At 47.6% G+C, this 85,560-nt stretch carries 72 protein-coding genes, 6 pseudogenes and 1 riboswitch (1 of these 79 cut by a window edge); of the genes and pseudogenes, 31 read left to right on the top strand and 47 right to left on the bottom strand.

The window, feature by feature from the left end:
• A partial coding sequence (locus ICC18_RS28515; protein ID WP_188177806.1) for an NAD(P)-binding protein occupies positions 1–609 on the bottom strand: 609 nt, incomplete at its 3' end.
• Positions 610–812: 203 nt separating this feature from the next.
• On the opposite strand from ICC18_RS28515, the pseudogene ICC18_RS28510 reads away from it, so the two are divergent.
• Positions 813–1,336: pseudogene (locus ICC18_RS28510) on the top strand (IS110 family transposase); the annotation flags it as partial.
• A 255-nt stretch (positions 1,337–1,591) separates the two neighbouring features.
• A complete protein-coding gene (locus tag ICC18_RS28505; protein ID WP_188177805.1) occupies positions 1,592–3,070 on the top strand; it encodes an amidase family protein in 1,479 nt (492 codons plus the stop codon).
• Between the two features lie 55 nt (positions 3,071–3,125).
• On the opposite strand, the gene ICC18_RS28500 is transcribed toward ICC18_RS28505, so the two are convergent.
• From ICC18_RS28500 to ICC18_RS28490, 3 genes are read right to left on the bottom strand one after another with little or no spacing between them, the layout of a single operon-like run.
• Positions 3,126–3,509, bottom strand: a complete 384-nt coding sequence (locus ICC18_RS28500; protein ID WP_223192943.1) for a DUF6220 domain-containing protein — start codon at positions 3,507–3,509, stop codon at positions 3,126–3,128.
• The gene (locus ICC18_RS28495; RefSeq protein WP_188177804.1) at positions 3,502–4,002 is read right to left on the bottom strand and encodes a DUF6022 family protein; all 501 of its coding nucleotides are present in this window, start codon (positions 4,000–4,002) and stop codon (positions 3,502–3,504) included. Before ICC18_RS28495 ends, ICC18_RS28500 begins: the two co-directional genes overlap by 8 nt.
• 21 nt (positions 4,003–4,023) lie before the next feature.
• Positions 4,024–4,458 carry a DUF6526 family protein gene (locus ICC18_RS28490; protein WP_188177803.1) on the bottom strand — a complete coding sequence of 145 codons (435 nt, stop codon included), beginning with the start codon at positions 4,456–4,458 and terminating at the stop codon, positions 4,024–4,026.
• Positions 4,459–4,625: 167 nt separating this feature from the next.
• Between ICC18_RS28490 and ICC18_RS28485 the strand changes: the two genes are divergently transcribed.
• Complete coding sequence (locus ICC18_RS28485; RefSeq protein WP_188177802.1) at positions 4,626–5,210, top strand: TetR/AcrR family transcriptional regulator; 585 nt, start codon at positions 4,626–4,628, stop codon at positions 5,208–5,210.
• A 171-nt stretch (positions 5,211–5,381) separates the two neighbouring features.
• On the opposite strand, the gene ICC18_RS28480 is transcribed toward ICC18_RS28485, so the two are convergent.
• Positions 5,382–5,759 (bottom strand): DUF779 domain-containing protein, encoded by a 378-nt coding sequence (locus ICC18_RS28480; RefSeq protein WP_188177801.1) that lies wholly within the window; start codon positions 5,757–5,759, stop codon positions 5,382–5,384.
• Positions 5,760–5,772: 13 nt separating this feature from the next.
• On the bottom strand, positions 5,773–7,293 hold the full coding sequence (gene adh / locus ICC18_RS28475) for an aldehyde dehydrogenase (RefSeq protein WP_188177800.1): 1,521 nt from the start codon (positions 7,291–7,293) through the stop codon (positions 5,773–5,775).
• Between the two features lie 342 nt (positions 7,294–7,635).
• Here adh and ICC18_RS28470 point away from each other — a divergent pair, with 342 nt between their 5' ends.
• Positions 7,636–9,402, top strand: a complete 1,767-nt coding sequence (locus ICC18_RS28470; protein WP_223192942.1) for a sigma-54-dependent Fis family transcriptional regulator — start codon at positions 7,636–7,638, stop codon at positions 9,400–9,402.
• 436 nt (positions 9,403–9,838) lie between these two features.
• Here ICC18_RS28470 and ICC18_RS28465 read toward each other — a convergent pair whose 3' ends face one another.
• The 3 genes from ICC18_RS28465 to ICC18_RS28455 form a co-directional block, all read right to left on the bottom strand.
• Positions 9,839–11,068, bottom strand: a complete 1,230-nt coding sequence (locus ICC18_RS28465; RefSeq protein ID WP_188177799.1) for an NAD(P)/FAD-dependent oxidoreductase — start codon at positions 11,066–11,068, stop codon at positions 9,839–9,841.
• A 94-nt stretch (positions 11,069–11,162) separates the two neighbouring features.
• Complete coding sequence (locus ICC18_RS28460) at positions 11,163–13,799, bottom strand: winged helix-turn-helix domain-containing protein (protein WP_188177798.1); 2,637 nt, start codon at positions 13,797–13,799, stop codon at positions 11,163–11,165.
• A 125-nt stretch (positions 13,800–13,924) separates the two neighbouring features.
• A complete protein-coding gene (locus ICC18_RS28455; protein ID WP_223192941.1) occupies positions 13,925–14,746 on the bottom strand; it encodes a YihY/virulence factor BrkB family protein in 822 nt (273 codons plus the stop codon).
• A gap of 134 nt (positions 14,747–14,880) precedes the next feature.
• Here ICC18_RS28455 and ICC18_RS28450 point away from each other — a divergent pair, with 134 nt between their 5' ends.
• Positions 14,881–17,190, top strand: a complete 2,310-nt coding sequence (locus tag ICC18_RS28450) for a UvrD-helicase domain-containing protein (RefSeq protein ID WP_188177797.1) — start codon at positions 14,881–14,883, stop codon at positions 17,188–17,190.
• Between the two features lie 736 nt (positions 17,191–17,926).
• Here the strand turns inward: ICC18_RS28450 and ICC18_RS28445 are convergent.
• Positions 17,927–18,367 carry an Lrp/AsnC family transcriptional regulator gene (locus tag ICC18_RS28445; protein WP_188177796.1) on the bottom strand — a complete coding sequence of 147 codons (441 nt, stop codon included), beginning with the start codon at positions 18,365–18,367 and terminating at the stop codon, positions 17,927–17,929.
• Between the two features lie 192 nt (positions 18,368–18,559).
• Between ICC18_RS28445 and ICC18_RS28440 the strand changes: the two genes are divergently transcribed.
• Both ICC18_RS28440 and ICC18_RS28435 read left to right on the top strand, forming a co-directional pair.
• Entirely contained in the window at positions 18,560–19,198 is a 639-nt protein-coding gene (locus ICC18_RS28440; protein ID WP_188177795.1) for a YitT family protein, read from the top strand.
• Between the two features lie 87 nt (positions 19,199–19,285).
• Positions 19,286–19,483 (top strand): hypothetical protein, encoded by a 198-nt coding sequence (locus ICC18_RS28435; protein ID WP_188177794.1) that lies wholly within the window; start codon positions 19,286–19,288, stop codon positions 19,481–19,483.
• 63 nt (positions 19,484–19,546) lie between these two features.
• Here the strand turns inward: ICC18_RS28435 and tpx are convergent, their stop codons facing one another.
• Both tpx and trxB read right to left on the bottom strand, forming a co-directional pair.
• On the bottom strand, positions 19,547–20,071 hold the full coding sequence (gene tpx / locus ICC18_RS28430) for a thiol peroxidase (protein WP_188177793.1): 525 nt from the start codon (positions 20,069–20,071) through the stop codon (positions 19,547–19,549).
• A gap of 44 nt (positions 20,072–20,115) precedes the next feature.
• Positions 20,116–21,066, bottom strand: a complete 951-nt coding sequence (gene trxB, locus ICC18_RS28425; RefSeq protein ID WP_188177792.1) for a thioredoxin-disulfide reductase — start codon at positions 21,064–21,066, stop codon at positions 20,116–20,118.
• Between the two features lie 272 nt (positions 21,067–21,338).
• On the opposite strand from trxB, the gene ICC18_RS28420 reads away from it, so the two are divergent.
• Positions 21,339–22,253, top strand: a complete 915-nt coding sequence (locus ICC18_RS28420) for a peptidyl-prolyl cis-trans isomerase (protein ID WP_188177791.1) — start codon at positions 21,339–21,341, stop codon at positions 22,251–22,253.
• A gap of 45 nt (positions 22,254–22,298) precedes the next feature.
• On the opposite strand, the gene ICC18_RS28415 is transcribed toward ICC18_RS28420, so the two are convergent.
• On the bottom strand, positions 22,299–23,381 hold the full coding sequence (locus tag ICC18_RS28415; RefSeq protein WP_188177790.1) for a GIY-YIG nuclease family protein: 1,083 nt from the start codon (positions 23,379–23,381) through the stop codon (positions 22,299–22,301).
• Between the two features lie 120 nt (positions 23,382–23,501).
• Entirely contained in the window at positions 23,502–24,242 is a 741-nt protein-coding gene (gene pdaA / locus ICC18_RS28410) for a delta-lactam-biosynthetic de-N-acetylase (protein WP_188177817.1), read from the bottom strand.
• Between the two features lie 210 nt (positions 24,243–24,452).
• Between pdaA and ICC18_RS34640 the strand changes: the two genes are divergently transcribed.
• The 9 genes from ICC18_RS34640 to ICC18_RS28365 all read left to right on the top strand — a co-directional run bounded on the left by ICC18_RS34640 (position 24,453) and on the right by ICC18_RS28365 (position 30,768).
• Positions 24,453–25,121 (top strand): Crp/Fnr family transcriptional regulator, encoded by a 669-nt coding sequence (locus ICC18_RS34640; protein ID WP_188177789.1) that lies wholly within the window; start codon positions 24,453–24,455, stop codon positions 25,119–25,121.
• A gap of 74 nt (positions 25,122–25,195) precedes the next feature.
• The gene (locus ICC18_RS28400; protein ID WP_188177788.1) at positions 25,196–25,576 is read left to right on the top strand and encodes a carboxymuconolactone decarboxylase family protein; all 381 of its coding nucleotides are present in this window, start codon (positions 25,196–25,198) and stop codon (positions 25,574–25,576) included.
• Between the two features lie 143 nt (positions 25,577–25,719).
• Positions 25,720–26,052, top strand: a complete 333-nt coding sequence (locus tag ICC18_RS28395; RefSeq protein WP_223192940.1) for an ArsR/SmtB family transcription factor — start codon at positions 25,720–25,722, stop codon at positions 26,050–26,052.
• A complete protein-coding gene (locus tag ICC18_RS28390; protein ID WP_188177787.1) occupies positions 26,033–26,491 on the top strand; it encodes an SRPBCC family protein in 459 nt (152 codons plus the stop codon). The genes ICC18_RS28395 and ICC18_RS28390 overlap by 20 nt, the downstream gene beginning before the upstream one ends.
• A 34-nt stretch (positions 26,492–26,525) precedes the next feature.
• Positions 26,526–26,705 (top strand): hypothetical protein, encoded by a 180-nt coding sequence (locus ICC18_RS28385; protein ID WP_188177786.1) that lies wholly within the window; start codon positions 26,526–26,528, stop codon positions 26,703–26,705.
• Between the two features lie 186 nt (positions 26,706–26,891).
• The gene (locus tag ICC18_RS28380) at positions 26,892–27,698 is read left to right on the top strand and encodes an AraC family transcriptional regulator (RefSeq protein WP_188177785.1); all 807 of its coding nucleotides are present in this window, start codon (positions 26,892–26,894) and stop codon (positions 27,696–27,698) included.
• A 94-nt stretch (positions 27,699–27,792) separates the two neighbouring features.
• The gene (locus ICC18_RS28375; RefSeq protein WP_188177784.1) at positions 27,793–28,758 is read left to right on the top strand and encodes an ABC transporter substrate-binding protein; all 966 of its coding nucleotides are present in this window, start codon (positions 27,793–27,795) and stop codon (positions 28,756–28,758) included.
• A 4-nt stretch (positions 28,759–28,762) separates the two neighbouring features.
• The gene (locus ICC18_RS28370) at positions 28,763–29,788 is read left to right on the top strand and encodes a FecCD family ABC transporter permease (RefSeq protein ID WP_188177783.1); all 1,026 of its coding nucleotides are present in this window, start codon (positions 28,763–28,765) and stop codon (positions 29,786–29,788) included.
• Positions 29,785–30,768, top strand: coding sequence for a FecCD family ABC transporter permease (locus ICC18_RS28365; protein WP_188177782.1), 984 nt, complete (start codon positions 29,785–29,787; stop codon positions 30,766–30,768). The genes ICC18_RS28370 and ICC18_RS28365 overlap by 4 nt, the downstream gene beginning before the upstream one ends.
• 264 nt (positions 30,769–31,032) lie before the next feature.
• Here the strand turns inward: ICC18_RS28365 and ICC18_RS28360 are convergent, their stop codons facing one another.
• Together ICC18_RS28360 and ICC18_RS28355 are read right to left on the bottom strand one after the other, a co-directional pair.
• Positions 31,033–31,704 (bottom strand): hypothetical protein, encoded by a 672-nt coding sequence (locus ICC18_RS28360; RefSeq protein WP_188177781.1) that lies wholly within the window; start codon positions 31,702–31,704, stop codon positions 31,033–31,035.
• Between the two features lie 208 nt (positions 31,705–31,912).
• Positions 31,913–32,269 (bottom strand): annotated as a pseudogene (locus tag ICC18_RS28355) (nuclear transport factor 2 family protein); the annotation flags it as partial.
• 287 nt (positions 32,270–32,556) lie between these two features.
• Here ICC18_RS28355 and ICC18_RS28350 point away from each other — a divergent pair.
• Positions 32,557–33,213 carry a transmembrane-type terpene cyclase gene (locus ICC18_RS28350; protein ID WP_188177779.1) on the top strand — a complete coding sequence of 219 codons (657 nt, stop codon included), beginning with the start codon at positions 32,557–32,559 and terminating at the stop codon, positions 33,211–33,213.
• Positions 33,214–33,241: 28 nt separating this feature from the next.
• On the opposite strand, the gene ICC18_RS28345 is transcribed toward ICC18_RS28350, so the two are convergent.
• From ICC18_RS28345 to ICC18_RS28335, 3 genes are all read right to left on the bottom strand, one after another.
• Entirely contained in the window at positions 33,242–34,078 is an 837-nt protein-coding gene (locus tag ICC18_RS28345) for a copper amine oxidase N-terminal domain-containing protein (RefSeq protein ID WP_188177778.1), read from the bottom strand.
• A 108-nt stretch (positions 34,079–34,186) separates the two neighbouring features.
• On the bottom strand, positions 34,187–35,167 hold the full coding sequence (locus tag ICC18_RS28340) for an alpha/beta hydrolase (RefSeq protein ID WP_188177777.1): 981 nt from the start codon (positions 35,165–35,167) through the stop codon (positions 34,187–34,189).
• A gap of 6 nt (positions 35,168–35,173) precedes the next feature.
• A complete protein-coding gene (locus ICC18_RS28335; protein WP_188177776.1) occupies positions 35,174–35,722 on the bottom strand; it encodes a PadR family transcriptional regulator in 549 nt (182 codons plus the stop codon).
• Positions 35,723–35,912: 190 nt separating this feature from the next.
• Between ICC18_RS28335 and ICC18_RS28330 the strand changes: the two genes are divergently transcribed.
• Positions 35,913–37,193, top strand: a complete 1,281-nt coding sequence (locus tag ICC18_RS28330; RefSeq protein WP_188177775.1) for an MDR family MFS transporter — start codon at positions 35,913–35,915, stop codon at positions 37,191–37,193.
• Between the two features lie 206 nt (positions 37,194–37,399).
• Here ICC18_RS28330 and ICC18_RS28325 read toward each other — a convergent pair whose 3' ends face one another.
• Entirely contained in the window at positions 37,400–38,152 is a 753-nt protein-coding gene (locus tag ICC18_RS28325; RefSeq protein WP_188177815.1) for a GTP pyrophosphokinase, read from the bottom strand.
• 276 nt (positions 38,153–38,428) lie between these two features.
• On the opposite strand from ICC18_RS28325, the gene ICC18_RS28320 reads away from it, so the two are divergent.
• On the top strand, positions 38,429–39,244 hold the full coding sequence (locus tag ICC18_RS28320; protein WP_188177774.1) for a hypothetical protein: 816 nt from the start codon (positions 38,429–38,431) through the stop codon (positions 39,242–39,244).
• Between the two features lie 27 nt (positions 39,245–39,271).
• Here the strand turns inward: ICC18_RS28320 and ICC18_RS28315 are convergent, their stop codons facing one another.
• On the bottom strand, positions 39,272–39,613 hold the full coding sequence (locus tag ICC18_RS28315) for a hypothetical protein (RefSeq protein WP_188177773.1): 342 nt from the start codon (positions 39,611–39,613) through the stop codon (positions 39,272–39,274).
• A 122-nt stretch (positions 39,614–39,735) separates the two neighbouring features.
• Positions 39,736–39,868: riboswitch (cyclic di-AMP (ydaO/yuaA leader) on the bottom strand.
• A 177-nt stretch (positions 39,869–40,045) separates the two neighbouring features.
• Here ICC18_RS28315 and ICC18_RS28310 point away from each other — a divergent pair.
• On the top strand, positions 40,046–41,278 hold the full coding sequence (locus ICC18_RS28310) for a DUF418 domain-containing protein (protein ID WP_188177772.1): 1,233 nt from the start codon (positions 40,046–40,048) through the stop codon (positions 41,276–41,278).
• 116 nt (positions 41,279–41,394) lie between these two features.
• Positions 41,395–41,796 (top strand): CHRD domain-containing protein, encoded by a 402-nt coding sequence (locus tag ICC18_RS28305; RefSeq protein WP_188177814.1) that lies wholly within the window; start codon positions 41,395–41,397, stop codon positions 41,794–41,796.
• A gap of 80 nt (positions 41,797–41,876) precedes the next feature.
• Here the strand turns inward: ICC18_RS28305 and ICC18_RS28300 are convergent, their stop codons facing one another.
• The 4 genes and pseudogenes from ICC18_RS28300 to ICC18_RS28285 form a co-directional block, all read right to left on the bottom strand.
• Positions 41,877–51,731 (bottom strand): cadherin-like beta sandwich domain-containing protein, encoded by a 9,855-nt coding sequence (locus tag ICC18_RS28300; RefSeq protein WP_188177771.1) that lies wholly within the window; start codon positions 51,729–51,731, stop codon positions 41,877–41,879.
• 305 nt (positions 51,732–52,036) lie between these two features.
• A complete protein-coding gene (locus ICC18_RS28295; RefSeq protein WP_188177770.1) occupies positions 52,037–52,588 on the bottom strand; it encodes a DUF3231 family protein in 552 nt (183 codons plus the stop codon).
• Between the two features lie 65 nt (positions 52,589–52,653).
• Positions 52,654–54,189: pseudogene (locus tag ICC18_RS28290) on the bottom strand (GMC family oxidoreductase N-terminal domain-containing protein); the annotation flags it as partial.
• Positions 54,140–54,751: a hypothetical protein gene (locus ICC18_RS28285; protein WP_188177768.1), complete on the bottom strand. Its 612-nt coding sequence runs from the start codon at positions 54,749–54,751 to the stop codon at positions 54,140–54,142. The gene ICC18_RS28285 and the pseudogene ICC18_RS28290, both read right to left, overlap by 50 nt.
• A gap of 191 nt (positions 54,752–54,942) precedes the next feature.
• On the opposite strand from ICC18_RS28285, the gene ICC18_RS28280 reads away from it, so the two are divergent.
• The 3 genes from ICC18_RS28280 to ICC18_RS28270 are packed head-to-tail and all read left to right on the top strand — an operon-like array spanning position 54,943 to position 56,243.
• Positions 54,943–55,428, top strand: coding sequence for an SRPBCC family protein (locus ICC18_RS28280; protein ID WP_188177767.1), 486 nt, complete (start codon positions 54,943–54,945; stop codon positions 55,426–55,428).
• Between the two features lie 45 nt (positions 55,429–55,473).
• On the top strand, positions 55,474–55,872 hold the full coding sequence (locus tag ICC18_RS28275; protein ID WP_188177766.1) for a DoxX family protein: 399 nt from the start codon (positions 55,474–55,476) through the stop codon (positions 55,870–55,872).
• 41 nt (positions 55,873–55,913) lie between these two features.
• Entirely contained in the window at positions 55,914–56,243 is a 330-nt protein-coding gene (locus ICC18_RS28270) for an ArsR/SmtB family transcription factor (RefSeq protein WP_188177765.1), read from the top strand.
• Positions 56,244–56,444: 201 nt separating this feature from the next.
• Here ICC18_RS28270 and ICC18_RS28265 read toward each other — a convergent pair whose 3' ends face one another.
• Together ICC18_RS28265 and ICC18_RS28260 are read right to left on the bottom strand one after the other, a co-directional pair.
• A complete protein-coding gene (locus ICC18_RS28265) occupies positions 56,445–58,493 on the bottom strand; it encodes an iron ABC transporter permease (protein ID WP_188177764.1) in 2,049 nt (682 codons plus the stop codon).
• Positions 58,490–59,536, bottom strand: coding sequence for an ABC transporter substrate-binding protein (locus ICC18_RS28260; RefSeq protein WP_188177763.1), 1,047 nt, complete (start codon positions 59,534–59,536; stop codon positions 58,490–58,492). Before ICC18_RS28260 ends, ICC18_RS28265 begins: the two co-directional genes overlap by 4 nt.
• Before the next feature lie 269 nt (positions 59,537–59,805).
• Between ICC18_RS28260 and ICC18_RS28255 the strand changes: the two are divergent.
• Positions 59,806–60,027 (top strand): annotated as a pseudogene (locus tag ICC18_RS28255) (ABC transporter substrate-binding protein); the annotation flags it as partial.
• A gap of 161 nt (positions 60,028–60,188) precedes the next feature.
• Positions 60,189–60,629 (top strand): annotated as a pseudogene (locus tag ICC18_RS28250) (ABC transporter substrate-binding protein); the annotation flags it as partial.
• 17 nt (positions 60,630–60,646) lie between these two features.
• Here the strand turns inward: ICC18_RS28250 and ICC18_RS28245 are convergent.
• The 4 genes from ICC18_RS28245 to ICC18_RS28230 form a co-directional block, all read right to left on the bottom strand.
• Positions 60,647–61,582 (bottom strand): DMT family transporter, encoded by a 936-nt coding sequence (locus tag ICC18_RS28245; protein ID WP_188177762.1) that lies wholly within the window; start codon positions 61,580–61,582, stop codon positions 60,647–60,649.
• A 307-nt stretch (positions 61,583–61,889) separates the two neighbouring features.
• Positions 61,890–63,809 (bottom strand): carbohydrate-binding domain-containing protein, encoded by a 1,920-nt coding sequence (locus ICC18_RS28240; RefSeq protein ID WP_188177761.1) that lies wholly within the window; start codon positions 63,807–63,809, stop codon positions 61,890–61,892.
• A 24-nt stretch (positions 63,810–63,833) separates the two neighbouring features.
• Positions 63,834–64,517, bottom strand: coding sequence for a DUF4956 domain-containing protein (locus tag ICC18_RS28235; protein WP_188177760.1), 684 nt, complete (start codon positions 64,515–64,517; stop codon positions 63,834–63,836).
• Positions 64,510–65,253: a polyphosphate polymerase domain-containing protein gene (locus ICC18_RS28230; protein ID WP_188177759.1), complete on the bottom strand. Its 744-nt coding sequence runs from the start codon at positions 65,251–65,253 to the stop codon at positions 64,510–64,512. Before ICC18_RS28230 ends, ICC18_RS28235 begins: the two co-directional genes overlap by 8 nt.
• 157 nt (positions 65,254–65,410) lie before the next feature.
• Between ICC18_RS28230 and ICC18_RS28225 the strand changes: the two genes are divergently transcribed.
• Together ICC18_RS28225 and ICC18_RS28220 are read left to right on the top strand one after the other, a co-directional pair.
• Positions 65,411–66,088, top strand: a complete 678-nt coding sequence (locus ICC18_RS28225; RefSeq protein WP_188177758.1) for a response regulator transcription factor — start codon at positions 65,411–65,413, stop codon at positions 66,086–66,088.
• Positions 66,088–67,356 (top strand): sensor histidine kinase, encoded by a 1,269-nt coding sequence (locus ICC18_RS28220; protein WP_188177757.1) that lies wholly within the window; start codon positions 66,088–66,090, stop codon positions 67,354–67,356. The genes ICC18_RS28225 and ICC18_RS28220 overlap by 1 nt, the downstream gene beginning before the upstream one ends.
• A gap of 125 nt (positions 67,357–67,481) precedes the next feature.
• Here the strand turns inward: ICC18_RS28220 and ICC18_RS28215 are convergent, their stop codons facing one another.
• The 8 genes from ICC18_RS28215 to azlC form a co-directional block, all read right to left on the bottom strand.
• Positions 67,482–67,880: a hypothetical protein gene (locus tag ICC18_RS28215; protein ID WP_188177756.1), complete on the bottom strand. Its 399-nt coding sequence runs from the start codon at positions 67,878–67,880 to the stop codon at positions 67,482–67,484.
• A complete protein-coding gene (locus ICC18_RS28210) occupies positions 67,877–68,611 on the bottom strand; it encodes an RQC-minor-1 family DNA-binding protein (RefSeq protein WP_223192938.1) in 735 nt (244 codons plus the stop codon). The genes ICC18_RS28215 and ICC18_RS28210 overlap by 4 nt, the downstream gene beginning before the upstream one ends.
• A 43-nt stretch (positions 68,612–68,654) precedes the next feature.
• On the bottom strand, positions 68,655–69,395 hold the full coding sequence (locus ICC18_RS28205; protein ID WP_188177754.1) for a hypothetical protein: 741 nt from the start codon (positions 69,393–69,395) through the stop codon (positions 68,655–68,657).
• A 133-nt stretch (positions 69,396–69,528) separates the two neighbouring features.
• The gene (locus ICC18_RS28200) at positions 69,529–69,750 is read right to left on the bottom strand and encodes a type II toxin-antitoxin system HicA family toxin (RefSeq protein WP_188177753.1); all 222 of its coding nucleotides are present in this window, start codon (positions 69,748–69,750) and stop codon (positions 69,529–69,531) included.
• Entirely contained in the window at positions 69,743–70,159 is a 417-nt protein-coding gene (locus tag ICC18_RS28195; protein ID WP_188177752.1) for a RelB antitoxin-like protein, read from the bottom strand. The genes ICC18_RS28200 and ICC18_RS28195 overlap by 8 nt, the downstream gene beginning before the upstream one ends.
• A gap of 175 nt (positions 70,160–70,334) precedes the next feature.
• Positions 70,335–71,567 (bottom strand): Mef(A)/Tet(V) family efflux MFS transporter, encoded by a 1,233-nt coding sequence (locus ICC18_RS28190; RefSeq protein ID WP_223192937.1) that lies wholly within the window; start codon positions 71,565–71,567, stop codon positions 70,335–70,337.
• A gap of 382 nt (positions 71,568–71,949) precedes the next feature.
• The gene (locus ICC18_RS28185; RefSeq protein ID WP_188177751.1) at positions 71,950–72,279 is read right to left on the bottom strand and encodes a branched-chain amino acid transport AzlD family protein; all 330 of its coding nucleotides are present in this window, start codon (positions 72,277–72,279) and stop codon (positions 71,950–71,952) included.
• On the bottom strand, positions 72,270–72,986 hold the full coding sequence (azlC, locus tag ICC18_RS28180) for an azaleucine resistance protein AzlC (protein WP_188177750.1): 717 nt from the start codon (positions 72,984–72,986) through the stop codon (positions 72,270–72,272). Before azlC ends, ICC18_RS28185 begins: the two co-directional genes overlap by 10 nt.
• 108 nt (positions 72,987–73,094) lie before the next feature.
• On the opposite strand from azlC, the gene ICC18_RS28175 reads away from it, so the two are divergent.
• On the top strand, positions 73,095–74,510 hold the full coding sequence (locus ICC18_RS28175) for an aminotransferase-like domain-containing protein (RefSeq protein ID WP_188177749.1): 1,416 nt from the start codon (positions 73,095–73,097) through the stop codon (positions 74,508–74,510).
• Between the two features lie 17 nt (positions 74,511–74,527).
• On the opposite strand, the pseudogene ICC18_RS28170 reads toward ICC18_RS28175, so the two are convergent.
• The 7 genes and pseudogenes from ICC18_RS28170 to allC all read right to left on the bottom strand — a co-directional run bounded on the left by ICC18_RS28170 (position 74,528) and on the right by allC (position 83,371).
• Positions 74,528–75,179: pseudogene (locus ICC18_RS28170) on the bottom strand (GTP cyclohydrolase II).
• Positions 75,180–75,512: 333 nt separating this feature from the next.
• On the bottom strand, positions 75,513–76,847 hold the full coding sequence (locus tag ICC18_RS28165) for a cation:dicarboxylate symporter family transporter (protein WP_188177748.1): 1,335 nt from the start codon (positions 76,845–76,847) through the stop codon (positions 75,513–75,515).
• Positions 76,848–77,359: 512 nt separating this feature from the next.
• Positions 77,360–78,217 carry a fumarylacetoacetate hydrolase family protein gene (locus tag ICC18_RS28160; protein ID WP_188177747.1) on the bottom strand — a complete coding sequence of 286 codons (858 nt, stop codon included), beginning with the start codon at positions 78,215–78,217 and terminating at the stop codon, positions 77,360–77,362.
• Positions 78,218–78,226: 9 nt separating this feature from the next.
• A complete protein-coding gene (locus ICC18_RS28155; RefSeq protein WP_188177746.1) occupies positions 78,227–79,414 on the bottom strand; it encodes an amidase in 1,188 nt (395 codons plus the stop codon).
• A 32-nt stretch (positions 79,415–79,446) separates the two neighbouring features.
• Entirely contained in the window at positions 79,447–80,763 is a 1,317-nt protein-coding gene (locus ICC18_RS28150; protein WP_188177745.1) for a uracil/xanthine transporter, read from the bottom strand.
• A gap of 123 nt (positions 80,764–80,886) precedes the next feature.
• Positions 80,887–82,110: a (S)-ureidoglycine--glyoxylate transaminase gene (locus tag ICC18_RS28145; RefSeq protein WP_188177744.1), complete on the bottom strand. Its 1,224-nt coding sequence runs from the start codon at positions 82,108–82,110 to the stop codon at positions 80,887–80,889.
• A 13-nt stretch (positions 82,111–82,123) separates the two neighbouring features.
• A complete protein-coding gene (allC, locus tag ICC18_RS28140) occupies positions 82,124–83,371 on the bottom strand; it encodes an allantoate deiminase (protein WP_223192936.1) in 1,248 nt (415 codons plus the stop codon).
• Positions 83,372–83,580: 209 nt separating this feature from the next.
• Here allC and ICC18_RS28135 point away from each other — a divergent pair, with 209 nt between their 5' ends.
• Complete coding sequence (locus ICC18_RS28135) at positions 83,581–85,245, top strand: PucR family transcriptional regulator (protein WP_188177742.1); 1,665 nt, start codon at positions 83,581–83,583, stop codon at positions 85,243–85,245.
• A 48-nt stretch (positions 85,246–85,293) separates the two neighbouring features.
• On the opposite strand, the gene wrbA is transcribed toward ICC18_RS28135, so the two are convergent.
• Positions 85,294–85,560, bottom strand: the 3' portion of a protein-coding gene (gene wrbA / locus ICC18_RS28130; RefSeq protein ID WP_188177741.1) for an NAD(P)H:quinone oxidoreductase. It continues 354 nt past the right edge of the window; the window shows 267 of its 621 coding nt (coding positions 355–621); its start codon lies beyond the right edge, outside the window; the stop codon is at positions 85,294–85,296.

The following is an 85,560-nucleotide window of genomic DNA, read 5'->3' as shown; positions in this document are numbered from 1 at the left end:
TTGCAATTCCCCCAAAAGGACGTCATACCCCATATAGCTTAGAGGCTCGTTTTTTTCATACTCCCGGGCGGTTAATTCAACGAAACGGTTCATAGAGTACAAGTCGAGTGCTCCGTCGTAGACCGATAACGCTGCATAAGCGGAAAGAACTTTGGCGATCTCGGGGTTGCCGACATTTTCCCGTATCCATTGGCCTACGGACATGGTTTGCGGAAAAGCCGGAGCTTGCTTCACCATCCGGTAAAATTGTTTCAAACATAACATATGATTGAAAAAGCCCGAAATCGCGGGAGAGGTAAGCGCACCGAAGCCAAGCGGACTGGAGATGACTTTGCCTCCCATAAAGAGTTTGAATTTGGACAAGCTCGCCTTCCTATACTCCATCGGCAGTTCAAGTTCGCGAACAATGGAACGCAGGGGTTCCTGTTTGGGAGCCAGAACCGCATGGGCGCCATAACTCATTGTAAAACCATTCTTTGAAATGACATGGCTTCTGCCTCCCAGAATCGGCGAACGTTCCATAACAACGACCCGGTTTCCTCTTTTAGCTAATAAAGCCGCTGTTACTAAGCCACCTAGACCCGCTCCTACAATACCTACTTTCTTCATACCATCAACCTCCCCAAAATTAGACTAACCTTTTAGTCTAATTTTAGAGTTTCGATATCCCTTGCGCAATAGTCAAATACGTTTCAACTGTGAAAAATTTGGGAACTTTTTCAATCTTGCATTGGTCCACTGAAGACGAGAGCCATCGGTAGAGCGTTATCCTCACTATGCTAAGCTGCCCGTTAGCCATTCATGCAGCGCAAGAAGCAGAGGATATTGAGTTTCTTGTTGTAAATGCTCAACATATGAAAGCTCTCCCAGGATGTAAAACGGAGTGAAAGATGCGGAATGGATTGCCCAACTTCTTCGTCATGGGCTCCTAAAGGCAAGCTTCATTCCGAACCGTAACCAAAGGGAACTACGAGAATTAGTTCGTTATCGCCGAAGCATCATTGAAGAACGAGCTAGACAACATAATCGGATTCAAAAAGTGTTAGAAGGAGCAAACATCAAGCTTGGCTCTGTGGTTTCAGATATTATGGGTGTGTCATCTAAGGACATGCTTCACGCCATCGCAAACGGTGAAGAAGATCCGGAGAAATTAGCAAGCTTCGCTCGGCGAACTATGAAAAAGAAAAAAGATGAACTCGAGCTCGCTCCCAAGAGAGTCATTTCGGACCAGGAAGACATAGAACGATTAGATTCTATACCTGGACATAACGAGAGCGCAGACAAACGAAAGTCTTCAAAAGGAAAGAAAGGTAACAAATATTTAAAATCTGCATTAACAGAAGCCGCACATTCCGTAGGTGCTTCCAAAAACTATCTTGGCGCCATGTATCGACGAACATTAGCACGAAAAGGTAGAAAAAGAGTTGCTATTGTAGTTGCCCATGCCATGCTAAGAATTGCTTATTATCTACTGACAAGAAGGCTGATTTTCTTATCTAAAATGGAACTATCCCTATTTTCATAGAAGGCTGGTGTGTTACCATGAATTTGCAGTTTGAAGATTTACCCATACAGGAGAGTGACTACATATATGAGCATAAACTTGCAGGATTGGATCGATGAAGCCGATATCACGAGCATGCAGAAGGCTATGGCTACGGGAGAATGTACTTCAGAAGCTCTCGTTAGTGAGTACATCGAACGTATTCATAGGTATAATCCTCTAATCAATGCCGTTCTGGAGATCAATCCAGATGCCCTCGAAATCGCAAGGATTCTTGATCATGAACGAAATACAACGGGCTGTCGGGGTCCGCTGCACGGAATTCCTATCCTGCTAAAGGATAACATCGATACACACGACCGGATGCATACGAGTGCCGGATCGATCGCTTTGGCCGAGTCGTACGCTGCTGCAGATTCGTTCGTAGCCGCAAGGCTTCGCACAGCCGGCGCAGTCCTCCTAGGGAAGACGAACATGACCGAGTGGTCGAACTTTATGTCTAACCGCATGCCAGCAGGATATAGCTCACGGGGCGGATATGTATTGAATCCATACGGTCCCGGTAAGCTCTTCGTCAACGGGTCCAGTTCGGGATCAGCCGCGGCCGTAGCGGCGAACCTCGCGGCAGCGGCGATCGGCACCGAAACCGCCGGTTCGATTGTCGGGCCGGCCAGCCAGCATTTCCTCGTCGGTATAAAGCCTACTGTAGGCCTTGCTAGCCGCAGCGGCATCATCCCGATCTCCATAAGCCAGGATACGCCCGGACCGATTGCCAGGACAGTCACTGACGCGGCGATCCTGCTAGGGGCGATCACAGGAGTTGACGAGAACGATAAAGCTACGTGGGCAAGCCAAAATCGCGCTTTTAATGATTATACCACTTATCTCGACGCCGGCTTTCTGCATCAATCCCGTATTGGGATCCCCAGGCATTATTATCAGGTGTTAGACGAAGAGAGACGTTCCATCATGGAAGCCGTCATCGCTGTGCTGCGCGAGCAAGGTGCCACGGTCATAGATCCGGTCGACCTCCATTTGGAGCAACATCCGTGGAACAACGACGTTATCACCTACGAATTTAAGACTGGTTTGAATCTCTATTTATCGCAGCTGAATGCGGATGTGCCCGTTCATTCTCTTCAGGAGCTGATTGTTTATAATCAGAGGCATGCTGCGTCCGCGTTGAAGTATGGTCAAGACAATCTGATTCGCTCGGAACAAAATATGCTGGACGAAGAAACCTACCAGCTTAAACGACAGGCGTACAACCATCTGGCTCTTACCCAAGGGATTGATTCCGCGCTCGATCAACATGGCCTAGATGCGCTAATGCTACCTGGGGACATTGACGGCATGTATATAGCTGCCCGGCTAGGATACCCTCTTATCACAGTGCCCGCCGGTTATTCGGCTAATGGAACAATCGATGCGGATGGCGATTCGACGCAAGGCCCCTTCGGCGTCGTCTTCTCCGGGAGAGCCTACAGCGAGCCCACGCTGATTCGCATTGCCTATAGTTTCGAGCAGGCGACCCTCCAACGTCGCCCGCCCGGCTTATTTCGGTAGTAGAATGATTTAGTTGAACAAATAACCTTGGATGGCTCGTGAAATCGTCTTCGAATTATTGAATAGTTCGACGGATGGAGCGGATGATCTCAGTACTGCTCCAGAATAGCATTAGGGCGATTACAGGGTGAAGCGCAGACAATCCTCCAATCCGCGCCGAGAAGATGGCTGTCAGAAACATACCGATAATCATCCCAAATAATCCGACGGATCTCAGGATTGTTTTTGATGGTAACCGGCCGATCCATGCCAATACGGCCATAATGAGAGGAAGGAACCCGAAATATCTGGCAAAGCTTATGTGGGTAGCCCAGTTAGTCGAATCGACGAATAACGCAAGTCCTGCGAAGAAAACTTGAAGCGCGATTGATGCTGCAAACAGCCATGCGAGCGCTATAAAACAAAAACAGGCAATGCGAGGATATGTGGCATTATTCATAACTCCCGTTACCTCCGTCCATCGGCTCCTCGCATTCCGGATCTGCGTTCACAATAACATGGGAAATGAGTGTGGGGTCAGTCTCGCGTATCAGATAGACTTGCGGCGGTCTAGGTAAACGCGGGCGAGTATGATCGTGATAAATCCTAGAGACTAGCGTTCCAAGCGGTTGCCTGTTTTCTTGGTGAATTACGCTCCAAAAACGTCTTTCGCGGTCTTCCCAAAGCCCCCAATGCTCTTCCGATTGTGGAAATGTTCCCGGCAATACGGGACGGGGAACAAAACCGGCTCCGACTATTTCCGCCATCAAAGGTTCGAAAAGTTTGAGGCAGTAAAAGCCATAAGCAGAATCTCCGCCTTTTGCAAAAATCCGTTCGATTTCCGGCAGATTCTTGTCCCAGACTTGCTGGTAATTATGATCGATATATTGTTGGACATAGTTTTTCATCATCCTCATAGTTGTCCCTTTTAACGTTTCGGTTAAGCTGCTCATTTGACACCTCCGTTTTTCACTTCAAACCCGATTATGATCAGCCTTCCATTTTTTAATCGCTCGCTTAATGGTATCGGGGGGAATTCGATCGTTCACGGCCTTCTCGCATAAAGACAAAAATTCTTCATCCGAAGCGAAACGCAGAGCGATAATTTGGTTCATCGTCAGACCGGGATCGAGCAGCTTGCCGGTTAATACGAAGTGCCGCAAATTTTCTTCTGCACGAATCGCGCGATCCTGAGCCTTACATGCAAATATCCGGGAAAATATCATGGTCATGACCATCATGATTGAAAGGCACACGAATATCATTGAGGCGAACAGCGACTCTACGTTTCGTACCAAAATGAACAGATTTACGATTGCAGCCGTCAACGTAATCAAACCGAGCGGTACGAGAAAAAAATGGAATGCTGGAACCAATCTGACGTAATTCCCGTAGTTTTGGGGTTTCATAAGGAATTAACCTCCCTTCTCATTCGACTTGAGTGAGTGCACACTCATATACGTTTGCACCCATTTCTTATGCATCTGCAATACATTTCTTGACTTTGAGTGAGTACACACTCATAATATGAGCATAAACAGCTTTTAATGCCATGTCAATAGAGCGAGGGATAATCTTGGATTTAAAAAACAAAATCGCTGAAGCAGCCGAACATGTGTTATTAACGAACGGGCTGGCCAAAACCACAACAAAGGAAATAGCTCGTGCAGCCGGGTGCTCTGAAGGATCGTTATATAATCACTTTAGAAACAAAGAGGATATTTTTCTTTATGTTTTACGAGGGCAATTAAAAAATTTGATGGGAACCTTAACTTCTTTACAGAGCCTTGCCGGTAAAGAAACGGTGCGTAATAATCTTGAACAGGTGGCTCTTTCGGCGCTGGAGGATTTCAGCAATTCTATGTCCTTGATCTGTTCTATTTTCTCGGAACCTGATATTCTGCTTCGCCACCGTGAGGGTTTTACTTTGCGAAATGAAGGCCCTCACAGGGCAAACGAGGCGGTGGACATTTATTTATTGAAAGAGAAACAGCAGGGCAGAATCCGAGAAGAAATGGACACGAGGGCCGTTGCGGATTTACTACTGGGAAGTTGCTTTCAGCATGCGTTCCAGATGAATTTCTTAGGAAATGTCGAATCTCACGAAGAACGGATTGACTTTGTGAATCGTGTTTTGAATACATTATTTCCTGGAGGATAGTATTGGAGCCTGGCGAAATTATAGGCCAAAATAGGATATCAGCTGCATTTGTTACACTTAATTCGTCTGTAAGCAGCATGAAGCAGTGCTGAACGGTTAAAAGCTAACAAAAGCAGTCCGATGATCATTGGCATGACCTTCGGACTGCTTTAGTGCCGGAAGAAAGCTCATTTACGACAGGTCCAGAATACGCAGTTCCTCCGGTGTAAATACGCGCGAACGCGTGAGGAACCGCAGTCCTTCGGGACCCTCCAAAGAAAACATGCCGCCACGCCCAGGGATGACATCGATAATAAGCTGCGTGTACATCCAATACTCGTACTGCGCCTTGCTCATGTAAAAGGGAGCACCATGGATCGTGCCCAGCTTCACATCCTGCTCGCCAAGGAGGAACTCTCCCTGCGGATAGCACATGGGCGAGCTGCCGTCACAGCAGCCTCCGGACTGATGGAACATTACCGGGCCGTACTTCGCTTGCAGCGTATCGATCAGTTGCGAGGCGGCATCGGTGCAGATGACCTTCAAAACAACCGGTTCGGTGTCCGCCATATCGCGCCGCCTCTTAGAAGAAGCCCAGCGCATTCGGGCTGTAGCTGACGAGCAGGTTCTTCGTTTGCTGGTAATGATCGAGCATCATGCGATGGTTTTCCCGCCCGATACCCGACACTTTGTAGCCGCCAAAGGCTGCATGAGCCGGATAGGCATGATAGCAATTGGTCCATACGCGACCCGCTTCTATGGCGCGTCCCATACGGTAAGCGGTGTTCATATCGCGTGTCCAGACGCCTGCACCCAAGCCGTATAACGTATCGTTGGCAATGGCCAGCGCCTCTTCCTGATCCTTGAATGTCGTCACGGATACGACAGGTCCGAAAATTTCCTCTTGGAAAATGCGCATTTTATTGTGGCCTTTCAGCACCGTCGGCTGAATATAGTAGCCATCCGCGATTTCCCCGCTCATCGCAGCCCGGCCCCCGCCGATCAAGCATTCTGCGCCTTCCTGCTGTCCGATGTTTATGTAGCTCAAAATTTTCTCGACCTGCTCGGTGGACGCCTGAGCGCCGATCATCGTATCGGTATCTAGCGGGTTGCCCTGTTGAATGGCAGCTACGCGTTTCAAAGCTTTTTCCATGAAAGCATCATAAATGGATTCTTGAATAAGTGCACGGGACGGACATGTACAGACTTCGCCTTGATTCAACGCGAACAGCACGAAACCTTCGATGGCTTTGTTCAAAAATGCGTCGTCTTGCGCCATAACGTCTTCGAAGAACAGGTTCGGCGATTTGCCGCCCAGCTCCAGCGTCACGGGAATAATATTTTGGGAGGCGTATTGCATGATCAAACGGCCGGTCGTTGTCTCGCCGGTGAAAGCGATCTTCGCAATCCGGTTGCTTGATGCCAGCGGTTTGCCTGCTTCCAGGCCGAAACCGTTTACAACATTGACAACGCCCGGCGGCAGCAGGTCTTGAACTAATTCCAGCCAGACGAGGATGGAGGCAGGCGTTTGCTCCGCAGGCTTGAGCACGACGCAGTTACCTGCTGCGAGTGCCGGAGCAAGCTTCCATGTCGCCATCAGCAGCGGGAAGTTCCAAGGGATGATCTGGCCGACCACACCCAGCGGCTCATGGAAATGATACGCCACCGTATCGTTGTCGAGTTGGCTGAGTCCTCCCTCTTGTGCGCGGATACAGCCCGCGAAGTAACGGAAATGATCGATCGCCAGCGGAAGGTCGGCGGCGAGCGTTTCCCTGACCGGCTTGCCGTTATCCCATGTCTCGGCAACGGCAAGCAGCTCGAGGTTCGCCTCCATCCGGTCGGCGATTTTATTAAGCAGATTCGCTCTCTCCGCAACAGAAGTACGTCCCCAGGACGCTTTGGCCGCATGCGCTGCATCCAGCGCTAGTTCAATGTCCTCCGCCGTCGAGCGAGGAACTTCGCAGAAAATGCGGTTGTTCACCGGGGATACATTTTCAAAATACTGCCCTTTGACCGGCTCGACCCACGATCCTCCAATAAAGTTGCCGTAACGCTGCTTGAACGTGACTTTCGATCCTTGTTGTCCAGGTTGCGCATAAATCATAGTAACAGCCTCCTTAAAGTTTTTCGCCAGAAAAACTTACTTCGTAAGCATCCGCTTCGGGTTTTCGCAGAAAACTTACGTCGCAAGCATCCGCTTCGAGTTTTCGAATTTCGTAGAGAACTGGCTTCGTAAGCCCTACACATCTACTTAGCAAAAATCATGCCAACTACTTAAAAGGCTTCGCAGAAGGCTTTATATCAAAAGTGCGTCAATGCGACTGTTCCGCTCTGGAACAGTGCGGTGTTTCATTTTGATACAATCGCCCCTGCGCTTATCCTATCGCCATGGATTTATGCTATGATGAAAAGCAGAACGTGTATCTTCGGGTTGGAGGTGTTTGGATTGTCATCTCTGTTCACAACCGACTTCTCAGACATAACCGCGAAATCTTGGAAGCGCTGTCAAGATCATGGGCTCAAACCATTTGAGCCTGTTCACGATGTACTGATTCCCGAGAACGGCCTTCGGGAAATCCTCAAACAAAGCGCACCGCTCATCACGCTTACTCAGCAAGTATTCGATTCATGCAGCCGCTTCATTCAGGAATCGAAGCAAACCGCGCTACTGATCGATGCGCAGGGTACGATCATTCACGCTGTAGGTGATCCCGACTTCGCTATTCAGGCGCAGCGGGTACAGCTTCAGGTAGGCGCTTCATGGGATGAAAAGCGCAAAGGTACGAATGCTATCGGCGTCGCACTAACGGAACAAATGCCGGTCCGAGTGCATGCAGAGGAGCATTATTTCGAAGCGAACCGCTTCCTGACGTGCGCATCGGCTCCCGTATTCAGTCCGACAGGCGAGCTGCTGGGCGTCATTAATATTAGCGGTAAAAGGGAGAGCTACCACGCTTACACCTTGATGCTCGCATGCCTGGCCGCAGACTCCTTGCAGAATCGTCTGCTGCTTGAAGCCTCAAAGAAAGAGCATCTCCTAACGCTGAAGGAGCTGGATTATACAATGGGACAGCACGCCATGCCGCTGCTGTCCCTCGACCAAGACAATCGCATCCTGCGGGCGAATCAAGCTGCGCTGCAGATTCTCGGCAAAGACGCGATTGGCCGGGAGTTCACCGGCGCCCGAGGCTTCGCGGTGGAGACTTTGCTCGACGAACGTCACAAGGTGTGGCGTTCCGTCGCCATGCAAAAGCCGGTACAAGCGGATGATGGCCGCTTGTACCATTTCCACGATATCGCCGGCACCTGTCCCGGCTTCGTGCAAACCAAAGAGCTCGCGCAGAAGGCCGCGCTCACGGTGTATCCGGTGCTGCTGCTGGGCGAAAGCGGCACCGGCAAAGAGCTGTTCGCGCAGTCGATCCATACGGCGAGTGCGCGCTCAGCGCAGCCCTTCGTCGCCGTGAACTGCAGCGCGATTCCCGATTCGCTCGTCGAGAGCGAGCTGTTCGGCTACGAGCGCGGCGCGTTCACCGGCGCGAACCGCGACGGCAGCAAAGGCAAGTTCGAAGCCGCGCACCGCGGCACCCTCTTTCTCGACGAGATCGGGGATATGTCGCTGCGGGCGCAGGCCGCGCTGCTTCGCGTGCTGCAGGAGGGCACGATCACACCGGTCGGATCGGCCCGCAGCAAGCGGATCGATGTGCGCATCATCGCAGCGACGCATCGGAACTTGGCGGAGGAAGTAAAGGCAGGACGTTTCCGCGCGGATTTGTTTTACCGCTTGAAGGGCATCCAGCTTCAACTGCCGCCTCTCCGTGAGAGGACGGATCTGCTGGGCTTAACGCTTCATCTATTGAATCGAAGCTGCTATGCGACGCCGATTCTGACCGGCGAAGCGCAGCAAATGCTGCTGCAGCATACGTGGCCCGGCAATCTGCGCGAGCTGAATAGCGTGCTGATCCAGGCCTGCTTCCTCGCGGAAGGAGGGCCGATCGGCTCGCAGCATATCAGGATCGATGACGCCCAGACGGGAGCGGCTTCGGCTGTTGAAGCGCATGCCCCTGTCGGGTCGCTGCGAGAAGTAGAAATCTCCGCGATTCAGCGAACTCTGAAGATGACCGATTGGAACCTGAGCAAAGCGGCAGGCTTGCTGCAGATCGGCCGGACCACGTTATATCGGAAGATCGAGGAGTACGGAATCAAGCCGTTCTAGCACAATTATGCCCTCGAGCGAACAAAAGTCTGTAAATTACGAAATGGTCGTAATTTACAGACTTTTATTCTTAACCTTGATGTGTAATCCTTCCACAATTAACGTTTCTAGGTACCTTAATTAGCGAACAGGTGGCACATTGGTGGTAATACGCTTGATGCAAGGTTACGACATTGCCGCTTCCGCACAATGAGGCGTTATATACATCGCTCTCCGGGAGTTTTCCGTCTTTCGTAACGCTGGCAACCTGTGTTTCTTTCGTGACCGTATCCGCTACATATTGTAGGTTTAGGCGAAGCGGAGACCGTGGGGAGGTCGGGTTCGCCCTGATTCGGGGATATATGCTCTGAATCGAGGTAAGCCACATTCGATCCATCGCCGCTGATGGCAATGGGTCTGGGGGAATTGATACGAGATTTGTACAGCTCACCACTTCTCAGCCCTGCAGTAAATGCATCACGATCTGTCCTAACTCTTCGGGCTCATTCGCGTAATTGTAGATGCCAAGAAAAGCCCGAGTCGCATCGGGATTGCTGCCGATGATTCGGTTCGCAACCGTTTGCTCCATCGTGACCGGTGAGTTCTTTGTAATTTGGCACGCCATATGATAGCGGGAGAGCATTTTAGACTCCATGGCAGTTTGATACTTGGCAGCCATCTCCTCCCAACTTGTTTCCCAGGCGTCCGTTTCGGATAAAATCGCAGTCAACAAGCGTGCGCCATAGATCGCATCGTGCATGCCCTGCCCAACCGCCGGATCCTTGAAGGATACGGCATCCCCGACGAGAGCCCATCCTTTGCCCATACCTTGAAACCAATCGTTATCGTAGCCCAGCAGTCCTTTAACCGGCTCCTCTAAGGAAGCATCGCGAAGCCGCTCCGGAAAAGTTGTATGAGAGAATCCGGCATCCACCAGCTCGCGCATTCCCGCTTCCGGGTTGTTCCGGAATTTCTCGATCCATTCCTTCTTTTCCAATGGGAACATAACCCCAACAACAAACAATTGGTCGCTCGTCGGAAAAATAATCGCCAAGTTATCGTTCATTTTGTAAAACTCCACACAACGCTCGCCCTCTTGGCGATAGTTGGCAAAGTACCCGACGTACGAGGCAAAATCGGTTGGAACGGCCATTTTCCGTTCACTGTTCACCAATCTGCGCAGCATAGAATTCCGGCCATCAGCACCGACAACCAGCCTGGCCGCAATCTCCTCGGTTCGGCCGTCGCGGTGAATGCCTACAATCCCTGACACCGTATCGTTATGCATCAGAACTTCGGTAACCCGAAATCCTTCCCACGCGGTCACCCGCTCTTGAGCAGCTGCATGCTCGAACAAGACGCGGTCCAGATACTTGCGCCGCACACATAAACAGTGGGTTTCCCCGCTTACCTCCGGATAGATCCCATCGATGACTACGTCGTCCATTTGGACGTATGCGCGTCTGTACATCGGCGTGCCGGTTTGAAGCAGTTGGTCCAATATGCCCATTTCCCGGAGCATGGCCACCGAATTGTTAAAAAAGTTATGCGTCGACAAGATATCGCTTGGAAACGTACTACGATCTACAAGCAGCACCTCATACCCGGCTTTCGAAAGCTCATAAGCGAGCGACGAGCCTGCAACCCGCGCTCCGACAATAATGACATCGTAGCTTTTTCGTGACATTTCTCCCCTCCTCACGTTCCGAATGCTATCAGCTTATCAGAATTGAAGAAGGGAGCCATCCAACGAACGATATATGCGATGGTTATATCTTTTTTCAAAGTAACCTGTGTTGATTGGCTTTTTGGATCGCTTGAACTCGACCGTTGACCTGCAATTTGCTGTAAATCCGGTGCAAGTGAAGCTTCACCGTTCCTTCAGCGAGCACTAACTTCTCAGCAATGGCTTTGTTGGACAACCCCTCGGCAATAAGTTTCAGCACCTCTTGTTCGCGTGCGGTCAACGTAATAACCGGGGATGCTTGCCTATTTCTTTCAGGATGTATGTGTTCAGAGGAAAGGGATAAGAGGATTTGAATATAGGGAAGAGAAACTCCTGCTGTTTGCACTTCCGCCATGTGCCGATTCTTCCGTACATCGGCATATTGACGGAGCAGCGGCTCCAATTCCGGATCGGCAAATATGCGGAGATAACCTTCCCTCTCACCCAGAATAAGGGCTTGATGCAGGTGCAGCATACTGGTATGGGGGTTGTTCATTTTATGTTGAATAAGCGACAGGTATAGCTGAACTTCCAGCTCGGTCATGATCCGGCCGGATGTCCTCGTCTTCTTTAAGAGCTGTTCACACCATGTGAGTGCTTCATCTATTTTTTCTTTTGCCATCAATACCCGAATAAATGTCAGAAGCTCAAAATCCTGTTCGCCTATGATCTCTTTCCGTCTGCTCCAAGGGGACATGTCCATCAAGTGATCTACGTCTCCTATCTCACCCGTTTCGAGTTGGCAGCGAATCAAATAAGCGCTAAGCAAATCGTGCCAATGTGAATGATGATGATAGGTAAGCTTCAAATGTTCGATCGCTTCATTAATGACGGCTATCGCCTCATCTTTAGCGTCCCTCTGCCAAAGAATTCTTGACCGGACGATCTCCGCGGGAACATAAGCCCCGATTACGTTGCTCAGTTTGGCGATACGGATTGCATCCTCAGCAAAGCGCAAAGATTCTGTTAACTGATTCCGTTCATAACAGATCTCGCTCATGGCTGCCCGTTGATAAGCCGTAAACGGATAGTCGTAGAACGAATGCTTATCGATAAAGGAATCATATAACCGGTGATAACGCTCCGCCGCTTTGATTCTCCCGCTAAAGCCGTAGTAACCGCGGATAAATGGGATGGCTCCGTCATTAAGCTCCATGCCCAAGCCAAATAGCATAGTTCCCCCTTCGATATCAGGGAGATTATCATCCATATGCATAGCCTGCAGCTGGGAAAAACATAACTTGTAGTCGCCAAGTAACATCGACTGATAGATTTTAGCGACCTTCATATCCTCGCGTATGCCCACGTAAAGCGAACCCTCTACGCTGTTAGGAGTATCAAGCGCCCTTTCCAACGTCACAAGGTGCTCGTCCATTAGCTCTTTGCGGCCCATCAGCAGCTCCGTCCATACTTGGATGATCAACACAGCGGGACGCTCTCTGAAGGGAAGCGGCAGTTGCAGCAACCAGCGATGCAGCGTGGTTAGTTCTCTTCTTTTCAGCCGCTCTGTCGCATTGCTTAGAATGAGAGTGCAGGCTTTATCAAACGCGCCGGCAGCTAGAGCATGCTCGATCGCTTCCCCCAAATAATGGTGTCTTTCAAACCATTCGCTGGCTATTTCGTGCAAGGAGCTGACTTCACCCTGATGTTCCAGCTTGAGGCGGCTGCGCAAGAAATCGGCAAATAAGTGATGGTATCGGTACCATCTGCCCTCTGCGTCCAAAGGAATGACAAACAAGTTGGATTTCTCCATCTCTCGCAATCGTCCCTCGTCGGCCGGCTGACCCGTCAATCGGGCGCAAAGCTCAGCATTCAACCGTTCCGAAATCGATGTTTTTAGTAAAAAAGAACGCATCGTCTCAGGTAAATGATCAAAAACTTCTTCCATCAAATAATCGACCACATAGCGATGGTTCCCCTTAAATTGATGCAGCGCATTTTGTTGGCCCGACATATGCGATAAAACCGCCAGCTGAATGCCGGCAACCCAACCTTCCGTACGGTCGGACAACACTTGAAGCGATAGCTCGTCAGGCAATGCACCTGTTTGGCGATACCAAAAATCCGATATTTCCTGTTCCGTGAATCTTAGATCCGGGAGACCGATTTCGTTCAGTTGACCTTTAACACGCAGTTGACCAACCGCGAATGGAGGCTGTTTACGACTGAGTATACATAGGTGTACCTGCGGCGGCATTCGATCAATGAAAAAAGCGACCGAGCGATGAATCTCATCCGTTTCAATCAAATGGTAATCGTCCAATACCAGCATGATTTCATCCGGAATCTCAAACAAATCGTTCAATAGCCATGAAATCATCTGTTCGGACGAAAATGAAACCGATTGCAAGAGAGAAAGCGATTTATGGCCTACACCGGGATAAAGCCGATTACATGCGGCAATCACATACGTCCAAAACCGAAGCAAGTCGTTCTCGCCATGATCTAAAGAAACCCATCCCACGGGTATTTGGCGGTTCAATATCCAGTGGCTGACCATCGTCGTCTTACCGAATCCCGGAGGGGAAATGACCAGAGTCACTTTGCATTTCATCGCCCTGGACATCTTCACCATCAAATGTTCTCTGGAAATCAGAGAAGACGGCTGCTGCGGAATATATAATTTGGTGGTCAGTAAAGGATAATCGTTGAAAAGAGATTTATTGAATACATCATTTGGCTTCTGACCCATAACACTTCCGGTCCTCCTATCCGCCCTTACGTAGTCACCCTGCTTTTCATTCGAATGAACATACAGCCGGGTGATGTTTCACTCCATTTCTTCCTTTACCGTCAGAATCCTGCAACGCTATGCCGTCATGTATGCCTGTGCTGCCTATGAATATGTCCTATGGCGTTAATTTCACCGCCGACGATAATAATGAGCGCGGAAATATAAAACCACGTCATTAATACAATAACGCCGCCGAGACTACCGTAAGTAGCGCTATAGTTCGTAAAATGGTTCACGTAATACGAAAAACCCAGCGACGTGCCCTGCCAGCCAATACAGGCGAACAGCGCGCCTGGAAGCACGCTTTTACATGTCAAGCAGGTGTTGGGGGCTATGTAATAAATACCGATAAATACAATAAATACGATCACGAAGTTAATGATCCAGCGGAAATTGTTCCATATATCGATTTGGGCTGCAGGGAGTTGGACATGCGTATGCAGCCATACGCCGATCCACTTCCCGAACACACTAAGCAGCAGCGCCGATATGATCACAATCAGCATGCCGATCGTCAGCATGACCGCTAGCAAACGCGAGTGAATGAAGCTTTTGCGCTCAGGGAGCCCGTACGCTTTGTTCACGGCAAGTACAATGGAATTCATCGCCGCGCTGGCGCTGACGAACGACAGGATCAGACCAAAGGAAAGCGTGCCCCCCCGCTTCACATCCAGCAGATTAGCAAGCGTCTCTTCGAGCCACCCTGCCACAGCACCCGGCATATACTCTCGGATCAAGCCAATGACATCTTTGGAGGAGAACGGCAAATAGCCGAGCAGACTTATAATAAAAATGAGAAACGGAAATAGAGACAACAAAAAATAATACGCACACTGCGCAGCAAGTCCCAACGCATCAAGCCGCAAAAATTGTTTCCATAATTCCTTGACGTAAGATAGGATCATCTGAGCTGATCTCCTCTCGCTTTTGGGAAATGGCATCTATAACCTGGGTTACCTGTAAATATGACATTCCCCTATTCAATTTGCAAATGTGGTAGAATGGATATTTCAAGAAACGCAAGTAAGCAGGAGATGACATGACTAAACATACTTTATACTCGACTCCGTTCGGTCCCGGTCCATCCGGAAACCGGAGCATCCCGTATGCCCGTTTGGCGCCATTAACGACTAGCCGCGACTTCGTATCCGACATTGAAGACGACGATGCTTATTTCTTCCGTGATCTGGAAGCGCAAGGCATACACTTAAATCGACCGCAAGTTCAAGCCGTTCGTCACTTTAAGGGCCCTCTGCTCACGCTGGCCGGTGCCGGCTCGGGGAAAACAACCGTACTCGTCTGTCGAGTCGCTTATTTGCTCGCCGTCCACCGTGTTCATCCGGGTCATTTGCTGCTTATCACGTTCTCCAAAAAAGCGGCTGAAGAAATGAGAGATCGGCTGGCGTTGATGCCGGGTCTGGACAGCGGCTTGTCTAATACTATTCAAGTTCGAACATTTCATGCTTTCTGCCTCCGTACGCTCCGAATGAACGGCTTCGATCAGGACATCCTCAGTGACGGCAGATATCAGCAGATCGTGATAAAACGCATCATGCTAAGCATGGGACTGCAGGATACTTACCAGCCTGAGGTGCTTATGTCCCTGCTTTCCTCCTACAAGATGCAGCTCATCGAAGTGGACGACCTGCCGGAAAAGACGGACGAAGAGCAGGAATTGAAGCAAATTTTCATGCAATATGAACAATGGAAAATCGAGCAGCATAAGTTCGATTTTGATGATATTTTGGTCAAAGCCTACCAGTTATTGCAAGAGCAACCTGATGTGCTGCGCTCGCTTCAACGAAAATTCGCCTATATCAGTGTCGATGAGTTTCAAGATACGAATACGGTACAGTATGAAATTATAAAAATGATCGCGCAGCACCATCAGAATTTGATGGTTGTCGGGGATGATGACCAGACGATTTACTCGTTTAACGGCGCTCGTAACGAATTCATTTTACAGTTCCATGAGCAGTATCATGCCGCCAAGACGGTTACGCTCGATATCAACTACCGCTCGTCCTCCAGCATCGTGGGGCTGGGGAATGCCATCATTCGGCATAACGTCCAGCGTAAAAATAAGACACTCCTTGCAACCAAGCAAAGCGTGTGCGGGCCGCAGTACATTCGACCGACCAGCAGTGATGACGAGTCCGATTGGCTGATTAGCGATATTCGGAGCAAAGTGGATGCGGGCGGCTGCAGCTACGGCGATATCGCCGTGCTGTATCGGACAACCAGTAACAGCCGGGCGATTATCGAGCAGCTGATCCTGCACAATTTGCCGTTCGTCGATTACGGAAACAGCGACTCCTTCTATGATCAATGGATGGTGAAACCGATTATCGACCATCTCCGGCTGGCCTATGAGCGGCGCAACATTGAGGCGATGGAAGGTGTGCTGCCGAGTCTGTACATCGGACGCGAGCAAGGGATGCGGATCATTCAAGAACAGGAAGCGGTTCAGGCAAAAAAGTGGCCGCTCATCCACTTGCTCGGCTTGCCGCAGTTGAAGGATTTTCAGAAGGAGAAGCTGAAAAACCGCATCCGGCTCATCAAGTCGCTTGCCGACATGAAGCCGCTTGAGGCGATTCAAGCCATACGCAAGGACTTCTATGACGCATTCCTGGAGACGAACAAGCGCAGTAAGCTCACGCATCACCGGGAAATGCTGAGAGAAACGCTGGACGAGCTGGAATCTTCGGCCAAAAGGTTCGATTCGGTGGAGCAGTTTCTTTATTTTATCCATGAGGTTGCGGAAAAACGCACCGAACTGTTTGTGTCTAGAAGAGATCATGCCGCGGATAAAATCGCGCTCATGACGATCCACAAATCGAAGGGGCTGGAGTTCCCCGTCGTGTATTTGCTCTGCGCGGTCGAGGGGAATATGCCGCATAGCTCGGCATTGGAGGCCAGCCATCTGGACGATGTACAGATAGCGGGTGTGAGTAAGCGCGACAAGGAGGGCGCCGCGCTGGAAGAAGAACGGCGGCTAGCCTACGTCGCCGTCACCAGGGCTAAGGCAGAGCTGCTGATCAGCTCGCCGCTGTTTTTTCGCGGGAAGAAGGCGGAGCCTTCCCGCTTTCTTGTGTCCGCGTTCTCTGGCGCGGACAGCGTTGCTGCAGCCGGCCGGGCTTTGCCGGCGGCTGTTAAGGCGGCGGCAGCCGGCAAGGCCGCTGCCGCTGTGAAATCGCGGCCCGCGTCCGAGCGGGTCGCGGCGTGGTTGTGCCCAAGCGAGCGGTGCAACGCTTGGGCGCGGATCTCTTCGCCGCAGGAAGCGCAGCGCGCGGCGAAGGCGTGTCCCTTGTGCGGCGCCGCCATGCACAAGGGCAGCAAGCAGATCTAGCGGTGAGCGCAGCGCCGCTGGATCTGCTTCGTTGCACTTCTTGTTAGCATAATAGCAGGAAAAGCTCCAGCTATTTCAAGCTTGCCCTTTTCAACGCTTCACAGCTTCCGCGTGGAATCCCTTTCTCATTAAAAAACAGCTTTTCATGCTGTTAATTTTGCTCAAACCACCTCAATCATCGATTTACCTGCATTTAGTGCCGGTAATCGAGTGTTATTTCAGGAAAATCCTGTTAGTTAGCTGAATTAGCGGCACTATTGGCAGTCTTTTCCCCAGCGTAAGCAAATTCGGCCATAAAACAGGCACTTTTTGCCGGAAAAAGGTAACGCACAGTTGGACAATCAAATAGTACCTCCTTTACACTAAAATTGGCTCTTCCGGAAGGGAAAGGAACAGCCAGGACACACAAATGGCGGATTGATCCGACTCGTAAACCGCCTTTGTTGTAAGGGGAGTGCTGTAGTACGATTTCACCCAATTACGTATGACTGGTTAGGAATTTAGCTGATGCAGTCCTATTTTACCCGCTTACGATGACCATATCGAACATGCGATCGCACAAACCTTTTTACAATTAGGCAAAATCGGATTGCAGATATTGGGGCTGATACTGCTTTCCCGCAATTGGGCGTTTTCGGACAGCTGTGGGGATTGGCTCATTGTTTGAGAGAGGAACGGATTTCTAATATGTCAAAAAAGAACCCGATCCACCTTTAAGGTGGAACGGGTTCTTTTTTCATTTCTCCTGCGGCAGAATGAGCCGGTTCGCCACCGGGGAGGTCAGGACCACGGATGTGTTCAAGCTGCAGAAGGGCATGAGCCGCTCGACGAGCTGGTTGAGCTCATTCATGCCGCCGACGGCTGCCTTGAGCATGTAGTCGATGCGTCCCGTCATCCGGTGGCACTCGATGATATCGAGATCTTTGGCGATTTTTTGTTCAAATTCATGGTATGAAATTTTAAGTTCGCTGACTTGAATAAAAACGATCGTATTCCTTCCCACGGCAGCCGGAGATACTTTGGCGCTAATGCCTTGAATCACGCCTTTTTCCTGCAATCGAAGTATCCGTTCCGATATACTGGGACGACTTAGGGACAATCTTTTGGATAGCTCGCTGACCGTCATTCGCCCATCTTCCTGCAACAATTTGAGAAGAGCAATGTCCAATTGATCCACTCGATTAACCCAACCTTCATAGTGAAGTTTTTTTGATCGAAAAAGATGCAATGTTTCGGAAAACAGCATCCATTCCGTTCAGTTTTCTATATAAGCCCCCCGCTCTCCTATTATATCATGTGAGAAAAGGTAACAATTGAGCGTTTTTACCTTGGACAACACGATTTTATCCAGATAGGAGAGCTGATAGTGATGCGTAAATGTATGTTCATACTGCTTGGCTGTATGCTTACGGCGATCGGATTAATTGTACTCAAGCATACGCACGCCGTAACCGGTGGAACCGCTGGGCTGGCGCTCAGCCTATCCTATTTATTTCACTTCCCCTTCGTAGCAGCCTTCCTGGCACTCAATATACCATTCTTCCTATTTTCTGCGATGACGATGGGCTGGAGGTTTACCCTCTACTCCATTGGATCTGTCATCACGCTGACGTTAATGACGGCCCTCATGGAACATATGCTGCCACCATTCGTCCCTTCTGACCTCATAGCCGCTGTCCTCGGTGGTATCAGTATCGGATTTGGCGTCAGCCTTCTTTTCATGAATGGCTCGTCGCTTGGCGGGGCGCACATTCTTGCACTCTACCTGCAACGGAAGCTAAACTGGGATCCGGGCAAGGTCAACTTTGCCATTGATTGTCTGGTTGTTTTGATCAGCTTATCTACCGCAGGCTTGCTTAAAGGGATGTATTCGATTCTATCCATCGCGATTACATCTATCATTATGAGTTATTGGAAAAATAAAATCAAAACCCGCAATACCAAGAAGGACGGCAAAAGCCCGCAAACTGCCCGGGTAACCTCAACGGCGAAGCCATCGTTTCAATAAACCGAGCCTTTATATTATTTTGAGGGGATGCATAATCACGGCTTTTTGTAGAAAAATAAAGCAAAAAGCGTGATTGGAGGTGCGGATGTGAGCGAGGAAAATTTGCAATCTCCAATAATGAAGCAAGCAATTGAACAGAAGCACACTATCGAACAAAATGAGCTGGAACTAACCAGTGAGGCTGTTATGGCGAATAAACAGATGGATCAGGAGTTTTACGGGGAAGAGCAGGAAGATTTCTCTTCCGAAAGCAATACAGCTTGGATAAATCGCAATCAGAGCTGAAAAAAGAGCTCTTCCAACGTCGAAATCGACTATCGGAAGAGCTTTTTTTCTTCAAATAATTCCTTATACAAGCTCCTTCAAAGCTTCCAAAGCGGCATCATAATTCGGATGTGCGCTCATTTCTTTCAAATACTCCACATACCGGACGGTATTGTTCGCATCCAACACGAAGATAGCGCGCTGATCCAGCTGAATTTCTTTTATTAATACCCCGTACGCCTGACCGAAAGCTTTGTTTTTGTAATCGGAAAGCGCAACGACTTTATCGATTCCCGCAATGGAGCAGAACCGGCTCTGCGCAAAAGGCAGATCCACCGAGATCGTAAGAATGACCACATCGTCCCCCAGATTAGCAGCTTCTACGTTGAAACGACGCGTTTGTGCGTCACAAGTGCCTGTATCGAGGGAAGGAACAACCGAAATTAATTTCACTTTGCCGTCGTAATCCGAGAGACTGACTTCTGTCATTAAATCTTTATTAACTGTAAAGTTAGGCGCTTGATCTCCGACTTTAATCTCCGGCCCAAGCAATGTAATCGGATTTCCACCTAATGTAGCTACCCCAGTACGTTCTTGTAATTGTGTCATGTTGAAATGCCTCCTATTAATTTTAAGTGTAAGTTGTCCCAGATTCAGATCTGTACGACTGCTTCGCGATGCACTTGCTCGGTAAGGAATCTTTCGCAATCCAGTGCTGCCATGCAGCCGCTGCCTGCGGAAGTAATCGCTTGACGGTAGATGCGGTCCTGTACGTCGCCACAAGCGAATACACCCGGTATTGTCGTTTGTGAAGTACCTGGTATAACTTTCAAATAACCAAGTTCATCCGTTGGCAATTGTCCGCCTAGAAAGCCGGTATTCGGTGTATGACCGATCGCCAGGAAAATACCGTCCGCCTCCAGTACTTCTTCTTCTCCTGTTGCGTTATTCAGCACTTTCAGACCAGTTACGCCCAGAGGACCCGAAATCACTTCAAGCGGTGTCCGGTCCAAGCTCCATGCGACTTTTTGGTTGCCGCGGGCGTGGTCCTGCATGATTTTGGATGCCTTTAGTTCATTTCTGCGGTGAACGACGCGCACCTCTGAAGCGAATCGGGTCAAGAACTGCGCTTCCTCCATGGCTGTGTCGCCGCCACCGATCACGATGATTTTTTTATTTCTGAAAAAGAACCCGTCGCAAGTGGCGCACGTGCTGACTCCGCGGCCGATATTTTCGTTTTCTCCAGTAATGCCAAGTTTCTTGGCGGATGCGCCTGTAGAGATAATGACGGAATCTGCCGTCAGCACGCCTCCATCTTCCAAAGTCAATGTGAACGGACGTTTGGATAAATCTACGCCGGCAACACGACCAGAGACAATATTGGCTCCGAATCGCAAAGCCTGATTGCGCATGTTTTCCATGAGCTCGGGGCCCATGATGCCATCGGGAAATCCCGGAAAATTATCCACTTCCGTCGTCGTCGTCAGCTGTCCTCCGGGTTGGATTCCCTCAATAACAAGCGGCGAAAGGTTCGCGCGGGCCAAGTAAATCGCTGCGGTTAGTCCTGCCGGTCCTGTTCCGATAATGATCGCTTTGTGATGCATGTGATCTCCTCCTCATATTTCCTCCGGATCCATTCCGGTCTTCTCTTTTAATTGATTTCTTGAAATTTAATTGTTAACAATCTTTATACGCACATCATACCAACCCCTAATAACGTTGTCAACAATTAATTTGTATACAATGTATTATTGGAAAAAATTGAAGAGATGCTTTCACCAAACATTCAGTTTAACTTCAACTTATTTTCATAATTGATAGGCATAATGGAATTCAGAACGAGTCAAATTGCAGAAAAAGAAGGGAGTACGAACAAATGAATATCAAGCAAGCAGATCGCAAGTGGGTGTGGGTGTCTACCTTTTTAATAATCGCTTTAACCGTTTATGCCATCTTTTTTCCACCTGTACTGAAAAACGCAAACGCCGGAACAGAGAAAGCCGTAGCCAAGGTAAATGGCGTAAGCATAAGCACCACCCAGTTTTATGAGGCCATGGTAGCTAGCGGGGGCGAGCAGACACTCGACTCCTTGATCAGTGATGAGCTTATTAACCAAGAAGCCAAGAAAGCAGGCATTCAAGTTACGGAAGATGATATCAATAACGAAATCGCAGCTATTAAGAAGTCTTTTGCCACTGAGGACGAGTTTCAGCAAACGCTGACTTCCTATGGAATGTCATTAGACGATTTGAAAAAGAATATGCAAACGCAAGTGGTTTTGAAAAAGATTTTGGAACCGCAAGTAACAATCACGGATGAACAAATTAAACAGTACTATGATGAAAACCTGGAATCCTTGAAAACGCCGGAGCAAGTTCAGGCTTCACACATCTCGGTAGCTACTAAGGAAGAAGCAGACGCCATTGCGGCTGAATTGAAAAATGGGGGGGATTTTGCGGCGCTGGCAAAGGAAAAATCCATGGATACAGCTACGAAAGATAAGGGCGGAGATCTTGGATATGTCACCAGCGGAAGCATGGATTCTACCCTTGAAACCGCGGCTTTCGCCTTGGAAACAGGCACAACCAGCGACCCTGTCCAAACCGCTAACGGTTATGACATTATTCGAGTAACCGACCGCAAAGCCGCCTCCACCCCTACCTTGGACGAAAAGAAAGAAGAGATCAAGCAAACTCTGATCAATCAACAAATATCGACGCTATCGTCAGCCTGGCTGTCACAAAAGAAAGCGGAATCGACCATCGAAAATTATTTGACGAAGGACGCATAGAGCTAAAAACCCCAACCGGAAGCGGTGGGGGTTTTTCGTATAGTCTTACGCTTTTAAGCTCATTCGATACTCATAATTGTTTTTACAAAGCTGAAGCAGGTCGTATTTAATTCCGCGCTTGGGCAGCGTTATCGTAAGTCCCCTCGCTCCTCTGCGCCGTAATGCCGAACGTACTTGTCGGATATCGCCGATCGTGTTTAAGATAATTTCATCCGGCCATTGCCCCGTATATAACGATAAAAGAAACCGGTCGCACGCAAACCCTTTCAATCCGGCTTCCATCTCAAACATTTGGAATTCGCGGAGCATCCCTTCCTGAACCTTAGCTACGATCACACCTCTGTCGCCAAAATAAATGACATCCTGATTCAGCTCATCCTCCCGGTCGACAATTTGTTTGTCGGGAGCCAGCTCCAGATTGCGGATGTGCATGAGCATATTTTGGGCTTTTTCGAATTCAAGCTTCTCTGCGTAGGCTTCCATTTTGGCAGTCATCGCTTCAATCAGAGCTTGTCCTTCATTCGCCAGCATAGCGGCGGCTTGTTGCGCTCTATCCACGTATTCAGCTTGCGAAATTTCGCCGGCGCAGACTCCGCTGCATTTGCCGATATGATACAGCAGGCATACCTGTTTGGGCATCGTCGTACAAGAACGCAGACCGTAATGATCCGTCACGAATTCAAGAAGCGCCTCAAGAAAACGCCTGCTCCGGTAGGGACCCAGCCGCTGATCGGCACCTTTCGCCGTACCTTCCGTCTCTTTTTGAGAACGTTGCTTCCGATAGTAGACTTCGAGCCTGGGGACTTGCTCCTTTGTCAGCTGCAGGTAGGCGTACCCGCTTTTTTCTTTTTTTAAAGCCCGGTTATAAGGCGGTTTATGCAGTTTAATCAAATTATTTTCGAGCAGGAGGCTTTCCGCTTCATTATTCACTAAAATCACTTCAATTTTGGCGATTTCACGGACCATCTGCCGAATCTTCCTGCGGGTATCGTTTTGTTGAAAATACGAGCGCAACCGGCTGCGTAAGTTAATAGATTTGCCGATATAAAGTATGTTTCCCGCTTCGTTCATCATCAGATAACAGCCCGGAGATTCGGGATATTCATGGGCTTTAAATATAAAGGACACGAATGGCCCTCCTCTATGAAATGGTTCTACTCTATTGTATCTGTTCAGAATCAGATTGAGAAGAACGCAAAACAGACACCGGTTAGGGTGTCTGTTTGTTATGGGCTTGCATACCCCCGCCTATGGGGTACGGGTCTTCATCTCATCCAAACTTTTGAACTGGTACCCTTGGCTTCTCGCATCGTCGATGATTTTTCCGAGCGCCTCGGTATTATCCTTGGAGACGGAGTGAAGCAGAATGACCGCCCCCGGATGAAGCTGAGCCATCACATTTTTATAAGCGTACTCCCATCCCTTCTGGTTATTAGGCTCCCAATCGCGGTAAGCGATGGACCAGAATACATTCGTATAGCCGAGCTGCCGGCTTACGGCCAAGGACTGGCCGTTAAAGATGCCGCGCGGCGTGCGAAGGTAACGCATTTCCTTTTGACCCGTTACAGCTTCCACGCTGCTTTTGACTTGATCCAGCTCTTTTTGGATGCGTTCCGGGGATATTTGACTCATATCCGGATGGCTCCACGAATGATTGCCGATGAGATGGCCCTCCTGCGTCATTCGCTTCAGTAAATCCGGCTCCGTCTTGATATAGTGCCCCGTCACAAAGAAGATCGCAGGCACCTGCTTCTCCTTGAGCACGTCCAGAATTTTGCCGGTATAGCCTTGCTCATATCCATTATCAAAGGTCAGGTACAATTCTTTGGAGGCAGGATCGCCGGTGAAAATTGCGCCGTACTTCTGAAGAAGCGGCTTGAAGCCTTCCTGATCGATGGACGGAAGCTGGCCTTTTGAGCTTTTTTTGAAGCCAAAATGATAGGTTCCATCGGCAGAAGCCAGCGAGGCTTGCCCTAAAAGCATGACCATCACGATCGCTAAGATACGCAAGCAGTTCACGAGACAGATTCCTCCTTGTATCACTTAAATTTGCGGTTGCAGAGCTTTTACTAATATGCCACTCCACGGACTGCGAATATGTGACTATAATCTGTAGAATTGGCAGGGTAATATTGGAAGGGAAGTTCGGACGTCGCGAAGAAATACAAGAGACTCACTCTAATACAAGGAGCCTCTCTCGTGAACGAGCAGCAAATTAAACGAATCCATACGGTATTCCCTTGTTTCGCCGACGTACCGCACACCGACTGGCAGCTCGCCGAGACTGTAACCGTCGATCCCTTCACTCCGCACAGCATTCGTGAAGGCCATATCTTGGAGCATGCGATGTTTATTCTTAGCGGGTGGATCCGCGTATACAAATTAAGTGCTGCCGGCAGAGAGATCACGTTATATCGCGTGCGCAGCGGCCAAAGCTGCGTGCTGATGATGGCAAGCATCCTGGGCGAGACGGAGTATGAAGCGTCGGTTTCGATTGAAGCGGAGACAGGGGTGTTATTGCTCCCCGTCCCTTTGTTTCGAACCTGGTTGAACACTTACACACCTGTCCGGCAATTTTTCTACAAGCAGTTCATAGATCGAATGACTAGTGTGACGTCGCTGCTGGAAAACATCGCTTTCCAATCGGTTCCTTACCGCGTGGCGGAGTATTTGCTTGCGGCATCGTCTGCCTCCATCCCTTCACTAAGAATTACTCACGAGCAGTTGGCGATCGAACTGGGAACCGCGCGCGAGGTCATCACCAGAATTTTAAACGAATTTGCCGGTAAAGGGGCGATCACTTTAAACAGAGGAAAAATTACAATAATGAACCGCGGCAAGCTGATAGACATTTTGGATCAAGTGTGAGTTTATCACAGAACTGACGACGGACTTCCCATAAAATTGCAGATGTAGGGCATTTATTGATGGGAGGTATACACATGAATTCTTATTATGACAGCTCCAATTTGAACCGAATACCTGAACTAATGAAGCTTGCGCCGCAAGCCGCCGCTTCCTTCTTGAACTTCGAGAAGGACATCTATCACACCTCAGAGGCGATCCCTTTGAAAACGAAGGAACTCATTGCCATAGCAGTCGCCCATGTAACGGGCTGTCCCTATTGCATTGATGTACATGTGAAAAAATGTAAAGCGCTGGGAGGCACGCGCGAAGAAATTTTTGAAGCGGTATTAGTAGCTGCTTCTACACGTGCAGGCGCTATTCTTAGCCATGCCACGCATGCATTGTTCGCTTTTGAAGATCAGGCCGTATCCTCACCGAACGAAACGCCGCCATCCCCACCTCAATGCTTTTGCTGAGCAGAAGCAAACCAACCTCCAACACTACTATTAAGTGGTGATTGGAGGTTTAATATTTTTACAAGCATGAGCCAAAATATAACAGACCAAAAAAAATCTTAATTTAAGTTTACACTTAATTAAGTCTGTGCTACAATAACCTCATGATAGAAAAAGTCATCCACGCCATAACGGAGCCGCGGCGAAGAGATATTTTATATCTCGTTCGCAATGAGGAGATGACCTCAAGTGCCATCGCCTCGCATTTTGACATCTCAGCTCCTGCAATTTCCCAGCATCTCAAGGTTCTCGAGGAATCCGGACTGGTCGTCGTACGGCGAGCCGGAACCAAACGGTATTATTCCATTAGGAGGGAAGGATTTGCCGAATTGAAACAGTACATCGACCGTTTCTGGGATGATAGCTTGATGCGTCTGAAGGAAGCTGCAGAAGAGGAAGAAAGGAGACAGAAACAACGTGAATCAGATTCAAAGTAAAGATCAAATCGTCAAAGAGGTGTTCATCGAATGCCGCACCGAAATCTTGTTCAATTTCTTTACCGATCCGGAGAAAATGGTGCGTTGGATGGGCCGCCATATTTTGCTGGAGCTTAACGTCGGCGGTAAATACCGCATTGATGTTAACGGTCATGATATCGCTATGGGCGAGTATGTCGAAATCATTCCTAACGAGAAAATCGTCATGAGCTGGGGATGGGAGAAATCCAAAGTAGTTCCTCCAGGTTCAAGCACGGTGGAATTCCGTTTTGCGCCTAAGGACAACGGTACGCTCTTGGTACTGACTCATTCCGGCCTGCCGGTCGAAGAAGTCGCTTCCCACGTTCAAGGCTGGTCACATTACACCGTTCGTCTTCAGACGCTGGCTGAGGGCGGAGATCCTGGCGTCGACCCTTGGTCCGTCAAAGCTATGCATTAATCAAACCATTTCAAATAAAAAGGAGAATTTTATAATGACTACTCTATCTTGCAACTGCGGATTTGCTGTAAAGGACGCAAATCGCTATAAAGTTGAAGCTACAATGTGGCATCATGCCATTCAGGACCATGCCGACATGCTGAAGAGCATGACAGTTGAACAAATAGAACAATGGTTGATGAATAAGGACAAGCAGTTAGACGCTGCAGTTTAATGAATTAGGGGGAAATCAAGGTAATTCAGGGTCGGTGCTTTTTCTCATGCGCAGGCGCAACGCATGCCGCTCCGCATTACGGCCTTCACATAGAAAATCGACTTGATAAGATTGGTCTCTTGTGTATGCACAACTATTTATGTCAATATCAAGGTATGAGCTAAAAGAGGAAAGGGTTGCGCCACCTTGAATTTCCAACAACTGATTCAGATGATCCCCCTTGTCGAACAGATTGAATCCTATAACATTTCTCAAACGATCGACTGTCCCGCAGACCGCCACTTGCTAATCATCGTCAGGCGCGGACATATTAAAGTTCAAGCGCATGATCATGAACCCGCAGTGTGTACGCAAGCTTTTGCTTGCCACCCTGATTACGGTCCCTATACGATACAATCGCCGAGAACCAAAGAAGTTGAGTACGCCGTCATTACTTACCGCATGCTTCCGGAACATCATCTTTGGACGCTTCACGGTCCGCTTACAACCATCAGCGAATATAAAATTCACTACATGGTTGACGAGCTGATCCGCACGACCCATGACATTAGCATGCATTCCGCCCAGGAAGAAGCGGCTCATCAATTCCGGATGCGCATGATGTTCGAACGCATTTTGTTCATTTATTTATATGAATCCCGCATCACGCATGAGAAAAAGTCCTCGTTCGAGTCCATCGAAGAGACGCTCTCTTACATCAATGAACATTATATGGTCGAGCTTACGCTCCCTATGCTCGCCCGGCGCGCAGGCATGAGTGTAGGGCATTACACGGTGCTTTTCAAAAAGCATACCGGAACGACCATGACAAGCTATCTCCATACCCTTAGAGTTGAAAAAGCGAAACTGCTGCTCAGCCAAAAGAATCTACTGGCCAAAGAGATCGCACAGCGGGTCGGATACGTGGACTACTTTCATTTCAGCAAGGTGTTCAAGAAAATTACAGGCTGCTCCCCGACCGTCTATCAACAGCAGCAAACATCTAAAAATTAGACATGTCCAATCTTCATATTTGATATGTTCGAACCCGACATAATTCGTTATGATTCCAATTGATAATAATAATCATTTGCAGGGGGAAACAAACATGAAGCATTGGAGCAACCGTCTGTTCAGTTTTGCATTAATCAGTCTACTAGCTATTAGTCTTGTCGCTTGCGGCAAGTCCACGAATACGCAAGGAACCGCCGCTTCTACGCCGGCGCAAGCCAGCACGAAGCCTACAGACAGCAAGATCACCGTTCAAGACGCAGTCGGAACTGTTGAACTGCCTAAAAAACCTGAGCGCATCATCGCCATGGAATTCGGTTTCACCGATACGCTGGTGACACTAGGCGTGCAGCCTGTCGGCGTAGCCGACGATAACGACGCCGGCTTATTCATGGACGCTGTGAAAAGCCAATTGAAAAACTACAAGTCCATCGGCTCCCGCTACGAGCCTAATATCGAGCTCATCAGTTCGCTTCAGCCCGATCTCATCATCGTCGACATTAACAAGCATAAGAATGCCATCCCTCAGCTAAAAGCCGTTGCCCCGCTTCTCGTGCTCGACGACTTCCAAGCCGACTACAATCAAATGCTGAAAAACTATGCGATTATCGCGAAAGCCGTCGGTAAGGAAGAGGAAGGTAAGAAACGTTTAAGCGAGCATCAAGCCAAAGTGGAAACTTTGAAAAAGAAAATCAAGTCTACGAACCTTAACGTACTGCCGGCCGTTGTGAATCCAAAAGGTTTCTTCGCGCACTCGGATCACGCTTACAGCGGTTCCTTCCTGGCTGCATTAGGATTTAACGACCCGGTTAAGAACAATACCGCTTATCCGCAGCTAACCCTGGAACAGCTGGTTGAAACGAACCCGCAAGCGTTGTTCTTAATGCCCACAGAGAAAGAAACGATTATCAAACAATGGGAAACCAATCCTTTATGGAAAAAAATCGATGCGGTCGCTAACAATAAAGTATTTACCGTTGAAAGACGCGATTGGTCCTTATCCCGCGGATTGCTAGGATCTGAAAAAATACTTGAGGATATTGTAAAGAATTTGGGAGAGTAACCGCATGATAACGCCCAATCAAGATGGAAAGCAGAGCCGGAACGGGTCTCTGCTCTTCCTTTTTTCTGCGTCTGGCCTGTTGTTGGTTATTGGCGTCATCTGCAGCCTGAAGTGGGGCCAGTCTCAAGTGTCCTGGCACACTTTATATGAGGCCATAACCTACAAGGGGCATGAAAAAGCACATTTATACATCCAAACGCTGCGGCTGCCCCGCGCATTAATGGCCTGCATCGTCGGGATTCAACTTGCCCTCGCAGGATTGCTTACACAGCTTACGACGAAAAATCCGCTAGCCTCGCCGCACATCTTCGGCATCAACGCCGGGGCGGCATTCGCGGTTGTTCTCGGCCTCGTAGCTGTGCCCACCTTTACGAATATGGGCTCCATTCTGTTCGCCTTCATCGGGGCGGCTTTAGGCGCTTTGCTGGTCTGGTCGCTCACCGGGACGGGCCATAAACAATACGTCCGTTTGGCATTAGCAGGGATTACGATCCATTTCCTGCTTTCTTCGCTAACGGAAGGCCTCATTCTGTTCAATCAGCAAGCGACCGATAGCATGATCTTCTGGCTTGTCGGCTCTCTGAGCCAGGTCGCCTGGAAGGAAATCTGGCTCATTCTGCCTTTTTTCATTAGCGGATTGCTGATGTTTACGTTCATGCTTCCTTCTTTTCGCTTATTGCTTGTCGATGATGAAATCGCAGCCGGACTTGGTCAGCGCATCGCGATCGTACGTGCCGTCAGCATGCTGCTTGTTATCGTTCTGGCCGGTTCGGCCGTCGCCTTGTGCGGTCCGATCGGATTTATTTGCCTGATCGTTCCGCATATTGCCCGCGCATTGGTCGGCAGCAACCTTGCAGTCCTCGCTCCGCTAACAGCGCTGCTTGGTGGTGCATTGCTGGTGTATGCCGACTTTATTAGCCGGTTCGTCGCTTTTCCCTACGAATCTCCTGTAGGGATTATCACCTCGGCCATCGGCGCCCCCTTCTTCATCTATTTAGCGCGTAAGCAAGGAGGTGCCAAAGTCCAATGAGGAGAAAAAGCTTCACGCTGGCGGCCGCATTCCTTGTACTGATTGCTTTAGCCGTATTATCGGTTCGTGTTGGAGCGGTGCCCGTTCCTTTTAGCGATATCTGGGACAGCTTGCTGGGACAACATAACAAGTCCTTTTTCATCATCCATGAAGTTCGGCTGCCGCGTATTTTCGTGGGGATTCTGGCCGGATTCGGCTTGGCCGTCGGCGGCGTTATCCTGCAAAGCCTAGTGCGGAACCCGCTCGCCAGTCCAGACGTTATCGGCATCACCAAAGGCGCCGGCTTTATGGCAGCAGCCGTTATCTTTTTATTTCCCAAAGCGCCTGGCTTCGTCCTGCCGATTGCCGCATTTGTCGGGGCGTTCGTAGCCTTCATAACACTGTTGCTGCTTAGCCGAAGGCTGACTCTGCGCCCAGCTGCATTAGCCTTGGTCGGCGTTGCGATCGGCACGGTCTTTCAAGCCGGCACGCAGTACTTGATCGTCCGTCACCCCAGCGACATCAACATGGCGCTGCTCTGGATGTCCGGCAGCTTATGGAGCCGTCGCTGGCACGACGTCTTTACCCTGCTGCCGTGGATTGCGGTGCTGCTGCCGCTAGCGTGGCGGCATTTCGCCAAGCTGAACGTTTTTCAGCTCGGCGACGAGCTGGCAGCCTCCTTGGGCGTGAGCATCGCGAGGCAGCGCTTCTGGCTGCTCCTGCTCGCCGTCGCGCTGGCCGGCATCTCCGTATCGGCCGTCGGCGCGATCGGCTTCATCGGCCTCATCGCCCCGCACATCGCGCGCAGCCTCGTCGGCAGCCGGCACCAATGGCTCATACCGCTCTCTGCGCTCATCGGTGCAGACCTGATGCTGCTCGGCGATTGCCTCGGCCGCATCATCATCCTTCCACGGGAAGTTCCCGTGGGGATTATGGCGGCGGTCATCGGCGCTCCGTATTTCGTCTACCTGCTTCGCCGCGAGCGGCGGAGCAGGGGATGAGCTTCGCATAGCGTTTAAAAAACCTGCAGACCTTTTTATGGGTCTGCAGGTTTTTTAGTTGCCCTTTCAAGTAACGAACAGCATTTTATGCTGTTAATTTGGGTCAAATAGCCTCTTTGCTCCATTTATATGCATTTTGTGCCTGTAAATTTTGCTCAAAATGCGAATTTTCCTGCCGCTGGCGGAATTTACAGCATTATTAGCAGTATTTCCCTTTATTTAAGCATATACAGCGAAAATACCGGCACTTTTTGCAGCATTCTTCTATTTCACCTTACTTTGCAATAACTCAATCAGTTGCTTACCCGGATCCCGCATCTCCCCAGCTGGGTGATTTCCGTTTCCGTTGCCGTTGCCCGGACCGCCTTCTCGCATGCCATTGCCTTGACCTTTGCCTTGTCCTTTACCCTGACCCTGGCCTTGGGGCGGCTGCTGACCCTGCTCTGCGTCCTGCTGAGGCAGTGCCGGTTTGGCAGATGGATCTGCGTTGACCGTACCTCCGGCATCTGCATTCCTGCCTCCATTACCTCGATTGTTCATGCGCGTCGCTGCATCTTCCACGAACTTCTTCTGGGTATCCGTGAGCTTTTCAAGCAGCTTCGCCTTGCTGTCATCGGTCATCTCACCCTTCGAGACGATATCTTGAGCCGTCGTCAGCATAGCCTGCGCTTGCACTTTCGTAATCGCGAGCCCATCGGCTCTGTCCATCTGGAGCAGCGCTTGGAACGTCCCAAACATTTGGCGCTGCTGCTCGTTCATCGCAGGTCTATCTTGACCGGCGGGCTTGGAAGTAGCCTTGGTACTCTGGCTTTGCTGCTGTGCAGGCTGCTCCGTGCTTGCTGCGGCGGCATTTCCCTCCGTTGACATTGCGTTCCCGCAGCCACTTATTAACATCGGTATGATGACACACAGACCAGCTAATTTTTTCACCCTCATCTTTATCACTCCTATCTTTTTCCTACAAGAACAAGCTTACAATCCTTTTATGAACAAACTGGGAATAGAAGCTGAAACGAAGATAAAAGTTGACTTAAATTCGCATGAGAAAAGGAGATAATCGTCATGATCGCGGCTAATGCACCGCACGAAAACACAAAAAACACCCCTTCGGGTGTCTTTGCTCTTTTACCGCACAGAATTAATTTTATAAATCCTTGTTACCGTCTATGTATTTAAGGTTAAACCGAAACTTATCGATTTTCCAGTCGGTAGCCAGCTTCGTTAAATGAATGTTGTAGGTGCCAACAAACGTCCGCACATTTTGTCCTGTAGGATTCGGATAATATTGACTTATGATTCCATAGCAGAATACTTCCGCTTCATCGCCTGAGATGTCCACCAGATAGTTGCCGACCTGATGATGGATCGCCTGAAGCTTTTTCAGCCCTTCCTCCCAGCCCGCTGCAATCTGCTGAGCGCTCACTATCGAAGGTTCTCCGCCTCCCATTGAGCTCATATCGAGCAGCACCTCTGAGGCAAAACAGCGCTTTACGGCATCCCAATCCCGCTCATCTTTTTATTCTTGTGGATATGTCGGTCTGTGGATATGTTGACATCTCTGCCGAAAGTTATACACAGCAGGACTTTGCTGTCTGTGGACATTGTGAGCAAAAATGTGGATAACGCGAAAAAGCACCAACCCTATAAGTCAGCGCTTCATACGGCAGGCGGTATTGTTTGATATGTGCCAAAGCGAAGATGGCGTCTAAGCGCGCGAGCGGGGAATAAGTTGAACGAATCCATCATATGGTCTAATTAACATTCAGAAAAAGGGATGTGAAGGCATATATGGAGCACCTGCTTCCTTTCCCCATTGAACGGCTTTTACAAATTGGAATGGGATTTTTCTGGACAATCACCTATATCCTCATTATTTTTAAGGGCTTGCAAGACCGTACGGTCGGCATGCCTTTTGCGTCTTTGTGCGCGAACCTAACATGGGAAGCTATGTTTTCTTTTATTTTCCCTCTCGAACCGCTGCAATTTACCATTAATATGATTTGGCTCACATTAGACTGCATCATCCTGCTTCAATTTATCATTTATTTCAGAAGTATGTTCCCTTCCATTCGGTACAAATATGCCTTCCTATTGGGTTCACTAGCTACCGCCTTCTTGATTAATCTGGGAATTACGATCGAATTTCATGATATGGTAGGCAAATATTCGGCTTTCGGCATGAATTTTATGATGTCTTTGCTCTTTATCCTATTGGCGCTGAGGCAAGGAACGCGGGGGCAATCTGTTTATATCGGTTATACCAAATGGATTGGCACCTTTTGCTCGTCTATCTTGTTCTATTCTTTGTATCCTCAATCGCTTCTGCTGTTCATCCTATCTGCCCTTACTTTTATTCTGGACGTTATCTACATCATCGTGCTTAAACATCAATCCGCCAAACGATTTGCTTTCAGCGCCACAAATATGAGAAGAGCCACCCGCTAACGGATGGCTCTTCGTCTTGCTTCCCGGATTATTCTTCGTAAATGACTACGGATTGGGTTTCAGACTCCCATTTAACAGCTGCCTTTAAGGCTTCGCTCACAAAACGAACCGGCACAACCGTGCTGCCGTTTTCGATAGCTGCAGGAACCTCAAGCGTTACTTCATTCCCGTTAACAGTAGCTGTTTTGCTATCGATAAAGAGCTTCACCGTGATACCGTCGCGTGTAACGGTAACTGAACGCTCTTCTTCGTTCCAGCTAACCGTTGCTTTTAAAGCCTCGGAAATAGCCCGGAAAGGAACTAACGTGTTGCCCTCGCGGATGAAAGGAGCTACTTCAAAAGTAGGCTCTTCGCCGTTCACATACAATTTCACGCCTTTTTTCCCAAGCTTCTCGTACAATTTGCCGAGTTTTTTGTAAGAATCCAGATTTGTTACGTTAGCAATGATTGCTTCCTTTTGTACGTAAACCGCGTCAGTTACGCTTCCGTTCTTATCCAACAGATCGGCAACCGCTGACAATGCTGCGTCCTTCTCTTTGATGGCCTCAAGTTCAGCTTTCATTTCAGCTGTAAGATGAGTCTCGTATTTAGTCAAAAGAAGATCGGCAATCACAGCGCCGGCAGGCTTGTCCTTTACATTGTTGATCGCGTTGAGAAGCCCTTTGTATCCATTATGACCTTTGTCGCCGCCATAAGTATCGGATGTAACGGTCGCATCATCCTTTACCTTGAGATCGACCTTAACATTCACCGTATCCGACTTGCTCTCACTAGTGTTGCTTTTTTCCGATTTCGCCATTGCGGATCCTGCCATAAGGCTCGTTGCCAGTACACAGGATGCGAGTACCATCCATCTTTTTTTCATCTATTATTCGCCTCCTCAATTATCTACATTTAGTATATTCGGTATCTTCATCCGATTTTGTGAGGGTAGGCATGAATGAAAACCAAAAAATGGCGATTTTGTTACCTGTCAGATCTTGTAGATCCATTGTTTTACGGCATTGAATGTATGCGGATCCAGGAGCATCGTATCATGACTTAAACCCTTGGGAAGGATCCGTATGTCCGCCTTATTATATTGGCGAAACAACGGTTCGTACGCGTTTGCTTTGAATTCCTCATCGTCTTCCCCGATCAGAAGCAATGTCGGTTGTTTCAATGCCCTTAAGTAGTCTTGGTACTTCAAACCGGGCATGCGGCTTGTCGTTAGGCGGTAACTAAGCGCCAAGGTTTCAAATCCGTCGGAGGATTCAGCCAACTTATTTATCGACAGCACCTTCAAATGGTTAAACCGCTTGATACCCAAGAAGTTGAGTATCGTCAGACCAATGATTCGCGGCAAATTGACGGTTACCATTCGGGTCGATTCTTCTTCCGTATAATTGATTGGAGCATTTGGCGAAACGGCAGGCGCAAGCAAGAGGTAAGCCTGAATCAATTGCCCGTACTGGCTTCCGGCAAATCGTATGACGGTTCCTCCGCCCGCTGAATGGCCGCCAAGAACTATTTTCGCATCGGGTTGTTGCTCCTTAATGATTTCGATCAAGTCAGCCAGATCATCATCCAGTTGGCCTATATAATCACAGTCTCCCCGTCTTGCCGGCGCTTTCCCATATCCACGCAAATCCGGCGTGTACACCTGAGCAATATCATTGCGGGATAAAAGTTCCGCCAATCCGTGCAGATACTGTCCGTCAATACTAATGCCGTGCAATAAAATAACAACTGTCCGCGAATCGGCAGGATAATAGCGATAGTCAAGTCTGCTTCCGTCCCTTGTTGCATAAGAGGAGCGTTCAGAGAGCGTGGAATAGTCCTGCTTGAACTTAGGCAAGGCGGCAAGAACCTTTTCATTGAACGGCTTACTCTTGGGCTTCAGCATAATCAATATAAAGGGAAGTAGAAGACACAGCAGCAAAAGCACGACAATAACGCTAATCAATGTTAGCACGCTTCATCATTCCTCTCCATGTGACCTTAGATTGTCCTGGTGCTCTCTGAGCATGACTAAACCTGCTTTTAACGTCTCAATCTCATTGCGATGGCTATTGATTCCTAGAGAAAGACATATTTTTTGCGTTACCGTCATCCGGTCTCCTTGTTCTTGCTCAAACTGTTCGATAATCCGTAATGATTCTTCATACTCACGGATAACATCGGTAATCCACGAACTAACCAAATCAGGTTCAGCATGTTGACCGAAGAAAAGCCTTGTGGAAATATCCGATCTGACAATGTCTTCCGTAACCGGACTACGAAGATAAGCATGGAATGCCTCTCTCCCCTTGTCTGTTACGGCGTACACATGTTTGTTAGGTTTGCCTTCCTGAATGACAGTTTCTTTCACAATGAGTTCTTCTTTTTCCATCACCTTCAGAGCCGGATAGACACTGCCGAAACTAGCATCGTAGAAATAGGAAAATACCGTTTCAAAATCCTTCTTAATGTCGTACCCCGACTTGGTGCCGTCCATCAGTATTCCTAAAATGACATCCTGTGCTTTCATGAATCATCACCGTCACATTGTTCATATTCATATTATTAATATAAATAATGTGCATAATTTTGGCAATATTTTTTTTACCATGACCTGTTCAGCAGCTAGAGTGGCATGTTTTATGCTGCATTCGCCTTGTTTCAAAACGAAGAATGGTAGTATGATAAGTAAACACTTACATCCAGAGGTATAATTAGCAATGAAAATCAGAGATTGGGATATGAATTTGAAAATCCGCTTAGGCGGTGAAGCTGCTTTTAACGTTATTTTTTGGGCATTCTTTCCTTTTTTGTCCATTTATTTTGCAAATTCATTCGGTAAAGGCTTGGCAGGCCTGCTCCTGATCCTGTCGCAAGCGCTCTCGGTATTCGGCAATTTGCTGGGAGGCTATTGTGCGGATCGGTTTGGGCGAAAACGGATGATGGTCATCGCGGCCTTCGGACAAGCCATCGGATACGGAATCTTCGCTTGCGCCGCTTCACCCTGGATATCCATGCCGATCGTCGGCTTCATCGGATTCAGCCTCGCCAGCCTGTCCGGTTCCTTATATTGGCCGGCCAGTCAGGCTATGGTGGCTGACGTCGTCGAAGAGAAGCATCGCTCCAGCGTCTTTGCCATCTTCTATACGGCCGCGAATATGGCGGTTGTTGTCGGCCCCTTGCTCGGATCCATCCTGTACGAAGACAATCCGTACGCTGTATTGGCGGCTGCATCCGTTTTCTGCCTGCTCCTCGCCGTCCTGATGAACTGGCGCTTCAGCGAAACGCTGCCGAAGCACCTGATTGACCGCCAGCACGCCAAGGCAGGGGAACCGTGGTATCGGTTTTTGGCCGCACAACTGCGCGACTACCGAATTATTGCTTCCGATCGCGTGTTTTTGCTATTCGTCCTTGCAGGCGTCCTGCTTTCTCAGACGTTCATGCAGCTCGACCTGCTGTTTCCCCTTTTCTTAAAAGAAACGGTACCTATGACGACGATATTCGCCTATGGCGATTGGAACCTGCAATTGACCGGCAAGCAGCTTTTCGGGCTGATCGTCTCGGAAAACGGCCTTTTCGTCGCGCTATTCACTGTCGTTGTGACGAAGTGGATGCTCTCCTACCGGGACCGGTACGTGTTCATCGGCGGAGCGCTTTTCTACGCGCTCGGCATCGCGATGTTCAGCCAAATGTCCACGTTCTGGGGCTTCACCCTCGCCATCGTCGTGTTCACACTGGCGGAACTTATGTCTGCAGGCCCGCAGCAGGCTTTCGTATCAAGATTAGCTCCTGACCATATGCGGGCCCAGTATTTCGCTGCCTCCAGCTTACGCTTCACGCTCGGCCGCACAATAGCGCCGCTGTCGATCCCGCTTAGCGAATGGATTGGCTTCACGTGGACATTCGGCCTTTTGACCGGACTTGCCATCCTATCTGCACTCATGTACAACGTTATGTTCAACCGTTATGACCGCCAGACTGCGACTTTTGGGGATCTCTGACTGGCTCGATTTAGACGTTCAGAGCGTCGTTATTAGCGAACTGAGGACCTTGGCTAAGGACCTTGTTCCATTTTTTATGCGTAAACTAGAGGCTGTCCCATAAGGGTAACGCCGAGTGAGCCAGCCCCAAAATAAGAACGAAAAAACCTCCAAAACCACTTTTGAAGTGTGAATGGAGGCTTTTTCATACATGGAATCTTGACCGTTTATTTTTTTGTATCATCCAATAGCCCCAGCAAAGCTTGCGGTAGAGCAAATTGCTGATTGTTAATGATGATTCGGTTCAATTTTTCATCGTACATGTCCGACTGCTCTTCTTTGATGATTTCGATTTCTTTATGCAGCCGTTCCATTTGCTGATCCAGAACAGAAGCGGCATATGCGGCTTGTTTTAATTCTTCAAGAAGTCTCGCCGGTACCGCTCGATTGTCTTCGGTAAACTTATAATAAATTTTATGTTCCAAGCTCGCCCAGAAATCCATAGCAATCGTCCGAATTTGGACTTCTATACAGACATGTTCCCTTCGATCTGACATATGAACCGGCACTTCAATGATGAGATGAAGGCTCTGGTACCCGTTCTGCTTCGGGTGCTTGATGTAATCCTTTTCCTCCAGCACCTTCAAGTCGCTTTGATTTTTAAGCATTTCGCTAATTACGTAAATATCCGATATAAAAGAACAGGTGATCCGTAAACCGGCAATATCTTTTATGTTGTCTCGTATGTTGGGGAATGAAATGTCGCAACCTTTTCTATAAAGCTTATTCACAATACTTTCCGGTGACTTCAAGCGGCTTTTCGTATGCTCAATCGGGTTATATTCATGCAGCATCTCGAATTCCTGGACTAAAATTTCAATTCTTGTTTCCATTTCATCCAGCGCGAATTTATACATCATCATAAATCGGGTTATATCATGTTTAAACTGTTTCAATTGATTAATGGAAAGCTGGTTCATCATCATGCGCAATCGGCCTTTCCCATCTTTTATGGTTATTTTTCCATCTACCACTAGTTTAAAATACATGCAGAGCCTAGTGCAAATTTCTCGCGTGCGCCGTTGAACATCACTCTTTCTTGACACTCGCAGAGGCCTCTTGTATAGTTACACATATAGATTCATATGGACGACTTACGACGGAAGCACCCGTAAGAATAGGCTGACAGCCTTTCTTGCAGGTGCTTTTTTTGTCGTGAATTCCGTCACATTTAACCATTTAGGAGGAGGATCCTATTGAAAAAATTCATAAGTTCCAAAGCATTACTCGCCGTATTCCTGCTTGCTCTAGCCGCCCCAGCCACAGTCTCTGCCGCTGCCTCACTTGAAATTACACCTTCCATGCAATCATCGCTCGACAAAACGATCGCAGGCGCCACTCAGTCGCAGGCAAGTAAAATCAAATCACAATATAATGAATTCCTCACGTTTCAAAACCAAGACAAGGACTGGGATGCCAAAATCAGCGCTCTGTACAAAGAAAACGTAGAGAAAGAAACCGCACTCAATAAACAAATCAAAGAAATCGATGCAGCCAAACTAGCCAAATTAGAAGCGGAAGTGACACAGGCAAGGGAACGATACAAACCGTTATTTTCCCATTACACCGCATTGAATAAGCAGATTGAGGCGGCAAGATTGTTGAAAAACAAGGACCTTAACAGCATGCTCCGTTTTCAAGCCAACGCCCTGAGAATCCCTGTGCAACTGGCTCGTATGGACATCAAAGCCGAAGAAGAAGCATCCCGTGAAGCTAAAGACAAAACCTCCAAAACAATGAAAAAGATTCGCGGTACCCTCGCGGACATAGATCCAATCAACGTACAAATCAAAGCCAAGAAAGGCGCCATTAGAACCACCGAAACTAGCATAACTCCGCTATGGAGTGCGTTTAAACAGGCAGTGAAAAAAGGAGATGCACAGGGTATACTGAGCTCACTCGCCCCCCTCATCTCCCTATCGCGCCAAATTAATGAAGAAAAAGAAAAGATCATTAAACTCGAGACCAAAATCAGCGAAATAATTGCGATTGCAAAGGCGCAAGTGCCTTAAATGAATACCCGCCTGTACGCCAAAGTGCTATTGAACTGCATGGCTTAGGATTCTCTTCATCGCTTCCCAAAGAACGTCGCAAAGTTCAGCATCCTTATAACGACAACCCGATACGGATACCTGCCATACACCGGAATCAAAATGCATCTTAAACGAAGCATCACGGCCCGAGATGTAAGCGATCATCTGTCCAACGCTTAACAAAGGGAGTGATTTATGTTTCTCAACTCCAGCCAGATAATAGATCATCTCTTCTTGGTCAGCGAACAAGATATATTCGCCTTCTTGGGGCGTCCACTGGCTTCGAAGAATTTCCTTCTGATCATGATCAAGTTGATGCACGTGTTCTGCCTGAATACGTTGGTTCATGGCTCATCCTCCTTTATGATACGAATGAAGATGACAGCATCTGTAACATTGGGATGGAGCCTAAAATGCAAAAAAAGACCCGTAAACACGGGTCCGTGTATGCAAAATAGCATAAAAAAGCAGACTGACCCATCCTATGCTGACGAGGTTAGCTGTCGGGCTCGGGAAAGATGGTTCCCTACATGGATCATGATTCGCCCCAATTAATTGGTTCCCCCGCTTTCCGCCTTAACGGAAATTAAGCTTATTTTCATCATACTCAATTGCTTGGAATGCGTCAATTGGCTATTGTTCCAGCGTCGACGGTAAATTCTCTCATAAATCGTAACGATTATCCTCACGTATACCATCGAATTATCCCCAAGCATAATACCCTCTTTCACCATTGGGATGTATCGTGGAAGGTATAATCTTACTTATGAGGTGGCGTGAATGATGAAGGCAAATCCCGTTCCATTCAATGAAAGGAACATTGTGATTGATATTCTGAGAGGATTCGCATTACTCGGAATTTTATTGATGAATTTACCGCAGTTTTTTTATCCTAGCTGGATGTATGGCGTTTACAGCATTCCTTCAGAGTACACAGGCACAGATCGTGTAGGCGAGCTTTTGATCAGAATGTTTGTAGAAGGAAAATTTTTTACTATTTTTTCGTTCTTGTTCGGACTTGGATTTTTTATTTTCATGAAGAGAGCCGAATCCAAAGCTCTTAACATCAAACGACTTTATTTGAGAAGGATTGCGGCGCTTGCCCTGTTCGGAGTTGCCCATTTTTTTCTGGTTTGGACAGGAGACATCTTGCATTTATATGCAATAACGGGCTTATTCCTACTGTTTTTTCATAAAAGAAAAAGCAAAACCATTTTAATCTGGATCGTTTGCTTAGTCGCTGTATGGTTTGGTTTGTTCGGCCTAGCTTTTATAACGACTCCAGAACAAGCTCAGAATAGTATTCATGAAGGACTGCAACTCCTCCCCGTCGTTGATCAAATCTTTGATAACCTGACGTATGCGAAGTGGATCGATTACCAATTAAACATGGTAGCCCCTGCTGTCGCGCCATTCGAGCCCATTTTCATGCCGGCTATTCTGGCGATGTTTCTGATCGGCGTATTTAGCGGACAAAAGGATTGGTTCGCCAATCTTCCCGATAAAAAACGATCGATCCGTAAAATGTGGTTCATTAGTTTAGCAGTCAATCTTCCCTTACTATCTGCTTTGGCCGTTCTCCTAACCAAACAGGTCAATTTCGGTTTTCGCCATGAAACTGTGACCACCGTTCTCGTCCAATTCAGCGGGATTACCTTGAGTATTTTCTATATCTTATCTTTCCTTCTTCTCATGACGAATTCACAATGGATCACCCGACTTCGCCCCATTGGCTATGTCGGACAAATGGCATTGACCAATTATTTGAGCCAAACCATCATATGCGTCGCCTTGGCTGCCTTGTTCCATCTTTATCGGATAGGGACGATCCCAGCCATTCTGATGAGTATCTCAATTTACGCCTGTCAGATTGTATTCAGTACGCTCTGGATGCGCAATTTCCGGTATGGTCCCATGGAATGGGTCTGGCGCTCGTTCACGTACCTGTCATTGCAGCCAATGCGATTGAAAAAGCCAGTCCCCAGATCCAATAATCATATGCCCTTGCGATAACCTCTAAACCTCAGATAGAAATTCGTATATTTCTCTTACTATTAGGCCTATTAACAAACCATTCCTACCAACACTGAATAAATAGAAGTAATACTAGTGAAGGAGAGTGGTGTCTTATCAAAACATTCAGGGCAATCTTACGCGGTCGAAATGAGGTACCTCCAGTAAGAACAATAGCTTCTGGAAATGCATTATTCCAGCTGAACAGAAGCGGTACGCAATTACGATTCATACTTGTCATCCGAAATATTTCTCGCGTCACGCAAGGCCATATTCATCTGGGACGAATCGGCCAAAACGGTCCCGTAGTTGCCTTCCTGTTCGGCCCTAATAAATTTGGCATATCCGTAAGACGAGGAGTCGTTCGAGGTGTTTTGACTAATCAAGATTTAGTCGGCCAACTGGAAGGCAAAACGATCAGAGATTTAATCCGTGAGATCGAAAATGGCAACGCCTACGTTAATGTCCATACCATTCAAAATCCGGACGGAGAAGTTCGCGGTCAAATTCGCCGGTAAGATGATACCGCTCGATCTTTCATAATACAAAAGACACCTTTCCAGGTGTCTTTTGTATTAAATCGAGTTGAAAACCGTTCTTACTCCTGCTTCTTCAGCAATCTTCCAATGACGATCGCGGCTTGCGCGCGGGTCGTAATGCCTGCCGGCTCGAAGGTTTCATCCGTTACGCCCTGCATGAGGCGTTCCTTCAGTACCAAAGCAACTCCGCCTTTCGCCCAAGCTTGAATGTGACCACTGTCGACAAATTTATCCAACGCTGCTGTGTCCGTGGTCGAAGTGCTGCCAAGACCGAGAATTTGATAAGCCCGGCCGATCATTACGGCCATTTGTTCGCGTGTGATTGTCTCATTCGGTGCAAAAACTCCCGGATCCAAACCGTTTACGAGACCTTTCGAGGCAGCTGCCATAACTGACTTATAGTACCAAGCCTCGCGGTCCACATCCGTGAACTGCACGGCACTGGTGGTATCGGATACCGGTATAGCCAGTGCTCTTATAAGCATGGCAGTGAATTCTGCTCTTGTTACGGAACCTTCAGGTCTAAACTCCTTAGTCGATACGCCGTTAACGAGCAGACGGCGCGCCAACCATTCGATATCCTGCTTGGCCCAGTGCCCGACCATATCTTCAAAGCCGTTGGCAAAGATCATCGCGGCATATGAATCGGTGGTGCTGATATCAAACTTCAGCCCTTTGCCATCCGCATTCTTCTGGCTCCGGACATAAATCCAAGATTGGGAAGCAGCATCATATCGATAGACATCAGGGAGGCCTCCCTTCAGCTCAGCGAATTCTCCTTGCAGCGCATTCTTCGCAGACAGGGAAATTGGTGTAACACTACCACCGGTTACAGCCTGCACAAGAACGATTACCGATCCTGTAATCATTTTCAATGCTTCGTTTTGTTTACGGGAAGCCTCGGCAGCAGCTTTCGCGAGCTGATCCTCCGCTTTGGCAATAACTAACCGGATCGTCGTCCCTTCAGCCAAACCGCTGGTTTGAAGCGCGGCAGCATTCAGCCTCACATTCATCAGCTGCGTCTTCACCAACAATACCGCTTGCGCGCTCTCCAACTGGTGAAGCGCATCAATTGGAAGCTGCAGGATGATCTCATCCAGAGGCTCATTCGCTTCGACATAGAGTTCTTTCGATTTCTTTCCATCCTTCAAAGCTTCGGTAACCGCATCCTTACCGATGTCGATCACTAGGGCAGTTCCACCGCTCGAGGCTTTTTTCTTCTCTTTGACCGCAGTCTCACCCAAGTTCAGAGGGTCCTTAGCTGCCGGTGCTGGAGCTGAGCCGGGTGAAGTGTCGGGACTATCTGGATCGTTATTACTCGTATAGCTGACCTGAATCGTATACTCATTCGTCGCTCCCGATTCCGATTCAACTACCAAGCGGATGATTTTGTCGTTCGGGATCGTTACGATCTTCGATACTCCACTTACCGCAGCTGCGCCTCCGATGGTCAGCTTCGATTTGGCGTCATACACCGCTGCTGTTACCCCCAGCTCGGTTGTTCCTGTTGGAAGCTCCACGCTGTAGGCGGTTGTTGCCGGGTTAAACGCAGGCGTTAATGTGCCATTGCTTAACGTCAATGCTCTCAGATTGTTATTCCCAAAAGGATGCTTGACTTCAATCGTATACTCTTTCGTCGCTCCCGATTCCGATTCAACTACCAAGCGGATAATTTTGTCGTTCGGGATCGTTACGATCTTCGCTACACCGCTTTCCGCAGCCGCGCCACCTATGGTCAGCTTCGATTTGGCGTCATACACCGCTGCTGTTACCCCCAGCTCGGTTGTTCCTGTTGGAAGCTCCACGCTGTAGGCGGTTGTTGCCGGGTTAAACGCAGGCGTTAATGTGCCATTGCTTAACGTCAATGCTCTCAGATCATTATTCTCACTCAAGACAGGATGCTTGACTTCAATCGTATACTCTTTCGTCGCTCCCGATTCCGCTTCCACCACCACGCGGATGATTTTGTCGTTCGGGATCGTTACGATCTTCGATACGCCGCTTACCGCAGCCGCGCCACCTATGGTCAGCTTCGATTTCGCGTCATACACCGTTGCCGTTACTCCCAGATCGGTTGTTCCTGCTGGAAGCTCCACGCTGTAGGCGGTTGTTGCCGGGTTGAACGCAGGCGTTAATGTGCCATTGCTTAACGCCAACGTTCTCAGATCGTTATTCTCACTCACAACAGGATGCTTGACTTCAATCGTATACTCTTTCGTCGCTCCCGATTCCGATTCAACTACCACGCGGATGGTTTTATCGTTCGGAATCGTTACGATTTTCTCTACGCCGCTTACCGCAACCACACCGCCGATAGTCAGCTTCGATTTGGCGTCATACACCGCTGCTGTTACCCCCAGCTCGGTTGTTCCTGTTGGAAGCTCAACGCTGTAGGCGGTTGTTGCCGGGTTGAACGCAGGCGTTAATGTGCCATTGCTTAACGTCAATGCTCTCAGATCGTTATTCTCACTCAAGACAGGATGCTTGACTTCAATCGTATACTCTTTCGTCGCTCCCGATTCCGATTCCACCACCACGCGGATGATTTTGTCGTTCGGGATCGTTACGATCTTCGATACGCCGCTTACCGCAGCCGCGCCACCTATGGTCAGCTTCGATTTGGCGTCATACACCGCTGCCGTTACTCCCAGATCGGTTGTTCCTGCTGGAAGCTCAACGCTGTAGGCGGTTGTTGCCGGGTTGAACGCAGGCGTTAATGTGCCATTGCTTAACGCCAACGTTCTCAAATCGTTATTCTCACTCACAACAGGATGCTTGACTTCAATTGTATACTCTTTCGTCGCTCCCGATTCCGCTTCCACTATCACGCGGATGGTTTTATCGTTCGGAATCGTTACGATTTTCTCTACGCCGCTTACCGCAACCACACCGCCGATGGTCAGCTTCGATTTGGCGTCATACACCGCTGCTGTTACCCCCAGCTCGGTTGTTCCTGTTGGAAGCTCCACGCTGTAGGCGGTTGTTGCCGGGTTAAACGCAGGCGTTAATGTGCCATTGCTTAACGTCAATGCTCTCAGTTCGTTATTCTCACTCAAGACAGGATGCTTGACTTCAATCGTATACTCTTTCGTCGCTCCCGCTTCCGATTCCACCGCCACGCGGATGGTTTTATCGTTCGGGATTGTCACGACCTTCGTTACACCGCTTTCCGCAGCCGCGCCACCTATGGTCAGCTTCGATTTGGCGTCATACACCGCTGCTGTTACCCCCAGCTCAGTTGTTCCAACTGGAAGCTCCACGCTGTAGGCGGTTGTTGATCTGTGGAACGCTGGTGTCAATGTACCGCTGCTCAACGTCAATGCCGATAGCGTAGCGTCAGTCGATGGCGGATTCGCCTCTCGCTTCACCTCAATGGTATACTCTCGAACGGTCTGGCCATCCTCTGCCGTGACACGGATGGCAATGTCCCCTTTGTCCGGAACCCGTACGGATTTAGCCGTGCCGCTGACGGCTTCGACGCCGTCTACGGTGAGCTTCGCTTTCGAATCAGCTGTCACCGCCGTAACTTGTATGTCTTCCGCCGTCTGCGATACTTTCACCGTGTAAGAAAGACGTTCCGGATCAAAATCCGGCGACAACACGCCTCCGGCTATCGACAGTGCCGATAGCTTGGAATTCGTTCCAGCCGCTTGCCTGGAAACCTTCAACTCCTGCTCGCTCGACACGTTGCCTGCAGCGTCTGTGGCCGCTCCGCCCAACACCTTCAATGTCGTTTCACCGGCCGGCAATGGTTCTGTCAGACTGATGAGCAGAGTATGATTTCCACCCGCCGCTGCGGATCGAACGACCGAAGCAATCGCTTCGGCGTTGCCGTTCAAATCTATCTTGGATGCGTCTATCGCGGCTCCAAGCGGTTCATTAAACGTCAAGCTGAGGATCATTCCTCCCTCATCTACCGTCGCGCTGGTGGGAACCGGTCCTGCTTCATCGCGCAGGCTAACCGTGAATCGACCGGCATGGCCTTCTCTCATCCATACGCCGGCATAGCTTTGGAAGAGGTTCGCCTTCACCTTCAAGGCGTAATCCGAGCCAACCTTCAAAGCGGATGCGTCCTTCGGCGTAAAGCGGAGGGTCGTCGACAGCGTCTCCTGTCCGGCAGGATCCGCCGGATTCAGCTCCGGTTTTACGAACGACAGCGTTCCCTCCACCTCCTGGCCATCCGGTCCAGTCACCGTCACCGCTTGCGCCTGGATATTCGAAGGCACCTTCACGTACTTGCTGAATTGAATATCCATGTAACCGCCGCCACCGTAAGTGACTCCCGTCACCGTCTGAACCTTCGGCGATTCCCAGGAAACGAGCCCCGCGTTCACCTCGGTATGCGGCGGCGGAACGTCAAGCTCCGCGCTCGTCTTCGTCTCGTAGCCTTCCTTCTCCCAGACGACCTTCCACTTGCCCTCTGGAACATCCCAGCCATATTTGCCTTGATCGTCCGTGTTATGCGGATTCACTTGCTCATACGGCCCCGCGTCCCACACGGTCCATTCTTGGCTGACCGGGTCCTTATAGAGGACCGTCGCCTTCACGCCGCTCAGACGATTCGTCGGAACGGCTTCATAGATATAACCGCTCGGATCATAGATCCAGCGAGGACGGGCGATTTTCTTGCGCTTCAACTTCTTCTCGTCGACTTCTTCGTCCAAACACTGATTATATCCGGTACCGATCGCGTCAATCTGTGAGTCCACGTAGTTATCGATTTGTTGTCCGGCTACCGCCGTCGCGCCTGCGGCTGCAATCGCGCCCGGACCGGTCAAGCCCATCGCGGCCGTCCAAGCTCCGAGCCCGAACTTGGTCACCTCGCCCACGACGAGGGATTTCAGCGCATGCCCCGCTTGCTTGACCGTCTTCGGGAGCTCCGCGATGCAATCCATCCCGAAGCTTTCGACTCTACCCGTGATTTTCATGACTTTCTCGGCGAATCCCATCGTATCCGAATATTGCTTCTTGATCCCGTTGATCTTGCCGAACTCTTCTCCGCCAGGCCCGAACTGCACGAACGTTTCCGTCGTCACATCAGTAAGTACCGGGTCGTCAAACGTTTGGACATCCCCGGCTGCCAGTGAGGCCGTAAGGCCCTCCGGCACGCCGTTCGGAAACAGTACGTTCATCGGAATATGACCCTTCGATACGGTCTTGAACCCGTCTTCCGTCTCCGTCGCTCCGAACGTTGCGTTCAGGATCGGCAACCCCGACCTCTCGGCCATCTCCAGCTCTTCTTTCGTCGCCTTATAGCCGGAGTTCAGTCCGATCGTCAACGTAACCGTGGCCTTAAGGTCTTTCAATTGCGGGAAGATGAACTGCACGGTGCCCGAATATTTGCCGTTCTTCAGTTCGAATGGAGACTTCACTTCCAGCTTGAAATCGTGCATCGTCGGCGGAAGAGACTGGCGCACCTCCTCAAGAGAGGGGTATCGGCCATCGTTTACGAACGGTTCCGGTTTGGTATCATAGTCGACATAGATATCGCCGAGGGCACCTCTGCCGGTCGGGGTCACCGCGTGAAAAAAGTTTCCGTCCCTTACCGCCTTGATCGGATCGCCGGTCTGACCATCCAGATAGATGTAGACATTCTCCACCTCATCCGGCTTATCGAACTTCAGATCGAACTGGAACGGGTTGCCCGGCCTGACCGTATAGGCAAGACGGGAGATCCCTTCCCGGGTATTGAGCGTCACCCATCTGCCATCAGGCGCTTGGGACATGGCGACTTCCAGCAGCCGCGGCTTCTTCGTATCATAGCTTATATAAGAGACCGGCGACTGAAGCGTCACGCCCCCCGCTTCCGTCTCTGCCCGAAGTGCATGGGTGCTGGGATCGCCCAGATCGTTCAGCTCCGCCTCCAGGCTCCAGACTCCCGAAACGGCAGCCGGCGCGCTGCCGATCAACGCTTTGCCGTCGTATACCTTGACCGTACTTCCCGACGGTGCGACTCCGCTCAGCTTGACGATCGGACTGAAAACCCTCTCCGGTACCTCAAGCGTAACGAGCGGTACATCCAACTGGATGCTGCCGATCGTCTCTTCCACCTGCTCCGTGCCGATCTTGGCGCGTATGATGGCGGAAGTTTTCAACGAACGCTGGTTAAATGCCGGATCCACCTTTACTTGGAAGCCGATCGTGCCGGACTGTTTCTTCGCCAGCGTCCCGATCGGAACGATCAAGGACTGGCCTTCCAATCGGGCATCCCCTTCCGTCGCGGCTCCGCTTATGACAATGCGGCCGCCTGCATCCTTGACCGGCGTCATCCCTTCCGGGATGTCGAATATGAGACTGACGCCGGTCGCCTCCGAATCGTTCCGGTTGTTGAATCCGGCTCGGAAGCTTACCGTACCGCCTGGCAGTACCCTGCTGCTCAGGGCATCGTAATGGTTGCCGGCATAATTGGAGAAATACTTCTTCCCGCCGAACGTTACCGTCCCGATCGGCAAAATTTGTTTATCCGCTACCGTAAACTGCACATTCGCATATTCGTAATCGACCTGGTCGCCAACAGGACGTCTGGCCAGCTCCATGAGATAGGTGCCAGGCTCCGGAACGTTAATATCGAACGTGCCGTCCTCCGAGAAATCGTCGTCTCCGACGTACCTCGACGAAGTTTTGGATCCTCCGACCAGCTTGTAGATCCTTCCGTTAATCCACCTGTGATCCGTCTTCGCCAGTTTCCCTTGAATTCGGCCTCCCTTCTCCTCGAAAAACAGCTTGGCGGTTGCGTTGGAGTTCTCATCCAACGTCACCTCATCGCACACGGTCATAATCGCCGGTTTCGAGCTCGTGACGCATACCGATACCTTCTGTCCCGGTAATCCCCCGAAGTGATAGGCATTTGAAAAATACCCCGACATATAACCCCCAGGCATATGGCCGAACTTCGATTCTATGACTGTATGAAAGCCCAATTGCTCCAGATTGACCGGTTCGCCGAAATCGCTGTCCTCCAGATATTTCAGGCGAACCTCCAAATTGATGACGCCTGTACTGGGCTGACGCACCGGGATATTCAGCTTGGTGGTCTGTCCTTCCGCGATTTGCGCCGTCACAATGCCGCCCGCGCTGTAATGATAGGCCGACTCATATAGTTCGAGCTTCGCCTCGCCTTCCAGCAGGGATAGACGGTAAGCTCCATCCAGATTCGTCCGCGTATTCCGGACGATCGGCTTGCCTCGGAACATTTGGGTCGCGGTAATGAACGCGTTTTTCACCGGGCTGCCGTTCGGTGCCGTAACGACCCCTTCCAGAACGCCTTCTCCCGGTGCTTTAAGAATGACCTTCGGCTCGTTCGCACCCGGAATGAGTTTCACCCGCTGGTCTGGTACCGGCTCTACCAGCCGATCTCCGATGTCCACTTTCGCGACGATCGTCGTTCCGACTTTCAAGCCTTCCTCCCAATCCGTCCATCCGTCTGAGCGGGTGTACGTCATACCCAAGTAGTTCTGTTCCTCGTCGAACAATTGCATTTGCACGTTCGCGGCCGGTTGCCCGGTCTGATCGATCACTTGAAATCTGAGCTTCGCCGGCTGTTCGATGGCCAATGTAAAGGATTTCTTCCGGCCGGCCCCCACCTTCAATTGCTCTTGCTTCGCCCAAATATGACGGAAATCCGGAGAGCGAAGGACGATGGTGTAGTCTTTGTCAGGCACAAGGCCTTCCAGAGATACAGGATCGTCTCCTGTAAGAATCGTAACTTGTTCGCCATATTGGCCGCTCGACAAAGACAGAATCCCATCCTTCAAGCTGCCCGAACCGGGATTGTCGAAGGCAATGACCGCGGTTCCCGTTACCTGAACCGGGAGGTCAAAGGCCTGCTTCTCCGTTACGGTCCCCGGTGACTCGGGATCGGTCATCTTCATCGTCAAGGAGGTGATTTCGCTCGTATTCTCCGCCATCCCCCAAACGGCTTCGTACTTCCCCGGCGATGCCGCTCTCTCCGTCAACGTTAGCGGCAGCTTATGCGTTTCTTCGGTGGAATCATCTTTCCACGTTTTGTAGGTCAACTCTCCTGTTATTTGTTTGCCTGGGTTTCCGTACGCGAAAAAATTCAGCTTGCTGCCCGCCATCGGCAAACCCATGACGGTTGTTTTCTCGGCATCCCACCCAATTTGCAGCGTATCGCCGGGGGTACCGCCGCCTGCGTCCAACTTATAAGTCGGACCGCCATAGCTTTCATGATAGTCCGTATTTACCGCTTCAATCTGGAACAGATGCTCGAAAGTTGGTAAAAGCCCTGATGCCGTAAAGGAGCCTCCTGTTCCTCCGTATGGAACATAGCCTATTATCTTACCGTCCTGGTAGACATGATAGCCGAGTATGCCTTTGGGATCTGTAGCGTCCTGCCAACTCAGCGTAACACTATCAACCGTCCGGTTGGATGGCTGCAGCTGGCTGCCCGCTGGCCAGACTGGCACCGTCCCTTTCGCGGCAATAAAAATACCAGGGAGTTTGAACTCATCCGTGCCGTCAAACTTTGCCCAATACTCGGAGAAATAAACAACCAACGATCCGCCACGGCCGACGACCGGCCCCATGCTCGGATTAACTAGCCTATAGGGTGCGTTCTGAACGCTAACTCGCTCCGCCATCTGCGCTGCCACATCCGCAACATAAGCTTCCTTAGGGAAATCGTTCTCATCGTCATTATCGGAATCCGTGTCTGTCTCATCCACCGCTTCATATGCTAGTTGAAACCCAACATAAAGACCGTCATCACTGATGGCCGGCTGCTCGCTATCCCGACTGAACGGTATGCCGCCAGCTCCAATGGAAACGCGCTTCGTCATTGCCGATCTTTTGTCGTAAACAAAAATATCTTTCAGATCGTTCGTATCGTCAACAACGAGATTGCGCGCTTCAGATTCATACGCAATGACTTGACCATCGTCGCTGATAGACGGGTGGCTGCTTCTGCCGTCCGCCTCCTCACCATTCAGACCGGCGCTGACTCGCTGGAATGGCGCGTTCCCTCCTTCACGGTCGTAAACATAAATATCCGGATGGTCATGGGAGTCATCGTCAACAAGTTTCGCATCTGTCTGAAACGCAATGTAGCGTCCGTCCCAACTGATAGAAGGTGCATTACTGTCACCGTAGTCATTATCTTTCATTCCGACTCGTGTGCTGATCCGCTGGATCGAGCCTGACTCGCGGTCATACACGAACACATCCCTAAGATCGTCGGTATCTTCCGGTACAAGCCCCGCAGCATTGGAATCGAAAGCGACATATTGGCCGTCAGCGCTAATGGATACCATATCGGTATCGTCATCGAAATCTCTCTTGCCCGTATTCCCCGTAATGGCAGTAAGCATTCGAGTTTCTCGGTCGAACAGGTACACCGACGTCCGCGGCTCCGGCAAATGGATGCCCTCAGCATACGAAAAAGCAACGTATCGGGCATCACCGCTGATGTCAAAACGAAGTATTTGATTCGCTAGTATCGGTACTTCCGCACTATACACATTGTCCGTGACTCCAGTCACACGGTCATAAACAGAAAGAACCTGTTTGAGTTGGCTTTGATCTGCAGCTAAATCTAACCGATTGAAGCCAATGTAACGCCCGTCCGTGCTCAGCTTGAGCTCCGGATTATCTCTGTTATAATATAATGTCGGAATCAGACTGCGATCCACCTTGGATAGCAAATTCCACGATAACGACGCGTTCGCCGCCACCGTCGTAACCGGCGCAGTTGCCGCACTGTGCTTGCTTGCACTTTCGCCTGGATTATCCAACGCGGCATAAACCGCTTTCATTAAATTGGATTTCATTGGATCTTCAACGGCCTTCTGTTCTCCCAACTCGGCAGCCGACGCCGCAGAGAGATCCGAAAGGATCAGCACAATGGCGAGCAGAATAGCCGTTCCTTTTTTCCACATATTCCTTACGCTACGATTCATTGAATAGCAACCTCCGTAAATTTGATACATATTGTATCATTATAACATTGACAAGCCCTTGTGCAATAGTGACTTTAGCGTCCATAAGGAAAAAGGAAAACCTCGTCACTAATTCGAAATCCGCGAATCTGACTGGGTCGTCGATATCGGGCCCGAAGGGGGCGATGCGGGCGGAATGGTCGGTGCTGCGGGTACTCCTGAGATGATCGCTCTTGTCGATGATTCGCATACCGGGAGCTTTCTGAGGGAAGCACTTGATGACGGAGCAGCAAAATAAATTACAACTCTACGAATTAAAACGCCGGTCAATGACCGGCGTTTTGCAATGCTTCCGTTTTAAAATACGGGGGTACTTTTAACCATCCTTTTTTCATTAATAGATCTTTTAACAGTATCGAGTAAGTTACCTTCTTTATCTGAAATTTGGCAAACATAGCCGCTACATCCGGACGTACCGCCTCCGTCATCCCCCGGCAAGCATAATTTATTCCCATCATAATATTAAAACTAAGAAGATTCGCCACTTCCTCGTCAGACAACTTGGAACCCTCCGGCATATTCCGGAAATCGCCAACCGGCTTTTCCGGCGTTCCCTGGGGCAACGGGATACCTTCTGCTTTTAAAAACTCCGTTAAATCCGTGAATATCGGACCATGGACATCGTTAATGACTACTTTTATCTTCTCCTTAAGTTCAGGATCCTGAACAATATTGAAAGATACCTGTTCACCGCGCATGGATTGTTCCGTTGCCGCCAAATAAAACCATAGATTCATCACTTCTCCGACATTTAGAGGCGGCTTTTCGCCATCCAGAAACGGCTTAATCGCATCATTGAATACTTCCATGATATTCATGTTCACAGCTCCATTTTTTTCTTATTAGAGTACCCATCGGTATGGAATTTATTTTATGGCTGCCTTTAATTAAAATATTTGTCGGCCAGTTTCTCAGCTGTTCGAGTGGCGAGGGCTTGCGTAGTAAGCGTAGGATTCGCCCTGCCCAACGCATTAAAGTGTACACTATTATCAGCTATGTATAGCCGTTTGGTCTCGTAGGATTCACAGTTTTCATCGACTACAAACCCCATCCTCATTGTGCCCTCCATATGTATCATTAGGGAAGCCGGCCAATCCGTCCGGAGCACCTTTTTGGCTCCTGCTTGCCGCAAAATTTCCACTGCGATTTTAACCAGTTCGTTGCGGTTCCTTCGCCCCCGTTGTCCGGAAACGTAGCTCACCTTCGGGACAGGTCCATGTTCATCCTTATTATCAGGATCAACCGTAACCCCGTTTCGATAATCGACCTCATCATCTGCAAATATGACGATGCTTAGCGTTCTACGATAGTTTTCCATCCACTGCTGCAGCTCGGGCCCTATGACGCGGCCTTGCACATACCACGGCATTCCGGTAAGGGGCGGATGCAAGGAACTGTATCCGGACTGACTTATTCCAAAGCTCATAGAGGCGGCTAGTCCGGGGCTAAGCCCTGTAACTAAAATGGACCCAAGTCCGGGATAGTCCAGCCTTCCCCCTGATGTATGACCTACAAAGGGATTAATGTCCGGGCTTCCCAAAATGGAGACCAAATCTCTTTCATCAAACATTCCCGTGACCCAGTCAAAATAATGATTCACCAGCCCCCTTCCTACCCATGGATTGCCGGGCAAGTCCGAGTTTAGCCAAAGCCGTGGACTTTCAATCGCTCCGGCAGCCATGACCACAACTTTAGCCCTGATCTCTTCCGTCTGCTCTGTCCATGTATCCCTTATGCGTACGCCAATTGCACGCAGCCCTGCCGCCGGTTGATGCTCCGTCAAAATTCGGATAGCAAATGCGTTGGGTCTTATGGTTACACAGCCTGTTCGCAACGCAAGCGGGACATAGCTTACATTGGTTGAACGCTTTGCAATTTTATCTACCGAGGGTCCGTGCGGACATCCGTTGATACAATGACCGGCTAGGGTGCAGCCTTGCATCCAGGATAACTGCTCCGCCGAATAGCCCGGATCGGTAAGGTTCTTATTCGGAGGTAGAATGGCGTTGGGCTGTGGGCGATAGCCAGGAGTTGTCACATCCAGTGTAGGAATCAGCCGCCAACCGGCCTTTTTCGCGCCGTAAAAAAACAGTTCCTCTTTGGAAGTCATAGGCGCAAATTCAACCGGCAGCGTCGCTTCCACTTTTTCATAATAAGGAACCAGCTCGCGGTAAGAGATCGGCCAAACATGGTCAACCGTCACAGGAAAAGCTCGGGGACAATTGGCAAGATAAGATTGCGTAGTCCCTCCGACACCGGAGTTTTGCCAAACAAACCCCCGCTCCATGACATTCCGAAACCACGGAGGGCGACTTCTATCCGCTGGCCCCCAACGAAGTCTTCCTGTGATCAAGTCATTCATTTCACCTTCATACTTGTTGTATTGCTCCTTGAACAGATATATATTCAAATCGTTCGGCCGGAGGAAAAAACTCAACCTGCCGGTAGTCCGGAGGGAAAAGGCGGGTTGTTCCATACCCGAACCATTCTGAATAATAGCCAAACATCGTTAATTGATTTAACGAATCTATCATGGTTTGTATGATTCCGGGGTTGTTTTGATAGGGAGGGGGCAATAGTTGAAGGGGGATGTCAAGCCGATCAAGCAGATCCAATGTTTGCTGCCTATCTACGCGTGACAGAGCAGAAAACAGCCTGCCGCCCGGGAAGAGCAAAGCGTTTAGCGGATGCTGAGCTAGCCCGCTCCGAATTAATTGCTCAGCCCCCATATCAAGCAATTGCGCTGTTGACCTTAATAGAGGGATCGGATTCCGATTCTTGTTTACCGGAACAAATTGCGAATGATCAATCTCCCTCATCACGAATTGGTCCATACAAAGCTGAACCGCTCCGGCTACAAGTTCAGTCCCTCCCCCTTCTACATGTCTGCATGTAGGTGGAATTATCGCATCTACCAGCGCTTGAAAAGTCACTCTGGTGTACGTATCCCCCGTGCCATTGCTTCCATTGGATCGCGACATTCAACTCACCACCTATTCATCGAGCCGCTTCGCTATACTATTTACATATATTTGTATCTGCTGCTCGATATGTCAGATCATGACAAATGGACGATTCGAAAAAAATATTGAATATTCCTTTACAGGAATATTCCTGTCATGGTATATTTAAAGCAGATAGCAAGAACAAACCAATTTGGAGGAATGATAAAATGAAAGAAACTCAGGCAACAAACAACACCGTTACATCCGTAACAGGTCAAGAGCTTCGTATCACTCGTATCTTTAATGCGCCGCGGGAACTGGTGTTCAAGGCTTGGACAGATCCTGAGCATTTGCCGAAATGGTGGGGACCCAAAGGCTTTACGATTACGGTTCAAGAAATCGACATAAGACCAGGCGGGGTATGGCGTTACGTCATGCACGGTCCCGATGGCGTTGATTATGACAATAAAATCGTCTATCGCGAGATCTTAAGCCCCGAGCGACTCGTATATTCCCATGGCGGGGGCGGTGAGGATGATCAATTTCAAGTGACGGTTACGTTTGCCGAGCAGTCTGATACGAAGACCGATCTCACCATGACGATGCGCTTTAAATCCGCCGAGGAGCTTGATAAAGTGGTCAAAGAATATGGAGCCATCGAGGGAGCTAAATCAACACTTAATCGTCTTGAGGAACAACTGGCCAACATGTAAGAACCACTGTACGACAACCTACAAATTGAAAGGAGTAAAATATTCATGAAAAAAACAAAAGTTATGTATTGGATTTTTACGGCTCTACTGATAGCCTTAATGGGATTCGGTGCTATTCCGGATATCCTCTCTTTGCCGGATGCGGTTGCTTTATTTGATCATTTGGGCTATCCCGCCTATCTCCTCCCCTTTCTTGGCGTGGCTAAACTATTAGGTCTTGCAGCGATACTGATTCCCGGCTTGCCGAGAATTAAGGAATGGGCTTACGCCGGGCTTGCTTTTGACCTGATTGGCGCGATGTATTCAAGTATAGCTGTGGGCGATCCTGCCAGCGGCTGGGTGTTTTTCTTCATCGGATTTTCTGTGATCGCCGGATCCTATGTATGCTATCATAAGAAACAAAAAGCGGCTTCATTAAATCAGCCGATCCGCTTAGCGGCATAAACCGGAACCGCGAATCTTGTTGAAGGAAGGAGCATAGTCATATGGGCTTGAAAATAACAACCTGGAGCGCACTCGCCGAGCCCAACCGCTTGAACATCGTAGAGCTCCTGCGTGAAGGCCCTCTCACCGTAGGGGAAATCGCCGAGCGCCTCAGCCTCCATCAGCCACAGGTTTCCAAACATCTTCGCGTCCTTAGTGACGCGGGGATTGTTCAAGTACAGCCGAGCGCCAATCGGCGTATTTATAAGCTAAGCCCCCAGCCTTTTATAGAAATGAACACCTGGCTGGAATCTTACCGCCGCATGTGGGAGGAGCGCTTCGATCGATTGGACGAATATTTGAACGAATTGCAAGGAAAGGGAAAACAATAGGGAACAACTATTAACCTTTTATAAACATCTTTCTCTATAACCAGAAAAGACACCCTATCGGGTGTCTATTTTTTTATGGAGGTGAAGCATACCTTGGCAAATCCACCCCGATCAGACAAAAGCCCTCCAGCTTCTAGGGCATATATCATATGTTTCAGGGTTTATGTTCAGAAACGAAGCCGCCTGACGGGAGTCTACCACTTACTTCCGAACGGCGCTTCGGTACATCAGTAGAAGCAAATACGGTGTGCCAATTAAAGCGACGACAATCCCCGAAGGCACTTCTTTCGGAGAGATGATCACTTTGCCTATTATATCGGCGCCTACGAGCAGCAAAGCTCCGATAATTGAAGAAAGCAGAACGGACTGGCGGTGATTTTGGCCAACAAAGAGCCTGACGACGTGAGGCGCCAATAGACCGATAAAACCTACAGTGCCTACACCGGCGACGGCTACGGCGGCAAGCGCGACGCCGATGATGGCAGCGGTAAGGCGTGTTCTCTGCAGCTTCAAGCCAAGACCGAGCGATATCTGATCCCCGAAAGCCAGCAGATCGACTTTACGCCCCAGAACCCAGGCAGCGGGAAGAAGTAGCACAGCCGGGATCGAAAGCCTGATCAACTCTTCCCAGCCTCTGGCATACGTACTGCCGGCCAGCCAGGCAAGTGCAGGAGCTGCGGCAATTCCTGACTTGATCACAAGGAACTGGATACCGGCCGACCCGACGGCCGATACGGCGATACCGACCAGCGCAAGCACGACGGGATTTAACCCTTTTCTCCAGGAGATCGCATAAACGCTGCCTGCCGCCATGACGGCACCCGCAAGTGCTGCGGCCGGCAGCATGGATCCCGGCGCCTGCGGCCAGATGACCAGAAGCAGCAGGGCACCAAAGCCCGCTCCCGCCGTAACGCCGACAACGGACGGATCAGCCAATGGATTGCGGACCGCGCCCTGCATCATGACACCGGCAACGGCCAAAACTGCTCCTGCAAGAGCCGCAACAAGCATACGGGGCAAACGCAATTCGAAGACGATGTTCTTCGAGATGTCCGAACCGCCCCCGGTTATTACAGCCCAAACCTCGGTGAGCGGAAGTTTCATAGCGCCTGCCATAAGTCCAGCTAAGATCAGGATGCAAAGTGCCGTTCCCGTTAAGGCAACCATCGCCGGATAAGGGATACTTTTCCGCAAGATACCGATGCTCATGGACGAATTGCCTTCCGTCGACCTCTGCTCTTTGGCGCCTCTTACGGCAAGCCAAATCAGCCAAGGTGCGCCGATAACTGCAGTGACCGCTCCTGCGGGAAGCTCACCCAGCATGCTCCGGAACATACGCGCGATCATATCTGCGCCGACAAGGACGACCGCGCCCCACAAACCGCTTGCCGGCAGCAGCAGACGATGGCGCCTAAAACCGATCAATCGGATGAGGTGCGGCGCGATCAGACCCACGAAACCGATCGGACCGACCACACTGACTGTCACGCCCGCAAGCAGCACGGCGGAGGCAAGGGCGCCGAACCGGACTCCGTTTACAGTCTGTCCAAGCGAACGGGCCGTCTCTTCTCCAAGCTCCAATAGATCGAGCGTTCGGGCAAACAGGCAAGCTGCCGTTATCCCGATAAGGATCCATACCCACGAATAACGAACTCCCGCCCAATTGTTCTGCAGAAGCGAACCCGAACCCCAGACAAACAAACCATTCGTTTCGTTTTCATAGAGCAGTTGAAGAGCGCTTGTGAAGGAAGCCAGCACGAGAGAGACGATCATTCCGGCAAGCGCCATACGCACAGGAGTGCTTTTGCGGCCGCCGGCCATCAAATAGGCCATGGCAGCCGCACCGCATGCGCCGACCAAGGCAAGCAGCAGCGGGGCGTCCGCTTTCAAGCCGGGGAAAAATACCGCAGCAAGTACAATGATAAAATATGCTCCCGCATTGAGACCGAGCGTCGATGCCGATGCCAGCGGATTGCGCGTTACAGTCTGCAGCAATGCGCCTGAAACCGCCAAGGCGGCGCCTGCTAGCAGTCCCATCACTGCTCTTGGCAGTCGAATACCCCGCACCAGGTGATGTGCGAGGGTATCCTGCGGATTTAAGAGCGCATCGACTGCGGTGAATACCGTTAGATCGGCTTCACCTTGAATCAGACTGGCGAACATCAGGGCGCCCAGCAAGATAAAGCCGCCGCCGAATACCAATCCCGCTTTCCATCCGGTCTTACTGATGAATGAAGGTACTGATATCATTTTCCGGATCCTTTGATCATAGCGTCAGCAGTCAGTTCTACAAACACTTTGGCCGACAACGGACCGCCGAAGGGCCACGTATTGCCCGGCAGCTTGTAGGCCTGGTTTTCTTTCACAAAATTGAGCCCTTTCCAGACTGCATTGTCTTTTAACTGCTTATCAAATACGTTGTCATTATCTTGAACGATGTAGAAAAAGCTGGCGTTCTGAACAGAAGGCAGCGATTCAATGGACCCGGTTGCAAAGCCGTATATTTCGAATTTACTTGATTTGTATACGTTCTTCATACCGGCACGCTGCAGGATTTGCACCGCCATCGAATTGTCCGTGAACATCCGCAATACGGCCGCGTTTTGATTGCTGAATGCCTGCGTAAGCGAAAACTCCGCTCCGTCCTTATTGGCCGCTTTCAGCTTAGCCTTGGTGTCGTCATACGTTTTTTGCAGATCCTTCAGCACTTTGTCGGCTTCTGCAGTTTTACCTGCCAGGTCTGCAATCGTTTTGAAGGTTTGCTCCATCTCGGCATATTGATCCCCCGCTCCTTCCGGCGGATACGATTCGAACACGATTGTCGGAGCGATTTTATTCAAGCTCTCGTAATTCGATTTCGCCCGGTTTGAAGCAGTGATGATGAGATCAGGCTTCAATCCGGTGATCGCTTCCAGGTTCGGTTCCTGGCGTGTCCCTACATCCACCGTATCTGCAGCGAGTGCCGGCTGGACGTTCACCCAGGTTTTATAGCCTTTAATATCGGCCACGCCTGCAGGCTGTACGCCGACTGCAAGCAGATCCTCCACATAAGTCCACTCAAGCGCGACAATGCGCTTGGGCGTTCCCTTGATTTCCGCAGTGCCCATCGCGTGTTTGATGGTCTTCACCGTATCTTTCGGCGTCGGAGAAGGAGATTGCGGGGACGAAGACTGCTGCGAACCCGACGTCGGGGCAGAACCGCTCGTGGAGCTGCTTCCGGAAGCGCAAGCCGCAGTCAGAAACAACAGCATAACGGATAACAGGATTGTAAGCGGCTTAAATAATGTGCGCATGGTTAAATCCTCCTAATTATGTATCTTCATGTGGAACAGCATTTGAAGTTTGAATGAATATTTTAGTCATAGCCGGATCAAGCCATTGTCCACCTCTATCGATAATGATAATCGTTCTCATTTTAGTGTGTCAATACTTTTTTTTCCAACCCTATCTTTATCAATTACTTATTGGTCACTTACTCTTAAAATACGGAGGTCAATCATCGTTCTCGAAATCTGCATTATTAAAAGCAATCACCCGTATTATTCAGTGGCCGCTTAAAACAATATCGCCAGAAGTGCTTCCCGAATTTGTCGGAGACTATCTCATCTTCAGCAAATATTCGGATGCGGATAGTTCATTCATGGCAACAGATACATACAAAAATATCCCGGCTGTTAAAAATAAACGGGTGTTTGAAGCCAACGCAAAAGAGTTCTATTTCAATGATCCATTAACATTAGAATTCCAACTGGAATTCTTTAAAAAGAATTTTCTAGGTAAGTAATTCGATAAGGGAGGAGTGTTGAAAATGAAAAAAGGATGGATCCCCTTCATACTTTCGCTAGTACTGTTTTAAGCGTGTGCAGCAGCGGATCAGCCAGTAAAAAGGAAGATTTGCCTGTAAACGGGAAGAAGTCAGGAACGATCACATACCAATCCGAGTAATGGGCCGAGGACTTCAAAAAACGCGCAAAAGCCGCAGGAGAAGAAATTGGTCCAAAATTAGGCAAAGACGCAACCGTTTCTGTAATCGAAAACGATGATAAGCAGCTTTAAGTATTCGGCAATAACTGGGCACGCGGAACCGAAATACTATATCAAGCGATGGAATTGAAAATGCCTGATAAAGTGAAAGAAAAGGCGCTGGGACCAGGCTACCATACACTATCGCTAGAAGTTGTTCCCGAGTTTGCCGGAGATTATATTGTCTTCAGCAAATACTCGGACAGTGATCTGTCATTCCTGAAAACCGATATGTGGAAGAATATTCCTGCCGTTAAAAACAATCGAGTAATCGAAATAAATTCGAAAGCATCCACTTACAGTGATCCCATCACGCTGGAATATTTAATGGAAATTTTTAAAAAAGAGTTTCTTGGCAATTAATATTGCTTTGGTCGGATCTAATATTTAACTGAGCTTCCGCCTGCAGGGGTAAGGCTGCTATCTCTTTTCTTTAAAGTCCCTATAACAATGCCAAACGTAGTAAGAATAAAGGCTGTAACATGAATCCAGCCAATATGCTCATCCAAGAAAATAACGCCCCCAACCATACTGGCAAAAGGCAGTCCGTTAAGGAACATGGCTGTTTTGTTGGCACCTAGAAATTTAATACCGTGATTCCACCCTAGCGTTCCTAGTGAAGATGCTCCCCAAGCTGACATCAGCATTACAGCCCAAGCCGTAACCGACAAATGAACCTGATCATAAGACGAAGGCCCAAGCATCGTCAATGTGCCTAGATTTAATAATACCCCGCCAATTACCGTGGAGTAGGCTGTAACTACCAAAGTCGGTATTGCGGTGGCCGACAACTTTTTGATGAACAACCCGCCTATGACATAAGCCAACATGGATAGAAACATGATCAAATCTCCCCATCCGGATAAACCGATAGAACTACCTGCCGATTTGGAAGTGACGACCAAGACAACGCCTGAGAATCCGAATAAAATGCCGAGAGCTAATCTCATATTGAATTTTTCGCCAATGAACATGGATGCAAGAAGAGCCGTAGACAGCGGATTTAATCCCAGTATTAGCGATGCATTGGTAGCTGTCGTTGTAACGACCCCATACGCTAAAAACAACTGGTGAAAGAAAATGGAGGTTACGCCGATGAGAAGAAGAAGTCCCCACTGCTTCATATTTGGTTTATAGAATCCGTACTTTTTCCAAACAAACGGAAGTAATACGATGCCAGCAAGCGGCATCCTAATTGCGGCAACTAGCATAGGCGAGATAGACTGTGTCAGATATTTTACCATTACAATGTTTAAACCCCATGAGATGACAACCAACGCTAAGATGAAATATATGGTTTTCTCTTGCTTTATCAAGTTCATGCACTCCTATTTTTATAGCGATTATTGAATGATAGCATGCAGCTGCTACAAACTTCAATGACCCGTCCTTCTCCCAATAAACAACGGCGCGAATCATATGCTCCTTCCGATGGTGCATATTCAGGCCAAAGAATGAGCCTCTGGCACAATTTGTAAGCGCCATGCAATGAAAAAGCACCCTCCCGGGTGCCACTTCATTGTATGGAGTTGAAACGTAGATTGCAAATCCTTAATCCATCAGCTTCATGATGCTCAGCATGTAACTGGCAGTCGTGGACCACTAAGGCTTATCCGTTCTGCCCTAAGGTCTCCCCATTCCAGCTTGACCCCGATTCCCGGCGCCGCCGGGTCCTCCTCCGAATCCTCCCGGACCGGTGCTTCTGGCGGAGGTTACTCCGGTTTCATTCAACCATGTGGTCGAATTTGCAATGGTGAATTCAACGGTCTTCGCTCCTCCGGTATACAGCGAGTAGGCTGTATCCTTCTTGAGCTCAGATGAGCCAATAACGATCGTTTGAAAGTCTTTGTCAGGAGCAAAGCTTGCCACGATGTTGCCATTCTTGTCTTTAAGCTCTACGACCGTTCCCGCCTTCTGCGTCTGAGAATATGTCATGAGAAGAGAACGCCCCGTCGATGAATCCGATGGCGCTTGCGCCATCCCTGCGCTTCCGGTTGTCACCAACTGGCCGCCGGTATATTCGAAGGTTCCGTCATAATCCAGCGCGCCGTTGTTGTTCGCCGTCGGGCCGCTTACAAAGACGGTGCCGCCTGACATCAGGATGGACCCGTTCGCATCCAATCCGTCGCCCGTGGAATCGACATGAACCGTGCCGCCGGTTATCGTGAGTTTGTTATTGGTGCTCGAGGAACTGAAGTTGTTCTGTCCAGGACGCCCTCCAATAGACGACCCGTCCACGCCTCCAGAAATATTAATGCCGTCATCGCTCGCAGTCACTTTGGTCTCCCCGCCCGATATGGTTACGTTCGAGCCCTCTATGCCTTCATAGCTCTTGGTTATCTCAATGTTCCCGCCGCTTATCAGGAGGAATGAATCCGCATGGATTCCATCGTCCCCGGAAGTGATGGTGAGTTCCCCTCCTGCGATATCAACGTTGTTGTTGCCGTGGATGGCATCATCGGCCGAATCGATGCCGATGGTACCCTTCGCTATGGTAATGTTTGCTCCGGCTTTGATGGCTTTGCCGCTTTCCGCTTCTGTAGCTGTAGATCTAGTCGTTGCAGCAGCCGGAGCTGGACCTCTCATGCCGCCGTTCATTTCGACTGCCTTCGCAACGGCTTTTGCGCTGCCGCCACCGGATGAGATCGTGAACGAACCTCCATTCACCTGTACGGAGGCAGCCGCTTGAATGCCATCCCTTCCCGCTTTAATAGAGAACGCACCTGCGTCTATATGAACCAGCCCTTTGGAAGCATCTGTATCATTGGTTGCTTTGATGCCGTCTCCGGATGCTTCAATCGTGAGGGTGCCTTCCTTGAACGCCACCAGGTCCTTTCCCATGACGCCATCATCGGCTGCATAGACCGTGATCGCGCCTCCGGTAATTTTCAGGTCGTCCTTGCTAGTAATTCCATTATTATAGTTCCCTTGAACGGTCAAAGCACCGGTTCCATTCAGGGTTAGATCGTCCTTACTAAAGATCGCCGCATTCGGCTCATCCGACTGGGAGTCCTCCGTCTTATATTCGGCTGCATCGGTTACGACATTTTTCGTACCCTCCTGAATCGTAATAATCGCCTTGTCTGCCTGTTTCACGTAGATCGCTGCACTTTCCTTGCTATGAATTTCTACCCCGTTCAACACCAAGCGGACCTTATCCTCCTTCGGGGCATCGACGACGATTTGTCCTTGCTCCCATAGGCCGCTCAATACATAAGTTCCTGCCGCTGTGATGGTTACCGTGCGATCCTTAGCGTCAGCACCAGATCCCTTGATGCTTGCGCCGGACTCACTGAGCTCGATGTAGCTCGGATTGGCCGTCGTCCAGTCACTATACTCATCATCTTGACTATAGGTCACAGGCGTTGGTGTAGTGGAAACCTGGGCCGTTGCTGCATTTGCTGTTGCTGCAGGTGCTGATGCAGCGGTTGTCGATGCTGCGGATGTGCTGTTCTGAGTAGTCGCCTGGCTCTGGCAAGCCGAAAGCACCGATGAGCACAAGAGCGCCAGCATGATGGTCTTTGTCATGTTTGTATTTTTCATAATCAATTCAATCCTCCGTATCGTTTAGTAGTCTGAAGCTTCAGGGTTCATGGATAAGGTAATATTCAAATTCCCGTTCCTGCATCGTAAGGCATCGATCAGTTCCTTCTGGCTTGTCTTCGGGTCCATCGTAATCAAATAGACTAGCTCGAAGAGACTGCCCAGCTCGGTCGTTTTGACCTTTTTGAGCTCATGACCAACTTGAAAGGTTTTAAACACCTCGAGGAAGGCTTCCTCATACCCCAGATCTTCAGGCACCGTAATTTTCAGCAGCTTTTGGGAGCTTCTTTTCGCGCCAAATTTGAACTTGTGGAGCACCATCATCAAGGCGCACAAGATGAAGGTGAAAAGAATGGCATAACCGTACATCCCGACACCGCAGGCAAGCCCTGTAGCCATCGTAAAAAGGACATAAGCAATATCCTTAGGGTCGCCCGGCGCACTTCGGAACCGGATGATCGAGAAGGCTCCGGCAAGGCTGAAGGCTCTGGCCACATTGTTCCCAATCAGCAAAATGATAATGGCAATAATCGAAGGAATCAGAATCATCGTGAGTGCGAAGTTTTGGGAATAAGATTGTTTACTGGTCTTCATATAAGTGATGCTGATAATTCCGCCTAGCAGGAAAGAAACCACAATCGTTAACAAAGCGTGAGTGATAGTAATGGTTGAGTCCATTGTCGTTGCCGTAAATAAAGAATCAAGCATATGCGCTTACTCCCTTCAGTTGTTGATGCTGCATCCTCATTTTCATATATTCATTGCCATATTTGGAGAAGCTCGTCCGAAACATGCTATGTTCAGATAATAGCCGTGCGAGCCAGACCGGGATGGTCTTCTCCGCTTTTACCTCCATGAGCCACTGTCCTTCTCCCAACAGCTGCTCGCCATGATCGCCGCTCTCCAGCAGCAGGTCGTATCGTCGGGATCGGATATTTCGGTCGAACGTAATTCGCAGATCCCGGCTTTCTTTGCAAAACATCGCAATTCGGTCGTAAGCCAGGTACACCTTCGGCTCCAACGTATAGCGCTGCAAGAAGTACTCAATTTCGCCTAGCACTTGCTTATTCATATAGCTTGCGAAATTTGGCTTTACTCCTGTACGGACAAATTCATAAGCTTCGTTCGTCCGAAGAGCGGTTCTTCGTTTATTCACGAGCCCATGAACCTTCTTCTTAAGCTCCAGATACACTTTGGATCCCGGCTCAGGAACGCCGTATGCTCGAAGCCGAAGCTTCTCTTTATATTTGGGCTTCGACAGGGAATGCCGAATCAAGGCATGGTCCTTCGAATCGAAGTAAATATTACTGATGGAGTAAAACGTATGCTTCCGGTTATATTCATCAAGCTCCATATATGCAAGCAGCTTATCGTGAATCGTGTGAAAGCCAGTATCGTTAAGCAGATACTTGTTTTCGTATCGATTGAAAACCTCAATGGCCATTTTAGTTGCTCCTTCCTGTCTTATCTCTTGGATGGCTCTATCTTAGGACGCGAACCTTTAACGAACCTTAAATGCTGCGTTTAAGGTTTCCTAAAGGTTTGAAGTGCTATAATGATCCTAAACTTGACCAGGCTCCAAGCCCGAAAGGAAGATAACTATGAGAATTCTCATCGTCGAAGATGAAGCTCATCTAGCAGAAGCTCTTGCTCAGATCCTGCAAAAGCATCATTATTTCGTGGATGTGGTCCATGACGGCAGTTCCGGCTTGGACTATGCGCGAAGCGGCATTTATGATTTGCTGCTGCTGGATATTATGCTTCCCGGCATAAGCGGTCTTGCACTCTTGCAGACGATTCGCAAAGAAGGCATATCAACACCGGTGATCCTTCTTACTGCCAGGGGAGAGACCTCGGACAAGGTTTCGGGTCTCGACTACGGGGCTGACGACTATATAGCCAAGCCGTTCGTTACGGAGGAATTGCTCGCCCGCATACGCGCCGCGCTTCGGCGTAAGGGCGAAGTGATGCCGGATCACACGATACAATATGGAGATATCGAATTAAATACGGCGACATTAAAGCTGTCATGCCACGGCAAGGAAATCAAACTCATCTTGAAAGAAAGTGAGCTGCTGCAGCTTTTAATCATGAGGAAACAGGCTGTTACGCCTAAAGAAATGATTATTGAGAAGATATGGGGTTTTGATTCTGAGGCTGAGCATAATAACGTGGAGGTTTACGTTTCCTTCTTGAGGAAAAAGCTTGTTCACTTGAATTCCGCGGTAGGGATCAATACGATTCGAGGCGTTGGATATGTATTGGAGGTGAAGGCGTAGTGTTTCGTAAGCTTCGAAATAAATTTCTCATGCTGAACATGGTCACCATCTCGGTCATGTTGCTCATCGCATTCGCTTGCATTTATATCATTATGTATCAAAACATCAGCCGCGACATCGATATGGAACTGCAACGGGAATCCGATTTCATACGCAAGGGTGCAGGGAAAACTAGTCCGTCGAGAGGGAATCCCAACCTATCCCAGCCTGAGTCGAACGCCGACAGAAATCCGCCTATTGGACGCTCCATTTCCTTTTCTCTCGTTACGGATAAGCAAGCAACAGTCAAATCTGTTTCTTCCCGTTATGAAATGACAATTGAGTTCTACAACGAGGCCGCAACCGAAGCCATATCCAGTAACAAGCAACAGGGCAAGTTCAAGCTGGATGGCAACCGTTGGGCTTATACGATAAAGACAACACCTGATGGCTATGTCATATTGTTTCTCGACATCACTTCTCAACAAACCTTTTTGGTTAACTTAATATATGCTTTTCTTCTTGTAGCATCCATCATGCTCTTTATCATCTACTTCATCAGCCGATTTTTTGCCAATCGCTCCATAGAGCCGGTACAAGAGGCATTCGATAAGCAAAAGCAATTCATTGCCGACGCTTCGCATGAGCTTAAGACCCCTCTTACCGTAATTAACACCAACGTTGATGTCCTGCTGGCCAATGCTAATGATACCATTGCGAATCAATCCAAATGGCTCACCTTTATCAAATCGGAATCCGAACGAATGGCAAAACTTACGAATGACTTGCTTTATTTGGCGCAAATGGATCAAACAAATCAAGGTGTGATGTTTGCGCCTTTTAAGGTAAGCGATGCTGTGGAACAGATTGTTCTTACGATGGAAGCCGTCATTTTTGAGCGCAATATTCATCTCTCTTACGAGATCGAACCCGAATTGACAGCCCGCGGCAGCGTCGAGCAGTTCAAACAAGTGGTTATGATCCTGCTGGACAATGCATTGAAATATACGAATCCTAACGGATCTGTGGATATTACATTGAAAAAGCGCCACAAGAATATCATTCTGAAGGTAACCAATACGGGAGAAGGGATTTCTGAAGAGCATCTGGAACGAATTTTCGATCGATTCTACCGAACGGATCCATCTCGAGCCCGCAGCCAAGGGGGCTATGGCCTCGGTTTGGCGATCGCTAAAGCTATTATCGATCAGCATAAAGGAAACATTTATGCGAAAAACATCAAGGATCAGAAGGTATCTTTCTACGTTGAGCTACCGCTTTACTCTTGACCTACTGTCCACTTATGCAGCGGTTCGCGCGACAGGGTTCTTCTCCTGTACCTCCTGGTACAAAAAAAGCACCCGAATGGGTGCTTTTGGCTGTTTGGGAAGGTTGTACACGCTTATGCTATAGTTTACGCCTCACCTAGAGGTTGGGACGCCAAAGAATCCTTATTTTTGTTCGCAACGAAGTGAGTGGAATAATGACGTTCGACATTAGCGTCGCCGGATTTCGAAAAGCGCAGCGGTTGCTTCGGCCCTTTGCCCCACCTCATATAAGCTGTATTAGATGGTGTCAAGCCCATCTCTTTTGCCGTTTCCTTAAACTTGGCCATAATATAGTTAAGCTGCCCCAGATTGCCTTGAAGAACTCTTTCCAAATAGGGGACCCGACCAAAGCGCCACTCCTCCACAAGCTTGGGAGAGATCTTTTCCATTTGGACAAACAAATCGATTGAACTAGCATATCCTTTTTCGTGAACCAATCGGTGTACCGTGTTGCGTACTTTTGTGCGCAGCTCTTGTCTATTCATGCTGATTGGCCGTTTATCGAGCAGCGCGGGCACAGTTCCGGAAACTTTAAACCTTCAGCCGTGTAGTAATCTGGGTTCGTTTCATCAAATATAAATGGATTATCGCATTTCCGGCACACCATAATAATCGGATCACGCGAGCGGATGAGTAACGTCTTGGCCCGTTCACGTTTTAACTGCTCCCAATCCGGATCCTCTAATTGACCACGTTGTTTCAGCGCTTCGATCACATTGCGAATCTCAGCACGGACATTTTTGAAATCGATACGTTCCCATAGAGTCAAATAGGGAATGTACTTTTTATTTCCAGAGCATAAAATTTTATACAGGAACAAGAAAATCATGCCCCGGTTACGCTCCTTCAAATATTCCATGCTAATCGGAATGATGTTGTTTTCCATCCCGCGATCCCATTCTTGCAAAAATTCTTCGGCACGTCTTTCTCTTTCAATCGCCCATCCGCGTGAGGAGAAAACAATCATGGGCAGCTTGCCCTGTTTCTCGATCTCCAAAAAACCGGTGCGAATCATATGATCCACCTTAGCCATGATCTGCTCCAAAGTGAGGTCCCTATAGAATCCGTACGAGGGGTTTCGTTCCAAACCAAGGTCCAACAACTTCCGATCTTTCGAGCCTTTTAAGATTTTTGCAAGAAGCGTCCGTCCGCCTTCGGCAATGATATCATCGGCAGCCCGCAGAATAACCCGCAATTCGTCCTCCGGTAATGGCATGTTCCTGAATCTCATTGAATAGTCAGCTCCGCTATCAATTATTTCAAATATACATTATATCATGACCATCTCCGTAATCTCTAGGCTCTGCCAAATTGATCGTTTTAGATAAATACAGCCGGAATTGGTCGAGATCCCGGTCAAGAAACTCCCGAATAACGGTAATCACTTGCCAGCCCTCAAAGCTTAGTTTACGCACTAGTTTCTCGTATTCGGAATATTGCGAGTAGCTGCATCTTCTCTCCACGATTTCATTTCCAACAAACAGGATCGTGATTTTTGTCGGGAAATCAGTTGGATACAGATATAAGCAGTAGCGCATTTGAGCCCATTTTATGGGATAGCCTGTTTTCAGATTACAAAAGTCGAAGTTCACGATCGGTCCCCACAGCTCCTGAAGGAAAATGCATACTTCCTCGCCGTATTTCTCTTCAGTCCTTTTATTAAGACTCTTTTCCATCCAATCGGTTACATTCGGGTGAACAAATCGTTCTTCTTTTGACGGGCGATCCACCACGATACTTTCCTCATTTTCGAAATTATAGCGAAGCGCCTCCTCGCCGCAGGCAACCAAACTCCCCGACTGGTCGAGCACAATTGAATCTCTTGTGATGCAATTTCGATAATGAAATTGCTGATCCGCATTGTACATGAACATCATATATGCCATAATGCTGCGAGCATCTTCCGGGCGCTCCCGGTTCAAAAAATCGCTTAGCGGAGCAAAAGCCCGATTAAGCCATTTCTCTGTTACTTTCTTCGGAAAGTCCACTTTCGGATACACATTATCCACTCCTAATAGCCGATAAAAAAAAGCACACATGCTAGCAGAAAACAAACTTCTGCTGGCACGGTGCTTCCGTTTGCAAACTTTTGCCAAGCTTTATGAACATTAGAGACTACGCCCGATTATAGGCCTACTTCTTCGAGTTGAAGTACTCTTTGTCTACTCTTAGCTGTTGTTTTAAAATCCGATTAAACAATCCTTTGCCAATCTCGCCTGTTCCCTTCGATACTGCTGTCCTGAGAATCTCTCCATTAGGCAAAGTTTTCTCATAAATCTTGTCCCTACCATTTTGTCTCACCATAAGCCAGCCATCTCTTCGTAAAAAACTCTCTAAATCACTCCAACTAGGCATGGAACATTCGCGACACCGATTCAAAATCATCTTCCAATAGAACACGCAGAACGTATGGAGCGTGCTTATGGCGATTTGGGGTACTGTAGTAGCGAGAGTAATTGGCCTCATAATCGATTGCATATTCCACCAAGTGCCTTGCTAATTCATTTCTGAGTTCTTCAAGTGTCTCAGCGTCTGCAACAATATCATCAATTTGCTCGATTGATCCGACATAACGACCATCCTCATCTTGCTCATACTCGAATGTCAATTCGTATACAGACAGCAGTTCCTTCATTTGCTGTTTTGAGAATGCCATAATCACATCTCTGTTTCGTTTGATGGCTTGAGGCTTCTCTCTCACAATGGTATCTATAAATCCACCAAAATTTGCTCTTACATCGGTAGCGTTAAGAAGATTTTGCATAATCACCCCTCCTCACCTCCATTTTACTTGATTATGCACATGATGTACACTATGCACATAATTCAGTATATGTGCTTTCTTATTAAAACATACCCTCAAACAGAAAAGCACCGGTATTAGAAAAGACACCCTTTCGGGTGTCCTTATTTTGTATGAAGGTGAGCGTGATGCTTCATTACTCAGACTGTTGGGAGTGATCCAGTTGTCTGATTGCCGGAATGAACAGACAAAGCAGCGCAATCCCGATCATCATGAGACCGGATAGCATAAACCATCGATTAACGCCGATCTGATCCGCAAAAACACCGGAAATAACCACGCCCAGAGGCATAGCCAGAGCCATCACACTGCCAAACAATCCAAACACTCTTCCCAAATACTCCGGTTTAATTTTTTCCTGGAATAGTGAGATCTGTACACCATTGTAGAATGGCCCGGAAAAACCCATAACGGCGCAACATACCACAAAAGCGATAAACCCGCTTGTAGGCAATAATCCCGCAAAGGATAGCGCAAACCCCATTACAACAATGGAGGTGACAATAGTCAGATATCGTTTCTTAAAGCCTCCCCATGCGCCAAGCAGTAAACCGCCCGCCAACATGCCGACAGCAAAACTAACTTCCGCAACGGATGCCTGCTTCATCGTTCCTCCGAAATACCCCATAGTCATGAGAGGAAATAACGCATTGATGGGCATAAAAGCAAAAATGAATAACCCTCCGATCCAAAGAAGAGCAACTAACCCTTTGTGATGTTTCAGCGCATCATATCCTGCTTTCAGTTCTTCTGTAAAGCCACTTTGCGCAACGGACTCCGTAACTTCCGGCTTCGGAATCGAAACCATCGCGACCGCGATGCAAGCCATTATCGCTCCCAAAACATCGAGGGCTATAACAGCGTTCAGATCCCAAATTGAATATAGAAGCGCCGCGGCTGCCGGACTAATAATATAGCTGGCCGACTGTACGGACTGACTGTACCCGGCACATTTCGCCAGCTGCTCCTCAGGTACTAACAAAGGCGTCGTCGCACTCAATGCGGTGGAATGAAAAGCCGCACCAATACTGCGAATAAACAGTACAATCATAATCACCCAGACAGGCAATTCCATATAAAAAGCAACCACGGCCAAAGCTGCCGCCGCTGCCGCAACGAGGATATCAGCCATAATCATTACTTTTTTGCGGCTCCAACGATCCACCAAAACACCAATCATGGGCCCGCCAAGCGCCTGCGGTAAAAATCCAACCAGTGTAGCCATTGAAAGCACCATAGCCGAGCCTGTTTTTTCAGTCAGATACCAAACAATCGCCATTTGAAGAATAGCGCTGGTAATCAGTGATACAGCTTGCCCCGCCCATATTGCGAAAAAATTACGTTTCCAGTTTACCTTTTGAATGTTCATATCTTTTATCTCCCCGCATTTTTATTGGTTGTTTATTGATTTTTAGGCAATAAAAATGCAGGCCTCAAGTCCACATGTACGGGCTTCGGTCTGCATACCAATGAAAAGGCATAGAGAAATAAAAGGCATAGCTATAGAGGCTATTCCTTAACCTATCCATGTTCGACCCCATTTCATAAAATAAGCACAACAAAAAAGCCCATAAAATATGGAAAAAGCTGCTTTTTTATTGCCATCTTATCTTAATCGAATGGAATGCATGGATAAACTCCCCTCCTTAATAACTTTCAAAATCGTTTTTATGCTAACACGGTAAATGATTCATTGTCAATTCGCTATCCGTTCCAACATTTGGTCGCTCATTAGCAACAAGATAGCGAACTTATAAAAATTGAATTATAAACATATAGACAAGAGTCCCACTTGCAATAGACAATAACATATTTCTCTTCCAATTATGGAGACAAGCAACTATAGCAATTGAAATCAGTTCGGGTACACCGTGGTTTCCGGATAACAATTTGACATCCTTGATACTATAGACAACAAGTAACCCTAGAGCCGCCGAGGGTAATACTTTGCCGAGATACCTCACATAACTTGGTGTGGGTCGGCCCGATGGAAAAATAATAAATGGAATAAATCTTGTCATCATGGTTCCCAAAACGACCATTCCAATCGTAATCATTCGCTCTAATAAAGTCATTGACATGCACGTTCACCTGTTTTCTCTAGCTGCTTTCTCATCAAAGTAAGTACCAATAGAATGATGATCATGGAAGGGATGATAAAACTGCCGCTGTTAAAAATGAAAAGACATAAAAGTGATAGTCCCAAACCCAATAACGCGCTGTGATGTGCAGTTTCCTTCCTCCATTGTTCAATAAAGATGACAACAAATAGAGCCGTCATAACAAACTCAAGCCCTTCCATATTTAATTGCACCAGCAATCCCAAAAGCCCCCCAATTGAAGCCCCAAGCACCCAATAGCTATGATTAAGCATGGTGACGAAGAACATGTACCATCCTTTATTCACCTCTTGCGGTATATTCGCTGTGTAATTAATAGAGAAAGATTCATCGCATAGACCAAAAATCAGATAAATCTTTTTTAGTCCGGTCCCCCAGTATTTTTCAAGCATGGATATCCCATAAAAGAGATGACGCGCGTTTACCATTAAAGTGAGGAACAGGGCACCTAATGGATTAAAAGTACCAAGCAACAGATTGACAGCAACAAATTCCATTGAACCAGCAAAAATAAGCAGGCTCATTAGGATGGAATAAACCGCACTGAAACCCGATACATTCATGAAGATGCCATATGCAATCCCCAAGAATAAAAAGCCTGTTAAAATGGGGATAGTAGAGGGAAAAGCCGCACGAAATGCCAATTGAAGTTCATTTTTATTTCTCATGGTTAGCTCGCATCTCCTCAGCATAATTACTTTCATTGCAGTGTTAACAGTGTAAATCCATACAATCAACTGTATAATTGTATGGATTACAATTTTGCGAGGTACAGCATGCCGATTAATTCCTTCGTTGATTACCCCATGTCATGGAAACCCGACAGAGATGCATTGAAACGTCCGCTCTATCTTTCGCTCGCCTTATTGCTGGAGCATGACATTGCAAGCGGATATTTAGCTCCCAGTACAAAACTTCCTCCACAAAGGGAGTTGGCCGATTTTTTAGATGTGAATTTTACGACCATTACACGTGCTTACAAACTATGTGAACTTAAAGGCTTAATTTATGCTGTCACCGGGAGCGGTACATTTGTCTCGCCCAACGCGGCACGCTCCATTACAATTTCAAAAGATAAAATTTCAAGTGAATGTGTTGAACTTGGTTTTGTTGCATCATTTGAACAAACAAACCCTATCGTCGCCTTGGCTGCAAAAAGAGTAATGGAGAAAAGTTATTTAGAACAGCTTTTGGATTATAATGATCCTACAGGAAAACCACATCACAAAATAGCAGGACTAAATTGGATGAGGGCTTTCGGCATCGATGCGGACATAGAAAATATGGCTATTGTTTCCGGAGCACAGAATGCGCTCGCAATCACGTTGTTAGCTCTGTTTGAACCGGGCAACCGAATTGCAGTGGATATTTATACATACGCAAATTTTATTGAGATTTCAAAAATGTTTCGTATTCAGTTAGTTCCGATTCCCGGTGACGAATGTGGAATGCTGCCGAATGAACTTGATAATCAGTGCCTTCAACTGGAAGTACATGGCGTTTTTTTGATGCCTTCTTGTTCTAACCCCACTACAGTAGTGGTTTCAAAAAACCGCAAAAAAGAATTAGCTGCTGTAATTCGCAAGCGTAATTTGATTTTAATTGAAGATGATATTTACGCCTTTTTGACAGCTGGTTTCAATGCCGATTATGATCAGCCGATGTTTCAGCTCATCCCAGAACAAACAGTCTATATCTGCAGTACCTCCAAGTCAGTCTGTTCAGGGCTCCGAGTGGCATACATTGTGTTTGGGGAGAATTTTAAAGAGAGGATGATAAAGGCTGTTTTTAATATCAATGTCAAAACTTCTTCATTGGATGCCGAGATTATAACCGAACTTATTTTATCGGGAAAAGCGAATGAGGTTGTTGAGGAAAAAAAACAGCTGGCTCAATCTGCAAATCATATATTTTCAGAGTTTTTCCCACTGTCTTTCCACACTGGTCATCCACTGAGCTTTTATAGATGGCTTCCCATATCGGACAATGGCGATGGATCACGGATGGAGAGTTACTTTCTGAACAAAGGTATTCGTGTTTTTCACTCAGATCGCTTTTTAAGTGGGGCCAGTACACAGGACAAGTTTTTGAGAATAGCTCTTGCCTCTACAAATTCTTTGGAGGAATTAAAAAGAGGATTGGAGATCTTGAAAGAAAATCTCAGGGATTTAAATATGTACGATATCCCTTAATTCATGCCAGGACGTGCTTAGTCATTATTGCAACAGCCTTCGCCTTCATTCAAGTGTCCAGACCGCTCGATTTTCGTTTTCAAATATTTCTCGTTATACTCGGAGACATCTCCCCAAAGCTGCACCCGATCCTCTATATCCAGACCTGCCTTACTTAGCGCGTCTAGTTTTCTTGGGTTGTTTGTGATCAGTGTGACCGGTTTTGTCCGAAGTGCTTTTAAAACCCTTATCGCATCGCTATAATCTCGCGAATCGTCAACAAAACCAAGTTTAAGATTAGCATCCGCCGTATCATATCCGTTTTCCTGTAGAATATAGGCGAGTGCTTTGCTGAAGAGCCCGATGCCTCTTCCTTCATGGTTTGCCAGATAAAATATCGCGCCGCTTCCATGCTCGGAGATATGTTTCATCGACTGTTTGAGTTGATATCCGCAGTCACATCGCTTGCTGCCAAAAATAATCCCCATGGACAAGCACACTCGATTGTTGAAATTCAGCTAAATTTACAGATGATAATTTGGCGATAATACGCTCAAAATCTTCCGTCACTTTGCTGCAATTGAGCCAGCAGTACCACTTAAACTGGGCTGTTTCCCCAAGTAAGTTAACCGGCAGTTCAATGGGTCCGACAAGATATATGGCTCCTTTGTCTGTTTTAATTAGTTTTATTTTCTCTTGTAGGCACTATCCGCCTCATCATGGTTCACATGAGCTCCTTATTCTCAATAAATACACAAAAAAAGCCCCTATACTGGGACTTTTTTGTAAGTGCACCTTCCGAGGCAAAATATGCTGTAATTCATAATCATGCATATTTTTGCCGGACCAAAAATCATGCTTATGCTTGCCAAAGCGGCAAAATATGATTGATTTTTCAGACACTCTCTCGGATATCCTTTGTATTTTTATGGAGATGAGCCGTGGTTTGGCAAATCCACAATTCGCCGCCGCGCGATGCTAAAAATTGTTTAGGGAGGCGGGTAGCGTAACTCTGAGTAAAGGTCAGATAGCTTGCTGCTGATTTGCGGCTAAGGCACTAGGATCGCCAGCGATATAAACTAGGCTGCCATCGAGTGCGCCTTTCGCACGGTCACGATCAAACAAGCCCTCCCAACGCGCAATGACGAAGGTGGCAACAGCGTAACCAATAATGTTCACGGTTGTACGATAATTCCCCATGAATCGATCAGGCGCAAGCATCAGAGCAACCGCAGCCATGGAGATCGAACCGGTTGATGCAGCCGTTGCTGATAGTGCAACAAAAGCTGAACCCGGTATCCCTGCCATCCCCTTGGACGTTAACAATAGTACGCCCAGCAGCACAAGTTGTTCGGTAAGACCCAAATCGACTCCGGTCGCTTGAGCGAGAAATACCAATGCAAGTGATAAATAAATCGAGGCTCCATCCAGATTGAACGAATAGCCGGTCGGTACAACAAGACCGACAACTGCCCGGTTGCAACCGGCATGTTCGAACTTGTTCATGAGCTGCGGCATGACTGCTTCCGACGAACCCGTTGCGAACGCGAGAATGATCTCTTCGCGGATATAGAGGGTTAACTTCCATAAACTGATTCCCACATATACACGTGTGATGATAGCCAGTACAAGAAGAAAAACAAGACAAGCGATGGTCATGGCAAGAAATAATTTACCGAATGAAGCGAGTGTTTGAATCCCGTATTGACTAACGGTGAAAGCCATGGCGCCGAATGTTGCTAAAGCCGTAAGCTTCATAATATAGCCCATGATTTGGAACACCACTTTATTGACATGCTCCAGAAAACTAATAAGAACCTCCGAGGTTCGTCCGCCTACGTGGATGAGTGCAAATCCGAATAAGCAAGAAACCAGCAGCACCTGCAGCATAGCGTTATTCGCAAACGCCGAGACCGCACTATCAGGGATGATATTCAGGAAAAACTGCGCTCCGCTAGGGAGTGCTGAACTCTTGGTTGCTTTAGCTACGGCATCTGTTGACAAGGATGCAGGATCGATATGCATGCCTGTACCGGGGTTAGTTAAGTTGGCCACTACCATGCCTATAATTAATGCGAGGGTTGTTATGACTTCAAAGTAGAGGAGGGTCTTTCCACCGATTCGCCCTACAGTTTTAATATTGCCAACCTTTGCGATCCCAACGACAACAACGCCGAAAACAAGCGGTGCAATGATCATTTTGATAAGCTTGATGAAGCCGTCACCGATTGGTTTTAGGGCAACGCCAATGGTCGGCCAAAAATAACCCACCAAAATACCCCCGACAATGGATACGATAATTTGAAAAAAAAGTCCTTGATAAAAAGGTTTCTTTACTACTTCCACACCCGAATTCATTTTACATACTCAACTCCCTTTTTTATTGTTTGCCGCCGTCTTTTGAACAGTTCTAACATCTCTAACATAAATCAATACTAAAACTGTTTTTTTAAAGCCTTAGAGTCAAAAATCATTACCTCCTATGTAATAAAATATTACTTCGGATATATATTTTACATTTTACTTCTTATTTTTCGTCAAATCATTAGAAGAAATATGGATTTTCGATTTTTTCATTGTACTCTTTAACCAAAAAATAAAAAAATACTTACATTTCATGTAATGTATTTTAAAACTTTACTCACAAAATGAGAAAACCTCTATCGAGGCCATTCAAGGATGAGCGACCGCGTTTATTGAGGAGAGGCTTTGGTCTCCGACCAAAGATCCCTATATTAGGTTTTATCGCCAATATGAAAGCCGTTTTCGAATCCCGAAAAACTTATGCTTTCCTATGTGTAAAAAAACCAGGCGTCTGTTAACACAACACCTGGCTTTTATCTCTTTTTTACTTTTCAATTTAAAGAAATTTAAGCTATAGGATTTCGCAATGGCTTAAATGGCTCAATATTACACTGGGCGACATCGCCTTCACGAATCACTACAGATCCAGGCGTACCAGTCATAATAATATCACCTGGATATAATGTCATGATGTGCGAGATAAACGATACAATCCAACCCGGTTGATACATCATATTCGCCACGACATTACGGTGATGTACTTCCCCATTCAAAACTGTTTCTACGGTAACATCCTTTAACTCAGGAAACTCATCAGCCGTGATGAAATATGGGCCAAAGCTAAAGAACGTATTAAAGCTTTTGGCCAGCTGTAAATAACGGGGATTTTTTGCATGAATATCCTTTGCCGTCATATCTAAGGTCGTAGTAAAACCAGCCACAACACTGTAAGCATCCTCTTCTTTAACGTCCTTGCATGATTTCCCAATAATGATTCCCAGTTCCGCTTCCGCTGTTACGTTACTGGATTGAGCAGGCAGTTGAATAGCCTCACCAGCACCAATCAAGCTTGTATCTGGCTTCATAAAAATTACCGGCATTTCTTCCGGAGCTTTACCTGACAACTCAATGGCCTTTTCCATATAATTCATGCCGACACCCAGTATTTTTCCAGGGTTGCGATACAGCGGCGCATAGCTTATTTCATCAGCCTGAATATGAGGGAAATCGCGTAATTCGTTTTCTCCCTCGTTCTTATACCAAAGGTTCATTTCAGATAATTGGTCACTCTGTAAAATATGAAAAAGGTCCGTGCTCCAATCTTTATTCTCTATTTCATTTATCGTTTTAATCAAAATAACCTTGTCATCTGAAATGACTGCCGCGGTTTCCTCGCCATTTATTTTAACTGTTGCTAGCTTCATATCTTCTCCTTATCTAGCCAGAGCTGCCTTTTTCGTTAACAGCTCCGTAATCCAGTGCAATAGATTCAGGTCCCGGTGATGATTGGCCATGAACGATAATCCTATTGGCAATCCGTTCACTTCTGCTAAAGGAAGCGTAATTTGCGGCAAGCCGGCTAAACCTGCTATACAGGATAGCTGCATTGTTTTTGCCCGATATTGCTCTGCCTGCTCTCCTTGCAGATTGAGCAAGGGAGCTGCTCCAGGAGCTGTTGGAATAACTAATAAACCTTCTTCTCCCAGCAAATTTGACATAAATTGACGAACGTTTTCCCTTAATTCATAATGACGGGTGCTTTCACTCTTTTTCAATGTACTTGTCCATCGAAATCTTTCTGCAATGCCGGGTCCAAAATTCGGAGTCTCCTTTTCAATCCATTCGCCATGTTCGCTCCAAATCTCCAACCCCTGAAGGATACGAAACGTACTCGACCACTCAGCCAACCCCTGTTCAGAAATCTTTATCCACTCACAATGATTCGTTATTTCCTTAACGGAAGGAAGAAAGGCCAATAGAGCTTCTTTGTTTTCTTTTTCCAACAGCCCCCATGCCTCTTCCGCTAAAAAGATGTTGTTAAACTGACCTTCCGTACTTTGACCGTCAATTAAAACTCGACCAACCTCTAATAACAATTGAGGATTTCGGCTCATCCATCCAACGGTATCAAAGCTTTCGGCTAACGGAATTACTCCTTCAATCGGAACTGCACCGTGTGTAGGCCGAAATCCGTATATCCCGCAGTAGGAGGATGGGATACGAACAGATCCCCCCGTATCTGTTCCTATAGCAAAATCTACCAATCCTGCGGCGACTGCAACGGCAGATCCGCTGGAGGATCCTCCTGGAATCCGATTCGGGGCCTTTGGATTTACCGGGGTACCGTAATGGAAGTTCTCTCCATTCAAGCTGTACATCAATTCATCTGTTTGCACAGTTCCCTTTAAATTGGCTCCATGCATAAGCAGGCGATCAATAGCAAGTGCATGCTGAGCAGCAGGACCGTGTGTGCGGAGCCAATCAGGGTTTCCTGCTCCGCTTCTATAACCTTGAATCGCAAACACATCTTTTACCGCAAACGTCAAACCGTTTAACCGCCCTGATTCCGTTGATTTAATATTTAAATTTTCATCCACAAATGCATTCCACTTATTAATCATCGTGACTCCCTCCAGATCAATAAAAAACTCTTTCATGTGCTGACCCTTTTTTTGATTGTTAACCGCTTAAACCGGATATTTTCTAGTAAAAGAGATAATAAAATACCTACTAATAGCCCATTGCTTAGTAACGGGCGCAAAATACTTGGAATTGTTTCGAAGTAAGATGCAGGAAATGTCATGAAAATAATTCCAATGAATAACGGAGCCGCTAAACGATACACATTCGCCGTATTTAATTGAATTTGCGCAAAATATTGAAGAGATGTGTGCAGCAGACGTAAATAAGTCACAAGCAAAACGGCACTTCCAACACTTAAAGGAAGCTTGGCCATTAAGCTGCTTATGGCAGGTGTAACCCCCATCAGCATAAACATCCCGCCACCAATGATAAATGGGATTCGCTCCAAAATTTTAGTTTGATTGAGAAAACCGATTGACGATACATATGGGGCATAGGGAACCATCCCAAACAACCCCGAAATAATAACGAATAACCCGCTTATTGTAAACGAGCTTCTATATTGTTTTCCGCTCGCATTTGTTTTATAGATCTCATCAGTACCCTTTAACGCTCCAAATGTATTAGATGTGTTAATAAGACCCGCGATGACAGCGATTAAAATAACCCCTACATCCAGACTAGGTGCACCAAGAGGAAATAGTTCAATATCTAATTTCCCTGAAATGTCTATGGTTTCCATGCCGGTAAATAACAACTCATACAAAATCCATCCTCCAATGATCCCGATTAATAACGAATATTTACTAATCGAAGGGAGAGCTTTAATACTGAGAACAATAACAAAAACGGCAACAGTACTAGATAGTAAGAAAATGGGCAGGTCAATGTGTGACGTATCCGAGTGAGCCCCAAAGGGAATACCCAGCATTACCTTTAAGAAAATTGAATTTAATCTGCATCCTAAAAGAAGCATGAATACAGCCATTACACCTGGGTTAAACCATTTGGAAAGATGCTGTGAAATCCCGCTTAAACCAATGAGTATCGTGATAAACCCGGAGATCATAATCCCGACAGCCAGGCTTCCCCCAAGAGTCGTTAACGATATCCCTTGAGAAGGAGCTGCGTAACAAAGACTTAAAATTACTCCCCACCACAATCCGGATTGCCCCTCCATCACGGATCGTCTATGTCCTAATAGAGCTTGTAATATACAGGCTAATCCAGTAAAAAGAAAGGAGAATTGAACCAGGAATATAATTTTGTCTTGAGGAAGCTGGAAAGCCGCTCCTACAGTAATAGGAATTACAACCGTATTTGTGAAAAGAAAAAAAAGCCATTGCAGCCCGCCAAGCCAATATTCCATTTTGAACAGCTTTGTCATAAGTCCACCTTCTATATCTTTTAGAAGAGCATTTTTATCCTGCGCAAAAAGATTCCGGCAATACCCGGAATCTTTTTAAATTTTAAATTCAAAACGAATTATTCAAATTACTTTACCTGCATGTTAGGACTCATATACATTAAGCGCAGCTTGTAAACCTTGTCCAATTTGAATGGATGCATGATGGCGAATCAATACAGCCTCAAGCGCCGCTAGAACAAATAAAACATTTTCTTTCCGGCAGCTGTATCCCATAGTACCAATTCGCCAGATTTTGCCATGAAGAGGGCCAAATGAGCTAGCGATCTCTATACCAAACTGCTCAAGCAGCATCGTTCTTACTGCCTCACCATCGATACCATCTGGAATTGTCACGCAGGTGACCATAGGAAGCTTCCAGGACACATCATTAAATAACTCCAAACCCATAGCTTTGATTCCTTCTATAAGCGCTTTCTCGTGCAAACGATGTCTTTCAAAGCGTTCCTCAAGCCCCTCTTGTAAAACAATACGCACTCCCTCGCGTAAAGCATAAAGCATGGAGGTTGCTTCTGTATGATGATTTAATCTTCTCGGTCCCCAATAGTCTTGAAGTTGGCTTAGATCAAAATAATTACTACGAATCGGATGTTGAACATGTACGCGATCATGCTCCTGCGCAACGCCTCTCTCCACTTTCTTTCTGGTTGCAAGCAATCGTTCTACGCGGCCATTATACGTGATGGGAGCCATACCGGAAGGAACAGACAAGCATTTTTGAGTCCCTCCGATCACGGCATCAAGCTTCCATTCATCTACCTTTACTTCCGTTCCGCCAATAGTCGCAACTGCATCAACAATACATAACACATCAAGCTCCCGGCAAGCAGGTCCGATTTGGTCCAGTGGCTGCATACAGCCGGTCGATGTTTCACCATGCACAATCGCAAGTACCTTTGGTTTTACTTTTCTCACTTCATCAATAATGACCTGCTGATCAAAAACTTCTCCCCATTTACATTCGATAATGTGGATTTCCGCCCCATTACGCTCGGCAATTTCAGTTAACAAATGTCCAAATCTGCCGAAGATAGGGATGAGTACTTTATCTCCCGGCTCTATTACACTGCACAATACAGCTTCAATACCAGCTCGGGAAGTTCCGTCGATCGGAAATGCCCACTTATTTTGGGTTTGAAATACTTGACGAAGCATCTCCATCGTTTCATTCATCATTTGTGTAAAAGCAGGATCAAACTGCCCAAGGATCGGGGTGCTCATCGCACGCAGCACTCTGGGATCAACCTCAACGGGTCCTGGAGTCATAATTGTTCGTAACGGTGCATTGATTTCTTGAAAAACGTTCATTATTTTCTCCCCCTTAATAGGCTAGTTCATATAATACTTTTATCAATAATTCAATACCTTGCTTTAAATCCTGTGTCTTCGTAAACTCATATGGCGAGTGGCTAATTCCCTTATGACTTGGGACAAATAATAGAGAAGTTGGACAGAATTGCCCAAAAACTTGCGAATCATGGCCAGCTCCGCTAGTCATTTTTTTGAATGGCACCTGTTCCCTCTCTAATATGGATTCTGAGATTTTATTCAGCTTTTCACACATCTTAACCGGTTTTTCGTTCATCCAATTATGAATATTCAAATGCGTATCATGCCTGCTTGCAATCCGTTCAAACTCTTTAAATACATCGTCACAAAATCCAAAAAGAACATTTTCATCACTATGACGAATATCCACACTAAATGTCACTTTTCTTGGAATAACATTGGATATATTGGGCTCAACATACATTTGACCGACTGTAGCAACGAAGTCAGGAGATGTTTCTTTCGCTCTTTCCATAAGAACTTGAATAAGCCCGGTTGCCGCATACATGGCATCCTTACGCCAACGCATTGGCGTTGTACCAGCGTGGTTGCTTTCTCCAATTACTGTGATATTGTATCTTCTCTGTCCAACAATGTGACTAACAATTCCAATGGATTTCTCTTCTCTTTCTAATACCTCTCCTTGTTCTATATGCAATTCAATAAAACAATCGAGATCATTTCGCCTTGGTGGTGAGTATTTCCCTTGGCCAAACCCTGCTTGCTGCATAGCTTCTACGAAAGGTATACCCGCTGCATCCTTCAAATCCTGAATATCTTCAAATGACTTTATCCCGGTGATGCTGCCAGAGCCCCAATAGGTCATGGGAAAACGGCTTCCCTCTTCTTCACATAAAGAAACGACTTCTATATTTTTTTGAGGCAGCCCGTAATGTTTATATAAATGTTCTATAGCTATTAAACCGGCAATTACCCCGTATGCTCCGTCATACTTCCCACCATCTATGACAGTATCAATGTGAGATCCTGTTAAAATAGTAGAGGACTTTTCTTGTCTGCCCATTAATCTGCCAAATAAGTTCCCAACATCATCATAGTAGGTATGGAGTCCAATCTCTTCCATTTGTTTTTCGACTGCTTTTTGAGCGGATTGCCATTCTTTTGAATACAGTTGGCGTGTAACTCCATTTTTTTCACTTTTTCCAAATGAAGCTAACCACTCTACCTTCTCTTCAACTTGTTTAAATAAGTCAGATAATTTCTCTTCTCCGATAACCAACCTAATCTCTCCTATTCCAACGAATAGTTTTTCTGTCATTTATTGTTACAAATATTGATATGGTGAAGATTCTAAAATAATTGTAAAATAAATAATTAACAAAATCATTCACAGAAATGTAGAAGATTTCTTCATTTCGTTGTTTATATTAACTAAAATTCTATTTGAATTGTGACAATCTTGAAATATGCAAAGGAGATAGATATGGAATGAGATTAAGTGAGCTATTAGATCTTCCTGTGTTTAATGGAGCCTCCTTAGTTGCAGGAAATCAAGGAATTGAACGTGAAGTAAATACAGTGAATATGATGGATGCTCCCGATATCATCCATTTTTTAAAGAAAAACGAATTACTTGTAACAACAGCCTTTCATTTCAAGGATGATCTTCATTCATTATTACACCTTATTAAGGAAATGGAGAAACAAGACTGCTCAGGCTTAGGAATTAAAACAAAGCGATTTTTAGACCAAATACCTGATGAAGCTGTATCTCTTGCAAACGAACTTCAGCTTCCGCTCCTAGAGCTTCCCATTCAAACTTCATTAGGGGATATTGTAAATAAGTCATTAAGTCATATCCTTGATATTCGTACGAACGAGCTGCACAATGCCATGCAAACACACCAACAATTTACTAACCATATTATGAGCGGACAGGGAATAAATAAAATCCTTGAAAGTTTGTCTTCCCTAATTCACTTACCTGTAGTATTGCTAAATCATCATTTACGTCCAGCTGTAAATAATTTTAATCAACCATCCATTTTTGAACATCTGGAGACATTGATTACAAGCGGACATCACCTTCACTTTTCCAAAACAACAATATCTACATTCTCATTATTAAATGAAACGCGAGATACAATTACACTTTTTCCTGTTTATTCACATAAGCAATATAGCTACCTGTGTATATTAGGGTTCATACCATTGTCAGACCGCTCGACCTTCTTAACAGTTGAGCAAGCGACGAACGTTATTGCTTTTGAACTCATGAAAGAAAATGCACTAAAACAAAATAGACGACGTATTGAAAATGAATTTTTCACCAATTTCATTAACGGCTCATTTTCTACCAATGAAGAAATCATTAGCCGAGGAAAAGAGTTTGGATTATTAAACGAACAACGGTATGTTTGTGCAGTAGGTAAACTAGATATTACAGAGAAAAACATATCGTTTATGCAATACCAATCAGAACAAGAATTGATTTACGATAAAATCGAGTCGGAACTACAACTTTTTCACCAAAAAATCCACCTTTTCACAACCGATCATTCCTATATTTTACTCATGCAGCTGAAGGGCGGATGGAAGGATATCGAACAACCGTTTTTTTCACTATTAGAAACACTACAAACAAAGATTGCAATACACTGCCAAGAGGAGCTTTCATTTGGTATTAGTAATTACGCGCAGCAATTAATCCATATTCCGATCTCATATAAAGAAGCAACCGATGCCTTATATTATGGAAATATGTCCGGAAAGAAAAAATTTATTGAAATTTATCAGCCAAAGGAAGTTCCAGAGATTTTACGAATGGTCCCTTATGAGCACCTAATAAAGTTTTATTCAGACACTTTTCAGGCATTTGCCAATGATCCAAATAAAGATCATCAAATATTGCTTCAGACTTTATCCGTTTATTTAGAAACACATTGCCATTTGGCTGAAACAGCCAAACGTTTATACGTGCACCGCAATACAGTGATTTATCGTTTAGAAAAATGTGAAGAGATCATTGGCAGAAGCTTAAAAGAAGCCGATGAAACACTGCGCTTGCGTCTCGCTTTTAGAATTAAAGCTTTAATTCAAGGGAACAGCACGCTCGATCACAAAAGTAAAGAGATGAAGTCTTCGAATATTTAAACGATAAAAAATGCCCGACCAGCAGGCAGCAGGTCAGGCATTTTGTCATTATTGGATTCCTTTTTTAACCCATTCAGCAACGGTAATTACACGTTTTGTTTGATGAGCAACAGCGGCTTGATAAGCTTGCTTATCTCCAACGATTTGATTGTTTTGGTCAACAGCAACGCTGGTGCCGTACGGATTTCCACCTGCTGCAAATAGGGATGGGTCTGTGTAACCTGGTGCAACAACAATTGCCCCCCAATGATACATGGTCGTGTACAACTGAAGAATGGTTTGTTCTTGACCACCATGAGCATTTTGAGCGGAAGT

The sequence above is a fragment of the Paenibacillus sedimenti genome (assembly GCF_014534655.1).
Classification (GTDB): domain Bacteria; phylum Bacillota; class Bacilli; order Paenibacillales; family NBRC-103111; genus Paenibacillus_E; species Paenibacillus_E sedimenti.
This window is presented reverse-complemented; position numbering and strand designations above follow the sequence as displayed.

Bases quoted from the DNA above. Each gene is read 5' to 3' on its own strand.
- ICC18_RS28505 (WP_188177805.1), top strand. From the start codon at position 1,592: ATGAGCATAAACTTGCAGGATTGGATCGATGAAGCCGATATCACGAGC.
- ICC18_RS28500 (WP_223192943.1), bottom strand. From the start codon at position 3,509: ATGAATAATGCCACATATCCTCGCATTGCCTGTTTTTGTTTTATAGCG.
- ICC18_RS28495 (WP_188177804.1), bottom strand. From the start codon at position 4,002: ATGAGCAGCTTAACCGAAACGTTAAAAGGGACAACTATGAGGATGATG.
- ICC18_RS28490 (WP_188177803.1), bottom strand. From the start codon at position 4,458: ATGAAACCCCAAAACTACGGGAATTACGTCAGATTGGTTCCAGCATTC.
- ICC18_RS28480 (WP_188177801.1), bottom strand. From the start codon at position 5,759: ATGGCGGACACCGAACCGGTTGTTTTGAAGGTCATCTGCACCGATGCC.
- adh (WP_188177800.1), bottom strand. From the start codon at position 7,293: ATGATTTATGCGCAACCTGGACAACAAGGATCGAAAGTCACGTTCAAG.
- ICC18_RS28465 (WP_188177799.1), bottom strand. From the start codon at position 11,068: ATGTCACGAAAAAGCTACGATGTCATTATTGTCGGAGCGCGGGTTGCA.
- ICC18_RS28460 (WP_188177798.1), bottom strand. From the start codon at position 13,799: ATGGGTCAGAAGCCAAATGATGTATTCAATAAATCTCTTTTCAACGAT.
- ICC18_RS28455 (WP_223192941.1), bottom strand. From the start codon at position 14,746: ATGATCCTATCTTACGTCAAGGAATTATGGAAACAATTTTTGCGGCTT.
- ICC18_RS28450 (WP_188177797.1), top strand. From the start codon at position 14,881: ATGACTAAACATACTTTATACTCGACTCCGTTCGGTCCCGGTCCATCC.
- ICC18_RS28440 (WP_188177795.1), top strand. From the start codon at position 18,560: ATGCGTAAATGTATGTTCATACTGCTTGGCTGTATGCTTACGGCGATC.
- tpx (WP_188177793.1), bottom strand. From the start codon at position 20,071: ATGACACAATTACAAGAACGTACTGGGGTAGCTACATTAGGTGGAAAT.
- trxB (WP_188177792.1), bottom strand. From the start codon at position 21,066: ATGCATCACAAAGCGATCATTATCGGAACAGGACCGGCAGGACTAACC.
- ICC18_RS28420 (WP_188177791.1), top strand. From the start codon at position 21,339: ATGAATATCAAGCAAGCAGATCGCAAGTGGGTGTGGGTGTCTACCTTT.
- pdaA (WP_188177817.1), bottom strand. From the start codon at position 24,242: ATGGTCATGCTTTTAGGGCAAGCCTCGCTGGCTTCTGCCGATGGAACC.
- ICC18_RS28400 (WP_188177788.1), top strand. From the start codon at position 25,196: ATGAATTCTTATTATGACAGCTCCAATTTGAACCGAATACCTGAACTA.
- ICC18_RS28395 (WP_223192940.1), top strand. From the start codon at position 25,720: ATGATAGAAAAAGTCATCCACGCCATAACGGAGCCGCGGCGAAGAGAT.
- ICC18_RS28385 (WP_188177786.1), top strand. From the start codon at position 26,526: ATGACTACTCTATCTTGCAACTGCGGATTTGCTGTAAAGGACGCAAAT.
- ICC18_RS28375 (WP_188177784.1), top strand. From the start codon at position 27,793: ATGAAGCATTGGAGCAACCGTCTGTTCAGTTTTGCATTAATCAGTCTA.
- ICC18_RS28370 (WP_188177783.1), top strand. From the start codon at position 28,763: ATGATAACGCCCAATCAAGATGGAAAGCAGAGCCGGAACGGGTCTCTG.
- ICC18_RS28365 (WP_188177782.1), top strand. From the start codon at position 29,785: ATGAGGAGAAAAAGCTTCACGCTGGCGGCCGCATTCCTTGTACTGATT.
- ICC18_RS28360 (WP_188177781.1), bottom strand. From the start codon at position 31,704: ATGAGGGTGAAAAAATTAGCTGGTCTGTGTGTCATCATACCGATGTTA.
- ICC18_RS28350 (WP_188177779.1), top strand. From the start codon at position 32,557: ATGGAGCACCTGCTTCCTTTCCCCATTGAACGGCTTTTACAAATTGGA.
- ICC18_RS28345 (WP_188177778.1), bottom strand. From the start codon at position 34,078: ATGAAAAAAAGATGGATGGTACTCGCATCCTGTGTACTGGCAACGAGC.
- ICC18_RS28335 (WP_188177776.1), bottom strand. From the start codon at position 35,722: ATGAAAGCACAGGATGTCATTTTAGGAATACTGATGGACGGCACCAAG.
- ICC18_RS28330 (WP_188177775.1), top strand. From the start codon at position 35,913: ATGAAAATCAGAGATTGGGATATGAATTTGAAAATCCGCTTAGGCGGT.
- ICC18_RS28325 (WP_188177815.1), bottom strand. From the start codon at position 38,152: ATGAACCAGCTTTCCATTAATCAATTGAAACAGTTTAAACATGATATA.
- ICC18_RS28315 (WP_188177773.1), bottom strand. From the start codon at position 39,613: ATGAACCAACGTATTCAGGCAGAACACGTGCATCAACTTGATCATGAT.
- ICC18_RS28310 (WP_188177772.1), top strand. From the start codon at position 40,046: ATGATGAAGGCAAATCCCGTTCCATTCAATGAAAGGAACATTGTGATT.
- ICC18_RS28300 (WP_188177771.1), bottom strand. From the start codon at position 51,731: ATGAATCGTAGCGTAAGGAATATGTGGAAAAAAGGAACGGCTATTCTG.
- ICC18_RS28295 (WP_188177770.1), bottom strand. From the start codon at position 52,588: ATGAATATCATGGAAGTATTCAATGATGCGATTAAGCCGTTTCTGGAT.
- ICC18_RS28285 (WP_188177768.1), bottom strand. From the start codon at position 54,751: ATGTCGCGATCCAATGGAAGCAATGGCACGGGGGATACGTACACCAGA.
- ICC18_RS28280 (WP_188177767.1), top strand. From the start codon at position 54,943: ATGAAAGAAACTCAGGCAACAAACAACACCGTTACATCCGTAACAGGT.
- ICC18_RS28275 (WP_188177766.1), top strand. From the start codon at position 55,474: ATGAAAAAAACAAAAGTTATGTATTGGATTTTTACGGCTCTACTGATA.
- ICC18_RS28270 (WP_188177765.1), top strand. From the start codon at position 55,914: ATGGGCTTGAAAATAACAACCTGGAGCGCACTCGCCGAGCCCAACCGC.
- ICC18_RS28265 (WP_188177764.1), bottom strand. From the start codon at position 58,493: ATGATATCAGTACCTTCATTCATCAGTAAGACCGGATGGAAAGCGGGA.
- ICC18_RS28260 (WP_188177763.1), bottom strand. From the start codon at position 59,536: ATGCGCACATTATTTAAGCCGCTTACAATCCTGTTATCCGTTATGCTG.
- ICC18_RS28240 (WP_188177761.1), bottom strand. From the start codon at position 63,809: ATGAAAAATACAAACATGACAAAGACCATCATGCTGGCGCTCTTGTGC.
- ICC18_RS28235 (WP_188177760.1), bottom strand. From the start codon at position 64,517: ATGCTTGATTCTTTATTTACGGCAACGACAATGGACTCAACCATTACT.
- ICC18_RS28230 (WP_188177759.1), bottom strand. From the start codon at position 65,253: ATGGCCATTGAGGTTTTCAATCGATACGAAAACAAGTATCTGCTTAAC.
- ICC18_RS28225 (WP_188177758.1), top strand. From the start codon at position 65,411: ATGAGAATTCTCATCGTCGAAGATGAAGCTCATCTAGCAGAAGCTCTT.
- ICC18_RS28215 (WP_188177756.1), bottom strand. From the start codon at position 67,880: ATGAATAGACAAGAGCTGCGCACAAAAGTACGCAACACGGTACACCGA.
- ICC18_RS28210 (WP_223192938.1), bottom strand. From the start codon at position 68,611: ATGCCATTACCGGAGGACGAATTGCGGGTTATTCTGCGGGCTGCCGAT.
- ICC18_RS28200 (WP_188177753.1), bottom strand. From the start codon at position 69,750: ATGCCTAGTTGGAGTGATTTAGAGAGTTTTTTACGAAGAGATGGCTGG.
- ICC18_RS28195 (WP_188177752.1), bottom strand. From the start codon at position 70,159: ATGCAAAATCTTCTTAACGCTACCGATGTAAGAGCAAATTTTGGTGGA.
- ICC18_RS28190 (WP_223192937.1), bottom strand. From the start codon at position 71,567: ATGAACATTCAAAAGGTAAACTGGAAACGTAATTTTTTCGCAATATGG.
- ICC18_RS28185 (WP_188177751.1), bottom strand. From the start codon at position 72,279: ATGTCAATGACTTTATTAGAGCGAATGATTACGATTGGAATGGTCGTT.
- azlC (WP_188177750.1), bottom strand. From the start codon at position 72,986: ATGAGAAATAAAAATGAACTTCAATTGGCATTTCGTGCGGCTTTTCCC.
- ICC18_RS28175 (WP_188177749.1), top strand. From the start codon at position 73,095: ATGCCGATTAATTCCTTCGTTGATTACCCCATGTCATGGAAACCCGAC.
- ICC18_RS28165 (WP_188177748.1), bottom strand. From the start codon at position 76,847: ATGAATTCGGGTGTGGAAGTAGTAAAGAAACCTTTTTATCAAGGACTT.
- ICC18_RS28160 (WP_188177747.1), bottom strand. From the start codon at position 78,217: ATGAAGCTAGCAACAGTTAAAATAAATGGCGAGGAAACCGCGGCAGTC.
- ICC18_RS28155 (WP_188177746.1), bottom strand. From the start codon at position 79,414: ATGATTAATAAGTGGAATGCATTTGTGGATGAAAATTTAAATATTAAA.
- ICC18_RS28150 (WP_188177745.1), bottom strand. From the start codon at position 80,763: ATGACAAAGCTGTTCAAAATGGAATATTGGCTTGGCGGGCTGCAATGG.
- ICC18_RS28145 (WP_188177744.1), bottom strand. From the start codon at position 82,110: ATGAACGTTTTTCAAGAAATCAATGCACCGTTACGAACAATTATGACT.
- ICC18_RS28135 (WP_188177742.1), top strand. From the start codon at position 83,581: ATGAGATTAAGTGAGCTATTAGATCTTCCTGTGTTTAATGGAGCCTCC.